The organism is Streptomyces thermocarboxydus (genome assembly GCF_024760485.1).
Lineage (GTDB): Bacteria > Actinomycetota > Actinomycetes > Streptomycetales > Streptomycetaceae > Streptomyces > Streptomyces cellulosae.
Window position 1 is genome coordinate 7,046,439 of the sequence record NZ_CP058273.1, and the last position, 115,343, is coordinate 7,161,781.

The window sequence follows — 115,343 nt, forward strand, 5'->3', positions numbered from 1 at the left end:
CGTGGCGGGCCCACCAGCCGGCGGGGGTGGGTCACCGCCCACCGTGTGCCGACGCCGGGCCGCGGACTCGCCGCGCCCGCTCCCGGCCCCGCCGACACCGTGCGAGCGGCGGGCGCCCGGCGGGGTGTGCCGGCCGGTCCAGGAGCGTGACATCCCCCGGATCACCGACCAGATGACCAGGGAGGCGATCGTCAGGACGAATCCGAAAGCAAGCACAAGCACCACGGCCATGGCAGTCCCCCGTTCCGCCGATGCCGTTCATCGGCTGCTCGCACCATGCCCGGCCGCAGGGGCACCCGAAGCGCTTCTTGAGCAAGTCCAGAGGTAGTGCGCAGGACGTCGTTGTCAGACCGGTGTGCCAGAGTCTGCGCATGCTCGAGATCACGGTGAGGACTGAGGACGGGGAGAGGCACGTCGGTGTGTCCGCCGAGGAACTGGCCGGGCTGGTCCGGCGTATCGGGGGTGAGGGCGACCACTTCCTGGTGATCGAACGGATCCCGGACGAGACGCACGTCTTCGCCCAGGTGTGGCACGCGACCGGGGACGACTACACGGTCGAACACCGCGACGGCGCCGCCAAGAGGCACTTCGGGGCGAGGACGGAGGAGCTGGACACCGTGATCGCCGCGGTCACCGGCTGGGCGCGTAAGGAGCAGGGGTGGGACAGCGCTCTGGACTGGTCCCGCCTGCGTGTGTGACGCGTACGGAGTGCGCCGTCCTCGCTCCGGACGCGGCTGAGAAGCAGTGCGCCCCCGTCAGCCACCGGCTGACGGGGGCGGGACGAACAGTCGCTCAGGCGGTCGGGTCCTGGGCGCAGGCCGTCGTCGGCCTGTCCTGCCCCGCCGCTTCCGTACCGGCGCCCGTCGACGACAGCACGACCTTGGAGGCGCGCCGGTCCCGGTCCAGGTAGCCGCCCGTCGCCGCGAGGGCGAGGCCGACGACCGCCAGGGCGGCGCCGACCAGCGTGGGCGAGGACCAGCCCCAGCCGGCCGCGATGACCAGGCCACCGAGCCACGCGCCGCCCGCGTTGGCCAGGTTGAAGGCGGAGTGGTTGGACGCGGCCGCCATCGTCGGGGCCTCGTGCGCCTTGGCCATCAGCAGCATCTGCACCGGCGTGGTGATCAGCGAGCTCAGACCGCCCGTGATCGTGATGACGATCAGCGCGGGCACCAGATGCCCGATGACGAAGTGCAGCGTCACCAGCGCCGTCGCGAGCAGCGCGAAACCGCCGTACAGGGTCGGCCGCAGCGCCCGGTCGGTCAGCGGGCCCGCGACGAGCGTGCCCAGTGTCATGCCGACGCCGAACAGCGCGAGCACCAGGGTCGTGGACCCGTCCGAGATCCCCGTCAGGTTGGTCAGCATCGGCACCAGGTAGCTGTACATGGCGAAGAAGCCGCCGAACCCGATGACCGCCGTGACCAGACCCAGCAGCACCTGCTTGTTCTTCATCGCGCGCAGCTCGTGCATCACACCGGCCTGCTCACCGCGCGGCTGGTGCGGGACGAGCCGTACCAGCGCCGCCAGGGCGAGCACACCGATGACCGCCACCGCCGCGTACGCGAACCGCCAGCCCAGCTGCTGCCCGAGCGCGGTCCCGGCCGGGACGCCGACGATGTTGGCGACCGTCAGACCGAGGAACATCATCGACACCGCACGGGCCGCCCGGTCCGGTGCGACCAGCTTGGAGGCGACCACCGCGCCGACGCCGAACAGCGCCCCGTGCGGAAGCCCCGCCAGGACACGCGCCGCGAACAGCAGCTCGAAGTTCGGCGCGAGCGCCGAGGCCACGTTCCCGACGACGAACACGCCCGTCAGCATCAGCAGCAGCCGCTTGTGCGGCACCCGCGCGCCGATCGCCGTCAGCAGCGGCGCGCCGACCACCACGCCCAGCGCGTAGGCGGAGACAACGTTGCCCGCGGCCGGCACGGACACCGCCAGCCCGTCGGCGATCTGGGGGAGCAGCCCCATGGAGACGAACTCGGTCGTGCCGATGCCGAACGCGACGACGGCCAGGGCGAACAAAGCCAAGGGCATGGCGAGGGGAAACCTTCCGCTCAGGAGCCGGGTGAGGGCGCCCACCGCTCCGCGCACCACGGCACCGGACGGCGTCCGGCGGCAGCGGTGTGCCTGGGTCGGTGGGGGCGGTCCGGCGCCGGTCCTCGTCGTCCGGGCGTGGTTGCCGCGTGCACCAGCCTGCCAGATCCCCCTACGGGTGAGGAAACCGGGCGGCACAACCACCCGGTACGGGACCGGTACGGCCACCCCGTACGCCCCGCGACCGCCGTCGCCGTCCCGCTGCCCGGCGCCTACGCTCGAAGAGAGGTGGGGGTACGCGGCACCGGGGGCACGATCCCGGAGGTGACACCCGTGCGTGTCTCACTGATCCAGCCGGTCGTGGAGGCGTCGGAGCCCGCGGCCGCACGCCGGCGACGGCTGGCCGAGCAGGTCCGCGGCCGCTCCGGCGACGACCTGGTCGTCCTCCCCGAACTCTGGACCGCCGGCGCCTGGGCGTACGACCGCTTCGCCCAGGACGCCGAGCCGCTGGACGGCCCCACCGCCCGGACCATGTCGGCGGCCGCCCGCCACGCCGGGACCTGGCTGCACGCCGGCTCCATCGTCGAGCGGGACACCGACGGCACCCTCTACAACACCGCGCTCCTCTTCGACCGCTCCGGCGAACTGCGCGGCCACTACCGCAAGATCCACCGGTACGGCTTCGACACCGGCGAGGCGACCCTGATGGGCGGCGGCCGTGACATCGTGACCGTCCCGGCAGACTTCGGCGTCGTCGGCCTCGCCATCTGCTACGACCTCCGCTTCCCGGAACTCTTCCGGGGCCTGGTCGACGCCGGCGCCGAACTGATCGTCGTCCCCGCCGCGTGGCCCGCCGCCCGCCTGTCCCACTGGCAGCTCCTCACCCGCACCCGCGCGCTGGAGGAGCAGGTCTTCCTGCTCGCGTGCTGCGCCACGGGCGAGCACGGCGGCATGGAGCAGGGCGGGCACAGCACGGTGGTCGACCCCTGGGGCACCGTGCTCGCCGAGGCGGACCGCGACGAGCGGGTGGTGACGGCGGACGTCGACATGGGGGACGTCGCCCGGATCCGCTCGGCCCTGCCCGTGCTGCGCGACCGCGTCCTCGGCCTCGCAGCGACCACAGGCCGCTGAGACACCCCCCGGCAGGGCTCAGTCCCGCCCGCCCCGCAGCACCCCCAGCAGATGCGCCACCGCCTCCGCCACGGCATCCCGCGCCGGACCCAGATACGTGCGCGGATCCACCGCCGACGGGTGCGCCTCCAGGTAGGTCCGCGCGGCCCGCGTGAACTGCTTGTTCAGGTGCGTGGAGACGTTCACCTTGGTCATCCCGGCCGCCACCGCCCGCGCCAGCTCCGCGTCCGCCACGCCCGACGAGCCGTGCAGCACCAGCGGCACGTCCACCGCGTCACGCAGCGCCGAGATGAGGGCGAAGTCCAGCACGGCGTCCCGGGTGGTCATGGCGTGCGAGCTGCCCACCGCCACGGCCAGCGCGTCGACCCCGGTGGCGGCGACGAAGTCCCGTGCCTCCGCCGGATCCGTCCGCACCCCGGGCGCGTGCGCCCCGTCCTTCCCGCCCACCTCGCCCAGCTCCGCCTCCACCCATACGTCCCGGGAGTGGCAGTACGCGGCGACCTCCCGGGTCTCACGCAGGTTCTCCTTGTAAGGGAGCGTGGAGGCGTCGAACATCACGGACGAGAAGCCGAGCCGTACGGCCTCGTGCACGAGGTCCACGGACTCCGCGTGGTCGAGGTGCACGGCGACCGGTACCAGCGCGGCGCGGGCGACGGCGAGGGCCGCCAGACCGACCGGCTCGAGGCCGCCGTGGTAGCGGGCGGTGTTCTCGCTGATCTGCAGGATCACGGGCCGGCCCGCGGCCTCCGCTCCGGCGACGATCGCCTCGGCGTGCTCGAGCTGCACCACGTTGAACGCCCCCACGCCGACGCCGGCACGGGCGGCGGGGCCGACGATCTCGTCAGTGGGGCTGAGGGGCATGGAGGTCCTCCACGGTCACGGTGGTACGGAAACGTTCGTGGACGGCGGCGTCGACGTCACCGGCCACGGGGCAGGTGACGGCGGCGGCCGAGAGGGCGACGGCCTCGCGCAGGACGTCGCTCCAGTCCGCGCCGTCGGCGAGCCCCGCCGCGAGGGCGGCGACACAGGCGTCGCCGGCCCCGGTGGGATTGCCGGCCAGCCGCTCGGGCGGTACGGCACGCCGACGGCCGTCCGGGGTGACGGAAAGGAGTCCGCCGGGGCCGGAGGACACCACGACGGACCGGGCGCCGAGGGCACGCAGCCGCTCCGCGCCCGCCCCGGCGTCCTCGCACCCGGTGACCGCGGCGAGTTCGGCCGCGTTGGGCTTGACGACGTCGGGCCGGGCGCCCAGCGCGTCGAGCAGCGGGGCGCCGCTGGTGTCCAGCACGGTCGGCACCCCCATCTCCGAGGCGATGCCGATGAGTTGGGCGTACGCGTCGGACGGCAGCCCCGGCGGCGGACTCCCGCAGAGCGCGACCACCGACGCCTCGCGCACCAACTCCGTGAAGCAGTCGGCGAACGCCCGCCACTCCGCCGAACTCACCTGCGGTCCTTGCTCGTTGAACACCGTGGCGTCCCCGTCGTCCCCGGACACGACGGTCACGGTCTGCCGCGACTCACCGGCGACCGGGACGAGTGCGTCACGCAGACCGGGTACGCCGTGCAGGTCCTCGCGTATCAGCGCGCCCGTGGGTCCGCCCACGAGCCCGGTCACGGTGACGGTCCGCCCCCGCCCGGCCAGCACCCGGGCCACGTTGACGCCCTTGCCCCCCGCCCGCCGATGGACGGCCCCGACCCGGTGCGAGGTACGCGGGCGCAGGCTGTCGACGCCGTACGTGACGTCGAGGGCGGTGTTCAGAGTGACGGTGAGGATCACGGCCGCCGCCCCTGAACCCCGCAACCGGAGTCGGTGACCTCAGACATGACCGTCCTGGAGGACGACGGACCGCGTGAGGTTGCGGGGCCGGTCCGGGTCGTAGCCGCGCGCCTGCGCGCAGGCCACGGCGAGCCGCTGGGCGCGGATCAGGTCGGCCAGCGGGTCGAGACCGCCGGCGGTGCCGGTGGAGTCCGCGACCAGGGTGCCGCCGACCCGGTCGACGTCACCGGCCAGCCCCTCCGGAAGCCGCCCGAACGCCCACGTCACGCGCCCCGGCCCGGTGATGCTGATCGGGCCGTGCCGGTACTCCATCGCCGGGTACGCCTCCGTCCAGGCGCCCGCCGCTTCCCGCATCTTCAGCGCCGCCTCCAGCGCCAGCCCGCACGTCCAGCCCGTGCCGAGGAACGTGAACTGTTCCGCGCCCACCACGGCCGCGTCCAGCAGCTCGGTCACCGCCCGCTCGGCGTCCTTGACCGCCGCGTCCAGCGGCAGGACACCGGCGGGCAGAGCGTCCTCCGCCTCCAAATGGGCGCGGAGAAGTGCCAGGTTGGCGGTGGCGAAGCGGGTCTGGACGACCGACTCCTCGTCCGCGAAGTCCAGGACGGCGACGGCGTCGGCCACCTGCATGACGGGGGTGTCCGGGTCGGCGGTGACGGCGCCCGTCGGCACGGTCCCCTTCAGCCGGCGCAGCAGGTCGAGCACCTCGGTGGTGGTGCCCGACCGGGTGATGGCGAGCACCCGGTCGTAGCGCCGGCCGGCGGGGAACTCCGAGGCGGCGAAGGCGTCGGTCTCCCCGTGGCCGCCGGTCTCGCGCAGCACGGCGTACGACTGGGCCATGAACCATGAGGTGCCGCAGCCGACGACGGCGACGCGCTCGCCCCGCCTCGGCAGGGCCGCCGTCTGACGCGGCAGGGACGCGGCGGCCTGGCGCCACACAGCGGGCTGGGAGGCGATCTCGGCCGAGGTGCGGGACGAACTGATGGCGGTCAAGGCGATGTGCTCCTTCAGGAACGGGGGGAGGGGGGGGGTACGGCGCGGCCGGCCGGTCACTTCACCGAGCCGGCGGTCAGCCCGGACACCACATGGCGTTCGATGAAGGCGAAGAGCACCACGACGGGCACGATCGCGATCACCGACGCGGCGAACAGGTAGTTCCACTGCACGGTGTAGTTGCCGATGAAGCTGTTGATGCCGACCGTCAGAGGCTGGCTCTCCGGGACGGTGGACAGGGTCAGTCCCATGACGAACTCGTTCCACGCGGCGATGAAGGTGAAGATGACCGCGGTGACGACACCGGGCATGGCCAGCGGCAGCGTCACCCGGAGCAGCGCGCCGCCCCGGCCGAGCCCGTCGATCATCGCTGCCTCCTCCAACTGCACCGGAATGGCGGAGAAATAGGCGGTGAGGATCCAGATCGCGAATGCCAGGTTGAACGCGGCGTTGCACAGCACCAGGGTCCACACCGAGTTGAGCATGCCCAGTTGGTAGAACTCGCGGTAGAGGCCCACCAGCAGCGACGTCGGCTGGAACATCTGGGTGACCAGCACCAGCAGCAGGAACACCTTGCGCCCGCGGTACTTGACGCGGGCCGTGTAGTAGGCGGCCGGGATCGCGACGAGCAGCACCAGCAGGGTGGAGCCGCCGGCCACGAGGAGCGTGACGCGCAGGTTGCTGCCGAGGTTCGACTCCCGCCACACGTCGACGAAGTTGGACCAGGCGAACTGGTCCGGCAGATAGGTGGCGTCGCGCAGCTCGGAGGCCGGGCGCAGCGCGGTGATCACCATCTGCAGGTACGGCAGCAGGAACACGGCGGCGATCAGCCAGGCGACGGCGGCCACGACCACCGTGCGGGGCCGCAGCGCGCGCCGGGGACGGACCGCGCGGTTACTGCCGCCCGTAGAGGCGGACTTGGGGGTGTCGACGGGGGCGGGGATCGTCTGCTGGGCCATCACGCCTCCTCCTGGTTCCAGCGGCTGACCTTGAGGAAGGCCGCCACCATCACGACGACCAGGGCGAAGTTGACGACCGACATGGCCGCGGACTCCCCGATGTCGGAGCTCTTGAGCTGGTACATGAACACCGTGGTGGTCGCCGTGTCGCTGTCCGGGCCGCCCCGGGTCATGCCCCAGATCACGGGGAACGAGTTGAAGACGTTGATCAGGTTGATGACCACGCCGACCAGGAACGCCGGCCGCAGCAGCGGCAGGGTGATCCGGCGGTACGTCTGCCACACCCCGGCCCCGTCCACCCGCGCCGCCTCGTACACCTCGCCGGGCACGGTCTGCAGCCCGGCGAGCAGCGTGTACGTGGTGAACGGCAGGGAGACGAAGACCGCGACGAACATCATCCAGGGCCAGGCGGTCGACGGGTCGCCCAGCCAGTCCTCGGGGGAGTCGACGATGCCGAGGTCGGTCATCAGCGTGTTCAGCACGCCGGCGGTCCGGTCGAGCATCCACTTGAAGCCGATGGCGGTCATCAGCACGGACGCCGCCCACGGGGCGATGAGCGCCCACCGGGTCAGCCGGCGCCCCGGGAACCGCTGGTTGAACAGCTGGGCGAGGCCCAGGGACAGCACCATCGTCAGCGCGACCACGCCGACGGTCCACACCACGGTGGCGGTGACGACGGAGCCGAGGTCCGGCTCGTCGAACAGCTGGCGGTACTTGTCCAGGCCCGCCCAGCCCCGGACGAAGCCGCTGACGCTGATCTTCAGGAACGAGGTGCGGACCATCTCGTAGACCGGCCACAGCACGACGACCACGATGAGCAGGACGGCTGGTCCGATCCAGGGGAGCGGCCCCAGCCGGCCGAGGCCGGAGCGGCGGGTGCCGCTCCGGCCCGAGCGGGGCGGCCTGCGGCCGCCGGAGGTGACATTGCTGGACACGGGGAGCGCCTTCCGTGTGTCGGTGCCGTGCGGAACTACTGGTTCGCCGCGATCTGTTCGGCCTTCTTCTGCAGATCGCCGAGCACCTTGGCCGGGTCCTCCCCGACGGCCGTGCCGCCGCTCTTCTTGATCTCCGCGGAGACGGCGTCCCAGCTGGTGTCGCCCAGCGGGTAGAAGGACGCCTTCGGCAGCAGCTCGAAGAACGGCTCGAGGTCCTTGTGCCTGCCGTTGGAGGTCATCTCCTGCAGCGTGTCCTCGGTGACGGGCATCAGGTTGTACATCTCGTCGAACTTCAGCGTGTTCTCCTTCGAGTACGCGAAGTCGAGGAACTTCCTGATCTCCTCCTGGTGACCGCTGTCCTTGAACGCCATCACCCAGTCGGCCACGCCGAGCGTGGAGTCGAGTGCGCCGTCCTTGCCGGGGATGGGCGCCACGCCGTAGTCGACACCGCCGTCCTTGGACATCTGGATCAGCGACGGGTGACCGTTGAGCATGCCCACCTTGCCCGCGGCGAAGTCGGCGAACGCCGTCTTGCGGTCGGTGGCGGCCGGGTTGCTGTAGGTCAGTCCCGGCTCGACGAGATGGGCGCGCAGCCACTGGAATGTCTCGACGTTGGCCTTGCTGTCGAGCGTGTACGCGCCGTCCTCGCCGGTGTAGCCGCCGCCGTTGCCGAGCTCCCAGATCAGCGTCTCGCCCTGCGCCTCCTCGGGACCGAGCGGCAGCGCGTACGGGACGACGTCCGGGTTCTTCTTCTTGAGCGCCTCGGCGGCCGCCTCGATGTCCGCCCAGCTCTTCGGCGGCTCGGTGACGCCGGCGTCGGCGAGGAGCTTCTTGTTGTAGAACAGGGCGCGGGCGGAGGAGACGAAGGGGATGCCGTACTGCACGCCGTCGACCTCGCCGGCCTCGGCGAACGTGTCGACCAGGTTGTGCAGGGTGGCCGGGGACAGCACGTCCTCGGCCTTGTGGAGGAGGTCGTCGGCGACCTTGTCGGCGTAGCCGCCGGTCTGCAGGACGTCCGGCACGTTGCCGCTCTGGATCATCGTCTTGACCTGTGCGTCGATGTCGTTCCAGTTGACGACCTGCACATCGACCTTGATGTCCGGGTTGGCGGCCTCGAAGCGCTTCGCCACGTCCTCCCAGTAGACGGTGGAGCTGTTGGACGCCTTGTCGCCGTAGTCGGCCGCGACGAGCTTCAGGGTCACGGAACCGTCCGCGGACTCCCCGGCGCCACCGCCGCCGCACGCGGACAGGACCAGGGCGCCGGCCGCGCAGGCCGCCGAGAGGACGAGCATTCTCTTCTTCACTGCCGTCTACCGCCTTGTCTCCACAAGAAGTGCGTGAACATGCTCAGTCGATGAGCCGTACGAGCAGTAATGAGCATCTGTCGTGCCGGGAAGTATTCAGGCGAACCGCAGGTCAGGTCCATATGCCGTTATCCGACCGTTGCCAAAATCGGGCACTTCGACTGCTCTTATGTGCGCAGCGTGACAAAGTTCCGAGCAGAATCACGCACGGTGCTTCCGTGGGGCACCGCAGCCCGGCGCGTCCCTTACCGTGTCCGGAGCGCAGTACCGAGGCCGAGGGAGTCCGACACATGTCCAAGCACGATCGCTGGAGCAAGCTGCTGGAACTGCTGGCCGGCGAGGGCAGGATCGAGGTCGAGGACGCGGCCGCCGCACTCGACGTCTCCCCGGCCACCATCCGACGCGACCTCGACGAGCTCGCCGATCAGCAGATGCTGGTCCGCACCCGCGGCGGCGCCATCGCGCACGGCGTCTCCTACGAACTGCCCCTGCGCTACAAGTCCTCCCGGCACGCCCCCGAGAAACAGCGCATCGCCACCGCCGTCGCCGGGATGATCGCCGACGGCGACGTGGTGGGCCTCAACGGCGGCACCACCACCACCGAGGTCGCCCGCGCCCTCGCCCTCAGGGCGGGCGGCAGCCGCGAGGGGCGGGGGCGCCGCGAGCCCGCCGAGACGTCGGCGCCCGCCTTCACGGTCGTCACCAACGCCCTCAACATCGCCGGCGAGCTGGCGGTACGCCCCCAGGTGAAGATCGTGGTCACCGGCGGCGTCGCCCGCCCCCAGACGTACGAACTCGTCGGACCGCTCACCGTGGGCGTCCTCAACGAGGTCGTCCTCGACGTCGCGGTCCTCGGCGTCGACGGCGTGGACCCGCAGCTGGGGCTGATGACCCACCAGGAGGACGAGGCCAGTGTCAGCCGCCTCTTCGCCGAACGGGCGCGCCGCGTCATCGTGGTCACCGACTCCTCCAAGATGGGCCGGCGCGCCTTCGCCCGGATCTGCGGCCTGGACCGCGTCGACGTGCTGGTGACCGACTCCGGCCTGCCCGCCGACACGGCCGCCCGCCTCACCGACGCTGGCATCAAGGTCCACGCCGTCTGACGTGCCCCCGTGCCCTACGGAGCGACGGCCATGGCGAAGACGTGGACGTTCCCGTTGGACGGCAGCACCACGAACGCCACCTGCTTCGACGCGTCCAACGGCACCGAGTGGGCGAAGATCCGGTACGCGATCCCCGCGTTGCCGTACCCGTCCGGCCGGTTACGGCCGTCGGCGGACGCCACCAGCGTGGCGCCGTGCCGGTCGGCCGGGTCGAACGACCAGTTGGGGAAGCCGAACTGGCCGCGGCTGCTCGTGCCGTCCGTGTAGTGCACGATGGCCGTGCCGGTGGCCGCGCTGCCGACGCCCGACCCGAGGAACACGAGCCGGCTTCCCTGCCCGCTCAGCGTGATCGCCTGACCGGCGGACGAGACGTTGCCCGGGGTGCCCGGCTGCGCCTCGGGCCAGGTGAGGTCGGCGCCCAGGGCGCGCACGGTGGCTCCCGGTGTCAGCCCGACGTCGGCCAGCTTCTGCGCGGAGAAACTGTTGCCGTCCCCGTCGTAGTCGCCGGGCTCGGTGTCGTTCTCGTCGGTGACGCCGACGTTGTTGTAGGCGGCGGCGAGATCGGGCAGCGGACTGCCGACGACCTCGCTACGGGTCCCGGTCGCCGAACCGGCCCCGTCACCGCCGCTGTACGTCGCCGTGGCGGTGAACGTCCGCACCACGAACCCGGGCCGCTTCTCCGGCACCCGGATGCGGAACTCGGCCCGGGCGGAGTCGCCCACGCCGAGCGAACCGGACACGGAGGCCACGGACGGCTGCACCGCCCAGCCGACGGGCCCGGCGAACGTCATCTTCAGCGACCGCATCCGCTGCGGCCCGGCGTTCTTCACACTCACGGTCACGGTCGAGATCGCCGGCCCGTCCAGGTCGACGGGCGACACCGACACCTCGGTCCGCGTGGCCGGCGGGTCCGCAGGGGGCTCGGCGGCGGAGGCGGCGGGCGCGGCGACGAGCGCCAGCGAGGCCGCCACGGCCACGGCCCTCACCGCACTCAACGGCCTGAGGGATCTGAAGGATCTGACGGGTCTGAGCCATCGGGAAGCGTGCATACGTCCTGCTCCTTCGGTCGGTGGTCCACAACGCCGCTCAGGCGACGGGAGGCATGGCCGACTCACGCGAGTCCAGACCCATGCGGAGGTTGACCCAGGAACCGCGCGTGAAGTCCGGGTACGCCACCGGACGGCCGCCCGCGGCAAGGGACTTGACGCTCAGCGGCACCGGCGCGCACCAGGCGGCGGAGTCGTACACGTCGATGTCCGGCACCAGACCGGACCGCATCAGCTGCACGGTGCGCCACTGCAGCACGTAGTCCATGCCGCCGTGGCCGCCGTTGTTCGCCGCGTCGTCGCCGATCTTCTTCCACAGCCAGTGGTCGAACTCCTTGCGGTAGGAGTCGAAGTCGCGCCAGGAGTGCCCGCTGTGGTCCGGCTCGACGTAGATCCGGCCCCCGGTCGCCGACGTGCCCGCGTAGTCCTCGAAGATCCCGCGGCTGCCCGCCAGACTGTTGATCCTGCTGTACGGCCGGGGCGAACTCACGTCGTGCTCCGCCCGGACGACCCGCCCTTGAGCCGTGTCGATCAGACAGGTGACGAGGTCGCCGTTGATGTAGGTCTCCTTCCACGAGGGATGGGACCGGTCGATGAAACGCTCCCGGTAGTCCGCGAGCCCCTTCGGCTCGGTGGCCGTCGCCCGCAGCACGGTCATCCGGTCGCCGCGGTTGATGTCCATCGCGGCGGCGATCGGCGCGAGCCCGTGCATCGGGTAGAACGACGCGGTGCTGCGGGTGTGCCACATCCGCCGCCAGGCGTCGGTGTAGTACGTGTCGGAGAACAGCAGTTCCCGCAGATCGTGCAGATAGCCGCCGTGGCCGTTGGTGACGTCGCCGAACAGCCCGTCGTGCGCCATCTTCAGCATGGCCAGCTCGTTGCGGCCGTAGGAGCAGTTCTCCGACAGCATCAGGTGGCGGCGGGTGCGCTCGGAGGTGTCGACGAGGTCCCACAGCTCGTCCAGCTCGGTGGCGATGGGCAGTTCGACGATGGCGTGCTTGCCGGCCTCCAGGGCGGCCTTGCCCTGCCGGTGGTGGAACTCCCAGGGCGTGGCGATGTACACGAGGTCGATGTCGTCCCGCTTCAGCATCTGCGCGTAGGCGTCCGCGGAGCCGCCGTACTCGGCGGGACGCGGCTTGCCCAGGGCGACGAGCCGGTTCGCCACGGAGGTCGCGCGGTTGGCGCGGATGTCGCAGACGGCGGTCACCCGGCACCCGGGGACGGCGGCCCAGCCCTCGGCCATCCCGGACCCGCGGTTGCCGAGACCGATCATGCCGACGCGGACGGTCCCGTGGACGTCGAACGGCACGTCGATCATCGAGCGCTGACCGCGCCGGCGCGGGGGAGTGGGTGTCGGCAGCGGCGCGTCACCGCCGGCGGCCGCGACAGCCCCGGAGGCCGGAGCGGCGTGCGCCGTGCCGACACCGGCGGCAGCCGCACCGGTGGCCAGCGCACCTCCCAGGAGCAATCGGCGGGAGACAGGGGGGAGTTCGGGCATGAGTGAACGCTCCTTCGATCGGACGACCGGGCATCACTGGCGGCACCGACTCTGGCGGGAGCGACATAGGCATGTCAATAGATGCTCGAAGAGTCGCCACTTCGAGCAGGAACACGCAAACGGCCTGTCGTGGCGGTCCGTTCCTCCGTGAGCGGCGCGGCTCAGGAGGGCGGCGCCTCCGTCGCGGTCGCCTCTCGCGCGGGGCGCCGCCGGTAGTCGCCCGGAGCCACACCCATGACGCGCTTGAAGGCAACGCTGAGGGCGCTCTCCGACCCGTACCCCACCGACCGGGCGACGACGGCGAGCGTCGCGCTCCCCTCGCGCAACTGCCGAGCCGCCAGCTCGATGCGCCACCGGGTCAGGTACTCCAACGGCCCTTGCCCCACGGCCGACTTGAAGCGGGCGGCCAGCGTGGAGCGGGACACCGAGGCCTCGCCCGCCAGCTCCGCGACGGTCCAGGGCCGCGCCGGTTCGCGGTGCAGCGAGGTCAGCGCGGCGGCGACCACCGGATCCGACAGCCCGGCCGGCCATCCCGAGGCGGTGTGCGGATCGCGCGCGAGGTGCAGCCGCAGGACGTGGACCAGCATGACGACGGCGAGGTGCTCGGCGACCAGCCCGGCGGCCGGCTCCCCACGGGTCAGCTCCCGGTCGATGGCGTCGAGCGCCCAGCGCATCGTCTCCGCGTGCGGGGTGCCGGCCGGGACGTGCACGACCGGCGGCAGCCGGTCGAGCAGCAGCTCCCGGGCGCGGGCCCCGAAGGAGAACCGCCCGCCGACGAGGAACACGTCGTCACCCTGCCCCGCCCGTGCGACGCCGCCCCCGGCCCGGGCGAACACCGGTCCGGCGTCCACCGGCGCGGTCGCGGGATCGCTGCGCAGGACGTACGGCCGCGGACGCGCGAGGAGGTAGCAGTCGCCCTCGGCCAGCGGGATCGGCCCGTCCACCCCGTCGACCTCCAGCAGACAGGAGCCGCGCCGGACCGCGTTGAACTTCGCGCCCCGCGGCGCCTCGAAGCGCAGCGCCCAGCGCCCGCCCGCCGCCAGACTCGCGGACAGCTGACTCCGCGTGTCCAGCAGGGTGAGCACATCCTCCAGCGGATCCATGACGACCTCCGAGTCGGACGGTGGCTGAAGAGTGCGGGACGTTCGACCATAGCCCGTCCAGCCCGCCCGCCGTAGCGTCGAAGCATGACGACGAACACCCCGGCCGCCCGGAACGCAGCCGATCACCCTCTCCTCACCACTCCCTTCACCGCCCGCGCCGACGCACGGGAGGTGATCGCGGGCGTGGACCTCACCGGCCGCCGCGCCGTGGTCACCGGCGGCGCCTCGGGTCTCGGCGCCGAGACCGTACGGGCGCTGGCCGAGGCCGGCGCCGAGGTCACCGTCGCGACACGCCGCCCGGAGGCCGCCGAGCCGCTGCTGCGGGAACTGGCTGCCGCCGACGGCGCCGGTTCCGTGCGCACCGCACCCCTCGACCTCTCCGACCTCACCTCGGTCGACGCCTTCGTACGGAACTGGAGCGGCCCGCTCGACATCCTGGTCGCCAACGCCGGAATCATGGCCCTGCCCGAGCGCACCCTCACCCCCCGGGGCTGGGAGATGCAGCTCGCCACCAACCACCTGGGCCACTTCGCCCTCGCGACCGGGCTGCACCCGTCGCTGAGGGAGGCGGGCTCCGCCCGCATCGTGGTCGTCAGCTCGGGCGCCCACCTCAACGCACCCTTCGACTTCGACGACCCCCACTTCGAGCACCGCCCGTACGACCCCTGGACCGCGTACGGACAGTCGAAGTCCGCCGACGTCCTCCTCGCGGCAGGCGCCCGCCGTTGGGCCGCCGACGGCATCACGGCCAACGCGCTGAACCCCGGCTACATCCTCACCAATCTGCAGCGTCACCTCGACGAGGACACGATGCGCGCGTTCGGCGTCATGGACGACGACGGCAACGTGACGCCGCTGCCGTACTACAAGACGCCCGCGCAGGGAGCCGCCACCTCGGTGCTGCTGGCCGCCTCACCCCTCTTGGAAGGGGTGACGGGCCGCTACTTCGAGGACAACCAGGAGGCGCCGGTCGTCACGGAGGAGAATCCGACGGGAGGCGTCGCCGCCCACGCCGTCGACCCGGAAGCGGCGGACCGCCTCTGGGTGTACGCGACCGAGGCTCTCCGCACCCCCTGACCGCTCAGCGCGGGTGCGCGGCGGCGCGGTCGACGGCGTCGAGGAACTCGAGTGTCCGCCGCGTCAGCAGCTTGGCGGCGTCCGGGTCGTAGGAGGGCAGCGAGGAGTCCGCGAAAAGGTGCTGCTCCCCGGGGTACAGGAACAGCTCGGCGTCGGAGGCCCCCGCGACCAGCGCGCGGGCGGCCTCGGCGTCCTCCGCGAAGAAGGGGTCGTCCTCCATCGCGTGCACCTGCACCGGAACACCCTCAGGCCAGGCCGTGCCGAACTCGGACACCGGGATGCAGGCGTGCAGCAGCAGCGCGCCCCGCGCCCCGGCCCGCGTCTGCGCCAGCTTCTGCGCCGGCACCGCCCCGAGCGAGAAGCCGACGTGGACGACCTCGCGGGGAAGACCGTCGGCCGCACGCACGCCACGCGCGGAGACCTCCCCGAACCCGGCCTGCCGCACGTACGCCATCCCCTCGTCCAGCGAGTCGAAGGTGCGCCCGTCGAACAGGTCGGGCGTGTGGACGGTGTGCCCCGCGGCCCGGAGCTCGTCGGCGAAGGCGACCACCCCGGGAGTCAGCCCCTGGACGTGGTGGAACAGTACGACCTCTGCCATGCCGGAACTCCTCGCCTGTGCGAGCGCCTGCCGCGCCCCACCCTGATGTGACGCCTCAGGCTATTCGAAAATAATCGAACAGCGCTCGGTTTTCCGAGGGCCGGCGCGGACCGGGTGTGGCGCGCGCCTGAGTGACAACGACTCAGTGCACGGCTCCTGCGGCAGGGGCGCCCTCCAGCTCAGGACCACGCTGCTGGGGGAGTGTCACGCCACTGTGGCCGATGACGGTCCGGGGACCGCCGCCCGGCGGGGTACGGCCCTTCGCGCCCGCGTCGCCGGCCCGCATCTGCGCGAACGAGGCGTTCAGCGCCGTCCTGAGCCGCCGTGACACCGGCCGCTCCACCCAGCGGTGCACCAGGTGGGCCAGCAGGAGCATGCCCAGCACCGTGGAGCCGAGCAGCGCCCAGCGGTCCACCCGGTACTGGAGATGGTGGAAGATCTCCCAGCCGACGGACTCGTGCAGCAGGTAGAGGGGGTAGGTCAGCGCCCCGGCGGCCGGCAGCCAGCGCCAGTCCACGCGGCGGAACCAGCCGAGGGACACCCCCGCCATCACGGCGAAGAAGAGCGTGATCAGTACCGCGACACCCCAGCTGGGCACGTTGTGCCCCACGTACTGCAGCGTCCGGCGCCAGCCGCGCACCGCGGTGAGCTGCCCCATCGCGAAGCACAGGGCGACGATGCCCCACAGCAGCGTGTTCTGGCCGAAGCGGTGGATCAGGTAGAAGGCCAGACCGGCGATGAAGAACCAGCAGTACTGCGCCATGAGCAGGTCGCTCAGCGGACCCGAGCCGTAGCCCTTGGCCAGCAGTGCGGCGGTCGCCCACACGCAGCAGAACGCGACGACACGCCGGTAGGTCAGACCCCGCCACAGCACGAGGGCGAACAGCAGATAGAAGCGCAGTTCGGCCCAGAGCGTCCAGTACACGCCGTCGACGTGCTCGACGGCGACCGGCCACTGGAGCATGGTCAGATTGACCAGCACGTCACGCCACGCCTGAGGCGCCAGGCCGCCCGGCACCAGGGTGACCACGGCGGTGGTCGCCAGCACGCCCAGCCAGTACGCGGGGAACAGCCTGATCACGCGGGAGGTGAAGAAGTCCGGCACCGTGCGTCCCCAGCAGCTCATGCAGATGACGAAGCCGCTGATCATGAAGAAGAGGTGGACGCCGAGCCAGCCGTAGGCGGAGGGGCGGAACAGGACGGGGAAGAGCTGGGCCTGCGGGCCGTCCCACCCCTCGCCGAAGGCGACGTAGTGGTAGAACACCACCATCAGCGCCGCGACGAGCCGCAGTGCGTCGAGTACGGCGATCCGGTTGCCCCGCTCCTGCTGACCACGCGGCCCGCGACGACCTTCCGCGGGCGGTCTCACGGGTCTCCTGACTCTGCGCACGTACGTCTCCCACGCTGCAAGTTCTGACGACACTCTGACAAAAAGGGGTAAATCCCTTTGCTGCAGGCAGCGTTCGAGACAGACCGCTCCGTACGGTGGAGGGAAAGGGAACCGGAGCGGTGTCATGTCCGCGAGAACGGCGGGATCATAGTAAGCGCACAGGATCGAATGCCCACGTCGGGCCGGGTACGGCGACCGGGAAGCGCTCGGGCCGACACCGACCGTCGGCCCGAGCGCTCACCTCCGCGTCCCCCGTACGGCACTAGGGGCGCCGTGGTGGCGTCACGCGGACTCGATGGGCAGCCACAGCTCGCAGGTCGCCGTGCTGAAGTCGTCGGCCCGCTCGAGGACCGCGACGACCGAGGGCCCCGGCCGCAGCCGCCACGGGTTGGACGGGAACCACTCGGTCGCGGTCGCCGCCCAGGCGGTCTGCAGGGCCTCGGGATGCGGCCCGCTGGTACGGAACACCGCCCACATGCCCGCCGGCACCTCGATGACGTCGAGCCCGTCCGGAACGGGCGTCCCCGTGCCGACGGCGACACCGTGCAGGTAGGTCAGCTCGGTGCCCTCCCGTCCGTCCGGGTCGGCGTCGTCGGTGACCTGGAGCAGACCGGCCGGCTCGGAATCGCTCAGAGCCTTCAGGCGCCGGTGCTCCTCCGCAGGGATGGCGGCGATGTGCTGCTGGATGTGCGGGTTGACCCCGCGGTGGATGAGCGGGACCCGGGTGGAGTGTCCGACCAGGCGCAACGCGGGGCGGTCGACGAGGCGGGTGTCCATGGGAGTGCTCCCTTCGACGGTCAGGCGGAACCTGAGCTGCGGCTGTGTACGCAAGGGGCCTCCGTCGCGGCGCACCTCCGCGGGACCGGCGCCGTGAACCGCCCGGAACGCACGTCCGAACGCTTCCCGTGAGCCGTACCCGTACCGGACGGCGATCTCCAGCAGGTCCTCCTCACCCCGGACGACGTCACCGGAGGCGACGGTCATCCGCCGCCTCCGCACGTACTCCGAGAGCGGCATGCCCGCCAGGGACGAGAACATCCGGCGCAGGTGGTACTCGGTGGTCCCGAGCCCCGCCGCGAGCCCTTCGAGGTCGAGCTCCTCGGTGAGGTGCTCCTCGACGAGATCGACGAGCTGGTTGAGTGCCGAGATCATGAGGCCTCCTTTCGCCCTCGACCCTGGCAGTGGGCCCCCTGACCGGGCCCGACCGTTGCGGACCGATCCGATCACGCGCGACGGGGCTCAGGGGCGCGCACCACGCGCGTACGGCCCCAGAACCGCACGCAGAGCCGCGTCGTCCGGCGCCTCGGTCACCACGCTGTCGGCTCCCTCCTTCACGAAGGGCGTGCAACTGACCGAGGTCTGCCCGGCCATGCCCTGGGTGCCGATCAGCCGCCCGGTAAGGGCCTCGTACACCCGCATCCGGTACCGGCCCTCGTAGTGGGTGATCGTCCGCGGCGCCGCGTCGGGGGCGGTGTATCGGCACTCCTTCAGCAGCTTCCCCCGCCCTTGGTACTCGGCGCAGGCGACGAGCTGTACCTGCTCGGGCAACGGCGTGAAGGGGTCGACGCGATCACGGCCGCCGCTGCCCGCGAACTGATGCAACAGCCCGTTGACATGCACCACCAAAGGGTGCAACCCCGACGCCGACACACGAGCCGCCCTCGGAACGGGTCGCGGTGCTTCTCCCTGACAGATGCCCCTGAAGGAGAAGAGGTCGAACCGCTCTTCGGCCGTGGTGACCGGCACCGGGCCGCTCGGAGCGACCGGCTGCCCCGAGGGCCCGGGCTCGACGGAGAAGTCAGGAACCGCAGCCTCGGTTCCGCCGCCCCCACTCTCACCCGACGACCGCCCCAGAAGCCCGACGAGCAGAGCCACGCCGAGCAGCACCACCACTCCGCCCCAGAACCGCGCTTGCACCCGCCCTGTCATCCCGTCCCCCTTCCCTCGACATCACCGCATCCGTTCCCGTGTCACGTCCTCCAACAATCGCGACGCGGCAACTCAAGCAACACGTCCGCCGGTCCTACCACAGCACGGCGGCCGGTCCCACCGCGGCACGGCGGTCGGCGAACTGCAGCTCGGCGTAGGCGCAGGAGTAGGTGACGGCGTTGTGGTGGCACAGGTAGGCGGTCAGCACCCCTTGACGTGCCGCTCACTTCAGCGCTTCCCACGCCGACACCGGGGACTGACATTCGGCCGGTGCCCGGCAGGCGCGTCAGGCCACCTGGCGGGCACCGCGGCGGCGGCTCAGTGCTCGCAGAGGGAGAACTCCCGCTCGAAGAGCTGCTGGTTGTGCTCGTCGACGAAGAACTTGCGCTCCTGCATGAGCTCTTCACGGAAGGCCTTGGCCTGCTCGAGCGTCATGGTCGAGGTGTCGGCCCACGGCTGCTGCGGCGGCACGTCGGACGTGGAGACGACGGTCTGCGACGGGTCGACCAGGAAGACCGCGAGGATCTTGCGGTGCCCGGGCCGGGTGGGGTCCTGCAGCCGGAACGGGCCGACCTGGTGCTGCAAGACGTTCGGAAAGGCGAGACAGCGGCCCGCCGGAGTGGCCGCCGAGCCGAGGAACTGGTTGAGCGGACCCTCGTTCTCCAGCCCGTACACCTCCCGCATGCCGGTGTGATCGTCCTGCATGTAGTCGGGCTCGTAGACGGCCGCCCGGAAACCGAGCCGGCTCTCGGTAATGTTCTCGCTGTCCCAGTAGTAGATGCCGGTGGACACGATCCGCTCGTTGAGCATGCCCTCGACGTGCCAGGAGCCGCCCGCGTACTCGGGCTTGTCCGGGGTGAGGTGAATGGTGGCGAGCTTGACGATCACCTGCAGCCGCCGGCCCCGCAGACTCACCCGGTCGGAACCCTCGGGCACCTGCGGCGGGCTGAACTCGGGAGCGTCCGGAAGGATCGGCCGGCGGTTGTCGTACCACTCCTCCTCCGCCGACTCCCACGCCTCGAGCGCCTTCTCGTACGCCTCCTTGTCCTCGAAGTCGTCCTCCTCGGGCTCCGGTACCTCGTACTCGTCGGACTCGTACCAGTTGTATTCGTCGGCGACCATGCGCAGCGGACGCCGGCACCGCAGGTCGGAGAGGACGTTCTCCCACAACGGCACCATGCGTGCGACCAGTTCCGGCAACACCTCGACGAGGTCACGGTGCTTCTCCGGGTGCACGTTGTTCACGTACGAGCGGAAGCCGACGCGTCCGTCGTCGTCCACGTCGGCGTCCGTGGGCAGCCACTGGAACTTCTCCGAGAACTCGTACCGCGAGTAGCTGTCGGTCGGATTCTCCCAGGCCCGCCCGGACACCCCGCTGACCTCCCTCACCAGGCAGAACAGCGAGGGGTGCACTAGGTCGAGCACCTGGCCGTCGGACCCGGGATGCCAGTCCCGCTCCTCCTCGGGGACCTCCTCCAGTACCCGAACCGCCTCCCGCAGCCGCTGCCGGAGCCGGTCGTCGACGAGCGTGTCGGACTGCCACACCCCGTCCACGGCCGACACCTCCGCCCCAGTCTCCTCGTCCCGCAGCGCCGCGTAGTGCGCGAGCTCGTCGATCACATACCGCACCTGCGCCTCGGTGAGCCCCTGCGCGAGCGCCTCCCGCGTCCACCGGTCGACGATGCCGGCATCACGTATCTTCTCGAACCACCGCGGCTTCGACCGCAGTTGCGCGCTGCACTGCATCATCTCGATCTCCCGCAACGTCCGAGGCGCGATGGACGATGAGGTACGGCTTGCCGCGAACGGCAACGGAAAAGCGGACAGCCCAGTCAATTCCTCTGACCTTCCCAGTCGGTACGAGCGCCGGGAACACTACGGCAGCGGACTGACAACGCCGACGCGCCCTGAGCGGGGCTAAGATACGAACCTGCCGGTTTTTTTCCAGGGGTGCGGCAGGGCAGGACGGCGGAGGCACGGAATGGCGCAGCAGGAACGAGCGGTCAGGACGCGGAACGCCATCCTGCGGGCAGCGGGCGAGGTGTTCGACGAGCTCGGCTACGAGGCGGCGACCATCTCGGCCATTCTCCGGCGCGCCAAGGTGACCAAGGGCGCCCTGTACTTCCACTTCTCCTCGAAGGAGGAGCTGGCACAGGCCGTCCTGGCCCAGCAGTTGACGTCCGTGCCCGAGGTGCCCCGGCGCGAGCTGGCGTTGCAGCAAGGTCTGGACGAGGCGCTCGTGCTCGCCCATATGCTGGCAGCGGGGGAGCCGCTCGTCCGTGGCAGCGTGCGGCTGACGGTCGAACAGGGGTCCCCTCGGGACGGCCTGGACCGCCGTGCGCCGATGGAAGGCTGGATCGAGCACAATGCCGGGATCCTCTCCGCCGCCCGTGCCAACGGAGAGCTGCTGCCGGGCGTGGACGTCGTCGCCGCAGCGAAGATGTTCGTCGGGGCCTTCACCGGTGTCCAGATCCTGTCCAAGCTGATGACCGGCCGGGCGGATCTCGTCGAGCGGGTGGCTGACCTGCAGCGCCATCTCATGGCGGGCATCGCGGTGCCCGCGGTCCTCGTGCAGCTGGACTTCTCCCCGGAACGAGGGGCGCGGGTGTACGAGGAGGCGGCGAGCGCGAACCGTGAGGCCGAGCCGGTGACGGCGGACTGACCGACGCCCCGGCGGTGGTGATGTCAACGCGCTGATACGCAGGGATGTTTGACAAACCGTCTGCGCGGTTCATAAACCCTTGTCGAGCTCCGAGGGGGGTCGTCCGATCCTCGCGCCGCCCTCGGCGGGCATCGTGACCAGGGTGCCGGCCGGCGGTGAGGCATCATCGGCAGTTCTGAACTGGCGCAGGCCGGGACCGGAAGACGGGGAGAGTCGGAACGCATGGAGTGGATGACACCGCAGCAGGCCGCGCAACTGGCGTGCTGCGCGGCCGTGTTCGAACCGGGGGACCCCGCCCGCACGGGCCGGATCGCCTTCTGGGACCCCACCGGCGGCGCCCCGCCGGCACCGCCGGGCGGTGAACCGGGTGAGGCGGACCTCGTGGTCCCCGACGGGGACGGCTTCACCGTCCGGACCGTGCCGGTCCTTCGCCTGACCCCGGCCGGCGCCCTGCCCGCCCTCCTCCACGCACGCCGCACGGCCACCCCCGCGTCCTCCGATCCGCCCACGGCCTCCGTGGCCGCCGACCCGACCGAGACCGCCCCCGATCCCGCACCCACCCCTCACCCCGCCACCGCCTTCTGGGGAGCCGTCACCACCCTCGCCCTGCACCTGACCGCGCGCGAACGGCTCCTCCCCGGCGTCTCCCCGGCCGGCTACGACACCTGGCGCGCGGGCCCGTTCGACGCCGACGACATCGCCCGCATCCGCGCCCTCGCCGACGCCGCCCCCGGCGAGGCCGTCGCCGTCCCCGGCACCGACCCGGCCGAGCTCGTACACGCCTTCCTGGACGCCGTCGCCGACACCCTCCCACGCACCCCCGCCGCCGAACGCGCCACGGGCCGAGGGGCGTTCGCCGCGACTCCACCCCAGCACGTGCCCCAACTGCGCGCCTGGGCCGAGGAGATCTCCGCCGGCCTCGACTCCGGCGTCAGGATGTCCCTGCGCGTCGAACTCAGCGACGCCACCCCCGGCGCCGACCCGGCCACGCAGCCGCCCCGCCCCCGCCTGATCCCCCGCGCCCACAGCCTCGCCGACCCCACGCTCACCCTGGACGCCGACGAGCTGTTCGCCCGCGCCGACCACGCGCTCGGACCGCGCGCCCAGGCCGACATGGTCCTCGCCGTCCGCCGCGCCCAGGCCGTGTGGCAGCCACTGGAACGCCTGCTGCCCGTCCCCACCGCCCTGGACCTGGCCGACGACGAACTGCGCGACCTCCTCGGCGGGGCCGCGGGCCGGCTCGCAGGGCACGGCATCGACGTCACCTGGCCCGAGACGTCCACGGGCGCGCTCACCGCCCACGCGGTGGCCGGCGCCGACCGGACCCCGCCCGCCGACCTGCGGTCCTTCTTCGGCGGCGACGGCACCGTCGACCTGCGCTGGCGTCTCGAGCTCGACGGCGACCCCCTCACCGACGCCGAGGCGGCAGCCGTCGCCGCCGGGGGAGCGGTCGTACGGCTGCGCGGCCGCTGGATCCTCGTCGACGCCCGCATCGCCCGCAAGGCCCGCGACCGCAGACTGCCGCCGCTCACCGCCATCGAGGCACTCGCCGTCGCCCTCACCGGCCACACCGACCTCGGCGGCGAACGCGTACGGGTGGCGCCCAGCGCCTGGCTGGACGCTCTGCGCCGCGCCCTCGCCGACCCCGACGGCGGCGACGGTCCCGTGCGGCAGCCCGCCCGCCTGACCGCCACCCTGCGCGACTACCAGCTGCGCGGCCTGCGCTGGATGGACCGCATGACCTCCCTGGGCCTCGGCGGCTGCCTCGCCGACGACATGGGCCTGGGCAAGACCGTCCAGCTGATCGCGCTGCATCTGCTGCGCCAGGAACGCCCCGAGGACCGCGGCCCGACCCTGGTGGTCTGCCCCGCCTCCCTGCTGGGCAACTGGGAACGCGAGGTGGGTCGCTTCGCGCCGGGCACCCCGGTACGCCGCTACCACGGCCCCGGCCGCACCCTGGACGGCGCGACCGAGGGCTTCGTCCTCACCACGTACGGCACCATGCGCCTGGATGCCGGCCGGCTGGGCGCGCACCCCTGGGGCCTGCTCGTCGCCGACGAGGCCCAGCACGTGAAGAACCCGCACTCCTCCACCGCCAAGGCCCTCCGCCGGATCGGCGCCCGCGCCCGCATCGCCCTCACCGGCACCCCGGTGGAGAACAACCTCTCCGAACTGTGGGCCGTCCTCGACTGGACCACACCCGGACTTCTCGGCACCCACGGTCGGTTCCGCAAACGCTGGATCGCCCCCATCGAGGCCGAACGCACCCTCGCCGCCGGCAGGGAAGGGGACGGGGAGGGCGGAGGGCACACCGCCCGCCTCCTCGCGGAGCTGGTCCGCCCGTTCCTGCTGCGCCGCCGCAAGACCGACCCGGGCATCGCGCCCGAACTGCCGCCCAAGACCGAGACGGACCGCCCGGTCGCCCTCACCTCCGAACAGGAGACCCTCTACCGCAAGCAGGTGGAGACGGTGATGGGCGAGATCCGCTCCGGCGCCGGCGGCATCGCCCGCAGCGGCCTGGTCCTGAAGCTGCTCACCGGTCTGAAGCAGATCTGCAACCACCCCGCCCAGTTCCTCAAGGAGGACAACCCTCGACTCACCGGACGCTCCGGCAAACTCGAGCTGCTCGACGAACTCCTCGCCACCATCACCGCCGAGGGCGGCGCCGCACTGGTCTTCACCCAGTACGTCACCATGGCCCGCCTCCTCGAACGCCACCTGCGCGACCGTGGCACCCCCGCCGCCCTCCTGCACGGCGGCACTCCGGTCGCCGGACGGGAGGAGCTCGTACGGCGTTTCCAGGACGGCGAGTTCCCCGTCTTCCTGCTGTCGCTGAAGGCGGCCGGCACCGGACTGAACCTCACCCGCGCCGACCACGTCGTCCACTACGACCGCTGGTGGAACCCGGCCGTCGAGGCCCAGGCCACCGACCGCGCCCACCGCATCGGCCAGACCCGGCCCGTCCAGGTGCACCGGCTGATCGCCGAGGGCACCGTCGAGGACCGTATCGCGGCCCTGCTGGAGGCGAAAAAAGAACTGGCCGACGCCGTCCTCGGCTCCGGCGAGCAGGCCCTGACCGAGCTGACCAACGACGAGCTGGCCAACCTGGTGGAACTGAGGAGAACGGCATGAGCGAGGCACAGGGCAGCGGCGCACGGAACCATGGCGCACGGGGCTTCCCCGCCTTCGCCGCACGCCGGGGTGGCCGAGCACGGGGCCAGTCCTACTGGGCCGCGCAGTGGACCGAGGCCGTGGAGGACGTCTGGCCGGAGGAAGGCCCCCTGAGGAAGGGCCGTTCCTTCGCCCGCACCGGCCGCATCGGGCCCATCACGGTCAGCCCCGGACGGGTGGCCGCGGAGGTGTACGGCGGTGAGGAGACGTACCGTACGCGGCTGACGCTGACGGTGCTGGACGACGACGAGTGGGACCTGCTCTGGGAGAAGACCGCCGACCGCCCCGCCGAGACGGAGACGCTGCTGGCCGGCGACCTCCCCGAGGACCTGCTGGAGGCCGTCGAGGACGCCCGGGTCCGCATGCTGCCCGGCTACGGCGACCTCGACGCCGACTGCGACTGCGACGCCCTCGACCACCCCTGCCCGCACGCCACCGCTCTCGCCTACCAGCTGTCCTGGCTGCTGGACACCGACCCCTGGCTGCTGCTCCTGATCCGCGGCCGCACCGCGGAAGAAGCGGTCGAGGAACTCAAGTCGGCACTGCTGCTGAGGGCCCTGACCGGCCCCGACGAGCCGGGGGAGCCGGTGGAGAGCGAGCCGGAGGAAGCCGCGCCGCCCCCCGACACCTACGCCGCCCAGCGCGCGGCCTACACCCGCCCCGCCACCCCACTGCCCGCCCTGCCGCCACTGCCCGACCCGCCGACCGCCCCCGAGGAACCACTGACCGGCATCGAGGCCGACCCGCTGGACCGCCTCGCCGCGGACGCGGCCCTGCGCGCCCGCGAACTCCTCGTGTACGCCCACGGGTTCGGCGCCGCGCCACCGGAACCCCTCGACACCTGGGAGGACACGGTCCGCCTGGCAGCAACCCACCCCGACCCGCGCGCCGTGCAACGCCTCCGCGAGGGCTGCGGCCGCCCCACCGAGGACCTGGACCGCGCAGCGACCGCATGGCGCACAGGCGGCCGGGCAGCCCTGGACGTCCTGGAACACCCCTGGACCCCACCCACCCAGCAGACCGCCCTAGCCCGCACCGCACTCGCAACTGCCTGGGAGGCAGAGGAACTTCCCCCCATCACGGTCGACGGCAACCATTGGACCCTCACCGGTCGGGACCTCCAACTCCGCCTGGGCCACGACGGCCGCTGGTACCCCTATCACCGCCGCGACACCGGGTGGTGGCCCGCCGGCTTCCCGTCCACCGACCCGGCCGAGGCACTCGCCGACCTGATGGGCCTGACAGCCGACGACGAACTGCGCTGAGCCTGCGCGGACGTCGCCCTGCAACCTTTCAGGGCCACTGCGGATCGTGACGGGTGACCGGCCGACGGCTCGCAGCGCGCCCGGAGGCCGGGCGAGATCGAACACTCGATGCCGGCGCCCGCCAACTGACCCGCCCGGGCCCCTGCCGCCCGGCGGGGGCCCGGCCCGTGCGCCGTCACCTCACCCGGACCCGCGCTCCCGCCCCCGCGACGGCAGCTGAAGCCGCTCGCCCTCGAACCGCGCCCGGAGCGCACGGTCGTGGGTGACCAGCACGATCGCCCCCGGATATCCCGTCAGAGCCTCCTCCAACTGCTCGACCAGCGCCGGTGACAGATGGTTCGTCGGCTCGTCCAGCAGTAGTAGATCGGCGGGTTCGGCGACCAGCCGGGCGAGGTCCACCCGCCGGCGCTGCCCGTACGACAGTTCGCCCACCCGTGCGCGCAGGTCCGCGGGACGGAAGAGGCCGAGGGCGAGCAAAGCGCCGGCGTGTTCGTCGGCCGAGCCCACGCGGCCCAGCCCGAACGCCTCGGCCACCGTCAGGCCGGGCGGCCAAGGCGTTTCGTCCTGCCGCAGGTGCCCCACCCGGCCGGGCACCCGTACCGTGCCCTGGTCCGGCCGCAGTTCACCGGCGAGCACCCTCAGCAGCGTGGTTTTTCCCGCGCCGTTGGGACCGGTGACGAGCAGCCTCCCGCCGCGGCCCAGGGTGAGCGCATCCAGCCGCAGTCGGCCGTCCAGGCGCACGTCCGACAGGTGCACGGCCGGCAGGTCCGCGGAAACGGCCCCCGCGTCCTCCTCCGGGGCGGTTCCGGGCTCCGCCATGCCGGGTGTGAACGCCAGCGGGTCGGGCGGCGGCGCCACCGGGTCGGCGGTCAGCCGCTGCACCCGCTCGCGGGCGTTGCGGATGCGGGCCATCGCGCCGTGCGCCCGGCCGCGGGCCCGGAAACCACCGTGGCCGAAGTTGGCCATCGGCGTCTTGCGCGGGATGACGCCGAGGCGGGCGGCGTGGTCGGCGGCCAGCCGCTCGTTGCGGGCCAGCTCGGCGCGCCACTCCTCGTACTCCTGGATCCGGCGCCGCCGTTGGGCCGCCTTCGCGGTGCGGTAGCCGTCGTACCCGTCGCCGTAGCGCGTGACCTTTCCCTCCTCGGCCTCCAGGACCGTGGTGGTCAGGCGCTCCAGGAACACGCGGTCGTGGGTGACCGCGAGCACCGTGCCACGGTGCGCCCGCAGCTGCGTCTCCAGCCACTCGACCGCCCCGTCGTCGAGGTCGTTGGTCGGCTCGTCCAGGAGCAGCAGCTCCGGCCGGCCGGCCAGGACGCCCGCCAGGGCGAGCCTGGAGCGCTCACCGCCGGAGAGGGTGCCCAGTGGGCGTTCGCGGCGCAGCCCCGGCAGGCCGAGGTGGTGCAGCGCGATGTCCACCCGGTGGTCGGCGTCGTACCCGTCGCGGGCCTCGTAGCGGGCGAGGAGCTCCTCGTACGCGGCGAGCGCGCCCGGGTCGCCGCCGCCGGCGTCGAGCCCCCGCGCGGCGCGGTGCAGCTCGGCCTCCAAGGCACGCAGGTCCGCGAGGGCCAGGTCGACGGCGTCCTGGACGGTGGCGGCCGGCGGCAGGGGGACGGTCTGGGGGAGGTATCCGACCCCGCCGACGGCGCCCACGGTCACCTCCCCGCTGTCGGGCCGCTCCTGACCGGCGATCAGCCGCAGCAGCGTGGACTTGCCGACGCCGTTGTCGCCGATCAGACCGGCCTTCTCGCCGGGTTTGAGCGTGAAGGAGACGTCGTCCAGAACGGTACGGCCGGGGTAGCCCTTGGTGACGTTGCGCAGGCTGAGTTGTGCGGAGTGCAAGATCGGTTCCCTTCTGGCCGAACAGGGCAGAGCCCGGGCCTGACACGGGGTGGATGGCTGCGCGGCTGGGCGCGACGACGGCGGAGCACGGCTCTACGCGGTCGGCGCCGGCACTCTCACAGGGAACCCATGTGCAGGACACTACGCCACACACCGGATCCTGGCAAGACGATACGTCTCGGTTCGAGAGCGTGCCGGGTTACGGGCTCCACGCCGGCCGTCGGGTCCCACAGCCCCGCCGCGGTTCCCCGCGCGACATGCTCGGCGTACACGCCGACCTTGCGGCCGGTGATCGAGCGCACTCCTCCAGAGCGCGGATCCGGTCCTCGACCCGGCGCTGACGGGCATCGAGGAGCCACAGCCGTTCCGCTGCGTTGCCCGGCCGCCCGGGTCACCGACGAGCAGCGGCCGACGGACGACGGCTGGGTCCGCGCCCACGCCGTCGGCCAGGCCGCGGCCGCACGCCTGTGGGAACTCTCCGTCGCGGCGACGGACACAGCCCCTCTCAGCCGACCCCCGGCGGATCACTGCACCCCCCTCGGCCGCGCGGGCGTCCAGCCTCCCCGACGCCCGCGCAGCCGAGCGCGGTTCACACCGCGAACCGGTGCGTCCCCGACCCCACACGGAACACCTGACACCCGTCCTCGTGCCGCAGCAGGGCCGCACCCCTGTGCTCGACCCGGTCCTTCGCCGACGCCGGGATCCACACCTGCGCGGTGGTGTTCGCCGGAACGGAACACGTCAGCTCGAAGCGCCCGCCCCGCCGCTTCCACCGGGTGGAGATCGGCCCGCGCACCGAGGTGAGCGTCGCCCGCGCCTCGTCGATACCGCCGCCGGGCCGCGGACGGACGACGACCTCTCGGTAGCCCGGCCGCCCCGGCGCGATCCCCGCGATGTGCGCATACATCCACTCACCCACCGAGCCGTAGGCGTAGTGGTTGAAGGAGTTCATCCCCGGGTCCTGGAAGGTGCCGTCGGGCCGCAGCGAGTCCCACCGCTCCCACATCGTCGTCGCCCCGCGCTCGATCTGGTACCCCCAGCTGGGGAAGGTGCGCCGGGTGAGCAGCCGGTAGGCGACGTCGGTGTGCCCGGTGTCGGTGAGCACGGGCAGCAGCCTCGGCGTGCCGAGGAACCCGGTCGACAGATGCCAGTCACGCGCCTCGATGAGCGCCACGAGCCGGTCGGCCGCCGCGCCCCGCAACTCGTCCGGCACGAGCCCCATGGACAGGGCCAGGACGTACGCGGTCTGCGTGTCGCCCTTCACCCGGCCTTCCGCGTCGACGTACGCCCGCCGGAAGGCGTCCCGCACCCGCCCGAACAGGTCCTCGTAGGGCGCCGGGTCCCGGCCCAGCTCGCGCGCCATCCGCGCGGCGAGATCCGCGACGTGCGCGAAGTAGGCGGTGGCGATGACGTCCTTCGGGGTCTCGTCCTCGACGTTCAGCCAGTCACCGAAACCCTCCGCCGGCCGCAGCAGTCCGTTGCTGTGCTCCTCCAAATAGCCCAGCCACTCCACCACCGACGGCCACGCGTCCTGAAGCACCCGCACATCCCCGTACGCCTGGTACAGCGCCCAGGGGACCGTGACACCCGCGTCGCCCCAGCCCGCTGCCCCGTCACCCAGCCGCCCCACGTCGGGCGCCACATGCGTGAAGGAGCCCTCCGCCGTCTGCGCGTCCCGCAGGTCCGTCAGCCACTTCGCCAGGAAACGCGCCGACTCCATCGTGTACGCGGCCGTCGGCGCGAACACGTTGATGTCACCGGTCCAGCCGAGCCGTTCGTCCCGCGCCGGGGTGTCGGTCGGCACGGAGAGGAAGTTCCCGCGCTGCCCCCAGGTGATGTTGCCGTGCAGTTGGTTCAGCATCGGCGAGTCGGTCGCGAACGTGAGCGTCGCCGGCGCGTCGGTGTGCATCACCCGCCCGGTGACCGCACGCACCGTCGGAGTACCGGGGAAACCGGTGACCTCGACGTAACGGAACCCGTGGAAGGTGAAACGCGGCTCGTACGTCTCCGTGCCACCGCCCTTCAGCACATACGTGTCGGTCGCCTTCGCGGAGCGCAGGTTCGCCGTGTAGATGGTGCCGTCCGGGTCGAGGACCTCCGCGTGCCGCAACCGCACCACCGTGCCCGCCCGGCCCCTCACCCTCAGCCGCACGGACCCCACCATGTTGCGGCCCAGGTCGAACACGAACACCCCGGGTCTCGGCTCGCTGACACCGACCGGCGTCAGCTCCTGGGTGACCCGCACCGGCGCGTCCACCTGCGCCACCACCCGCTCCGGCACCACCCCGTCCGCCTCACCGACGCCCAGCCACCCCGTGTCGTCGAACCCCGCCGACGTCCAGCCGGGCGTCTCCTTGCGCGCGTCGTACGTCTCCCCGTCCAGCAGGTCGGCCGAGACGACCGGGCCCGTCGAGGCGGACCAGCCCGTGTCCGACACCACGCGCTGCGTCGAGCCGTCGGCGTAGTCGACCTCCAACTGGGCCAGCAGCGCCGGATGTTCGCCGTACTGGTGCGGTCCGAACATGCCGACGTTCCCGGCGTACCAGCCCGGCGCGAGATACACCCCGAGAGCGTTCCCGCCGCCGGAACGCACCAACTCCGTGACGTCGTGCGTCTGGTACTGCACCCGCGTGCGGTAGTCCGTCCACCCGGGCGCGAGCTGGTCACGGCCGACGCGCACACCGTTGAGGTGCGCCTCGTACAGTCCGAGCGCCGTGACGTACAGCCGCGCCCGCCGCACCTTCCCGCGTCGCAGGGAGAATTCACGGCGCAGCCGGGTCACCGCGTGCGTCACGGGCGTGACCGTGCCCCACGGACCGGCCCCCCACGGCGCGGCCTCCCGCGCGGCCGCCCACCCGGAGTCGTCGAACCCGCCGTCTCGCCAATTCCCGCTCGGTTCCTGGTCGGTGACCTTCCAGGCGGCGTCCGTCACGACACGCTGCTCGCCCGCCGCCGTCCGCACGACGAGGACGGCGAGCAGACCGGCGGGCCCCACGGTGCCGTTGGCCGCCTCGACCGCGATCACATTGCTGCCGGGAACCACCTGGCCGAGGACGTCCACGACGGCGGGCCGCTTCCAGTCCTCGTTGTCCGTGGCGAGATCGGTGCGGGCCACCTCACGGCCGTTGACGGACACGGAGTAGGCGTTGTCCGCGGTGATGACGAGGGTGGCCGAGCTGATCTCCCCGGGCAGCTCCGCGGTACGCCGGAACCAGCGGGTCTCGGCCGGTGCGCTGCTCGCCGGGTCACCCTCGGGGAACCAGATCCAGTGACCGCCCTCGAAGGACGGGGCGTCGGTCAGCTCCGCGGGAGCGGAGATCCACCGCGCGGCCCACTGCCCGGCGTCCATCAGCCCGGTCTCCCACCAGTCCGGCTCGCTCCACGGCGTAACCCGGCCCTTCCCGTCCCAGACGCGCACGGTCCAGAAGTACCGCGTCCTCGGCCGCAGTTCGGGCCCCTCGTACGGCACGAGGACCGACTCCTCGGACGTCACCCGGCCGCTGTCCCAGACGTCTGGCCGCGCCAGTGCGGAGACGCTGGTGGCCACCCGCAGTTGGTAGGCGCTCTGCCGCAGCCCCGGCTCGCCGGCAGCCATGGGCCAGCTGAACCGCGGACGCGGCTCGTCCAGGCCCAGCGGATGCCGGGCGTACTCGACGGTGGGGGCGGTGATCTCCACGGGCGCGGCTCGTCCGCCCGCCCGGACGGTGGTGGGGGACACGGGCACGGCCTGGGCGGGCCCGGCTCCGGCGGCCGACGCGGCCACCACGGCCGCCGTACTCGCCAGGACATTTCTGCGACTGATCACTACGCCACCTCGCACGGTAGGAATTGAATCGTTTCACATGCGGTGAGCGTGGCCACCGTAGAGGCGCGGGCGGGTGGGGTCAATGAGGGCGGCGCGGTGAAAGCGGGCGAGGGAGGCGGGTAAGCGCTTGCGGCGGGGCGGATGTTGACAGGAGTGGCTCATGAGGGTGTGAGGGGCGGAGCGTCGGCGGCCCGGAGCCCGGCCGACAACCGGGGTGAGCGCTGGCGGCGCTTTTGAACGGTTTCAATCGAACTGCCGCCTCGCCGGCCGACGCTCCGTCCGGTCGATTCCGGTCACCGTCCGGGCGCCCGGCAGGCGACGCCGGCCGGGCGTGCCGGCGTCGCTCCTGACGTCCGGTCGGCGCCCGACGGCGTCAGCCGCCGTCCCCCGTCCCGGAGCCGCTCACCGGCCCTCGGCGGCGGCGGCGAAGTCGGGAAGCTCCGTGGAGACCAAGTCGTGCACGGCGCCGTCGAGGAGTCGGGAGGTCTCGGCGGAGCGGGGGAGCATGGTGTCCTCGTAAGCCCGGACGGCCTCACCCACGGTGTCGTGACGGGCGAGCGCGAGGGCGAGTTCGCAGGCGTCGAGCAGGGCGAGGTTGACGCCCACGCCGAGCGGCGGCATGAGATGGGCGGCGTCCCCGAGGAGGGTGACGGAAGGGCTGTGCTGCCAGGTGTGCCCGGCGGGCAGGGCATGGATCGGGCGGTCGACGTAGGGGCCGTCGTTGTCGCCGACCAGCCGGCGCATACGCGGTGACCAGTCGCGGAAGCGCTCCAGCAGCCGGGCGCGGATGCGCCCGGTGTCCTGCGGCTCCAGGCCGGCGGCGGTGATCCAGTCGGCGGGGGCGCGCTGGATGACGTAGACGCGGACGTGGTCGCCGCCGTTGCGCTGCGCGAACAGGCCGCGCTCGCCGTCGGCGGCCGCGGCGCTGCCCTGCCCGACGAGCTCGGCGATGTCCGGATGACGTGCGGTGACGTCGTGGAACCACGCTTCCAGGAAGCTGACGCCGGTGTAGCGGGGCGTGGCGTCGGAGACGGAGCGCCGGACGGCGGACCAGGCGCCGTCGGCGCCGATGACGAGGTCGCACTCCACGGTGGTGCCGCCTGCGAAGTGCAGCCGCCGCGGACCCTGCGAGGGCCCGGTGACGGCGCGCAGGGTGTGCCCCCAGCGCACGGTGCCGGGGGGCAGCGACCCGAGCAGCAGATCGCGCAGCACACGGCGGTCGATCTCCGGCTTGAACCGCTCGTCCGGCTCGGGCACATGGTGGAACAGGACCGCGCCGGACGGATCCAACTGCCGCATCTCCTGCCCTTCATGGCGGGACAGCCGGAAGAACTCCTCCAGCAGACCGGCCTCGCGCAGGGCGAGTTGGCCGTTGTCGGCGTGCAGGTCGAGGGTGCCGCCCTGGTCGCGTGCGTCGGGTCCGGCGTCGCGGTCGTAGACGGTGGCGGCGATGCCGTGCCGGGCCAGGATGCGGGCGCAGGCCAGGCCGCCGGGGCCGGCGCCGACGATGGCGATACGGGGCGGGGGAGTGGTGGACATGAAGGGACTCCGTTCGTGGCAGGACGGCGGCCGGGCAGCGCCTCACGGCCGCAACGAGCCCAGAAAAGCACAACAACTAAATAAGTGCAACAACTCAACTTTTGAACCCGGTCAACTAGCCGGGTAAGCTGCCGTCATGCCCCGATCCACCCCCGCGCAGCACGCCACCCCCGACCCCGCGCCCCCGGGCCGCCGCGAACGCAAGAAGGCCGCCACCCGCCGGGCCATCGCCGACGCCGCCCTGCGCCTGTTCCTGGAACGTGGCTACGACGCCGTCGGCATCCGCGAGATCGCCGACGCCGCCGACGTGTCCACGACCACGCTGTTCAAGCACTTCCCGGTCAAGGAAGCCCTCGTCTTCGACGAGGACGACGACCAGGAGGAACGCCTGCTCGCCGCCGTCCGCGAACGCCCCGCGGGCACATCCGTCCCCGCCGCCCTGCGCGAACACGCCCTCAACTCCCGGCTGATCACCCCCGACGGCGACGACCGCCTGACCGCCTTCCTCACCCTGGTGACCACCACCCCCGCACTGCGCGACTACGGCCAGAACATGTGGCTGCGCCACACCACCGCCCTGGCCCGCGTCATCGCCGAGGAAAGCGGCCGCCCCGCCGACGACCCGGCCTGCCTGGCCCTGGCCCACTTCGCCCTCGAAGCCCCGCGCGCCGCATACGGGCACGCCGACCCGCGTGCGGCGGTCATCAGCGCGTTCGACCTGCTGGAGCGGGGCTGGGAGGCTCTTTGACCGGTCTGTCGGTTGATTGGATGTGTCCGTCCGATCAGTGATCACTGATGCGATGGGGGACCGGATCGAGCCGTTGCCGCCGGCTGATCCGGTCCGCGGTCGGCGATGGGTCGATCACCGCCGAACCCCGGAAGCCGTCGCGTGGAAGTGCCGCGCCTGCTCACCCTGGCGGGACGTGCCGTTCCGGACCGCTCACAAACGCCTGATCAGGTGGGTCGTGCAGGGCACCTGGGAGCGATCCTTACTGCGGTGCCGGCAGCGGCCGACGGTGCTGACGGCATCGGCTGGACCGTGTCGGTGGACTCCACCGTCTGCCGGGCTCACCAGCACTCCGCCGGAGCCAGGAAGAGGGGGCTCCAGGTCCGGCCGGACCCATCGACCGTGCGCTTGGACGCCCCCGCAGCGGCCTGAGCACACAGATCCACCTCGCCTGCGACAGCCATGCACGACCCCCGGCCTCCGCGTCACCGTAGATCAGTCGGGCGATGCCCTGGCCATCGAGACCCGTCATGGCCGGTATCCGTGTTCCGCGAAGCGGACCCGGAAGCCGAGAACCCGGCCGGACTCCGTTCTGCCCGACCGCGCCTTTCGTCCCGGGCCATCCGGACCCGTGTTCCTTGTCGGAGCATCCGCGCTGTCAATCCTGAGCCGTCCGACCGGGTCGGCCACCGTCTGCGGCGAGGCCGCGGTCGCCGCCCACCGGCGGTCCCCGTAACGGCGCCCCATGTGTGGCCGGTGTCCACGGGCCGCTGCGGTTGGTCCGTGCCCGGGAGTCGGTGTGTCGATGGCGTGCGATGCGACCGCCGTCCGCAGTGGCGCCGCAGGTGGCGTCTGACGGTCCTGCAGCACCAGCTCTTCGCGTCGGCGCCTGCCCGGCTTCAAAAAGATGAACCGCAGGGGGTTGTTTTCATCATCGTGAAGGTCTTCAATATGCCGCAGGACAAACGCTGCTCAGGGAGAGGCGGAGACCGTGCACGACACCGACGCACCGATGCCGGACGACCGGCCGGACCTCGATGTGATGGTCGCCACGGTCGGCCTGCAGATCAAGGCCTTGCGCAAGCAGGCGGATCTGACCTTGGACGAGCTGAGCCGCCGCTCCGGCATCAGCACCGGACTGATCAGCCAGATCGAGCGAGGGAAGGGCAACCCTTCCTTCGCCAGCCTGGTGCAGATCGCTCACGGTCTGGACGTTCCGATCGGGCGGCTGCTGCACCTCGCGGAGCAGGTGAGTCCGGTGGTCCGTGCCCACGAGCGCCGCAGCCTGGACTTCCACGGTGCGGACTCGGTGAACGGCGACCGCTACGAACTGCTCACTCCGTCTCTCAACGGCGCTCTGGAGGTCCTCTGGGTGGTCACCCAGCCGGGCCACGACACCAGCGCCACCGCGTTCTGTCACAACGGCGAGGAGTTCGGCATCGTGCTCTCCGGTGTGAAGGACGTCTATCTCGACGGCGTCCGTCACCGGCTCGAAGCGGGTGACTCCATCACCTACTCCTCCAGCATTCCGCACTGGTACGTCAATCCTGGTGACGAGCCCGCCACCTCGATCTGGGTGGTCACCCCGCCCAGCTGGTAGGCACAGGCCTCGCACCGCCCCGTCCCCAACGCCCCGGCCTCTGGCCCGGGCGCCGGTTCCGCACGGCCTCGTTCCGTGCGCCTCCCCAAGACGAGGTGCCCCATGGCATCACTCACCGAGAGAAGCCCAGCCACCACCACAAAGTCCCTCTCGCACCGCCGCGCTCTGCTGGCCCTCGGTGGCGGCAACGCCGTCGAGTGGTACGACTGGATGGTCTACGGGCTACTGGCCTCCTACATCGGCCCGCTCTACTTCCCGTCGGGCAGTTCCGTCACCGAAACCATGTCCGCGCTGGCCGTCTTCGCGGTCGGCTTCGCCGCCCGGCCGCTCGGCGCGATCATCTTCGGCACGCTGGCCGACCGCATAGGCCGACGCGCCGTCATGCTCTTCTCCATCGGCTCAATGGTGCTGAGCACCATGATCATAGCACTGCTGCCCAGTCATGCGGTCATCGGCGTCTGGGCCGGCGTCATCCTGCTGGCCTGCCGCATCCTGCAGGGACTCTCCACAGGCATCGAGGCACCGCTCAACTCCGCGTACATCGTGGAACTGGCACCCGAGGGCAGGACCGCCCGGTACGGCGGCATCCTCAGCGCCTACGTGCAGGCCGGCATCGTCAGCGCCTCGCTGGTCTGCTTCCTGACCACCTCGGTGGTCGCCCCTGACGCCATGGCCTCCTGGGGCTGGCGCATCCCGTTCGTCGTCGGCGCCGTCGGCGGCCTGGTCTTCCTCTGGCTGCGCCGCGCCCTGCCGGAGACCCTGCACACCACGGGCGAGAAGACCCCGCACACCACGGGCGAGAAGCAGGCCGAGCCGGCCCGTGTGGGCCGGGTCTGGGCCGAGGTCTGGCAGCACCGGCTGGCGCTCCTGGCGATCGTCTTCGTGGTGGCCGGCGCCCAGGCGCTCCAGTACACCTGGACCACCGGACTGCCCAACCTGGCCCGCTCCGCCTACCACGAGAACCCGGACACCGTCTTCCTGGTCTCCACCCTCTCCGGGATCTGCGTCGCCGCGCTCTACCCGCTCGTCGGCCGGCTCGCCGACCGCAAGCGGATCTCCCGCACCTTCATCGCCTCCCGGCTCGCCGTGGTGCCACTGATCTTCGTCGTACTCGCCTACCAGCAGCCCGGCATGGCGACGTTCACCGTGGTGATGCTGGTCGGCGCCCCGGTGCTCGCCTTCACCATGGGCCTGTACAACACCGTCGCCGCCACCCTGATGCCGACCAGCTGCCGGGTCACCGGCGTCGGCCTCGGCTACGCGATCGGCGTGGCCGGTTTCGGCGGCACCGCCCCCTATCTCCTGCTGTGGCTCCAGGACCACGGCGCCGGCTGGGCGTTCCCCGTCTACGGCGCGGTCCTCTGTCTGCTCAGCGTCCTGCTCTACGTGCTCGTCTTCCGCCGCGGCGCCGTCCGCGTCGGGAGCTGAAAGGGAAGTCAGATGTCACAGACCGTCTCTCTCGACGCCGTCGAGGCACCCGTGGTCCAGCGGTCCGACGTGATCGTGGTCGGCGGCGGGCCGGCCGGGGTCAGCGCGGCCGTGGCCGCCGCCCGCACCGGCGCCAGTGTGACCCTGCTGGAGCGCTACGCGGCTCTTGGCGGCCTGGCTTCCGGCGGCATGGTCCTGGTGCTCGACGACATGATCAACGGGAACGAGATCACCGTCACCGGAATCGTCGACGAGTACGTCGAGCGGATGGCCAAGCTCGGCCTCGCCGTCTACCCGCCGGCAGAGGAACGTTACTCCTCGCCCGAGATGTGGGCCAAGTGGGGCCGCTGGGGCGCCTTCGACTTCCACTCCCACACCAACCCCAAGCCGATCTGCTATGCCGTCGCCTTCGATCCCGACGGCTGGAAGCGGGTGTCCAACGACCTGGTCCGCGAGAGCGGGATCAATCTGCGGCTGCACAGCTGGTTCTCCCGGCCGGTGGTCCAGGACGGTGCGGTGAAGGGCGTGGTCTGCGAGACCAAGTCCGGGCCGCAGGCGGTGATGGGCGGCGTGGTGATCGACACCACCGGCGACATCGACGTGGCCTCCCGGGCCGGCGCCCCGTACGCCCAGGACAGCTACCTGGTCACCCTGGTCTTCCGGCTCGGCGGGGTGGACACCGCGGCCGCCGAGCGCTTCGAACAGGAGAACCCGCGTGAGGCCCGGGCCATCAACCGCAAGATCAAGCGGATGCTGGGCGGCGCCTGGGAGCTGTGGTGGCTCAAGACGCCCGTTCCCGGCGTGGTCTGGTGCAACTGCCCGCACATGACCGGCTTCGACGGCACCGACCCGGTCTCGCTCACCGAGGCCGAGTTCGAGGCCCGGGCCCGGATCGGCGCCGTCCTCGACCACATCAAGGCCGAGCTGCCCGGCTTCGGCAACGCCTACCTGCTCGACGTCGCCGAGCAGATGGGCGTCCGGCAGACCCGGCTCCTTCAGGGCGAGTATGTGGTCACCAAGGACGACGTCACGTCCCGCCGCCACTTCGCCGACAGCGTCGCCCGCGGCCGCGACTACTACACCCCGTACCGCGCGCTGCTGCCGCGCGGTGTCGATCAGCTGCTGGTCGCCGGCCGGCACTACTCGGCCACCCCCGAGGCGCAGCGGATGTCCCGCGAGATCCCGCCCTGCATGGCCATGGGCCAGGCGGCCGGCATCGCCGCCGCCACCGCGGTGGAGCAGGGTGTGCTGGTCCGGGACGTCGACCCGGCCGTCGTCCAGCACCGGATGCGCGAGCAGGGCGCCGACCCCGGTGACGTCCCCTCGGAGAACGCGACCGTCGACCAGCCCGAGGAGGTCGTGGCATGACCACCGATGTACAGCCGCTGAGCGGTCTCACCGTCATCGACTTCACCCAGGTCTTCATGGGCCCTTCCTGCACCCAGATGCTGGGCGACTACGGCGCCGACGTGATCAAGGTGGAGCGGCCCGGCACCGGCGACATCTCCCGGACCTCGATCCCGGACCCGGCCGGCCTGGACAACCCCATCTTCCTGTCCATCAACCGCAACAAGCGGAGCATCGCCATCGACACCCGCACCGACGAGGGCCGGCAGGTCATCCATGAACTGGTGCGCTCCGCCGACGTCGTGGTGAGCAACTTCCGCACCGGCGTGATGGAGCGGCTCGGCCTCGGCTACGAGGCGCTGCGCGCCGTCAACCCCAGGATCATCTGGGCCTCCGGAACCGGCTTCGGCGCCGAGGGCCCGTACGCCCACAAGGGCGGGCAGGACGCCATCGCCCAGGCGTACAGCGGAGTGATGTGGCGCCGCGTCTCCGACGACGACCCCGTCACCCTCTACCCGACCACACTCTGCGACTACACCACCGGAATGCACCTGCTCCAGGGCATCCTGCTGGCCCTGCTGCACCGCGACCGCACCGGCGAGGGACAGAAGGTCGAGGTGTCGATGTACGACTCGATGCTCCACATGCAGATGCAGGAGGCCTGCCAGCAGCTCAACCGCGGCTCCGAGATCAACTGGGCCGCGATGCCGCTCACCGGGGTGTTCCCCACCACGGACGGCGCACTGATCATGGTCGGCGGCTTCAAGAGCAACGCGCTGCACCACATCAGCCGCGCCCTGGAACTCGACGAGGACCTGAGCGAGCGCCCCGAGTTCGCCACCCTGGACCTGCAGTTCGCGCACCGGCCCGAGCTGCAGCGGATCTTCGCCGAGGCAGTGGCCCGCAACACCACCGACCACTGGGTCAAGCGGCTCGAGGACGAGGACATCCTCTGCGCCCCGGTGCGCAGTCTGGAGCAGACCCTCGACGACGAGCAGACCGCGGTCAACAACATGATCGTCGAGATGGACCACCCGGTCGCCGGCCGCATCCGCGCTCTCAACGCGCCGCTCCACCTCTCCGCCACCCCCGCCGAGGTCCGCCGGGTACCGCCGCGGCTCGGTGAGCACGGCGCGGAGGTGCTCGGTGAACTCGGCTACACCGCCGAGCAGATCGACCTGCTCCGCGAGAAGGGGGTGCTGCGATGACCGACGAGGTCCGCTACGTACGGGACGGGCACATCGCCCGGGTCACCATCGACCGCCCCGCCGTGCTCAACGCGGTGGACGCCAGGACCAACGCCTGGCTCAACGAGATCTGGGCCGACATCGAGGCCGATCCCGATGTGCGGGCGGTCGTCGTCACCGGCGCCGGTGAGCGGTCGTTCTGCGTGGGCGCCGACATGTCCGCCGACGCGGTCGACAAGACCGGCCTGGAGTACTGGGCCGGCCTGGACCCCAACGGCTTCGGCGGGCTGAGCCTGCGCACCACCCTGGACGTCCCGGTGATCGCCCGGGTCAACGGCTACGCGCTGGGCGGCGGCATGGAGATGGTCCTCGGCTGCGACATCGTCGTCGCCGCCGACCACGCCCAGTTCGGCCTCACCGAGCCCCGGGTCGGCCGGATCCCACTGGACGGCGGCGTCTTCCAGCTGGTCCGCCGGCTGCCGCACACCCAGGCCATGGGGCTGCTGCTCACCGGCCGCCGCGCCTCCGCGGCAGAGCTGCACCGCATGGGCCTGGTCAACGAGGTGGTCCCGGCACAGCAGCTGGACGAGGCCGTCGACCGCTGGGTCGCCGACATCCTCGCCTGCGCCCCCACCTCACTGCGCGCCATCAAGCAGATGGTCCAGCACGGGGACGGACTGTCACCGCAGGACGCCCACAAGCTGCGCACCCCGGCGCTGATGGCAGCGCTGGACAGCGAAGACGCCAAGGAAGGCGTGCTCGCCTTCCAGCAGAAGCGGCCACCGGTCTGGCCCGGACGATGAGGGGGAGCTCACCGATGCCCGAAAAACTCGCCCCCGGAGTGTGGGGTGTGGTCGCCACGCCCTTCCTCGGCTCCGCCTTCGAGGTGGACGAGCCCAGCCTGGCCCGGCTGGTGGAGCACTACGAGCGGATCGGCACCACCGGTCTGACCGTGCTCGGAGTCTTCGGCGAGGCCGCCCGGCTCTCCGCCGAGGAACGCCGCACCGTGCTGGAGACGGTGGTCGACACCGTAGACCTGCCGCTGGTCGTCGGGGTCACCGCACTCGCCACCGCACCGGTGCTGGAGGAGGCCCGGCTCGTCCGCGAGGTGGTCGGGGACCGCCTCGCCGGACTGATGGTGCAGGTCAACTCGCCCGATCCGCAGGTGGTCGCCGCCCACCTCAACGCGGTCCATGAGGCCACCGGCGCCGGGATCGTCGTCCAGGACTACCCGGCGACCAGCCGGGTCGCCATTCGCACCGCCGACCTGGTCCGCGCCGTCCGCCAGGTCCCCTCGGCAGTGGCGGTGAAGGCCGAGGCGCCGCCGACCCCGGCGGCCATCGCCAAGCTCACCGCAGAACTGGACGTCCCGGTGTTCGGCGGCCTGGGCGGCCTGGGCCTGCTCGATGAGCTGGCAGCCGGCGCCGCCGGGGCGATGACCGGCTTCTCCTGCCCCGAGGGCCTGATCGCCTGCGTCCAGGCCTGGCGCAACGGCGGTCACGACGCGGCCCGGGAGGCCTACCTGCCGTATCTGCCGCTGGTCAACTTCGAGGCGCAGGCCGGGATCGCGCTGGCATTGCGCAAGGAGGCCATCCGGCGCCGTGGTCTGATCATGGAGTCGGGGGTGCGACCACCAGCAGCGCAGCTGCCCGAGGCCCTGGTCCCGCAGCTGGAACGGCACCTCGCCGCGCTGCCCGAGGAGGTGCGCTGATGGACCTCGGCATCCGCGGCCGGGTCGCCGTGGTCGCCGCCTCCACCGGCGGTCTGGGCCGGGCGGTGGCCGAAGCGCTGGCCGCCGAAGGCGCCTCGGTCGTGGTGGCCGGGCGGCGCGGCGATCTCGCCGAGGAGATCGCCGGCGGACTGCCGGACGCGGTCGGCGTCCGGGTCGACCTCACCGTCCCGGACGGACCACGGGCGCTGGTCGAGGCGGCCCGCGAGGCCTACGGCGATCCGGACATCCTGGTCCTCAACGGACCCGGCCCCCGGCCCGGCACCGCCGCCGGCCTGGACACCGGCGACCTCGCCGCGGCCGTGGACTCGCTGCTGCTGGCCCAGCAACGGCTGGTGGCGCTGACCCTGCCGTCCATGCGCCGGCGCGGCTGGGGCCGCATCCTGGCCGTCGGCTCCAGCGGGATCGCCGAACCGCTGCCCGGTCTGGTCCTGTCCAACGCCGGACGGGCCGCCCTCGCCGCGTATCTGAAGACCCTCGCTGCGGAGGTGGCGACCGACGGAGTCACCGTCAACCTGCTGCTGCCCGGCCGGATCGCCACCGATCGCGTGGCGGCACTGGACGCCGCGCGGGCCGAACGCGAACAGCGCCCCGTTGCCGAGGTCGAGGCCGCCTCGCAGGCTGCGATTCCCGCCGGACGGTACGGCACCCCCGCCGAGTTCGGTGCAGCAGCCGCCTTCCTCTGCAGCGCCCCCGCCTCATACATCACCGGGACCGCGCTGCGCTGCGACGGCGGCCTGGTCCGCGGCCTGTGAACTCCCGACTTCCCAAGGAACCAAAGCCATGAGCACTGTGCAGATCCCCAACCTCATCGCCGGCGAGGAGGCCGCCGGCGACGGCTTCGAGCGGTACAACCCGGCGGACCCGGCCGAACTGGTCGCCGTGGCCCCGGCCTCCGGCGCCGAGGCCGTCGACGCGGCCGTGACGGCCGCAGCCGAGGCTCAGCCGGGATGGGCGGCGCTGCCCGCCCCGGCGCGCGGCGCGATCCTGCTGGACGCTGCCGAGGTCCTGCGCGGCCGCCACGAGGATGCCGCCCGCGACCTGGTCCGGGAGGAGGGCAAGACGCTGACCGAGGCCCGCGGCGAGGTCCGGCGGGCCATCGACGTACTGCGCTTTTTCGGCTCCGAGGGCTGGCGGCTCGGCGGGCAGGTGCTGCCCAGTTCGTTGCCGGACACCATGGTCCACACCCGCCGGGAGCCGGTCGGGGTCGTGGGGCTGATCACACCGTGGAACTTCCCGATCGCCATCCCCGCCTGGAAACTGGCGCCCGCGCTGATCGGCGGCAACGCGGTGGTGCTCAAGCCCGCAGAGCTCACCCCGGTCTCCGCCCGCCACCTCACCGAGGCCCTGGTCCGGGCCGGGCTGCCCGCCGGGGTGCTCAACGTGGTGCACGGCTCCGGCGCGGTGGTCGGTGAGGCCCTGGTCCGCGACCCCCGGGTGGCGGCGGTCTCCTTCACCGGCTCCACCCAGGTCGGCATGCGCATCGAGCGCGCGGTGCAGGAGCGCCGCGGCCGGGTGCAGGTGGAGATGGGCGGCAAGAACGCACTGGTGGTACTGGACGACGCCGACGTCGAACAGGCCGCGCGGATCGCCGCGGCGGGCGGCTTCGGTCTCACCGGCCAGGCCTGCACCGCCTCTTCCCGGGTGATCTGCACCCCCGGTGTGCACGACGACTTCGTCGCCGCGCTCGCCAAGGAGGCGGCCCGCTACCACCCCGGCAACGGCCTGGCCGATGGCACCCTGATGGGCCCGGTGGTGAGTGAGCAGCAACTCGGCACGATCACCGCCGCCATCGAGCGGGCCACGGCCGAGGGCGCGACCGTCGCCGCGGGCGGCGAGGCCCCCGAGGGGCTGATGCTCGCCCCGACCGTGCTCTCCGGCCTGAGTCAGGGGAACACGGCGGCCCGCGAGGAGATCTTCGGCCCGGTGGTCGCGGTACTGTCCGCGGCGGACCTGGACGACGCGATCAACCTGGTCAACGACTCCCGCTACGGCCTGGCCGCAGGCATCTGCACCCGCAGCCTGGCCGCCGCCCAGCGCTTCGCCGCGGCCGCCCGCGTGGGCGTGGTCAAGGTCAACCGCCCGACCACCGGCCTGGATCTCAACGTCCCGTTCGGCGGCGTCGGCGACTCCTCCAGCAACACCTTCCGCGAGCAGGGCGCGGTCGCGGTGGACTTCTACACCTGGTCCAAGTCGGTCTACCTCGGCTGGGAGGGCTAGCCGAACCCGCCTGCGGACGGCTCCTCCGCGCGGCACGTCCCGTACAGCTCGCACGGGGAGGTTCGTCCGACGGTGATCCCGATCGGGTGATCTCGGGGTGCTCGGCGTATACGGGCAGGGCCTCCTGAACAGCTCGTTGGTGTCTCATCACCGAGCAACGTCAGGAGGCCCTGGTGCCGCAGTGTTCCGTGTCAGTCAGCACGCGTGTCACCAACGTCCCGGGACAGCACACCTAACTCCCCTCCACCGGACGCCACTCACGCCGGAGGAGGCCGTAGACCCAGGAGTCGGAGACGTCGCCGTCGACGATGCAGTCCTCGCGGAGGGTGCCCTCGCGAACGAAGCCGAGCTTCTCCAGCACTCGTGCCGACGCCCCGTTCCGTGTGTCGACGTCGGCCCGGACACGGTTGAGGTCAAGGGTGTCGAACCCCCACCGCAGAAGGTCGTGCACGGTCTCCGTGGCGTACCCGTGGCCCCAGACCTCACGGTCGAAGACGTAACACAGCACCGCGCTACGGAAGTCCGGGTTCCAGTCGACGAGGCCGCACCAGCCGATGAAGGCTCCGTCGGAGACCCGCTCGACGGCCAGCCGCGCGCCCGTGCCCTCCTCCTCGATCCTGCGGCACGTCGCCAGGAACCGCTGCGCGCGGGCCGGATCGGTCCACGGAGGGGAGTCCCAGTAGCGCAGCACACGAGGGTCGCTGTGCAAGGAGTAGAGGGGTGCCGCGTCGGCGTCGGTGAACGGCCGAAGTCTCAGGCGGACGGTGTGGAGTTCGGGAGTGGGCAAGGTCATCATGTGGATCATCCTGCCGCGTCCCGTTCGAGGCCGACCAGCGGTTTACGCGGGGTGGGCCCGCCATCGGAGGCGGCGCCTCAGGCAGGCGTACGCCGACGAGGTGCGCGAGGATGAGACCGGGGTCAAGGGGCGGGGAAAGGGCACGGCATGGACATCACCTTCGGAGGAGCGACAGGCGATCTCGCCCACGCCTACGTGCGCGAGATCCTGCATCCGGCGATCCTTCACCACAGCGTGCGTGTCTGGCTGCTCGCGGATCATCTCGGCCGGCAGCAGGACCTGAAGGGGGCGGAACGGGAAGCCCTGGCCGTGGCCTGCCTCTTCCACGACTCGGGAACAGCCGCGCCTCACGACGGAGCTCAGCGTTTCGAGGTGGAGGGCGCGGACGCGGCGCGCGCCTTCCTGTCGGAGCACGGCTGGCCCGACGATCTCGGGCAACAGGTCTGGGAGGCCGTGGCCCTGCACACCTCCCCGGGCATCGCGGAACGTATGGGCACCCTGCCGAGGCTCGTCAGGCTGGCGGTGCTGGCGGACTTCGGCAGGACGGACCTCCTCGGAACCGAGGGCCGCACCGAACTGACCGAGGCGCTGGAGCGCTTCCCGCGCCTGGACATCGAAGCCGCACTCGCTGACGCGGTCGTGGCGCAGGCTCTGCGCAACCCGCAGAAGGCGCCGCCCTCCAGCTGGCCGGGCGGGCTGCTCGCGGCCCACTTGGCGGATTCGGACAGGACCGGAGGCGGCAACCCCGCGTTCTGAGGAGCGGCCGGCTCGCGGCCCGCCGCTCACAGCACCGCGTACTCGCCGCTCCCGGGGTAGTCGGTGCTGAGGGCGACGTCTTTCCCGGCCTCGTAGTCGGCACGCAACTGGTCCAGCTTGACGCCGATCCTGCGCTGGGCGTCACTGCCCAGGACCAGCCAGTGCCGCGGTGTGGGGGAGAGGGCTTCCTTGAAGATCACTTCCGCAGCCCTCGCCGGGTCACCGGGGAACATGTCGGGGGTCGCCCTGTCCATGATGGCCCGGAAGGCGCCGGCGGTGACCGCGTATTCACTGATCGGATCCCCGGAGGCACGCGTGCGGTGCTCGATCCCGGTACGGAAGGAGCCAGGCAGCACGAGGAGCGCCCGCAGGCCCAAGGGCTCGATCTCCTGCCACAGGGCCTCGGTGAAGCCGTCCAGGGCGGACTTGCTCGCGGCATAGAAGCCGTTCCCGGGCACACTCGCCGGCCCGTCCATGGAGGAGATGTTGACGATCGTCCCGCGGCGACGACCGCGCATCGCGGGCAGCACGGCCCGGGTGAGTGCCACGGCGCCGAAGAAGTTGACCTCGAAGACCGCGCGGTAATCGGACTCGTGCTGTTCCTCGATGGCGCCGATGATGTCGACACCCGCGTTGTTGACGAGGACGTCGATGCCGCCGGACCACTCCTCGGCCTCCCGCACGGCCTCGGCGCACCGGTGACCGTCCGTGACGTCGAGCTGAAGCACGAGGCACTCGTCGGGGTGGCCGTCCGCCAAGCCGGCCATCGGAGCGACCACCGGCGCCGTCGCGACGACCCGGTGGCCCTGCTCCAGCACATGCTGGGCAAGCGCGTGACCGAGACCGCTGGACGCGCCGCTGATGAACCACGTCGTGGGGGACACGATGTACTCCCTCCCGTCGGGAGAGACGGTCGGCAGGTGCCTGGTGCCGCTCAGGTAGGTACGGATGGGGCCGCCTGTGGAGAGAGGCCGAGCCTCCGGCCCGAAGTGGACGGCATCAGCGACGTAGGGCACCTGACCGCGACCGCACTGCACCGCGCCCAGGACCTCCGGATGACACGTCACACCCGCCCCTCACGGGCCACTAAAACCCAACCCACCACACCTTCACGGGGCTCGCATCACGGCGTCCCCGCCCGGCAGTGGGGGCCTGTCGGTGTTCACCGCGGCGGGGCCTGACCTGCGGTATGCGCTCCTTCCGATCACCTACAGCGTTCCAGCGCCGCCCCAGCGTGCCCGCAGAACCTCGGCCCAGTCGCCGTCGTCAGGCCCGGGTTCGTTCAGCCGTGGTACTGGTCCGGGTGCTGTCTCGATCAGGTGCACAAGCGTCCAGGCGAGGCCGTAGCAGTCGTCGGGCCCGAAGCAGGTGGCCAGGGCAGCGGCTTCCTCGGAGGTGACAGGCCGGGGGAGCGCGGTCAGTCGGCGCTCACGCCGATCGATCTCTTCCTCACTCGCCTCCCGGTCGGGAAGCGGTCCGTCGAGGACGAAGTCGCGCACTTCAGGTCTCATGAGCCCATCATCGTCGCTGTCCGGTCAAGAGGGCGCGGCGCATGGCGTCACCAGCCACCGGCCCACACGTGATCACCACTGGCTGTGGCGCCCCCGCAGTCGATCCTCCGGAGAGACCGGGTCGAGGGAGCTGGACGACTGGGTCGCTCGGGCCGTCGTCCGAAACCTCGTTTCTCCCGTGCTGCACAACGCGATTCGGGGGTACACGGGGGCGCATGGCACCGAAGAGAAGTGAACGTACTCAGCTGAAGCGGGCTGTGCGCCAGCTCCGCCGCATCCGCTCCTTCTACGCCGCGGCGACGGTGCTGTGGGCGGGCTCGGCCGCGTTGACCAGCTGGCAGGCTGCCGGGAGCCGACAACTGACGGTCTGCGTCACGCTCCTGGCCGTCTTCGCCGCGCTGTTCGTCATGGCGAGCATCGCCCTCCGCCGCCTCGGTGCCTCGGCGACCACCGGCCGGGTGCAGCGCCACACCACACCGCCCGCCGTGTCGAACGCAGGCGGCCACGCCGCTGCCTGATCCAGATGCTCACCACGGCTGTGAGATCGTCTCGGCCATGGATGCCCCGCTGTTCAACCCCGCCGTCGTCAAAGCCGTGTTCAGAGACGTGACGTGGATGCACGTCTCCCAGTCCGCTGTTCGAGTCGCGACGTCGGTCACGCGGACACTGCTGGCGGAGATCATCGAGGGCGCCAGGGCAGCGGCGGCCGACGAGGGCCTCACGGTTCTCCAGCCCAGGCACCTCGTCACGGCGATCGACCGGAACGTCGAAGTGGATGTGGCCAACGAGTGGTACGACCACAGCCCGACGTTCCGAGCCCTGACCGGCGACGTCGCGAGCCCCGCCGCGCAGCCAGGTATGAGCGGCAGGGCACACAGAGGCAAGCCGAGCGCGGTGACCAACGCGCACAGATTCGAGCCGGGGGTGAAGAGGCTGCTGCGGAGTCAGGGGGTCCGGGCCGTACCGACGATGGTCCGCGAACTCGACGGCGTCGCAAGCGTGTTCATGATGCGCCTCGTCCGGTCCGCGGCCATGGTCGTGCGCGAGGGCGGGACCCGACGCTACGGAACGGTCATCCTGACCATGCCGGGAGAACCGCTCCCGCCCCCCTCCCAGGAGAATCCACTCCAAAGCGCCCCTCCCCGTGAGGGCGACAGGCGGACCATCGGCGGGAACGACGTTCTGGACGCCACCAGGATCGAGTTGTTCGGCGACATCAGGCAGCGTGCCCTGACCGAAGCACGCGAGGCGGAGCAGACGCACGCATCGGCCTGACCCTCACCACCCGTCATCCTCACCACCCCGAGCCGCCCCCAACAGGCACTCCCGCACCGCCGTCACGTGCGCCCGCGGCACACCTCCCGCCCGCTGCACCAGAAAGCTGGTGTTGATGGGCGGGTCCTCCGGCGAGAACAGCGCGACCAACGCCCCCTCCTCCAGCTCACGTTCACAGAGGTACCGAGGCAGCACCGTCACACCGGACCCCGCCACGACCGACGACCGGACGCCCCGCAGATCCGGGACGACGACAGCGGGCCGTGCCGTGAGCCGCGTGCGGAAGACGTGCCGCCAGTACCGTCGCAGGATCGGCAGGTCCTCCGCGTACGCGACGAGCGGCACGTCCCGCAGCGGACCGGGGTCACGGATGGTGAGGGGCCCGATCCGGCGGGCCCACTCCGGGGCCGCGACGAGGACGAACTCCTCGTCCGTGAGAGGCACAGCGCTCAGAGCCCGACCCCGCGGACGCACCGCGGACAGTACGACATCGAACCGGCCGGCTTGCAGCCCTTCGAGAAGGTCGTCGGCCAGTCCAGTAGTAACGCGTAGCAGCACGCCGTCGGCCGTCAGCGGAGCGAGGGCGGGCAGCGCCAGGACGGAGAGCAGCTCGGCGGGACCCGCCAGGTGAACGGGTTCGGGAGCCACCTCGGCTCCCGGCCGACCGCGCTCCGCGACCGCGGCCAGCGCGTCGAGGGGCGCCGCGATCTCCCCGGCCAGGGAGTCCGCGACCGACGTGGGCGCGACCCCCCTCGGCAGCCGTTCGAAGAGCCGGCGCCCCATCCGCGTTTCCAGCGCCTGGACCTGAGCGCTCACGGTGGGTTGGGAGATGCCCAGATCGCGGGCGGCACCGGTGAGGGAACGGGCTCGGTGGACAGCCAGGAAGGTCCGCAGCAGACCGAGGTCCAGCGGCCCCCGCCGGGCGACGACGACCCGCCGGGCGACGACGACCCGTCGGACGACAGCCCGCCGGGCTCCGACTCACCGCGCACCGGAGCCGTTTCCGACTCATCGGATTTCCGAGAGCTCATATCGATTTTCCTATTGGTTTTCCGATAGATGCGCGACCTAGTCTCGTGGACGTTCCACCGCCGGTCCACCAGCCGGCCACACCCTTCCCGGGCGCCCCGGGACCTCGAAGGAGCACGTGCGACATGGCAGACATCCTCATGGTGCTGACCGGCACCGACCGTCTGACGACGACCGACGGCACCGTCCACCCCACCGGCTACTGGGCCGAGGAGTTCACGGCGCCCTACCGCGCCTTCGCCGACGCGGGTCACCGGGTCACCGTCGCCACCCCCGGCGGTGTCGTCCCCACCCCTGACCAGGCCAGCCTGCGGCCCGACATGAACGGCGGTGCCGAGGGCGCCGCCGCCGTGAAGGGCGTACTGGACGCCGCCCCCGAGCTCCGGCGCCCCCTCGCCCTCGCCGACGTGGACCCCTCCCGGTACGCCGCCGTCTTCTACGCCGGCGGACACGGCCCCATGCAGGACCTGGCACAGGACGCCGACTCGGCGCGGCTGCTACGCGGGGTGATGGACGCGGGCACTCCCCTGGGCGTGGTCTGCCACGGTGTCGCGGCCCTGCTCCCGGCCCGGACCCAGGACGGCGGCTGGCTGTTCACCGGCTACCGGCTCACCGCTTTCAGCACGGTCGAGGAGAAGCAGACCGGTCTCGCCGACCGGCTCCCCTGGCTGCTCCAGGAGCGGCTCGAGGAGGCGGGAGCCGACTACTCCGCGGCGGAGCCCTGGACGCCGCACGTGGTCGTCGACCGTAACCTCTACACCGGCCAGAATCCGGCGTCCTCCGCACCGCTGGCCGAGGCCCTGCTCAAGACCATCGGCTAACCTTCTGCCCCAGCACATGGGGACGCCGTGCTGCGAGGCCCGCCCCCACCTCTCCATCGCCACCGAGGGCCTCGGGCCTCGCCCGCACGGCGTACAGCTGCGCAACCCACCACCGACGCGCCGACCCCACCCCAGGCGCAGCCCGGGCCGTCAGCCAATACGCCTCAAACCGAACCCTCCGGCCCTAGCGGGGCGATTTCAGCGATCAGCCCTTCCACGAGGACCCTGATCTCGTCCCGAATCGGCCGGACGGCCTCCACACCCTGTCCGGCCGGATCGTCGAGCTTCCAGTCGAGGTACCGCTTGCCCGGGAACACGGGGCAGGCGTCCCCACAGCCCATGGTGATGCACACGTCCGACTCACGGACCGCGTCGACGGTGAGGAGCTTCGGCGTCTGAGCGGACATGTCGATGCCGACCTCCGCCATCGCCGCGACGGCGGCCGGATTGACGCGGTCGCCGGGGGCGGAACCGGCGGAGCGGACCTCCACACGGTCGCCGGCCAGGTGCGTCAGCCACGCGGCGGCCATCTGGGAGCGGCCTGCGTTGTGGACGCAGACGAACAGGACGGACGGCTTGTCAGCCATGCTGAACGTTTCTTTCTCGTAAGTCGGACGCCGACGACTTCGGGCAACGCCATACCGGCCGACAGGCCTCGCCCCGCGGCCATGCCACGTCACGCCGCAGCCGAAGACCCCACCAGCAGCCGGCCCATGGCGGCCAGTACGGACGGCTCCACCCGGTAGTAGACCCAGGTCCCGCGCCGCTCAGAGGTGAGCAGCCCGGCCTCCTTGAGCTTCTTCAGGTGATGGGAGACGGTCGGCTGGGACACGCCGACGTCGGAGATGTCGCACACGCAGGCCTCGCCGCCCTCGTGCGAGGCCACGGCGGAGAACAGCCGCAGCCGGACCGGGTCGCCGAGCGCCTTGAACATCCTCGCGGCCGTCTCCGCCTCCAGGGCGGTCATCGGGCGCTCGGTGACCGGCGGGCAGCACGGCCCGTCGACCTGGCCGTCGACGGGGTCGACCAGCGGCAGCACCTTGGCATTCGACATACGTCTATGTTGACACACGTCGAACCAGGCTGGGAGGGCCCGTCAGCCGCCGACCCGACTTCGATGAATGTCTATGTTGACGCTCATCAATACAAGTGTCATGCTGGGGCGTACAAGCCATCGACGGATGTCGAAACACGCAAGGAGTCGCCGTGAACGCGCCCGCCAGCACCGAGCTCCCCGTCGTCGTGATCGGAGCCGGCCCCATCGGTCTGGCCGCCGCCGCGCACCTGCTCGACCGGGGCATCGAGCCGCTCGTCCTCGAAGCAGGGCACACCGCCGGCGCCGCGGTGCGCGAGTGGTCGCACGTACGGCTGTTCTCCACCTGGAGCGAAGTCGTCGACCCCGTCGCCGAGAAGCTCCTCGCCTCCACCGGCTGGACGAAGCCCGACCCGGCGACGTACCCCTCCGGCGGTGACTGGGCCGACCGCTACCTGCAGCCCCTCGCCGACGTCCTCGGCGACCGCGTCCGCTACGACGCCAGGATCACCGGCGTCTCCCGCGCCGGCCGGGACCGCATCGTCGACGCCGACCGCGAGAGCAGGCCGTTCGCCGTGCACGTCACCCACGCCGACGGCCGCGAGGAGCGTGTGTACGCCCGTGCCGTCATCGACGCCTCCGGCACCTGGACCACGCCGTCCCCGGCCGGCGCCGACGGTCTGCCGGCGCTCGGAGAGAAGGCGGCCGCGGACCGCATCGCGTACCGCGTCCCGGACCTCAAAAACCCCGCCGTACGCGCCCGGTACTCGGGCAGGCGCACGGCGGTCATCGGCTCCGGCGCCTCCGCCTTCACCGCCCTCGCCTACCTTGCCGACCTGGCCACCTCCGACGACGGCGCCGGCGCCAAGGCCGTATGGATCCTGCGCCGGGGGATCTCCGGTTCCACCTTCGGCGGGGGAGAGGCCGACCAGCTCCCGGCGCGCGGAGCCCTCGGCCTGGCGGCGAAGGCCGCCGTCGACGAGGGCCACGCGGACGCGGTCACCGGTTTCCGCACGGAGGCGATCGAGCGCGACACCGACGGCCGCCTGATCCTCGTCGGTGAGGACGGCCGTCGCCTGGACCCGGTGGACGAGGTCATCGTCCTGACCGGCTTCCGCCCCGACCTGACCTTCCTCGGCGAACTGCGCCTGAACCTGGACGAGCGCCTCCAGGCCCCCGTCGCCCTGGCCCCGCTGATCGACCCCAACCAGCACTCCTGCGGCACCGTCTACCCGCACGGCCACCGCGAGCTCTCCCACCCCGAGCAAGGCGTCTACCTGGTCGGCATGAAGTCCTACGGCCGCGCCCCCACGTTCCTGGCGATGACCGGCTACGAACAGGTCCGCTCCGTCGCCGCCGCCATCGCCGGCGACATCGAGTCCGCCGACCGCGTAGAACTCACCCTCCCGGAGACCGGAGTCTGCGGCGGAGCAGGCCTGTTCGACGCACCCGACGCCGCCGAGGGCGACGGCGGTTGCTGTGCCCCCGCACCCCAGCTGATCCAGCTCGGCACCCCCGCAGGAACCTCCGAGGCGTCGCGTACCGACGAGACATCCTCGGGCGGCTGCTGCGGCTCCTGACCGAACCCGGCCCAGGGCGTCTCAGCCGACCGGGAAGCACCTCGGACGGCGCCCGTCCGACGGGGACGTACTCGTCGGACAACCCGATGACCGGCCCGAGTCACCGTGACACTGCGGGCCAACTCGGCCGATCCGCACCGCTACTCCACCTCAGGAGTCATCTCTCGTCGTCCACCCCCGGCCCCTCGTCGTCGACGAACGACCCACGCGACGCCGCCAGCGCCACGCCGGCCGCCGCCTGCCGGGCGAGCAGCGGATCGGCCCCGCCCCGCAGCAACAGGACCTGTTGATACACCGGCGCCGTCGCGGCGACGATCACCCGCCGCGCACAGGTCCCCTCAGGAACCTCGCCCCGCGCCACGGCCCGCTCCACCACCACGGCGCACCGCGCGTACCGCTCCTCCCAGAACCGCTGCAACGCCTCGGCCGCCTGCGACGAGCGGAATGAAGCGACGATCAGCGCGGCGGTCACCGGCTCACCGGTGAGCCCGTCCTCCACCTCACCGTTGACGGCCACCAGATCACCCTCGAGGGTGCCGGTGTCGGGCGGCTGCCAGCCGTCATCGCCGGCGGCGTCGAGAACATCGGCCAGCAGGCCTCCCACGTCGCGCCAGCGTCGGTACACGGTGGTCCGGTGCACGGCAGCCCGCTCGGCCACCGCATCCACACTCAGCGCATCGAAGCCCCGCTCCACCAGCAACTCGCGGGCGGCCTCCAGCACTTGTGCCCGGATCCGGGCACTGCGCCCACCCGGCCGCCGTGCGACCCCCGCCGTCCCGGATATTGCGCTTGCTGCGCGCCCTGCCGTCATGACACGATCCTAATGCAACTGTTGTCGCATTAGGGATGTGAAGGATGCTCCTCCCGGACGCTCACCCGACCCCTCGGCCCACCACGGCCGCCCGTCACCCGAACGTCCAGGAGAACCCACGTGCCCACGCAGATCTCCGTCCGCTCCGTCTCGAAGTCGTACAACGGCCGCCTCGTCCTCGACGCGGTCACCTGCACCCTCACCACAGGTGAACGCACGGGCATCGTCGGAGAGAACGGCTCCGGCAAAACGACCCTGCTCCGCCTCCTCGCCGGTACGGAACAACCCGACAGCGGCACCCTCACCGTCCACGCGGACGGCGGCATCGGCCACCTCCCCCAGGACGGGACCCTGCCCGCCCACCACACCGTCCAGCAGGCCGTCGACGACGCGCTGAGCGACCTGCGCACGATGCAGACACGCATGCGCCACCTCGAAACCGTCATGGCCGACGACGCAGGGCACGACGCCCAGGTGATGACCGAGTACGGCGACCTCCTGACCGCGTTCGAACTACGCGGCGGCTACGAGGCCGACGCCCGCGTCGAACGCGCCCTGCACGGACTGGGCCTGGCCCACCTGCCCCGCGACCGCGCCATCGGCGACCTCTCCGGCGGCGAACAGGTCCGCCTCCGCCTGGCCGCCCTCCTCGCCGCATCCCCCGAGGTCCTGCTCCTGGACGAGCCGACCAACCACCTCGACGACCACGCCCTGACCTGGCTCGAGAACCACCTGCGCACCCGCCCCGGCACCACCGTCGCCGTCTCCCACGACCGCGCCTTCCTCGACCGCGTCGCGACCACCCTCCTGGAAGTGGACGGCGACCGCCGTACGGTCACCCGCTACGGCAACGGCTACACCGGCTATCTCGCCGAGAAGGCAGCCGCCCGCCGCCGCTGGGAGCAGGAGCACGCCCGCTGGGAGACAGAAGTGGCCGCACAGCGCGAAGCGGCCGCGGTCACCGCCCGCCGCGTCGCCCCGGGCCGGGCCATGAAGGACGGCAACAAGATGGCCTACGACCGCGCCGGCGGCCGCGTCCAGCAATCGGTCGCCGGCCGTATCCGCAACGCCGAAGAACGCCTGCGCCGCCTGCTCGCCGAACCGGTCCCGAAACCCCCCAAGCCACTGAGCTTCACACTCACGCCCTCCTCCGAAGGCGGCCGCCTGCAAGGCACCGTCCTGGAAGCAGCGGGTGTCGCCGTCACCGGCCGCCTCGCCCCCACCGACCTCACCGTCAAAGCGGGCGAGCGCCTGCTGATCACGGGCCCGAACGGCACTGGCAAGAGCACCCTGCTCACCGTCCTGGCCGGTCAACTCGCCCCCGACACCGGTCACATCACCCGCCGCGGACGCATCGGCCACCTCCCGCAGGAACCCGCCCCCGGCAGACCGGGGGAGACGGTCCTCCATGCCTTCGCCCGCGGCCTGCCCGGCCACCCGGACGACCACACGGAAGCCCTCCTGGCCCTCGGCCTGTTCACCGCGGACCGCCTCACCGCCCGGGTCACCGACCTGTCCACGGGCCAGCGCCAACGCCTCGCCCTGGCACGCCTGTTGAGCCGCCCCAGCGACATCCTCCTGCTGGACGAGCCCACCAACCACCTGTCCCCGTCCTTGATCGAGGACCTGGAACAAGCCCTCACCGACTACCCGGGCACGATCTTCCTGGTCTCCCACGACCGCCGCCTGCGCACCCACTGGACAGGCACCCACCTCCCCCTCCCCTGAGGCAAGGCGGCCACAGCCCGGAGGCCTACGCACCGCGCGGAGTCACCAGACCCGACTCGTAGGCGAACACCACGAGTTGGGCCCGGTCGCGGGCGTGCAGCTTGGCCATCGCCCGGTTGATGTGTGTCTTCGCGGTGGCCGGGCTGATGACCAGGCGGCGGGCGATCTCGTCGTTGGACAGACCGTGTGCGGCCAGGGCAACCGTCTCACGTTCCCGGTCGGTCAGTTCGTCCAGCCGGCCGCCGGTGAGCGCAGGGGACGGCTGGGAGACGTACCGGTCGATGAGTCTGCGGGTGACGGCGGGGGCGAGCAGCGCGTCACCGCGGGCGGCGACGCGTACGGAGTGCAGGAAGTCCTCCGGCAGGATGTCCTTGACCAGGAAACCCGCGGCACCGGCGCGCAGCGCGTCGAAGACGTACTCGTCCATGCCGTAGTTGGTCAGCATGACGACGTGCACGCCTGCCAGTTCGGGGTCGGCGGCGATACGGCGGGTCGCTTCGATGCCGTCCATGACCGGCATCTGGATGTCGACGAGGGCGACGTCGGGCAGAAACTCCTTGACGAGCGCCAGGCACTCCTCGCCGTCGGCCGCCTGGGCCACCACCTCGATGTCGTCCTCGAGGTCGAGCAGCGCGCGGAAGCCGCTGCGGATGAGCGGCTGGTCGTCGACGAGAAGGACTCGGATCACGAGGCTCCGTTCGTGGGCAGTTCGGCCTGGACGGTGAAGCCGCCGGTCTGGCGTGGCTCGGTGCACAGGCGGCCGCCCAGCGCCGCGACGCGTTCGCGCATGCCGAGCAGCCCGTGTCCCGGCGTCGGCGGCGACTGCACGGTGGCCTTTCCGTCGTCGTCGACGCGGACGGCGAGTGCGTCCGGCCGGTAGCCGACGAGCACGGAGGCGCTGGTGGCCGCGGCGTGCCGGGCGACGTTGGTGAGCGACTCCTGAACGATCCGGTAGGCGGTACGGCTTACCGCGGCCGGTACGGGGTGAGGCTGCCCCGTGATCGTGAGGGTGGTCTCCAGGCCGGTGCCCCGGAACCGTTCCACCAGGCCGGGGATGTGGTCGAGGCCGTGCGGCGGGGCGGTGTCGTCGTCGCGCAGCGCCTCCAGGGTCGCCCGCAGTTCCCGGCTCGCCTCCCGGCCGGCTTCCTGGATCGCGAGCAGGGCCTCCGGCACCGGCTCGCCGCGGCGCCGGGCCACATGCACGGCGACCTCGGACTGCACCTTGACGACCGAGATCTGATGGGTGAGGGAGTCGTGCAGTTCCCGTGCGATGCGCAGCCGTTCCTCGTCGGCCCGACGGCGCGCGGTCTCCTCACGGGTCCGCTCGGCCTCGTCCGCGCGCCGCTCGGCCTGCCGTACGGCTTCTCCGGCGGCGAACGCGGCGATCAACCAGGCGAGCTCAAGCGTGTGCCGGGCCTGCGCCAAGGCCTCGCCCACGCCGCCCTTATGGAAGACCAGCGCCGTGAGGTGCAGCACGGCCACCAGCGCCACCGACACAACCAGCGTGATCTTGCGGTGTCCGGCGCGCACCGCGCCGTAGACCGCGACCAGGTAGGAAACGGCGAGCGCGTCGAACCCGGCTGCCAGACAGCCCACCGCGCACACGCCGGTGACGGCCAGCACGCCGAGCGGCGCCCGCCGGTACGCGGCCAGTGCCAGCCCGCCGGCCACCAGCAGCACGGAGCCGAGCACCCCGAGCCCTCCGGACGGGTGGGGCCCGGACAGGCCGGTGCCCAGCATCAGCGCCGCCACGCCCAGGGCGGTCGCCCACGGGGTGACTCCGGCCGGGACAGCGAACCGTCCTTTGTCCATGGGTGCACCGTAACCGGACGCGGTGGACGGCGAATCCCGCTCTTGGAGGAGCCTGGGGCTACCGCGTATGCGGTAGCCGAACGCCGGCTGCCGCCACCGCGGTATCCGGGTACGGCCCCGGCGGCACCCGGGAATACCCGCATCTGCCGGACGACCGGCCGGGGGGAGGGCGCGCATCCTGGCGGCAGAGACACCGGGCGTCGGGAAACGCCGACGACGAAGGAAGAAGGAGGGGAGCGGCATGAGCGCTCCAGCAGCACTGATGGCGGCCGCCGAGGGCGGGATCATCGGTGACGGGAGGACAGGGGCGTACCTGGCGCTGGCGGCGGGTGCGCTCGGCCTGGCCCTCGCCTGGCTGGCCACGAGTCGCGCCGGCCACCGGATCAGCACTGGCAACCCGCGCACCGGCGGGATGGCGGCGATGGCGACGGGAGCGATCGGGACGGTTCTCGCGGTGCTGCACGCGGCCACCGCCGACGGCGGCCCCGGCACGGGCAACGGGCTCGTCGGCGCCGTCGTTGCCGTCCTGCTGGGACTGGGCGCGGTACTCCTCGGCCGCCGGGCCCTGACCCGTTCGACCGCGCGGACGACCCCGCCGGCCGGATGAGCGTCGGCAGGAGCAGCACCTGCGGGGCGTGAGCCACCGCGCGGGAATGCTGTCACCTCTGGGTGAGCCCGTACGCATCTGGCGGACCTCGGCACCCGCCCGCCCCATGCCTCCCCCTACGATGGGGCTCGTGACTGCGAGCAGCCGTTCCAGCAGCCGCCCGGCCGGGCGGCTGTTCGTGCTGCTGGTCCTGGCGGTGCTGGCGGGTGTCCTGGGCATGCACGGCCTGGCCCCCGGCGGGCTGCCGACGCCGCAGCGGACAGTGGCGGTCCACGCCATGACGCCGACGGCGTCGACAGCTGCTGACGGTGTGCCGTACGCGGACGCGGGCTGCACCCATACGGACGGACTGCCGGGCCACCTCGACCACGCCGACGGCGCCTGCGTGGCGGCAGGCACGGTTACGGCGTACACGCCGCCGGCGCTGACCGGCGCGCTGCTCGACGAGCCCGCGACGCTGTCGCTCACCTCGGCGGCCACCGGCTCGCCCCATGACGGACGGGCCCCGCCCGACCTGTCCGAACTGCAACTCCTCCGGATATAGAGCGGCCCGCCCGGCACCCCCTGGTGCCGAGCTCACGCACGTTCTCACATCCGTACCACCGCACGCCCCTACCGGCGTGCGTGAAGGAGTTGCACCACATGAACCGCAAGCGTTCCCTCGTCCGTCGTTCCGCCGTGGTCGCCGCCTCAGGCGTGGCGGCACTGGTCCTGGCCGCCTGCGGCGGCGACCGCAACGACACCGGCGCGGCCGGCCACGGCGGCCACCAGGCCACCGACTCCGCGTCCGCCGCGTCCTCTGCGCCGGCCTCCCAGGGGCAGCACAATGCGGCCGACGTAAGCTTCGCCAAGGGGATGATCCCCCACCACCGTCAGGCTGTGGAGATGGCCGACCTCGCGCCTGACAGGGCCCGGTCGGCCGAGGTGAAGAAGCTCGCAGCCGAGATCGAGAAGGCGCAGGCGCCGGAGATCGAGAAGCTGTCGGGCTGGCTGACCTCCTGGGGCGAGACCGTGCCGGCCGAAGGCGCTATGGAGCACTCCATGCACGGCGGCGGCATGGAGGGCATGATGAGCGCCGAGGAGATGACGGCGCTCGAGAACGCCTCGGGCGAAGCGTTCGACACCTCCTTCATGGAGATGATGATCAAGCACCACGAGGGCGCGGTCGAGATGGCGAAGACCGAACAGTCCGACGGCGCGCACGCCCCGGCCCGGAAGATGGCCGCAGACATCATCGCCTCGCAGAGCGCGGAGATCGAGCAGATGAAGAAGCTGCTCGGCGAGAAGTGACGCGCGGCGGCGGTTGAGCTGGTGGGAGCGGGCACCGTGGGTGCCCGCTCCTGCCGCAGTAACCGCGCCGGCTGCCGAAGGTGTCCTCGAGTTGCCTGCTGGAAAGGAAAGTGAAGCGCGGCGCGCCTGGGCTGGTTGAACCTTCGTCCACTTGTGCTTTCACGGGGCATGCTGTCGCCGTGTGTGGGTCCGGCGTCCTGCGTCGGCGACACGCGCGAGCCGTGAAGTAGCGGCACCTTGGGTAGGCACGTGGCGTGCACTGGGCTGGCACGGTGAAAGGTGGAACTGTGTCCGACGGAACCCGGAAGATGCGCGCCTGGTAGGCCTCGGTCGTGGGTGTCCTGTTGTCCGGCCTGGTGGGTGATGGTTTCGCCGTTGCCGGCTGCGACCGCCGTGACCGCTCCTTGCACTCGCGCGGTCAGCCTGTCCGACGAGGTGATCGATCCGACGTCGTACGAGTACGTCCCGTATGCCGCGGCCAATACGAGTAGTTGCTACCTGGGCCGGGGCATGAGCGGCTCGGCCGTCACGGCCCTGCAGAAGGACCTCATCTCCTGTTACGGATACAAGCCGGCCACGGACGGCGTCTACGGGGAACTCACCGAGTCCGCAGTAGTCGCCGTCCAGAAGAGGGTGGGTGTGAAGGCCGACGGTGACTACGGCTCCAGCACGCGGGACGCGATGAAGTGGGCGAACTGCAGTTTGCCGACCGTGACCCGCATCAGCTGCACCTGGCGTCCGGTCGGAGTCCGCACGGTGCCGGGTGACCGCCACCGTGCAACCCGCCGGCCCGAGAGGGACCGAACTCACCCTCCTGTCTCCGGGCAACGCCTGTCGCGGCGTTGCCCCGACCGCACGCCGCGCGGCGAGCCGGCCGACGCCGGCCACTGACCGCTTGTGCAGCACGGCCTGACCTCGTACCGCACAAGCCCCCAGTCCTGCCTCCTCGTACCGCAATGGGGGACGCTGACGATGCTGCTCCGTGCATCGACCCAGGGTCGGCGCGGGCAATTGTGATGCCGTCGCCCGCTTCCCGGGACCCGCCCCGCTCCCGGCCGGCCACGGCTCACGGCCCAGGCTTCTCCGGGCCACGGACCGCCCAGATGCGGGTGACGCGCCCGTCCGCGAGGTCGCACGAGGCCCGGTGACGGCGACGCCTGCGCCGGGACACCAGCCCCGGCACTCCCAGTTGCTCGTGGCGGAGTGGCGGGCGGGGTGCTACGGCACGGACAGGCGCAGGGCCACCAGCGCCGTGTCGTCGTCGTTGTCGGCGGTCAGCATTCCGGCGAGCAATTCGTCGCAGAAGGGTGCCAGTGGGCGCCGGGCCGCGGTTGAGGCGTGGCGGCGCAGCCGGTCCAGTCCGTCGGTGAGGTCTTCGTTCCGGCGTTCGACCAGCCCGTCGGTGTACAGCAGCAGCGTGGAACTGGGGGGCAGAGGGTGGACGGCAGTGCTGTGGCGGGTGTCGGGGAGCAGGCCGAGCATCGGGGAGCGGCCCTCGTCCAGGAAGTGTGCTGTGCCGTCCGCCTCGACGAGCAGCGGCGGGGGGTGTCCTGCCACGGAGTAGTGGAGCTGCAAGCGGCCTGGCGTCGGGCGTTCGATCCGGGCCAGGACGCAGGTGGCGGTGCACTCGAGGTACAGGGTCTGTATGGATGCGTCCAGGCGTCGCAGGATGTCGCCGGTGGGTTCCTCACGGTCGAGGGTGAGTCCGCGCAGCATGTTGCGCAACTGGCCCATGGTGACCGCGGCGGGCAGGTCGTGACCTGCGACGTCACCGACGGTGAGGACGGTGGCGCCGTCGCGCAGCACGAAAGAGTCGTACCAGTCGCCGCCGACTTCGGCGGCCGAGTTGCTGGGCCGATAGCGGACGGCGATGTCGAGGCCGGGGACGTCCGGCGGCTCGGTGAGCAGGCTGTGCTGGAGGGCGAGCGCCACCTGCCGGGTTCGCTGGTACTCCAGGGCGTTGCTCAACGGGGTGTGGGCCCGTTCCAGGAGCGTCTGCAGCAGACTGATCTCCGGTTGACCGAGGGACGGGCGGTCGCCGCTGACGCAGGCGACGACCAGGGCAGCGGTGGTGCCGTCGACGACGACCGGAAGCAGGACGACGCTGTTGGCGTCGGGCGCCAGCCAGGGTTCGGAGCCCGGCGGGGCGATATCGGGCGGCGGGGAGCCGGGCGGGAAGACGGCGTGGACCGGGCGGCGCAGGTCGGCGGCGCGGACGAGGGCGCTGTCCGGGCCCAGATGCTCGGCGTGGTGCGGGGGTGGGACGGCAGGGCCCTGGCGGGTCACGGCGGCGACGCGTTCGGCGGTCAGGGCGGTCCCCGGCGTGCGGTGCAGGGCCTGGGGAAGCAGGTAGGAGGTGCAGCTGTCGGCCAGCTCGGGCACGATCACCGCGGTGAGGGCGGCAAGCATCTCGTCCGGCCGGGCGGTGTCCGCAGTCACGGCGGTCGCCCGGGCCAGCAGCCTCTCCCGGCGGGCATCCTGCCACTCCTGCTCGACGTCCCGGCACGTGCCGATCCACTCGATCACCGTGTCCCCGTCGCGGACCGGCGCGGCGTCGACCGCGAAGTGCCGGTATCCGCCCGTGGCCAGCCGCAACCGGTAAGTGTGGGTGAAACGCGGCTGCACCTCCCGCAGGGCGCGGCTCCACCGCTCGATGACGGAGGCGCGGTCGTCGGGATGGACCGCGTCGATCCATCCGTCGTCGCGGAACTCCTGCCAGCTCTGCCCGGTGACCCGCTGCCAGCCCGGGCTCGGCTCGCTCACACCGCCTTCCGGGCCCGTCACCCACACCATCTCGGACCCGGCGCGCACCAGGCTCCGGTAGCGCAGCAGTGCGCGGCGTCGCTCCTCGGACAGGACACGGATCCGCCGTGCGGCAGTCACCTGCTCAGTCGTTTCCACGATCACGCCCAGCACGCCACGACTCCCGTCACTCACCGTGGCCCGGGAGACGCTGAACGTGAAGTAGCGTGTCTCCTCCTGCGGCGAGTCCGCGAAGTCGAGGTCGATGGGAACGGCCGTGAGCACCTCGGCCTCACCGGTGGCGAGAACCCGGTCGAAGATGTCGAAATAGCCGGACTGCGCGAGGTCGGGAAAGGCGCGCCGGAGGGGCCGGCCCAGCGGACGATCACCGAAAATCCTCCGGTAGACGGCGTTGGTGTACGCGAGCCGGTGCTCCGGCCCTCGGGTGAACACCACACCGATCGGAGCGGGATCGAACATCTCCAGCCTCATACGGGCCTCCACCTGCCCCTGTTCGGGAAGTGAACGTGGGCGACGAATTCCCAGTACCCCTCGTCCAGGGACCGACGCTCACCCTCCCTCGTCCGGCTTGTCGACGGCCGGCGTCATCTGCGCGACGCTGACCAGGTCGCCTCCGCGGCGGCACGTCGGCCGAGGTGTTCCGGTGGCCGTGCGACAGCGCCGTCGAGGGCGTGCTGGGCGGTATGCACACAGGGCCGGAGGTCGCGGTGACGCACCGGCTCCCCGGCGGGGCCGTTGAAATCAGCCGCCCGGGCGAAGACGGGACTCCGGCAGCCTCATTTCCGGCCGGCGGCAGTCTCCGGCTCGGCCGGTCAGTGCGGACCGTGATGCCCTTGATCCCGGTCGACGTCCGGTGACTGGGGGCGCGGCCAGTCACGTGCCAAGCGCAGCAGTTCCGGATCGTCCAGGGCTGCCACCCAGGCGTCGGCGTGCCCCGTGTTCGCCTGGTCAGACAGCGGGCCCACGCCGAGGACCCGCAGGCCGGCATGCCACGCCGACTCGATGCCGGTGAGGGAGTCCTCGACGGCCAGCGCTGTTTCCGGCCGGACTCCGCACAGACGTGCCGCCGTGGTGTAGACATCCGGCCACGGCTTGGGCCGCACCGCCGGCCCGTGATCGCCGTCCGTCCCGAGTGCGGTCTGACCATCGTCCGGCGGCACCGTAGGCACGACGACGTGGCGGAAGTGGTGGCGCAGCGCTGCGCGGCCGAGGCTCTCCTCCACCACTTCCAGCGGGCAGTTGCTGGCCACGGCCAGCGGCAGCCGCCCGGAGAGGAGGCGCACCATCTCACCGGCACCCGGCATGGTCAGCGGGTCCTCCGCCACGAGGCTCATGAAGTGTGCGAGGAGTGCCGTGGTCAGGTCCGCGGCCAGCTCGGGCTTGTTCGTCTCCTCGGCCATCAGGCGGCCGCAGTCGACGTAGTGCACACCTTTGGCGCGATCGGCGAAGCCCGGGGGAGGCATCAGGCCGAACTCACGGAAGGCGCGGTTGCGTGCGTCCTGCCAATGCCGTTCGGTGTCCATCAGCGTGCCGTCGCAGTCGAAGACGACTGCCTCGGGCGACCAGTCCGACAGGGTTCGGAGTGGCGGTGTCATGAGGCCTCCTGAGGGAGAGGGCTGGAGCGGGAGCACGAGTCGCGCGACTGCGCGGTGAGGCGGCGGACCCCGTGACGAACGGAGCACGGAGATGGCCGGCGCCCTTCGGAGCACACCGGCAAGGACGACTCGCATTTCGGTGCATCAGTCGCAAAGAGAAAACATTGCAACGATTACGATATTTAGCATCCGGGAAACGGCGCAATCACCGTTTCGAGTACTCGCCTCGCAGGTGATCAGGGTGTAAGCGGTTGCCCGGCCCGCCGCCTCCAAGCCTCTGGTGCAGCGTCATCCCCACTGTGAACAAGGCGAGTTGCGAGGTCCGTAAGCGGCGAGGAGCCACGCCCCCGCTTGCGGTGAAAGGGGAAGCCGGCGAACCAGGTGCGGCACCCTGAAGCCACTTTCCACTCTTGGGTGTTCAGATTCGAAAGAAATGCCGCAATCCCGCGTGTGGCTGACGGTTCATTGCTCCGGGCGTACGCGGGCGCACTACATTGTGGGCCGTTCACTACGGAGCCGAACGAGGTGCGCAAGATCTTGCAGGAACGGGCCAGAGCAACCCGCAGATCACTCCTGGAGGCAGCCGCCTGCCTCTTCGCCCAGCAGGGTTACGCGGGCACGAGCGTCAACGACATAAGCGCCCGGTCGGGACGAACCAGCGGATCCGTCTACTTCCACTACGCCAGCAAGGAAGGCATCGCCCAGGCGGTCGTCCGGGAAGGCTTCGCGACCTGGCCGAGCCTCGTCCACCGGTACGACGACCCGAGCGTGCCACCCCTGGAACGCCTCGTCGCATTGAGCTACGACATCGCCCGCGCTCTCGCGGAGGACTCCGTGACACGCGCGGGTGCCCGCCTGTGGGCCGAGCGCCACACCATCAACGTAGAGCTCCCTGACCCCTTCGTCCTCTGGACGACCGCGGTCACACGCCTGCTCGCGCAGGCCCAAGCAGGGGGATGCCTGGCCGCCGGTGTCCGCCCGGCTGCCACTGCCCGCACCCTGGTCCGCGCCTTCTACGGGTTCTGCACCCTCACGGAGGCGCTGGAAGGGTCCCACGCGCTCACCGTCCGCCTCTCCGAATGGTGGCAGCTCACCCTGCCCGCCCTCCAACAGGACCCGCGAGCCGGCCAGGCCCCGACGCGGCCCGCAGCAGCCTCGCCGCCCACCGACAACTGCCCGCCCCCTCACGCGCTGTCCCTGGGAGCGCCCGCTACCGGAGAGCGGAAGCGGACCGCACGCACTTCGGAACGCGCGACGAACTGCCCGGAACGGCAGTGACAGCGCTGAACGTATGGTTCCAGCGCTGTCACGGAGACATCAGCTTTGGCCAGGGACGGTCCGCGGTCCGGGATCGAGGTCGGCCCCTCCCACTCGTCGATCTTCGGGTTGACGACCTCATCATGCTGGTGGGGAGAAACCTGTGCGCGTCTTGCTCGTCGAACGTGGCGGCGCGGACGTTGCCAGTTGTCTTGTTGCTGCCGCCGAACGACCTACGACACCAGCGATCTCGTCAAACGGGACGCCGAACACATCGTGCTGCGCTGGCAGGACATCACTCACGGCTCACCAGGCTGGGCGGTGCACCAGCGTGGGGGCGAAACGAAGGGACCGGACGGCTGGGTGGTGCGGCAGGTTTTCACCGAGACCCCGCAGTACCCCGTCGACTACGCGGTCGGCAACCACTTCGTGGCCACGCATGACCGCTCCCCGTTCGTCACCCGTCCGTGCATCCAGCGGCGGGGCATCGACCGGTACGACACGCTCGACGCGCTGGTTGGACGACGGAACGCCCGGGCCGGGACCGGATGACGCAGACCGTCGGGCCGCACGAGGTGCCCGAGCTGCTCGACAACGTCTTCGGGATCCGCACGGACCCTGGGGAAGCCCGACTGCTGGAGACCCGGCTGAGGGAGCTGGACTCCGCCCAGCACCGCCCCGGACCCACACCTAAAGCGGACCTGATCGGTCGCCCAGTCACCTGCCCGCTATCGCCGGCACAGAGCCCCTGCCGGCGTCGCTCGTGACGAGCCGGGCCGCCTCCGCCTCCGCCTCCGCCTCCAGCAGATGGCCGGCCGCACGGTACCGGTCCGGACACCTTCCGCCGGGTTGCCGAGGCCGCTCTGGGAAAGATTCGTTCGAAGACGGACAGCGGCAGCCGGCCTCGGCGGTGCGTTCAGGGTTCCGGTGACGTGCACCGGGCGAGTGCCCGCCCCCGGCCGGCGATCTCGGCGGGGCGGTAGGTGTTGGCTGCGCTGCCGGTCCTCAGAGTGTTTGCCAGAGGCGGGCCAGTGCCGATGTGGTGAGGACCTGGTCAGGATGCCCCTGTCCGGCGAGGCGGCCGTCCTGGAGCAGGAGGCAGGCGTCCGCCGTGCGTGCGACCGTCAGGTCGTGTGTGGCCTGGACGACCGTCACCCCGTCGGCGACGAGTGCCGTCACCAGTGCCCCGATCCGCTCCCTCGCTTCAGGATCCAGACCTGTGGTCGGCTCATCGAGGAGCAGAAGGTCCGACTCCTGTGCCAATCCTTGCGCAAGGAGCGCGCGTTGACGCTGCCCACCCGACAGTTCGCCCAGCTGACGTGAGGCGAGGTCCCGGATCTCGAGCCGGTCGAGCGCCGCGTCCACGGCCGCGTGGTCCTGGCGGGTCAGCCGACGCCACGGGCCGCGGTCACCCCAGCGCCCCATTTCCACGGTCTGCCGGACGGTGAGCGGCAGGGCGTCACCGACGGCTCCGCGTTGCGGTACGAACGCGGGCGGCCGGTATCCAATGCGGCGGAGATCACCGGATGTCGGATGGATCACACCGGCGAGCACGCCGAGCAGGGTCGACTTGCCGCTGCCGTTCGGCCCCACGAGCACAGTGTTGGCCAACTCCGGTATCTCCGCGCTGATTTCACGAAGCACCGGGCGACCTGGGTAACCGGCGCACAACCCGCAGAAGGAGAGGTGGGCGGTCCGCCCGGAGGGCAAGGAGCGTGAGGGGCGCGCTTTAGTGAACATGATTTTCATTGTAGTGTCCCTCGCATGGAATGGCTGACGGCCCCTTTCGAAGTGAGCTTTGTGCAACGAGCCCTGTGGGGCGGGGTATTGGTGTCCGCGATTTGCGCGTCGGCGGGCACCTGGGTGGTGCTGAGGGGCATGGCCTTCCTCGGTGACGCCATGTCCCACGGGTTGCTGCCGGGCGTCGCGCTGGCCGCGCTGCTCGGCGGGAACCTGATGGTGGGGGCCGTGGCCAGCGCCGTCGTCATGACGGCCGGCGTCACCGCGCTCGGCCGCACACCGAGGCTGTCCCAGGACACCGGCATCGGGCTGCTGTTCGTGGGGATGCTCTCGCTTGGCGTGATCATCGTCTCGCGCTCGCAGTCCTTCGCGGTCGACCTGACCGGCTTTCTCTTCGGTGACGTGCTCGCCGTCCGGCAGCAGGACCTCCTCGTTCTCGCCGCGGCGTTGCTCGCGGCGCTGGTGGTATCGGTCCTCGGCCACCGAGTCTTCCTGGCCCTGGCGTTCGACGAGCGCAAGGCGCACACCCTGGGTCTGCGGCCGCGCCTGGCCCACGCCGTGCTGCTCGGCCTTCTCGGTCTGGCGATCGTGGCCTCGTTCCACATAGTCGGAACACTGCTCGTCCTCGGGCTGCTCATCGCACCGTCGGCGGCCGCTTTGCCCTGGGCCCGCAGCGTGCGCGGAGTCATGGCGCTCGCCGCCCTGCTCGGCGCCACCGCCACGTTCGGCGGGCTGCTTCTGTCCTGGCACTTGAGCACCGCCGCCGGCGCGACCGTCGCGGCGCTCGCGGTGAGCCTGTTCTTCCTCTCCCACATGGTGTCCGGCCTGCGTGACCGCCGTGCGCGCCACACCCCCGCCCCGGCCCCCGTACTCAAGTCGACTGAAAGAAGTCAGAGGCGATCGCCATGACCGTACGCAGAAACGTCTCCCCGTGGGCATCGACCGCGCTGGTGCTCACCGCGCTGCTCACCACGAGTTGTGGAGGCGCGGGCAGCAACACCGCATCTCGCGGAGCGAGTTCCCCGTCCGCCGTCCCGCACGGACACGTCGAGGGAGCCCGGGAGGCCGCCGAGCAGCAGTCCCGGCTCCTCCTCAACGACCCCGTCGGCGGCGACACCAGGATCCTCGACCTCGTCACCGGCCAGGTGCACACGACGGCACAGGTGAAGGACACCGTTCGGCTGGGAACCGACGGCAGGTTCGGTTACCTCCACACACCCGGAGGCACGCACGTCCTCGACAGCGGTGTCTGGATGGTGGACCACGGGGACCACGTCCACTACTACAGCGCGGCGACACGGGACGTGGGCGAGCTTCCCGCAGGAAGCCGCGCCCAGGTGCGCAGCGACGCCGCCGTGACCGCGGTGACCGACGAGGGCGGGCGCGCCCTCCTGTACGACCGCAGCGAACTGGAGCAGGGGAAGATCACATCTCCCGTGACGCTGCCGGGCACCCACATCGGCGCCGTCGTCCCGTACGAGGAGCACCTGCTCGCCTTCAGGAACAGGAGCGGCACCGCCGAACTCGTCGTCCTCGACCGCAGGGGAAAGCGCGTCGCCTCACCGGGCGTGACGTGCGCGGAGCCCCGAGGGGACGCTGTGACCAGGCGCGGCGTGATTTTCGGCTGCGCCGACGGCGCCCTGCTCGTCCGCGCACACAACGGTGCCTTCACCGCCGAGGTGATCCCGTACGGCACACATGCCCCCGCGACGGAACGGGCCACCGCCTTCCGTCATCGGCCCGGCAGCGACACGCTCACCGCCGCGGCCGGAGACGACGCCGTCTGGGTCCTCGACGTCGCCGAACGGGCCTGGACGCGGGTGGACACCGGACCGGTCGTCGCGGTCAACACCGCCGGAGAGGGGTCCCCGTTGCTCGTCTTGGAGACCGACGGCTCGCTGCACGGCTACGACATCGCAACCGGAGAACAGACGGCGCGAACCAAGTCGCTGCTGACAGGAGGGACATGGGCCCGTACCGACGGCAGCGCCCCCGTCATCGAAGTGGACCGCAGCCGCGCCTACGTCAACGACCCTGAAAGCAAGAAGGTGTTCGAGATCGACTACAACGACGGCCTGCGCATCGCGCGCTCCTTCGACCTGGACATCAGGCCCGTTCTCATGGCGGAGACCGGACGATGAGCCGCACCGGCGCGAAGCAGCACGTACGGGTGGGCATCGCCCGCCTGCGCCACCTGATCGCGGGACTTCTCGCCCTCGTGACAGCCGCTACCACCACCGCCTGCACCACCGGCGGCGACCGGCCCGACATCGTCGTCACCACCAACATCCTCGGCGACGTCACCCGGGAGATCGTCGGTGGTGAAGCCGACGTCACCGTCCTGATGAAGCCCAACGCCGACCCGCACTCCTTCGGTCTGTCGGCGGTGCAGGCCGCCGAGCTGGAACGCGCCGACCTGATTGTCCACAACGGTCTGGGGCTCGAGGAGAACGTACTGCGGCATGTGGACGCCGCCCGCGAGTCCGGCGTCGCCACCTTCGCCGCCGGCGAGGTGGCCGGCCCGCTCACCTTCCACACCGCCGGCGACGCCGGCCCCGAGGGCGATGCAGGACAGCCCGACCCGCACTTCTGGACCGACCCCGACCGGATGCGCAAGGTCACCGCCCTGCTCGCCGACCAGGTCGTCGAACACGTCGACGGCGTCGACGCCGACACCGTGCGCGCCAACGCCGACCGCTATGCGAAGCAACTCACCGAGCTCACCGCCTGGATGGAGAGGTCGTTCGGCCGCGTCCCCGCGGACCGGAGGGCCCTCGTCACCAACCACCACGTCTTCGGCTACCTCGCCGACCGCTTCGGCCTCCGCGTGATCGGCGCGGTCATCCCGAGCGGCACCACGCTGGCCTCACCCAGCTCCTCCGACCTGCGCTCCCTCACCGAGGCAGTGGACAGGGCAGGCGTACGCACCGTCTTCGCCGACTCCTCCCAGCCCCAGCGCCTCGCCGAGGTACTGCGGAGGGAGCTGGGCGGCGGGGTTCGCGTCGTCCAGTTGTACTCGGAGTCCTTGACCGCCAAGGGCGGGGGCGCCGACACCTACCTGCGGATGATGCGCGCCAACACCACCGCCATGGTCACCGGCCTGACCGGCCGCTGACCCCTCCGAGCCGGCACGTCACCCCTCCATGCCGCCGTCGCGCGGTGCAGAAAGGATTACACCGATGAACAAGTCGATACGCGTCACAACGCTCACGGGCACGGCGCTGGCCCTGGCGGTCACCACCGTCCTGACCGCCTGCGGCGGGGGGAACTCCTCCGCCTCCGGTACCACGTCCGACGGGACCCCGACCGCCACCCCCCCGGTGGCGGTCAGGAATCCGCTGGTCGCCACCTTCGACGGCGGTCTGTACATCCTCGACGGAAAGAGCCTCAAGCTCGCCAAGACCATCGACCTGCCCGGCTTCAACCGGATCAACCCCGCGGGCGACCAGGACCACGTCGTCGTGTCCACCGACAGCGGGTTCCGCGTCCTGAACGCCACCGACCAGGCCCTCACCGACATCGAGTACCAGGGCCCCAAGCCCGGCCACGTAGTACGCCACGCCGGAAAGACCGTGCTCTTCACCGACGGCACCGGAGAGGTCAACGTCTTCGACCCCGCCGATCTGAGCAGTGGCAAGAACCCGGAAGGCCGCACCTACACCTCCGCCGAAGCACACCACGGTGTCGCCATCGAACTGGCCAATGGCGAACTCCTCACCACCTTGGGCACCGAGGAGAAGCGCACCGGCGCGCTGGTGCTGGACGAGAACAACAAGGAGATCGCGCGCAACGAGAACTGTCCCGGCGTCCATGGCGAGGCGGCAGCCAAGAACGAGGCCGTCGGACTCGGCTGCGAGGACGGCATCCTGATCTACAAGGACGGCAGGTTCACCAAGATCGACGCCCCCGACGACTACGGCCGCATCGGCAACCAGGCCGGCAGCGACGCCTCGCCGGTCCTGCTGGGCGACTACAAGACCGACCCCGAGGCCGAGCTGGAGCGGCCCACCCGCGTCTCCCTCATCGACACCGAGAAGAAGCAGCTGCGCCTCGTCGACCTGGGCGTGAGCTACTCCTTCCGTTCGCTGGGCCGTGGTCCGCACGGCGAGGCCCTGGTCCTGGGCACCGACGGTGCCCTGCACGTCATCGATCCGACCACCGGCAGGATCGAGAAGAAGATCCCGGTCGTGGGCGAGTGGCGGGAGCCGCTGGACTGGCAGCAGGCCCGGCCCACCCTGTTCGTCCGCGGGCACGTCGCGTACGTCTCCGAGCCCGGCAAGAAGGCGCTCCACGCCGTCGATGTGGAGACGGGGAAGAAGATCACCTCTGTCACCCTGCCGGAGAGCACCAATGAACTGTCGGGCGTCGTCGCCGGACACTGACGGCGCGACATGCCCTCGCCACAGCGGCCCGCCGCGGGCCGCTGTGGCCGCTCTCCACCTTGACGATGTGCGCCTCGCCGTCACCACGCCCGGTGGCGGCGACCCGGCCGGACCTCGTGGGACGGGCGGTGGCCCTCCTCTGCGAGGCGTGCGGGGCGGCCGGGTCCCCAGCGGGTACGGGATCAGCCGTGCTTCGTCCGCCGGTACCCTCGACACCGCGTGGCCGCGGCAGAGTTAGCTGGTCAGCCCGGTGGGCTCGCGGAAGAGGGCCGGTGCGGCGAGGAACCGCCACGTTCGCTGCGGATTCGCCCACGGGACGGCGGTCGCCGTGCCTCTGGCGACGGGGCCCCTCGCATGCGCACCGGTGGCCCAGGCCGGCGAGGCTGCCGGTTCCCGGCTCGCCCACCGTCCTCGCCCCTTCCGGTTGCTCACTTCTGCTGCAAGGCCTGGCGCATCCAGTGGAGGCGCTCCAGGGAGCGGCGGCGCATCCACAGGACCCAGAAGCACAGCGCGACCATGCCGGCGGCGAACACAAGAGGGAGGACGAGGGACCCGCTGACGGCGAGGTCGCCCTCATCGGCGCCGAGTTGGACCGCCTCCTGGGCCTCGACGAACAACAGACCCTCGACCTGGTATCCACCGCCACCGGCATGGCCGGCCCCCTGTGGCAGATGGCCACCCCGGGCCCCCGCCTCCGCGAGCTCTACACCACCGACCCCCGGCTCGGCCACGCCGTCGTCGAGGTGGAACCTCGCCTGCGCCGCATACTCACCGCGTTCCTCACCGGAACGAGAGCCTGACCGCCCGCTCAGGACTCGCGCGGGCAACGCGGATCCCGTCACAGGGCCGGGTCGACCCGCCCACCGGCCGCCCTCGCCCATATCGCCCAGTGAGGGTGACGGAGCCCTTCATGCCCGAGGCGCTGTTCGACTCCCAACTCGCCACGCTGTCGAACCCGGACGAACGAGGAATCGGGCTGGACGCCGCGTCAGCACCGTCCGTCACCCCCCGAACAGCCCTGGAACATGCATCACCGGCTCCGCCACCCGAACGTTTCCTCACGCATCCGCTGTGAACCGTGCCAAACCAAAAATAATGATCAGGTCGAGCGCCTCACGCTGATCGACCACAGTGGGTAATAGGGGATGAACATGAACTGGGTCACCAGACTGACCGCAGCCGCCGTCACACCGGCCGGACGGCGCCAACTCATACCGCGGAGCATCCCCACCCCCACGATCACCACCGCGACGCCGACGACAAGATGGATCCAGCCCCAACTGGTGAGGTCGAACCGGTACTCGTAGTCCGGGGCACCCCGTAGAGGCGGTCCTTCGCGATGCCCGCGACGCCCTGAAGGATGGTGAGCACGCCGCTGAGGAGCCACGGCACTGCGAAGTACCTCATTGGCCCGGCCTCGTGGCGCTCACCTTGTGTGTCTTCGGTCCTCTGCCGTGCTCCGTGAGGCATGTCCACCATGACGTGTCAACCCTTCGTATCGGCGCGGCCGTCACCGAGCGCCTCACACGCGGGCGGGACAGCGGGCGTATCCATCACGGTCACAGCATCACGCGGAAGCAACCCCGCGGCGACCGCACCGGGGCATACGGGTCTGTGCCGACGCCTCGCGTCCGTGGGCGCCTGCTTCAGTCGACCAGACGCAGGCTCACTCGCCAAGCGAAACGCTCAGGCGTAGTCGCTCAGTCTCACGCTTTCGTCCACGGTCCGAAAGCTCGACCGGACGCTGGATGCCGGTGAAGCGAACCTCGTCCAGGCTGCAGCCGCCGCGGCCACCGTCCTGGAGGGCCACCTCCTTCAAGATTTCACGCAGCCGTGCGCGGGCACTGCCGGCCGCCCGGCGGCCGGCAGTGTGGCCAGGGGGAAGGGATGGACATCCGGTCGCCGGACAGCGAGCGGGCTCGAACCGATGTGTTCGCCCGGGCAGTGGTACGTGCCGAGCCCGGATTCCCGAGTCGAACCCGCCCGCCGCAGTCGCACGGTGTTTGACAGTGACGAACGCATATGCCCTGAGCGCGTGACCTCCCGATGCCGTACGCGTTGGAATGGTGGTCACGCAACCTCTCCCCCCGCACGGGGGCGTGATCATGGGCGAGGGCCCGGGGAGCCGGCCCCCCCGGCCACGGGCCCTCACCTCCTCGGTCACAGTCGACGCCGTGGTGGACATCGGAAGGCACCTGGCCCGGCAGCGGACGCCGGTGGTTCCCGAAGCCCGGCCCGACGGGCGCAGAAGCTCCTCACGGAAGACTGCGGGGCCTCCTCCAGACCGCTCGCCAACGACTCGGCGGACCGATCGTGCCGGGCTGGGGACAGCCTGAGCCTTCACTCGACGGCCGGGATGCGCCCCACATCGCCGACTGCGACTGGTTCACCGTCTTCCAACTCGCGCCCTGGGCATCTGGCCGGTGCCGGGGCTACGCCGGCTCCGGTACCGACACGACGTCCTCGACGGCTGTTTGACCGGCACCGGTCCGCGCACATCATCATGACGACATCACGCAGTGATGGCCAGTAGCGGTCGCTTCTCACCGGCTCGAGCACGGAAGGAGCGCCATCTCCCGGGCTTCTCGACCGCCGTGGCGATCTGTCGTTGCTGCTGGGCCGTGACGTGGGTGACGCGGCGGCTGCGTATCTTGCCGCGGTCGGAGATGAACTTTCGCAGCAGGTCGGTGTTCTTGTAGTCGATCTAGGTGATCCCGGCCGCCTCCAGCGTGCTGGGGCGGGACTTCAGCGGCTTGCGGGGGCCTTGGCAGGGGGCCATGGTGCTCCTTCTGTGTCGGGGCGGATGGGGCCGGTTCTACGTGACGGGGTCGAGGAGGGAGCCGAATGCGGCCGGGAGTTCTTTCCAGGCTTCGGGTCCCGCCGTGTACTCGGCGTCGGTGAGCAGGCAGGACTCCAGCACCCGCGCGAGTCCGTCACGGTCCAGGCCGGGGGAGGTGAAGACGAGGTGCTGGCAACGGTCGTCGTGGTCGGGGTGCCAGTCGAGTGCGGCGGCCGCTCGGCGTACGGGCGGGACCGCCTCCCAGGCGGCGTCCGGCAGTGAGGCGAGCCACGGACCGGCGCTCTCCACGCACAGCGCTCCGCCGGCGGCGTCCCAGGCGAGCAGGGTGTCCGGGTGGTCGGCGAGCCAGAACCTTCCGCGGCTGCGGACTGCGGCGCAGCAGAGGTCTTCCAGCGCCTGGTAGAGGCGTTCGGGATGGAACGGGCGGTGCCGACGCCAGACGATGGTGGTGATGCCTGCCTCGTCGGCCTCCTGGGGGAGCAGCCGCACAGGCCGGATGCTGGGCGGCGGCGGCCGCCTCCACGTCGAATCCTGCGAAGGCCAGCCGGGCGAGCTCTGCGGAGTCGGCGCTCACCCGACGGGCGGTGGGGTGGAGTTGGGTGAGAAGCGCACGGTCCTCGTCGTCGGCGTCCTCGCTCTCCACGACGGCGAGGACGGGGGCGTACTCCAGTTGCCTGGCCCAGGTGTCGCCGACCGTGCGCTGGTCGCCGGCCGCGGCCGCGAGGCCCGCCTCGGCCAGGTCGTCGCCTTTGCCGAGGCAGGGCAGGACGAGGGCGGGATCGACCGCCGTGATCACGTTGGTGAGCCGGACCGCGTCAGCACCGTGCTGGAGGACCACCTCGGCCATTCCCCTGGGTTCGACCGAGTCCCACAGCTCGACGACGGCGAGCCGGGTGATGCCGGCATCGGCGAGCCGATCCAACTCGGGGACCAGGTCCTCGCGCAGCGCGCAGCATGCGCAGTCGTTGACCAGCGGGGCCTCTTCTCGGGACAACTCACCCGAAGCGTCGCGCACCTGGCGCAGAACGGTGCCGTCGGCCGCACTGGACAGGTCGTGATGGAGGGCGACGCTGTGGGGCACCAGGTGCAGGAGGCGCTCCACGACCTTGCGGCGTGCCTGGGAGCGGAGCCCGGCGACGATGACGACAGGGAGTCCGGTACCGCCGCGCATCAGCTGACTCCGCGTCGACCGTACCGGCGCTCGAAGCGCTCGACCGGGCTTCGGCAACACCATCTCCCACTCGCATCGGCGCACTTCGCGCCGCTTCGACCGCCCAACATTCAGCGCAAGCGCTACTGGCTGCCCAGCGAGGGGCGGCATGTCCGGCTGACGCTCAGCGCGAAGGCGATCAAGACCGTCGACAGCATCGGCATCGAGGCTGCGATGGCCCGCATCAGCGCCCGAGGGGAGAAGGTCTGATGGCCAAGAAGAGCAAGATCGCGCAGAACGAGAAGCGCAAGGCGACGGTCGAGCGGTACGCGGCCCGCCGGGCGGAGCTGAAGGAGATCATCCGCAGGCCGTCCTCCACCGACGCCGAACGCCGGGCCGCAGCGGAAGAACTGCGGCGCCAGCCCCGCAACGCGAGCGCGACCCGAGTGCGTAACCGGGACAGGGTGGACGGGCGACCACGCGGTCACCTCCGGAAGTTCGGCCTGTCGCGCGTCCGCGTGCGGGAACAGGCCCACGCCGGCTTCCTGCCCGGGGTCACCAAGTCCTCCTGATAATCACTCCGTCCGCGCGACGGGCGACGGTCCGGCCATGACTCGGTGAAGTCATGGCCGGATCTCCGGCTGAGCGTTCCCTGCGGATGCGCGAACCCGCACCCCCGGCACTCGTCGCAGGGCCCTGGACTCTCGGGCGCGAGGGCCCTAAGCGCCCTACTCGTCGAGCTCGGCGCGTACTCGGCGCGAGGGGCTGAAGGTGTAGAGGCCGAGGATGCCGGGCGGATCGGTGACGCCCGGGCCGCCGCTCGCGACCCAGGCGGCGATGTCAGCGGCGGCGTCCCGGTCGTTGACCAGGCCGAGCCAGGCGGGCCGGCCGCCGGCCCTGCGGCCGGTGGCGGAGGGCTGGATGACGATGACGTTGGCGCGCTCGCATGCGCCGAGGCAGTCGGTCACCCGCACCCTTGCCGCCCCGCCCACGGCCTGCCGCAGGACACGCAGTTGTGCGGCGTGATCGAGTCCGGGGATCTTCGGTGTTCCGCAGCAGCAGCCGCGGCATACCGTGACCGTGGGCCGTTCTGCTCCCGCCCCGGCTCCGCGGGCGGGGACGCGACGGCGGGAGCGCTTGCTCACTCGGCGCCCCGTCGGGCCGGGTTGGTCCAGGCGGCTTCGCGCAGCAGACGCAGGCCGTTGAGACCGACGATGACGGTGGAGCCCTCGTGCCCGGCGACGCCGAGCGGCAGCGGCAGGGTGGCGATGAGGTCCCAGACCACCAGCGTGGTGATGAAGACGCTGGCGATGACGAGATTCTGGACGACCAGGCGGCGGGCGGTTCGCGAGAGGGCGACGACGGTGGGGATGGCGGCGAGTTCGTCGCGGACGACGACGGCGTCGGCGGTTTCCAGGGCGAGGTCGGAGCCGGCCTTGCCCATGGCGATGCCGGTGTGCGCGGCGGCCAGGGCGGGCGCGTCGTTGACGCCGTCGCCGACCACCAGCACCTTGCGGCCTTCGCCTTCCCACTTCTGTACGGCGGCGGCCTTGTCCTGCGGGAGCAGCCCGGCGCGGATGTCGGTGATGCCAACTTGGGCGGCGAGGTGGCGGGCGGCGCATTCGTTGTCGCCGGTCAGCAGGACCGGACTTCGGCCGGTCAGCTTGGTGAGTGCAGTGACGGTGGCGGCGGCGTCCGGCCGTAGCCGGTCGGCGATGCCGATCACCCCGACCGGGCTGTTGTCGCGCAGGACGAGGACCGCGGTCTGTCCGGTCCCCTCCAGCTCCGCCACCGCCGCAGACACGGGCCTGGGGGCGGCCGGAAGGCGGGAGGGCGATCCGACCTGGACGGTGCGACCTGCGACGGTGGCGCTCACGCCCTGTCCGGGGGTGGAGGTGAAGTCGAGCGCCTCGGGCAGCGGCAGGCGGCGTTCGCGGGCGGCGTCGACGACCGCGCGGGCGAGCGGGTGCTCGCTGAGGTGCTCGGTGGCGGCCGCCAGTGCGAGCAGACCGTCTTCGTCCAGCCGGGAGCCGGGCAGGGGACGGATATCGGTGACGCGGGGCGTGCCCTCGGTCAGGGTGCCGGTCTTGTCGAGGGCGACCGCGTCGACCTGGCCCAGGCGCTCCATCACGACGGCGGACTTGGCCAGGACGCCGTGGCGGCCGGCGTTGGCGATGGCGGACAGCAGCGGCGGCATGGTGGACAGCACGACTGCGCAGGGAGAGGCCACGATCATGAATGTCATCGCGCGGAGCAGGGCGGGCTGGAGAGCGGAGCCGAAGGCGAGCGGGATCGCGAAGACGGCGAGGGTCGCGATGACCATGCCGATCGAGTACCGCTGCTCGATCTTCTCGATGAACAGCTGGGTGGGGGCCTTGGTCTCGGAGGCTTCCTCGACCATCTTCACGATCCGGGCGATGACCGAGTCCGCCGGATCCCGCTCGACGCGCACGCGCAGGGCGCCGGTGCCGTTGACCGTGCCGGCGAACACCTCGTCGCCGGCCTGCTTGGCGACGGGCAGGGGCTCGCCGGTGATGGTGGCCTGGTCGACGTCGCTCGCGCCGTCCAGGACCTGGCCGTCGGCGCCGACCCGCTCGCCGGGCCGCACCAGGATGACGTCGCCGACCTTCAGGTCCTTGGCGGCGACGGTTTCCTCGCCGCCGGGCACCAGCCTGGTCGCCGTCGTCGGCGTGAGGTCGAGCAGCCCCCGCACGGAGTCCGCCGTGCGGGCGGTCGCCACCGCCTCCAGGGCGCCGGAGGTCGCGAAGATCACGATCAGCAGCGCCCCGTCCAGGACCTGCCCGATGGCCGCGGCGCCGAGAGCGGCCACCACCATCAGCAGATCCACGTCCAAAGTCTTGCCCTTCAGGGCCTCCAGGCCCTCCCACCCGGGCTCCCAGCCGCCTGTGACGTAGGTAGCAGCGAACAGCGGACCCCACAGCCACGCAGGAGCGCCGAGCAGGTTGAGCGGGAGGGCGATCAGGAACAGGACCAGCGAGGCCAGTGCCCACCGGGCCTCCGGCAGTGTCAGCACCCGGGGGCGCCGCGGGGGCGGAGCCGGGCGTGGCCCGGCCGCCGTCGGCGCGGGCCGCTGGTCCAGGACAGAAGGCATGACAAAGCAACCCTTCGCGGGTGGACGGGGCAACACGTCCACCATACATGAATGCCTGAACAGGTCTTCAGGTGTTGTGAGTATGATGTCCGCATGGGCCACGGAACCGACACCAGCAGCGCCACCACCCGAGAGCGCCTCGACGCCGTCGGCGCCGCCGACGTCGCCGCCGCCCTCCAGGCCCTCGCCACACCCTCGCGGCTCTACATCCTGGCCCGTCTGCAGGAAGGCGCCTGTTCGGTGAGCGACCTCGCGGAGGCCGTCGGCATGGAAGCCTCCGCCTGCTCCCATCAGCTCCGCCTGCTACGCAACCTCGGACTGGTCACCGGCGAGCGTCACGGACGCTCGATCGTCTACGCCCTGCACGACAACCACGTCGCCGAGCTCCTCGACCAGGCCCTGTACCACGTCGAGCACCTGCGCCTGGGTGTCCGCGACATCCCCGCCGCCCCGGCCGAGCCCGCCGTCGCCGACTGATACGCCGGGTCGCTACCGGGGCAGTTCCTGTCAGTTGCCTGCCTGGTGGGCTTCGAAGCGTGGTGCCGGAGAGGCCGACGGGCGCCCTGCGGTCTGACGACTGCATGAGGTATACGTGCAGAGCCGCACCGTTCAGGGGGTTGCCGCAGGGCTCAAGCGGCATGGCTGCCCAGCCCGGCGCCTGGGGATGATGCCTGAGCCGTCAGTTTCAGCCGATCCGGCGATGACCTATGGGCCCATGCGGTCACGGTTGGTGCCGACTCGTAAGCTGCCGCCATGAGTGAGATCCAGACCCCGACGCCCCGCGATGCCTTCGAGCTGCTGCTGGCCGGTAATCAGCGCTTCGTCTCGGGCACATCCGAGCACCCGAACCAAGACGCCGCCCGCCGCGCCGAGACCGCACCGTCCCAGCAGCCTTTCGCCGTGCTGTTCGGATGTTCCGACTCCCGGCTGGCCGCCGAAATCATCTTCGACCGAGGGCTGGGCGACCTGTTCGTGGTGCGCACCGCCGGCCACGTCATGGGTCCGGAGGTGCTGGGCAGTATCGAGTTCGGCGTGGAGGTGCTCGGCTGCCCGCTGGTCGTGATCCTCGGGCATGACTCGTGCGGCGCGGTCGGCGCGGCGTGCGCTGCGCTGGAGGACGGCATGACGCCGGCCGGGTACGTCCGGGACGTCGTCGAGCGGGTGACCCCCAGCGTGCTGGCCGCCCGGGCCGCCGGACGGGTCGAGCCGGAGGAGGTCCTCGCCGAGCACGTAAGGCACACCGCCGACCTGTTGCTGGACCGCTCCCGGGTCCTGGCCGACAAGGTCGCCGTCGGCCGGACCGCCGTGGTGGGCCTGCGCTACCGCCTGGCCGACGGCACCGCGGAGCTCGTCGCCTCCCACGGTCTCCAAGCGGCGGGGATCGCCGTGTCCTGACCGCTCAACGGGACGTGCCGTCGCGTCGCGGGGCGCGCTGACGGCACTCCTGGGCAAGAATGCACAGGTGCAGCCACTGCCGGTCCCCTGCCCCGCTCACCTTGTCCCGGACGCCACCGGTACGGATGCCTTCCACGACGCCTACCGCACTGCCATGGCGCACAACGCTGTATTCGTCGCCATCGAAGCCGAGGGTCAGCACTGGACCGTGAAGGCGGACACCCTCACCGCCGGCCCCGGCCGCGGGGTCACCGATGCCGTCAACGATGCCATCCGGACTGCGATCCTCCGGCTGGTTGACGCCCGCGAGGTCGATTTCGGCGCCTACACGGGACCCGTCTATTTCATGATGCATGGCCTGCGGGACGAAGAACGAGTTCGCGAACTCGCCGCCGCACTCCATGCTGCCCTGCACGAAGACCTGGAACCCCTGTCCCGTGCCGTCCCCCCTGCATCGAGCCTCAGGTGACAGCCGCCAACGTCTCCCGCATGGCGTCGATGCTGCTCACACCGTGGACCGGGGCCCCGCGGCACGGCGGAGTCGGTTGGCGATCGCCAGTCCCAGCCCTTCCTCCACCGGCAGGGAGGCGACGATGAGATCACATCCCCGCTGGTCGAGTTCGCGTAGGAACCCGTACAGCCCCCGCGCGTAGGCGGCCATAGAGGCGGGCACCGCCACCATGGCGTGCGCCTTCACCGGGACGTCGGAGAGGGTGGGCGGAAGAAGGACGCCGACGTGGTGCCCCGACTCCTGCGCGAGCTCGGCTTCGGCGAGGACCTTCTCCGGCTCCACGACGACGACCCGGGCGCGCGGTGCGTAATGGGAGGGATGCTGACCGGGCACCCGAATGTGGCTGGTCGCGGGGAGCGCGAGCGGACGCCCCGACGTTGCTTCGAGGTCCTCGCGCGTCACGCCGCCGGGCCGCAGAATGCTCGGGGTCTCGCCGGTGGCGTCGACGATGGACGACTCGACGCCGACCTCGCAAGGGCCGCCGTCCAGCACGAAGTCAACGGCATCACCCAGCTCGGCACGGACGTGGTCCGCCGTGGTGGGGCTGACCGAGCCGAAGCGGTTGGCTGACGGTGCCGTGACACCGCCGCCGAAGGCCGACAGCAGCGCGAGGGCGACGGGATGGTCGGGTACGCGAACGGCCACTGTCTCCAGGCCACCCGTCGCTTCGAGGGGCACGCGGTGACCGCGCCGCAGGACCAGCGTGAGCGGTCCCGGCCAGAAGCGTTCGGCCAGCAGGCGCGCCGCCGGGGGCACGTCCTCGACCCAGTCGTCCAGATGGCCCGCGTCGCCGATGTGGACGAGCAGGGGGTGGGAGGGCGGGCGCCCCTTGACCTGGAAGATGCGTGAGACAGCGGTGGGATCCTCGGCGTTGGCGCCCAGACCGTAAACGGTCTCGGTGGGGAGGGCCACCAGGCCGCCGGCGCGCAGCACCTCGGCCGCCTTCTCGATGTCACTGGTTCTTGCCATCACTCTCGCGATACTCCCACCGCTCCGCTCGTAGGGAGTCCACGTCCTGCCTGCGGGCTGCTCCCGGCAAGATCCGTGCGAAGACGGACCCGGTTGCCGCCCCCCCACGAGTTGCTCGTGGTGCTCTTGCGCTCTCTCGACAGCAGCAGGCTGGAGCGCCCACCACCCCCGGCAGCCGCAGACAGGCGTCGCGCAAAGGGAGGGCCACTGTGTCATCGAGACCTTCTTGCAGGCAGCTCATGAGTTACCCACGGAAACCCTTTCGCCGCGACCTGCCCTGCGCCACCATGAGCCGTCATACCCGCCGGTACGTCAGGTCTGGACGCGGGGTCGTACGGTTGCAAGGGGAGGCGGCGGGATGGCTCGGGCCGACGGCGACAGGGATCGTGGCGAGGCGGAGTCCGGTCACGGGAACCACGAGGGCGCGTCCGACGCGCGGCTTGCCGAGGTGCTGCGCGCTGATACGGTCACGGCGTATCCGGCGCTCCAGGAACTGCGCGCCCGTCATCATCCGCATGTCCTCGCCTACGCCAGGCTGTGCACTCCCAACGAGTCCATGGCACGGCAGCTGGCGGCCCAGGCGTTCACGCTGGCGGCCCGTCGGACCGCCCGCGGAATCGACTCGGGACTGCCCTGGCGCCACCAACTCCTCCTGCTGGTCGCCCGGTTGGCCGGGTCCTGGACGAGGGACGGTCGGGCAGCCGGCCTGGACGCGGGGCTGTTGCTCGTCCTGAACTCGGTCGGCCCCTCCGGCCCCGTGGTCCCCATGCTCGCGGCGTTTCAGTCCTTGTCCTCCCGTACTCAGGGCCTCATCTGGTACGGGATCGTCGAGCGGGAGCCTGCGGAAACGACGGCCGTCCTCCTCGGTCTGACCCGGGAGGACGTCACTTACGGTACAGACGCGGCGCTGCAGCAGCTGGCCCGTGCCTGCCTGCGCGCCCGCCTCACCGCCTCCGAGGACCCGGACTGCCCCGACTTCGGCCGCCTCATCGAGGAGTCCATTCGGCCGGACAGCCCTCGTGACAGCGCCGATCTGCAGGCCCACATGACGCATTGCCCGCACTGCACGACGGCATACGAGGAGCTGGCGGCCCTGCGGGACGAACCGCGCACGGCGCTGGCGGAGGGGCTGCTTCCATGGGGCGGCACGGGGTACGCGGCGGGGGGCCCGGTCGAGCGGGCGGCCGGTGACACCGGCGTGTGGTGGGCCGGGTCCGGCCCTGCCGGACCCGGCAGGGAATCGGAGGACGGGGAACGGGCACCGGATCGCCGGCGCACCGTGCTGGTGTCGGCGGTGCTGGGGGCGGCCCTGCTGGTGACGGTGTTCCTGGTGGCGCAGGGCCGATCACCGTCGCCTGACCCGGTGGGCTCGGCGAACACTCAGGTGAGTACACCGCCGGTGGCGGTGACGGTGACGGCTACGGTGTCCAAGACGCCGTCGTCGGTCTCAACCTCACCGTCACCCTCGCCGTCGCGGACCTCGAAGCCGCCCTCCCCGACAAGGAGTCCGTCACCGACGAAGACGGCGAGCCCGAAACCGCCGCCCTCCTCCACGCGCCCGCTCTCCGGTTCGTTCGTGCAGGTGGTGAACGTCGCTTCGGGCCTGTGTCTGGATGTGAGCGGCGCCTTCTCCAACGGAAGCGATGTGATCACGGCCCCCTGCTCGTCGTCACGTACCCAGCGCTGGCGCGTCGACGACGACCGCGGGTTGCTCCAGTCGGCCGCCGGGCCCGACTTTTGCCTGGACAGCCGGGGAGCGACGCACCGCGGCGTCGGGATCTGGGAGTGCGACTCGGTGGAGGGCCGCAACGGCCGGAACCTGATGTTCGTGGTGGACGAGGACGGGCTGATCCGCCCGGTCATCGCCTTCGGTACGGCCGTCACCCCGGACGGCGGAGCTGGGGACGGGCTGTCACTGGAGTCGGCGGGCGGAGGCACCGGGCAGCGGTGGCGGGCGGGGGCCGCCTGATCGGATCTCGCGCCCGTTGCGCTGCTGGATCTGCCCCAGCGGGCGCCGGGTGAGAGGCGGCCGATGCCGTCTCGGCGCAGAGTTCCGCGACGGTGGCCGTCGCCGTCGCCGTCGGTGGAGGGCATGCGGTGCGGGACGGCGCATCACTTGCTGCCAGGTACGGGCTCGGACCAACGCCCGCCACCCCGGCGTACTCGCCCCACAAGGCCGGGAACGCGCTCGTGCCCGCGGCGAGAAGAGTGTCCGCCGGCAGTGACGCCCCCTCGTTGCCGCAGCCTGAGCTCGCGGTCGATCCCGCCGTGCCCGGGCGTGCAGATCAAGCGGTGGCCAGGCTCTTCGCCATGACCCGTTTCCTGCCCACCCCATCGGGGAGAAGACCGCTGGGCTCACCCGAATCCGTGAAAACGTGCCGCTCGTAGAGCGCGGTCGCCCTGCGTTGTCCGCCATGACGGACAACCGCAGCGTCGTGGCACCGCGCTCCGCCGCCCACCGCTCGACCGCCTGGATCAGGTAGTCACCCACGCCTTTTCCGCGAGCCATGGGATCGACCCACATCGAGATCAACTCCACGTCTTCTGCTCCCCCGCCCGGCACTCCGCCGGCCATGCCCACCGGGAGGCCGTCGAGAAGGGCGACCAGATCGTGCGCGCCAGGAGTCGACAGACGCGCACGCCCGCGTTCCTCCCGGTCGCCGGAGCCCTGCCACTGGGCCGGCGTCGGCCCGAACGCGTAGGGCGCCTCAGCGAGCGCGGCCAGTCGCAACTCCCGCCGCAGGGGCCAGTCGTCTGCTTCCGCGGTGCGTAGTTCAAGCATGATTCAGACCCTGTCAGCCTGGCGGGGTGCAGCGAGTTGATCACGGCCACGCGAACGAGGGAGTTCAGCCTTGCCACCGGTCGGGACGGGGGAGGCGTTCGAGGCATCATCAGCAGCCCCAGCGTCGTCGGCGGTACCCCGGCCGGCTGCACGCGTGATCTCACCCGTTGGTTGAGGAGCGGCACTCGGCGCATGAGGAGGGCAAAGAGCAGCACCACGCTCTTCTGCCACGCCATGCGCATCACGGACCTCTCGGTGTCCGGGCGCGTGATGGGCACCGTGCGGTACACGGCCCAGTCGGCCCGTGGATCAGGTCGACCAGAGGACATTGCCGGAGTGGGCGATGACCACCTTGCCGTCCTCGCGCAGGATCAGCTCGGCTCCTTCGTTGCCCCAGGTGTCGGAGGCCCAGATCGGTCGGTCGTCGCCGTTGTGGATGACGAGGTTGCCGTCGGACTGGAAGATGGCCCGGTGGTTCTCGCCGAAGGTCATCGACGCCCAGGTGGGCTTGTTCTTCTCGTTGTAGACGACGAGGTTGCCGTCGGGCTGCATCACCATGCGGATGCGGTTGGTGGTCCAGGCCTGGTTGACCTCCAGAATGCTGACGGCGCGGACTGTCGAGGCCGTCCAGGCGGGCTTGGGGGTCGGCTTGGCCTCCGGCTTCGGCGTGACCTTCTTCGCCGGTGCGCTCGTCGTGGGCTCGGGCCTCGGCGCCGGCGGTGGAGCGACGGCCTTGACCGGCGCGCTCGGCTTGGGCTTCTCCTCGGTCGGCGTCGGGGTGGGCTTCTCCGCGACGTAGTCGTCAAGGGCGGCGCCGGCCGACCCCGGATCCAGCACGGTGTCCGACTTCCCCGCGGCCAACTCCTTGGTGCTGTCCGGCCGTTTGTCGTCGTCCGCGCCACCCGCGAGCAGCAGCGGTACGGCTATCAGGGCCGCTCCGACAATCCCGGCCACGGCGAGGACCGGTTTGCGTGGACGCCCGCTGTCGACGCCGCTCGCGGTCCTGGCCGGGACCGCCGGCACGGCGGCCGCCGCGACGGCCGTGCGCTCCTCGTCCGCCGTCGACTCGGCCGACTCCCTCGCCTGTGACCCGCCCGTCCCCGCGGCTGTCGTGGCCGCCTCGGCGGGGGTGCCGGGAGCGGACGAGGCCTCCGAGGTGGCCGCGGTGCGCTCGTCCTGCGCGGCCGGGGTGTCCGGGCCGGCCGGAGCGGTGGTCGACTGCGCGGTGTCCGGGGAGGCAGCGGCCTGGGTCGCGTTCGCGCTACTGGCGGGCTTCTGTACGGACATGCGAATACTCCCTGGGGGCGGAGCGCGTCGGATCCGACGGCTCACTGACGTGCCGAACATAGCTCTTACGGGCGCCCGACCCACTCCTGTCCCGGCAATACCGTCCGTCACAATGTCCGGGTGCGGGCGACTACTCCCGCAAAGTCTCCTGACCGGGCGGGAAACGGGCATGTCAGAGCCCGGTTCGGGCATCGTGCGGCGGCCCAACACACAGGGCGTTGTGGCATTCTGGTGGCTCCGACGGATCAACGTCGGTTCGTGGAACCAAGAGTTCAGGTGGACATGCGGCCCGGAGAGCACATGGAGGCCACATCCGGCACCCCGGCCCCGTCAACCGGTTCCGGCGCCGTCGAGGCCGACGGCATCCGCGCGATACCCGAGGCCGTCCGCGCCGCGGCTCGGCAGGCGCCCGGCCACTGGATCGGCGTGGTCGATCCGGAGTGGACCGAGGAGCGGACTCCGCCGGATTGGGCGGTGCTGGGGGAGTGGCGGTCGGACGACGACGGTGACGTCGGCACCTTCCGCGCCAACCCTGCATACCGCCCCTCCGCCCGCGCCCTCGGCTGGCCCGAGCCCACCGACCCCGTGGACGCGGCGGCACAGCGTGCCGCGACCGGATACGGCTCCGTGGAGGAGGCCGTCGCCGCGCTCGCGGCCGCCGAGGTCGCCGTCGTAGCGGGGCCGGACGGCATCCCGCTGGTCGCCGCGGGTCAGGACGGAGAATCCGTGGTGCTCGTGTTCACCTCACCGGCACACGCGTTCATGTCCCCCACACTTCGCCATGACACCCTTCCCGTCCGGGATCTGATCCGTTCCCTGACTCATCCCCCCGCCATCTCGCTGCTGGTCAACGCCGGTGCGGTCGCCCCCCTCCTCGTTCCGGCGAACCGCGTCCCGATGCACCGCGGCGAGGATCCGGCAGGCCCCTGGCCCCACACATCCGGGAGGTACCCGTGACACGTCCGACGCACCAGCCCCCCGCGTCCGCGGCTGCGCGTACGGAGTCCGCCCCCCACGGCGAGCGGTCCTCCTCCGCCGAACCCCGAACGAGTGCGTCGGCGGACGAGCGTACCGAGTCCGCCGTCACGGCCGAGCATTCCTCCGGTCCCGGTTCCGGCGGCGGCGCAGAGCCGGGTCCTGCGGCGAAGCCCGAATCCGAGGCCGCCTCGGCGAGTGAGGCCGAAGCCCCGGCGGAGAAGGCCGAGGCTCAGGCCGCGGCCGTCGCCCCGGCGACGGCCTCAGAAGCCCGGACCGCCACCGACACCGACATCGGCAGCGCCTCCGTCGCCAAGAGCCGGCTCCCCCTGCTCGTGCGGACCATCACCGCCACGGCCATCGACAAACCCGACGACGCGGTCAAGCCGGTGGGACGGCCGGGCCGGGCGGTGCTGGCCGCCGCCGCGGTGGGAGGCTCGCTGCTCGTCGCGGCGCCGTTCCTGCTCCTCGGGGCGGACGGCGACAAGGAGGAGAGGACGTCGACGACCGCGGCGACCGTCCTCGGCGGGGACACGGAGGACGAGACGGGCGACTTCGCGGTCAGCTCTCCCGAGCCGCACGACTCGGCGGACAAGAAGGAGACCCAGAAACCGAAGGCGGCACCGGGACTGAACCCCGACACCGAGGCCGGGAGGAAGGAAAACCCGGACAAGGCCGCCGAAGACGCGGCGAAGAAGGCGGAAGCGCAGAAGAAGGCGGAGGCGGAGAAGGACCGGGAGAGGGCGGCCGCCGCCAAGGACTCCGCGAAGGACACCGCCAAGCCGGCCCAGGACAACGCCCCGGCGGGGCCCACCCTCAGTTTCCCCGTGTCGTTCCACAGCCATCTCTCCGGCCGTTGCATCGACGTACCCGGCAGTGACTTCTCCGACGGGAAGGCGCTGTGGATGTGGGACTGCAACAACGCCGACGCGCAGAAGTTCCAGTTCGCCTCCGACGGCACCCTCCGTACGCAGGGACTCTGCATGGACGTGGCGGGCGCCAACTTCACCAAGGGCACCACCATCCAGCTCGCCCGCTGCACCGGCGTCGCCGCGCAGAAGTTTGCGCTCAACGAAGCCCACGACCTCGTGAACACGGCCGTGGGCATGTGCGTAGAGATTCAAGGCCACGACCGCAACGCCAAGGCCCGTGTGCAACTGTGGACCTGCACGGGGCTGGACAACCAGAAATGGAGCGTCTGAACCGGCAAGCGGCCGCGTTCGCTGCCCGTTCGACGGCGCCCTGCCCAAGACGCAGACTGAGCAAGGAGGTTCGCGCGTGTCGCGCCAGGTACTGTCGGTCGGTCCCGACGACCGGGACCGTTTCCGGACGATCGGTGAGGCACTCGCTGCGGCCCGCACCGGCGCGCTCATCAGCGTCCGGCCCGGGACGTACGCGGAGAACCTGGTGATCCACACCCGGGTCACCCTCACCGCTGCCGAGGGGCGGGGCACCGTGGAGATCCGGCCCCGGTCGGGCAGCGTCCTCGCGCTGCGCGCCGACGCCGTGATGCTTTCGGAGCTGACCTTGCGCGGCAGTGACGCCGAGGCACCCGCCGTGGACGTACGGCGCGGCCAGGCCGCGCTCGACGGCTGCGAGATAGCCGGCGCCGCATGGACGGCGATGCTGGCCGGCGGCACGGGTTCGCTGGCGCTGCGGGACTGCCGGGTGAGCAACTCCCAGGGCGCGGCCATCGTGGTCACCTCGACCACGCCGACCACCGTGGAGGGCTGCACCCTTGAGCACCTCGGCACCAGCGGCCTGGTCATCGCCGAGCAGGGAGAGGCTCGCGTCCGGGGCTGCACGGTGCGTGACGCCCGTGGCAACGGCATCCTCGCCAACGGCGAGGCCCGCGGCTCGGTCGAGGACTGCGACATCTCCTCGACCGACAAGCCGTCCCTCGCCCTGGAGGGCGACTCCGCCCTCACCGTGAGCCGCACGGTCGTGCACGACACCGCCAACGGCGTCCACCTGAGCAGCGGCGGCCGTACGACGCTGGAGGACGTCCGCGTCACCGGCGCGTCCGGCACCGGCGTCACCCTGGCCGCGGGCACCGACCCCGTACTGCGCCGCTGCCGCGTCTCCCGTACCCGGGGCCACGGTGTGGTCGTCACCGACCGGGCGCGGGGAACCTTCGAGGACTGCTGGGTGGACGGCGCCCAGGGTGTGGCCCTGCGGGTCGCCGGCGCGGCCTCCCCGGCACTGACCGGCCTGACCGTCCGCGACTGCGCCGAGACCGCCGTACTCCTGGAGGAGGACGCGGCGGCGGAGCTGGACCGACTGGAGGTCATAGGCGGCGCCCCGGCGATCGCGCTGCGCGCCGGGGCCAACCCACTGCTGCGCAGGGCGCGCCTCGTGGAGCCGTCGGGTGACGGCATCACCGCCGCCAAGGACGCCCGCGGCCGCATCGAGGACTGCGAGATCGTCCAGCCGGCCGGCTCCGGCGTGCGCGTCGCCGGCGGCAGCACCCTGTACCTGGCCGGTGGCGGCGTCTTCGACGCCGCCGACAGCGGCCTCGTCCTGGAGGACGGCGGCAACGTCACCGTCCGGGACTTCCGCGTCGAGAGATCCGGCGCGGACGGCATCGTCGTCGACGCCGGCGGCGAACTGACCGCCAACCGCACCTCCGTGCACACCTCGCAAGGCCACGGCGTCCTGCTGCGCGACGGCGCCATCGCCTCGCTCAGCGGCTGCGAGGCGGCCGGCGGGGGACAGGACGGATTCCGCGTGGAGTCCACCGCGTCGATCTCGCTCGTCAACTGTCTCGCCCGGGAGAACGAGGGCGGTGGCCTCGTCCAGACCACCCCCGGCGAGCGGCTCGCCGTGGAAGGGCTCACCAGCACCGGCAACGGCAAGCGCGACGCCTGGGGATCGGGCAGCGCCGAGAACACCGACCCGGCGGGCTCGGGGGCCGCGGACACACCCGCCAAGGACCGGCCCGACGGCCCGCTGGGCGCCCTGAACGCGCTGATCGGCCTGGACAACGTCAAGGAACAGGTCCGCACCCTGGTCAACCTCACCCAACTCGCCCAGCGACGCGAACAACTCGGCATGTCAGCTCCGCCGATGAGCCGCCACCTGGTCTTCACCGGCCCGCCCGGCACCGGCAAGACCACCGTCGCCCGCCTCTACGGCGCGATCCTCGCCGAACTCGGATCGCTGCGCGACGGACACCTCGTGGAGGTCTCGCGCGCCGACCTCGTCGCCCAGGTCGTCGGCGGTACGGCGATCAAGACGACCGAGACCTTCGAACGGGCCCTCGGAGGCGTCCTCTTCGTCGACGAGGCGTACACCCTCACCTCGGACAGCGGACACGGCGGCGCCGACTTCGGCCGCGAGGCCGTCGACACGCTGCTGAAGCTGATGGAGGACCACCGCGACGACGTCGTCGTCATCGTCGCCGGTTACACCGACGAGATGACCCGGTTCCTCGCCTCCAACCCCGGCCTCGGGTCGCGCTTCTCCCGCACGGTCGAGTTCGAGAACTACACCGTGCCCGAACTGGTCGCCATCATGGAGAGCATGTGCGCCGCGCACCAGTACGAGCTGGGCGAGGGCACGGCGGCGGCGTTGGCCGCCCACTTCGAGGCGATTCCCCGGGGCGCCGACTTCGGCAACGGTCGTGCCGCGCGCGGTGTCTTCGAGGAGATGGTGGACCGGCAGGCGGTCCGGCTCGCCACGCTCCAGCAGGTCGGCGAGCGCGACCTGCGTCTGCTGCTGCCGCAGGACGTCTCCGCGGCAGCTGCCGAGCAGACCGCGGAGTCGGGCGTACCGGACAACGACCCGCTGACCCGCCTCGGCGACATGGTCGGCCTGGCCGACGTCAAGCGCGACGTCACGGACCTGGTCAACCTCATCACCACGGCCCGCCACCGCGCCGCCGCCGGACTGCCGGTGCCCTCGCTCAGCCACCACCTGGTCTTCACCGGCCCGCCGGGCACCGGCAAGACCACCGTCGCCCGGCTCTACGGCGAGATCCTCGGCCAGTTGGGCATCCTGCAGCGCGGCCAACTGGTCGAGGCGGCCCGCGCCGACCTGGTCGGCCGCTACGTCGGACACACCGCCCAGCTCACCCGGGAGGTCTTCGACCGGGCCCGCGGCGGCGTCCTGTTCATCGACGAGGCGTACACCCTCACCCCGCGCGGCGGCGGCAACGACTTCGGCCAGGAAGCGGTGGACACGCTGCTGAAACTGATGGAGGACCACCGCGACGAGGTCGTGGTCATCGTCGCCGGCTACACCGACGAGATGGAGCGCTTCCTCGCCTCCAACCCCGGGCTGGCCTCGCGCTTCCCGCGCCGGGTCGCCTTCGCCGACTACTCCTCCGAGGAACTGGTCACCATCGTGCGCGCCCAGGCCTCCGCCATGGGCTACGAGTGCGGTCCCGGCACCGGGCCGCTGCTGCGGGAGTACTTCGACTCGCTGCCCCGCGACCGGTCCTTCGGCAACGCCCGGCTGGCCCGGCAGATGGTGGAGGCGATGGTCACCCGGCAGGCCGGGCGGCTCAGTTCGCTCGCCGCGCCCACACTGGAGGATCTGCGGGGCCTGCTGCCGGAGGACGTCACCGCCGCGATCCCGAAGGCGGCCCGGTGAAGCGCCGTGGGCCGGGCGCGGCCCGCCCGCTGTGCGGTGCGGCGCTGGCCGCGGCCCTGCTGCTGCCCGTGGCCGCGGCCGAGCAGGCGAGCGCGGCGCCCGCCGCAGACGGCAAGCGCCAGGAGCTGCCGCCCATGCCCTCCGCACTCGACCCCCGCGCCGACGCCGTGGAGTGCACGGCGGCCTCGCGCGAGAAGGCCGAGAAGCAGGACTGGTCGCGCCAGCGCCTGGACCTGGCCCGGGCGCACCAGCACGGCACCGGAGCGGGCACGACCGTCGCCCTGGTCGACACCGGAGTCAGCACCGACGCCGCCGGACTCGGCGGGCGGGTCACCGCCCGGGGCGCGGCCGGTGACGACTGCGTCGGACACGGCACCTTCCTCGCCGGGCTGATCGTCGGGGAGGGCTGGGGCAGGACCCGGCTGCCCGGTGTCGCGCCGGAGGCGGAGCTGCTGGCCCTGCGCGGCACCGACGAACGCGGCTCGGCCGACGCCGCGCTGGTCGCGGGGGCGGTGCGCGACGCGACCGCCGCCGGCGCCGACGTGATCGCCGTCGGGGTGGCCCTGCCGAAGCGGACGAGAACTGACCTCCGCGGTGCCGAGGCGATCGACGCGGGCGGTGGTGGTCGCCGCCGCCACCCCCCGATCGCCGCACGCCGCGCCACGCGGGAGACGCCGGCCGCACCTACTGGCCGGCCGGCGAGCCCGGAGTGCTCTCCGTCGCCGACATGCTCCCAGCGGGGCCCGTCCGGGCGACGCCCTGCCGACCGACGGCGTCGACCTCGTCGCGCCCGGCGCCGGCGTGGTCTCCGGCGGCCCGCGCGGCGACGGCCACTACCTGGGGGCCGGCGCCTCCGTCGCCGCCGCCTACACCGCCGGGACCGCCGCACTGGTCCGCGCCGCCCGCCCGGACGACACCCCCGAGGAGATCGTCCACCGGCTGACGTCCACCGCCTACCCGGCGGACATCCCGCAGCTCGACGCCTACGCGGCCCTCACCACCGTGCTGGGTGACGCCCCCGTCCGGGCGCGGGCCGCCGAGGGACCGGTGACCGTACGGGACACCGCGTCCGCCGACCGGGCCGCGAACCGGGCCACCGCCTTCGTCCTCCTCGGCACCGCCGGGGTCCTCGCCGTGCTCTGGGCCGTCATCGCCGTCCCGCGGGCCCGCGCCCGTGGCTGGCGCCCGGCGGACACCGGCCGGGACTGAGCACCGGCCCCGCCCCTTCCACGACGCCCGGGGGCGGTCACCTGAGTGACCGCCCCCGGGCGTCTCGCGTGCCGCAGCCTGTCAGCCCACCGGTGTGCCGTCCGCCAGCGCCGTCTGAATGAGCTGCGCCTTGCGGCGGGCGACGTGCAGGGCACGGCCGGGCGGGAGGTTGCGCGGCTTGGTGTTGCCGAAGAGGTTGCCCTCGGTGGGCGGGCAGGACAGCAGCACCGCCGGGTTGTTGGCCTCGTCGAGGCGGCGCAGCAGCGCGTCGCTCATGGCGCGGCCCGCGCCCATCGCGCTGCGTGCGACGACCATGTGCAGGCCCATCTCGAAGCCGAGGGCCAGATGCTCGAAGAGCGGCTCGAAGGGGCTCTGGAAGGAGTTGCCCGAGACCATGTCGTAGTCGTCGACGAGGACGAACAGGCGCGGGCCCGTCCACCAGTCGCACCGGCGCATCCGGGACGGCGCGATGTCCGCCCCCGGCACCCGGGTCTTCATCGCGCGGGCCGCGCCCTCGACCGTCTCCTTGAGGTTGTCCAGGGAGATCACGTGCCCGATGCGGTACTCCTCGGGGATCGTGTCCACCAGCGTACGGCGGTAGTCGACCACGATGATCTTTGCCTCGTTGGGCGCGTACCGGGTGGTGATGCCCTCGGTGATCCGGCGCATCAGGTTGGTTTTGCCGCTCTCGGTGTCGCCGATCACGGTCAGGTGCGGCGTGCGGCTGAAGTCGTGCCAGACCGGCTCCAGGGCATCCTGGTCGATGCCGAGCGCCAGCCGCATGCCGCCGCCCTCCGTGGTCTGCGGGGCGGGGAGTTCGGCCACCGGCAGCCGGTGCGGCAGCATCCGGACCTGCGGGGCGGACGGACCCGTCCAGTGCCGGGAGATCTCGGAGACGAGATGGGCTACACCCTCGCCGAGGTCTTCCAGAGAGCCGCTGCCGTCGATGCGGGGCAGGGCGGCCAGGAAGTGCATCTTGCTGTCGGGGGTGATGCCGCGCCCTCCGGTGCGGGGCACCGAGCGGGCCTTGCGGGTGTCGATCTCGGAGTCCATCGGGTCACCCATCCGCAGTTCCAGACGGGTTGCCGACTGGTCGCGGACCTGAGCGGACAGCTCCACCCAGCGGGTCGTGCCGATCAGCAGGTGGATGCCGTAGTTGAGGCCGCGGGCGGCCAGCTCGTTGAACTTCGGCACCAGGTCGTCGTAGTCCTGGCGGACCGTCGACCAGCCGTCGACCACCAGGAACACGTCGCCGAAGGGATCGTCGGGGAACTCCCCGGCGGCCCGGCGGCGGCGGTAGGACTGCATCGAATCGACGGCGTGGTCCACGAAGAACTGCTCGCGGCGGGCCAGCAGCGTCATCACCTCGGCGACCGCCCGGTGCACGCGCTCCGGATTGAGCCTGGCCGCGACCCCGCCGACGTGCGGGAGCGAGGCCAGCTGGGAGAGACCGCCGCCGCCGAAGTCGAGGCAGTAGAACTGCACCTCGGCCGGAGTGTGGGTGAGCGCCAGGGCGGCGATCAGCGTACGGATCAGGGTGGACTTGCCGCTCTGCGATCCGCCCGCGATGGCCACGTGGCCGCCGGCCCCGGACAGGTCCACGACGTGCGGGTCGCGGCGTTGCTCGAAGGGCTTGTCGACCAGGGCGACCGGCACGCGCAGCCGGCCGGTGCCGGGCCAGCTCTCGGCGGTCAGGCCCCGCTCGGGGTCGGCGACGACGCCGGGCAGCAGCTCGTCCAGTGGTACGGGCGCGTCCAGCGGCGGCAGCCACACCTGGTGGGCGGCGGGGCCGGAGTCGCGCAGCCGGTCCAGGGCCACGTCGAGCAGGGTCTCCTCCTCGCCGGTCTCGGAAGTGACCGGCTCGGGCTCCGGCAGCGCCTCCGGGGCACGCGGCACGACCCAGCCGCTGGTCCACGGCACCACCTGGCTGGCGACCCGGGCCCGGGCCACCGCACCGGTACGGCGGGTGTAGGTGCCGGACGAGTAGGCGGCGCGGAACCGGGTCAGCGACTCCACGCCGGACTTGAGGTAGCCGTTGCCTGGCGCGGAGGGCAGCTGGTAGGCGTCCGGCACACCCAGCACACCGCGGCTCTCCATCGCGGAGAAGGTGCGCAGGCCGATCCGGTACGACAGATGGCTCTCCAGCTGGTGCATGCGGCCCTCGTCCAGGCGCTGCGAGGCGAGCAGCAGATGGACGCCGAGCGAACGGCCGAGGCGGCCAATCATCACGAACAGGTCCATGAACTCGCGGTGCGAGGACAGAAGTTCACTGAACTCGTCGACCACCACGAACAGGCTGGGCAGCGGCACCAGATCGGCGCCGCCCGCGCGGGCCCGCTCGTACTCCAGCGCGGAGGTGTAGTTGCCGGCCGCGCGCAACAGCTCCTGCCGGCGCATCAGTTCACCGTGCAGCGCGTCCTGCATGCGCTCCACGAGAGCGGCCTCGTCCGCGAGGTTGGTGATGACGGCGGAGGTGTGCGGAAGCTCCTCCAGTCCGAGGAAGGTGGCGCCGCCCTTGAAGTCGACGAGGACGAAGTTGAGGGTCTCCGAGGAGTTGGTCAGCGCAAGGCCGAGGACCAGGGTGCGCAGCAGTTCGCTCTTGCCGGAGCCGGTGGCGCCGATGAGCAGGCCGTGCGGGCCCATGCCGCCCTGTGCGGACTCCTTGATGTCCAGCTCGACCGGGCGGCCGTCGATGCCGACGGCCACCGGCACCCGCAGCCGGGCGGAACCGGTCTGCCGGGCGAAGTGGGCCCGTGCGTCGTGCCGGTGCAGGTCGGGAATGCCGAGCAGCGTGGTCAGCTCGATGTCCGTCTCCAGCGGCTGGGCTATGTCGGTGCCCAGGCTCATCCGGCGGGCTGCGAGCAACCGGGCCAGGGACTCGGCGCCCAGCGGGCCGAGCCGGTCGGGACGGCCCAGCGGCACCGACCGCTCCTTGCGGCTGCGGTCGGTGCGCACCAGGCTGATCGTGTCGGGCCCCACCGTCAGGCGCAGGGTGTTGCGGCCCGGACGCCAGGGCATGGCGCCGGACACGTCCAGGACCAGCGCGTTGCGGTAGCCGTGACCGGCCCAGCGGTGGCCCTCGGGGACGGTGACGCCGTCCAGGACGACGACGGTGAACGGTTCGTCACGGCCGGGCCGGGCGTCCGGGTCGAAGCCGGGCCTCTCGGCGAACTCGCTGCCGAGCAGGTCGTCGAGTTCGGTGAGGTCCGCGGTGACCCGGCGGACCGGTCCGGCCCCGTCCTCCTCCTGCGGGTCGAGAACATGCGGCAGCCACTTCACCCACTCCCAGTCGGAACGCCGGTCGTCACTGACGCAAAAGGCGAGCCATAGCTCCTCGGGGGCGTGGAAGACGGCGAGTTGCGCGATCAGGGCACGCACCAGGGACGCCGGCGCCTCGCCGGAGGGACCGGCCGGACGCGCCCCGGCCCCGGTACGGGTCTCCTCCGTCCGCGCCCCCTCGTCGGCACGCCCGAGCGTCTGTCCCCGGGGCGGGACATCCGCGACGTGACCGTCGTCGGCGGGATCCTCGGGGCGCAGCAGGATGCGGGCCGAAGAACGCAGGTAGAGACCGAGGGGCTGCTCGGGAATGGTCGAGTAGGCGCGTATGAAGCGGCGCAGGGCGTGCGCGCACAGCGGTTCCAGGTCCTCGACGGGCCGGGTCGAGACGGGGTTGAGGGAGAGGGCGAGTTGCTGCTCGCCCACCGCGATGCGGACCTCGCCGAAGTCCTCGTCCGCCGGGCGCCGTTCCCACAGTCGTGAGGTGCGCGCCAGGGACCGCAGGGAGCCGGGGTCGGGATGGCGCCAGGCGAGCGCCCGCTGCTGCTCCACGATGGTCGCCCGCACTCGCTTGCGGATCTGCGTCAGGTAACGGAGGTAGTCGCGGCGCTCACCCTTCAGCCGCTGCTTGCGCTCGCCGGAGCGGCGCATCAGCTGGCCGAGCAGCATGGCGGCGGCGGAGAGCGCCATGACACCCAGCGCCAGGTACATGAAGACGCCGTTCCCGCCGCCGGGGCGCAGGAACATCAGCATCATCGACATGGACATGAGTGCCATCGGCAGGTATGTCCAGATCGCGGAGGTGTCCGGCACGGTCTCGGAGAGGACCGGCGGTTCCTGGAGGGTCAGTTGGCCTTCGGGCATCTCCGGACCGCGCCTGCGGGCGGGTCGGCGAAACAACACCACACTCAAGGACTGAACCTCCGCTATCACTGGGCATTGCGACCCGCGCCGTTCCTCGGTACCCGGCGGTGGACCGGGTTCTACCGCGTCGGTTTCGGGCGGCCCGTAGGGCAGCGGAAGTCACGTGGAATTTCCGGGCGGGAATCGGGCACGGGACTTCCGCATCGGGCAACTCCCTTTGCGGGAGCGGTGCGAGGCCCACGACACGATCCGACGGGCGTAGGCAGTAGTCTGCATTCACCGAGCGCGGCCTGTCCACGCGGGGCCGCGTACCGCTCGGTACGCGGCCCCGAATTCCCCTGATGTTCTGGCGTCGGGACCCCTCTGCTCCGCCGTGCCCGCGTTCCGTATTCTGCTCCCGCCCCTTCACGTGGAAGTCCTTCTGCCGAAGTCCCCCCCCACGGATGACGAAAGTTGTGCTGATGACAGACAGCACGGTGGCCGAACTGTGCCGCCTGACCGTACGTGCGCCGAATGTCTCCGTCGACCTGGCCGTGCCCGCCGGAGTACCGGTCTCCGATCTGCTGCCCACCCTGCTGCGGTACGTCGGCGAGGAGGCCGAGGAGGCCGGGCTCGACCATGCCGGCTGGGTGCTGCAGCGGCTGGGTGACGCCCCGCTCGACGAGGAGACCACCCTTGCCCGAGCCGGCCTCGCCGACGGCGACGTCCTGTACCTGCGCCCGCACACCGAGTCCCTCCCCGAGGCCCGTCTCGACGACCTCGTGGACGGCATATCGGACACGGTCGGCCGGCGGATGCGCACCTGGAGCCCGAACGCCGCCCGCGGACTGCTCGGCGGCACGGCGGTGGCGACCCTGGCTCTCGCCCTGATGCTGGTGTTCCGGCCCGGGCTGGACGGCTCCGGCTCGCTGAGGGTGGCCTGCGCCGGTGTGACCGGAGTGCTGGTGCTCGCCGGCGCCGCCTCGGCCAGCCGCGCGGTCGGCGACCGGCTCACGGCAACCGTCCTCGGCCTGCTGGTCGCACCCTGTCTCGCTCTGGCCGGCTGGGTCCTGCCCGGCGGCGACCTCACCGGCCCGGACGCCGCGCGCGTGGTGGGCGCGCGCCTGCTCGCGGCGGGCGCCGCCGGAGCGGGCGGCGCGGTGCTCGCCCTCGCGGCGACCGCCGTCGGGGCCCCGGCCCTGTGCGCCACAGCACTGGTGGCGGTGGCCACCGCCGTCACCGGCATGCTGATCGGCTACGCAGGAATGGAAGCGCCGGCTGCGGTGGCGCTGGTGATGGTGGTCCTGGCGCTGGGCGCCGGTGCCGTCGCTCCGTTCGCCTTCAAGCTGGCCGGCATGCGGATGCCCGCACTGCCGTCCTCCGCCGGCGAACTGCAGGAGGGCATCGAGCCCTACGCCGGCGACGAGGTCGCCGAGCGCACCGAGCTGGCCGGACGCTGGGTGACCGCGCTCTTCGCGGCCACCGGCACCGCCGCCGTGGCGGCCCTCGTCGTCCTCGCCGAACACCCGAACCTGCCCGAGGTGCTGACCGCGCTCGTGCTGAGCCTGCTGCTGCTCCTGCACTCCCGCGGCCTGGTCCACATCGGACAGCGGCTGACGCTGGCGCTGCCGGGCGTCGCGGGCCTGCTGCTGCTCGCCCGCGCCTGGGCGGTGGACGGCGACGGCGACACCCGTCTGGTGGTCTTCGCGGTGCTGCTCGCCGCCGCCGCCGGCCTGGTGATCGCCACCTGGACCGTACCGGGGCGTCGGATGCTGCCGTACTGGGGCCGCGCGGCGGAGCTGGCGCACACCGTCTTCGCGGTCGCGCTGCTGCCGCTCAGCCTGTGGGTGGCCGGTCTCTTCGGCTGGCTGCGCGGACTGTTCGGCTAGAGAACGCCATAGGGCGTGCCCGCGCCACCGGGCACATGGACGACGAGAAGAGGAGAGGCCGTGCAGTCCAAGCGTGACCAGGTACAGGCGCACAGCTTCATGATGGGCAGGCTCAGTTCGGGCCTGCTGACGGGCGACCCGGACGCCCCCGAGAGCCCGCTCGGACGCACCACCCGCGGTGTCGTCTTCGGCGTGCTGTTCACCGTCCTCATCGGTGCCGGCACCGTGGTCTACGGCCTGCTGCGCCCCGGCGGGAACGACAGCTGGCGCGACGGCCGGCACCTGGTCGTCAACCGCGAGACCGGCGCCCGTTACCTGTGGACCGGCACCGACGGCGTACTGCACCCGGTGCGCAACTACACCTCGGCGCGCCTGATCGGCGGGGCCGACCTGCCGACGGAGGACGTCGGCACCGCCTCGCTGCGCGACGTGCCCGTCGGCGGTCCGGTGGGCATTCCCGGCGCCCCCGACGGCCTGCCGGAGGCCGGGCAACTCGACAACGGTGCCTGGAACATGTGCGTCACCGGCCCGGACGGCGCGGACCCCAGCACCTCTGCGGCGGTCTCCGCCTCGGCCGTCGACAGGGCCGGGGCGACGACGCTGGTGGCCGGCGCGCCGGTCGACACCACGGACATCGCCGCCGACCGCGCGGTACTGGTGCGCGGCCCGGACAAGACGGAGTACCTGGTGTGGCGGGGCAGCCGGCTGCCGCTGGACGAGAAGTCCGACGCCCGCACCGCGCTCGGTTACGGATCGGAGGAGCCGGTGCCCGTGTCGGCGGCCTTCCTGGACGCGCTGGCCCCCGGCCCCGGACTGCGCTCGCCGGACGTGCCGGGACGCGGGGGCGAGGGCCCGGAGCTCGGCGGCGAGCCCACCCGTATCGGCCAGGTCTTCGAGGTGAGCGTGCCCGGAGGCGAAGGTTCCTACCACCTGCTGCGCGAGGACGGCCTGGTGCCGCTGACCAGGCTCGGCGCCGCCCTGGCGCTGGGCGACCCCGCCACCCAGAAGGACGCCTACCAGGGCGAGTCGCCCGAGGCGCGCACGGTCGGCGCCGACGCGCTGCGCGAGCACCAGGCCGAGGACGCCGGCCGGGCGGGCACGGCGGGCCTGCCGGACGCGCCGCCCCCGCAGTCCGTACCGCGCGGCAGCGCGCTGTGCGCCCAGGTGGACGGCGGCGACAGCGGCGCCCGCATCGGCTCGGTGCTGGCCCCGCTGACCGAACTTGCCCCGGTGGCGGTGTCGGCGGGCACCGACGCCCCCGTGCGGCAGGCGTGCGTACCGACCGACGCCACCGTCGTCCGGCCCGGCCACGGTGCCTTGGTGCGAGCGCTGCACGCCAGCGGCGCCGCCCACGCGGGCACCACCTACCTGGTCGCCGAGAACGGAGTGAAGTACCGCGTCCCCGCAGAGGACTCCCTCAAGGCGCTCGGGTACACCACGGGCGACATCGACTCCGTGCCCGCTCCGCTGCTCGCGACGCTGCCGACCGGCGCGGACCTGGACCCGGACGTCGCCTCCGGCACCGCGAAGCCCCGCGTCACGGCACCCGACTGCGAGAGGGCCGCGCAGCAGGAGGTGAGGGACACGGGCGGGAAGGCTACGGCTGCGAGCTTCGTCACAGTGGCCCCGTCGGCAACTCAGGACGCAGCGGACACCACGCCACGGTCCCGGCAAGGAACTCAAAGGGGCCTCTGAGGGCGAAAAAGGCGGAGAGTCGGGGCTATTACCGGTCGGGGCAGATGCAGCGGGCACTGGGTTCGCGAGCCTTTTGTTCATTCTGGTCGCTGTCGAACCTCAGAGAAAGCTCAGAATTCCCGGCCCCGCCACCCTCTCATGATGTGACCGGATGGCGCGCATATTCCGGCCCGCGGGCCCGCTCGATGGCCGTTCGCGGCTTAGGCGTGCCCGAATGGCGCCCGCATCGGGTCTACCGCCCGCACGGACGCCGCATCACGGACAGTTCGGTCCGGCGAGACTGTTCATCCGATCGAAACCTGCGCTCAACTTCCGGCCCCGACAGATAATTTGAGCCAACCTCCGAACTTCGAAAACTTCCGGAGCGCGTTGCGCGGAACGGGAGCCTCTACTTAGCCTCAGCGGGCAACGGTGCGATGTGATCGCTCGAATGTGATCGCTCGAACGAAGGGAGCGCGACATGGCGGACAGCGCCGCGAGGAAAGCGGACTATGCCAAGGGCCTGGGAGGTGTCTCGTCCCTCGAGACCGCCCGGAGCCAGGTGGAGAAGATCCAGAACAACGTCGCCGAGATCGCCTCGCGTTCAGGCGTCGGCGGCGACGAGGGTCAGGCCCTGCTGAAGCTCTTCCGCAGCTGGAACGCGGAGGCCCAGACGGTCGTCGTCCAGATCAGCAAGATGATCGACGCCCTCCAGGAGAACGTCACCTCCGCCAACCGTCTGGCGCAGGAGAACCAGGACCTCACCGAGGTTCTCAACAGCAAGACCAGTCAGGGCGTCTTCCAGGCGCTGCTCTGACACGTCCCGCGCCGTGCGGCCCTGAGTGAGGCCGCGCTGTTCGAGCCCGCCGGACGCGAGGCGTCCGGCCACCAGAGAGGAGACGTCATGGCCGACGGCATCATCGACGTGCAGTATTCCGTGGTCCGCAAGGCCGTCGAGGAGTTGACGGACCAGACGCAGCAGATCATCACCACCCTCAACAACCTGGAGGACGAGCTCAAGCCGCTCGTCGCCTCCTGGGAGGGTGCGGACCAGGAGATGTACCGCCAGGTGCAGATGCAGTGGGACCAGGCCACCAAGAACATGGCCGTCCTGCTCAACGACAACGGCACCCTGATCCAGTCCATCCACGACAACCACTCCCGCGACGAGCGCCGCAGCGCCGACAACTGGGGCAACGTCCGCGCGCGTTGAGACTCGCCGGGCTCGGCCCGCGTCAGTCACGAGAGGCGGGCGGCGCGCCGTGGCGGTCACGTCCCGGTGTGCCCCCGTCCCTTTCACAGCCCGTGCATCCGGAACCGAGGGGCAGGAGAGCTTCCGATGGCCGACAACCCCACAGACATCAAGCACTTCGACCTGTCCGCGATGGCGAACTTCCGCGACTACGAGGTCGACAGGGCTCACAAGAGCGCGAAGAGGCACCGCGAAGGGGGCGGGGACGGCGACCCCCGCCCGCTCGGCGACCTCGTCGACGGCCACACCACCGAGGACAACCTCGACCAGAACCAGCAGCTGCTGCGCATCGGCAAGATGGCCACCGATCCGCTGGTCTCCGGACCGAAGCTCCTCGAAGGGGTCCGTGAGGCCGCCACAGCTCTCGACACGCTCCTCGGGGACCAGATCGACCTGTACAAGGAGCTGCGGGAAGCGCTCACCGAGACCATCGAAGGGGCGGAGAAGACCCAGGCCAAGAACCTGGACGCGATCGACGCCCAGACGCTGCTCCAGCACTTCGACGAGGTCGACACCCTCACCGCCGGCGGCAGCGGCGGCGGTGACGACACCGACTCCTAGAGAACCCGCACCCCGCGACACCCCCGTCGCGTGACCCACGACAACGCGACCAGAGAGGGCGCCCGGTGGTCGACCGTTACGACGAGAACTCGGAAGAGAACGTCAACAGGTACGAAGACGTCACGGACGCGTCGTCCGACGTCTGGGCGTCCCTGGTCACGCACATCACGGGCTACCCCGTGCCGGACCGCAGCACCATTTTCGACACTCTGCGCTCCGACCACGGCGGCAAGCTGTTCCGGATGGACATCAGGGACCGGGGCCTCGGCTCGTTCGTCCAGGACGCTTCCGGCTTCCTGCGCAACACCGGCGAGGACTACGACATCTGGTTCTTCGACAGCGGCAAGAGGACCCAGATCAAGCAGGCCAGGATCGTCTTCGAGGGCCGGGTGCGGGCGGGCGACGAGCTGATCTTCGCCGACCCGGGGACGGACGACGTCGCCAACGCCTCCGTGCGCGAGGGCAACGAGTTCAAGGACTACAACAAGGACGAGATGAGCACCGTGGCGCTCGCCCGGTACATGAACGGCCCGCGCACGGCGCTCCTCGAACTGCGCGGCGGCAACACGGGAAACGCCCGCTTCAGCAACCTGGGGGTGGCCGAGGACGCCGCGGTCGACCTCAAGTCCTTCGACACCACCGGTCAGAGCTTCGACTTCGCGGCCCAGTTCTTCCGGGACCAGGGGCCGAAGATCAAGGAGTGGGAGGACGCCCTCGGCCGGGAGGACGCCACCTGGAAGGGCGAGGCCGCGGAGGTCTTCCGCAGCCTGCTGACGAAGATCCGCGAAAACTACGACGCCTACATCGAGACGTTCGACGAGACGCCCAGCACCGGCGAGGGCGACGGAACCGGCAAAACGGTGTACTCGCGCGCCCTCTCCCAGGCCCGCCAGGCCCTGGAGAACGCCGCCGACAAGCTGCTGGACGCCTGGATCACCTGGGCCAACTCCGACTACTACGACCCGCACCGGGTGCTGCGGTACGTGCTGGACGACCTTGCCGTGTGGGTCGACGCGAACAACGTCGCCAATACCGAAATCAAGACGACCTACTCGGCGTACTCCTCGTCCACCTACCACGACCCGAAGGAAGGCTTCTCGCAGAACCACCCCGAGTACGGCGACCTCACCGACATCGCCAACTGGGCGAAGGTCGGCGACAAGGCCGTACAGATCTGGAGCCGGGGAGTCGACGAGTACCTCGTCAAGCCCGCGCGGAGCGTGCAGTCCACGCTGAACAACACCTTCCTGGACCTGAGCGGCGACTTCACCGAGAACGTCCCCGAACCGAAGTCGACCAGCACCGCCTCGCAGGAGTACGAGGAGCGCAAGGCCGAAGAGGCCCAGGACGAGATCAACCGGCAGAACGAGGAGAACAGGCGGTACCAGGACGAGCTGCGGGAAGAGCAGAACCGGCAGCGTGAAGAGGACAAGCGGTACCAGGACGAGCTCCGCGAGGAGCAGAACCGGCAGCGTGAAGAGGACAAGCGGGCCCAGGACGAGCTCCGCGAGGAACAGAAGCGCCAGCGTGAAGAGGACAAGCGGTACCAGGACGAGCTGCGGGAGGAACAGAACCGGCAGCGCGAGGAGGACCGCCGGTACCAGGACGAGCTTCGCGCCGAGCAGGAGAAGCAGGCGGACGAGGCCCAGGAGCAGCTGCGGACCTTCAACGACCGGACGACGACGGACCTCGACGGCCTCGACGACGTGCTGAACCGGAACGTCCCGGTCACCGAGAGTCTGGGCGACGTGGGCGGCATCAACGGCGGCGGCGACGGCTCGCTCACCCAGAACCTCGGCGCTCTCGGCGACGCCAACAACGCGGTCAACGAGAGCCTCGCCGGTCTGGGCGACACGGGCGGCACGGGCGGCGGCGACCAGCGGACGGCCGTGCCCCCGACGGCCAACCTGGGCAGTCTCGGCGGCCTCAACTCCGGCGGCGGCACCCGGACGCCGTCCGACCGCACCACCGGCCTCGTCGGCGGCGACCCGGTCGCGCGGTTCCCGGACGGCAGCAGCACCCGCTTCGACCCCGACACCGGGCTGCTCACCACCACCGGGCCCGACGGCACGACCACTACCACGGACCTCGGCAACGGCCTGCAGGTGACCAACCCGGACGGTTCCGTCACCTCCCTCACCGACGACGGCAAGCTCACCACGACCTTCCCGGACGGCCGTACGGAGACCATCGACCCGTCGACGGGCCGGGCGGTCACGACCAGCCCGGACGGTACGACGACCACCACCGACCTGGGCAGCCTGGGCGACCTCAACAGCGGTGCCGGCGGCGGGGTGCTGGACACGCCGACGGGCGGCACCACGCAGCTGACGGGCGGCGAACTGACCAGCAGGTTCCCGGACGGGAGCAGCACGAGCTTCGATCCGGACACCGGAACCCTGACGACGACCGGCCCGGACGGTTCGGTGACGACGACCGATCTGGGCAACGGCCTTCAGGTGACCAACCCGGACGGCTCGGTCACATCGCTGGGCGATGACGGAAACCTCACGACGACGTTCCCGGACGGCACGACGCAGAGCATCGACCCGTCGACGGGCCGGGCGGTCACGACCAGCCCGGACGGTACGACGACCACCACCGACCTGGGCAGCCTCGGCGACCTCAACGGCCGGAGCGACCTCAGCTCCCTGGGCGACCTGCCGACCCAGTCGAACGGGGACCTGAGCGGCCTCGGCGACCTCGACCTGGGAAGCCTCGACGGCCTCAACTCCGACACCGGCTCGGGACTTCGGACGCCCACGGGAGGCGAGACGTCGCTGGCCGGCGACGACCTGCTCACCCGGTTCCCGGACGGCACCCGGGCGACGTTCGACACCCAGACCGGGATGCTGACCGCCACCCACCCGGACGGGTCCGTCACCACCACGGACCTGACCCACGGCGTGCAGGTGAACAATCCCGACGGTTCCGTCACCTCCCTGGACAACGGCATGCTGACCACCGAATTCCCGGACGGCAGCACCCAGGTCGTCGACCCGGAGACCGGCATCGCCACCGTCACCGACGCCCAGGGCAACACCGAGACGGTGAACCTGAACGACCTCAACACCGGTAATACGCAGACGAGTTCGGTCGGCGGTGGCATCTTCGACGAGCTCGACGCCCTCGACACGCTCGGCGGTGGCGGTGGCGTGGGCGGCGGCACCAGCACCGAGACGTTGTCGCCCTCCGACCTCGATCTGAGCAACGGGGGCTCCCTCGGCCCGGCCACCGGCGCAGGACTCACCGCCGGTGCCTCCGTCGGCACCGACGGCCTGGTGACGGGCGCCGCGGCCCCGCTGTCCGACGGCACCACCGCGACCGGCGGCTCCCTCGGCCCGGTCGCCGCGTCCGGTACGGCCGGCGCCCCGGGCATGCCCGGCACCCCCGGTATGCCGATGGGCGGCATGGGCGGTGCCGGAGGCGGCGGCGACAAGGGCAACGGCGAGCGGGTGCGGGCCGTCCTGGTCGACGCGGCCGAGGAGAGCGAGCGCCGCAACCGCAGGCGGCGCAGCCCCTGGAACCGTCAGGAGGACAGCGACACGTTCCTGTCCCCGGCATCCCGCGTGGCCACCACCGGTGGCGACTCCCCGGAGGAGGAGGCAACGGACCAGGGTCGCAGGGTCACCACGTCCGCCGACTACCTGGAGGAGGACGCGGACGTGTGGGGCACCGAGGACGGCGGTACGCCGGCCGTCATCGGGCGATGACGGCGGCGACGGACGACGGCCGCGCCCGGGCCGGCAGGCGAACACCCCTCGACCCCGGCTGTCGGGGCGGACACCTCACCGGGCAAGATCGACTGTGCAGACGTGAGACATCAGGGGAGCGGACGTGACGGAACCACTGGAACAGCGTCTGGAGAAGGCCATGGCCGAACTCCGGTCGGCCCAGGAGGCGGTCGAGCGCACCGAACGCGAGCTGCGACAGGCCTCGTTCGCGGTGCTCTCCTCCGACCGTGCCGTCCGCGCCACCGTGGGCCCGCAGGGCGAGCTGACCGGCGTCGAATTCCTGGAGGACAAGTACCGCTCCATGTCCCCGCAGGAGCTTGCCGCCAGCGTTTTGGAGGCGGCGAGCGCGGCGCGGCTGAAGATGAACCGGCACGTGATGAAGGCGATGGCCCCGTTCACCGAACCCAGCAGCGAGGTGCCCGAACTGAAGGGCTTCGAGCTGGACTGGGAGCGCATCTTCGGCCCCGGCGTGCTGGAGAAGGACGACGAGGACACGGCACGCACGGACGGAGCGGTCCCGGGCTGGCGCGACGCGCTGGGCGAGGACGGGGAGGACTGACATGGGACAGCGGTACTACGTCGACCCGGCCCGCATCGAGGCGCTGACCGGGCAGTTGGAGGAGATCGCCACCCTGGCCAGGAGCATGACCGAGGAGTTCCTCGACGGTCTCGCCCCCACGGTCTCGTGGCCCGGCACCTCGGGCGACTTCGCGGAGAAGGCCAGACCGCAGGAGCAGAAGGAGCGACAGACCACCAAGGACACCATGATGTCCATCCGCGACGCGCTGGTGAGCATCACCGACGCCACCCTCAGCCAGGTCAGGCTCATGGAGGACACCCGGGACCGCAACCTGGAGGACATCGACCGCAACACCAGCCGGATCGAGACCGACGGATTTGGTCTCGACGGCTCGGGCGGCGGTGACACGGGCGGGCATGGCCGCCACTGACCTCCGCGCCGCAGGCCGCCCCCGCACCATGCGGGGAGCGGCCCCCCGGTGCTGCCCGCACGGCCTGACGGGCGGTCGCCGATGAGCATCATGCCGTCGCCCGAGGTCAACGCGATGATCTTCATCCTCACGGGAGAGAGGCTCATCGACGCGGACGAGGACCTCGCCTACGAGAGCCGCGGGCCCTACGCCCGGCTGGGCCGCAAGATCGACCAGATGTCCGCGCTGATCCAGAAGTCGGTGCACGACATCGGCCAGGTCATGCCGGACGACCTGTCGAAGGCGTACGCCGCAGCGATGGGCACCCTCACCGACGACGGCGGCAGGAACTACCTGCGGGAGTTCTCCGAACAGCTGGACAAGATCGCCGAGGGCCGGCGCAAGACCTCCATGGACATCATGGAGTCCAAGTGGCAGGTGATCGCCGAGGTCATCCGGCTGCTCATCGAGATCGCCATCTACCTGGCGATGTCGTTCTTCACGGGCGGCACGTCGGCCAGTCAGATCATGCTGGCCAAGATGCGCAGCCGGTTCTTCATCCTCTCCACGCTCAGCCATCTGCTTCAGCGGCTGCACATCGCGCCCTCGCTGACCGAGGCGTTCTCCGAGGCGTTCACCACGTTCGCGGTGCGGCTCGCGATGATGAACTTCGCCCCCGACGGCCGCCGTCCCGACGGCTTCGACTGGAGCCAGATCCTCAAGGACGGTGCGTTCGGCGCCGCCGCCGGCGCGCTCACCAGCATCTTCGCCGAGTACGCCCGCAAGATCGTCAAGAGCTACGACGACACCTTCCTGAAGAACGGGACCGACCTCGACTTCAAGCCGCCGCCGAAGGTGAGGAACGACCTCGACCTCGACGCCGGCAACCACACGACGAACTCCAAGCCGGACCCGGACACCAAGTTCGACACCACTCCGGACAACCGTCCCGACCCGGTCACGAACAACCCCGGTCTCACGTACAACCCGCCGACCGGCTTCCGGGACCTGTTCTCCTTCCGGAACAACTTCCGCAACAACCCCGACCTGTGGCGGAACAACCAGATCCTGCGCAACAACGCCGACCGGCCGGGCGCGATCGCCGGGCACTACGGCATCAAGGGCACGGCCGACTTCCTCGCCGCCGGCTCCGGCGAGGCGCTCGCCGAGATCCTCGTCAAGGGCGCGTTCGACGGCGACTGGTCCACGAGTTGGTCCACCTTCGTCGGCGCAGGCATCAGCAGCCAGGTCGAGGCCACACTCACGGACGGCGCCAAGAACGGAAGCGCCGAACTGCGCAACATCCTCGAAGGGTTCCGAGACACGCCGCCCACCGTCTCCGGCGGCGACGTCGCCTCCTCGGGGACAGGTGGCTCCGAAAGGCCGTCCCGCACCGGTGGCGGCGCCGGCCGTACCGACGGCCCCTCACACCCGGACACCACGGGCGGCACCGGCACCACGCCCGTAACGTCGTCGTCGGACAGCGGAGTCGAGGTACCGCCGCCGTACTCCGTGACGGATCCGCCGCCGTACACGTCGCCCGCCCCGCCGCCGTACTCCCCGGGCACGCTGCCCGTGACCGCGACGGAGAACGCCCAGTGGCAGCAGGTCCACCGCGGCAACGCGGACATCCGTGAGCAGGCTCTCCGCGACCTCACCACCCTGCGTGGCGCGCAGCCTCCCGGCGCCACGGAGATCGGCGTCCGCGACGCCCTGCACGGCAACCTGTCCGGGGCCCCGGAGATCCGCGTGGTCCCCGTGGGGAGCGGCCCCGCCACGGAGGTCGACGCGGACGGCGTGCGCCGGGCCCTGGAGGGCTTCGGGACACCGGTGACGGTGACGCCGCCGCTCACCGTCACCGACGGCTCGGTGCCGGTGGGGGAGGGGAGCGGCTTTGGTCCGGGCACCGGCCTGGGGGCCGGCATGAGTGCGGGCGTCGGCGCGGGCGCCGGGGAGGGGGCGACTGCGGGAAACACGGGCAAGGGCACAGGGGCCGCTCCCGGTACGGCGTCCGGCACAGGTGCGGGGCCGAGTGCGGCTCCGGGGGCGGTGTCTGGCGTGGGTGCGGCTCCCGGTGCGGCGTCCGGCACTGGTGCGGGGCCGAGTGCGGCTTCGGGGGCGGTGTCTGGCATGGGTGTGGGGCCGAGTGCGGCTCCGGGGGCGGCGTCCGGCACAGGTGCGGGGTCGAGTGCGGCTCCCGGTGCGGCTTCCGGCACCGGAGCGGGCCCCAGCGCCGCCCCCGGTGTGGCGACCGGCGGTACGAGTGCCGGGCCAGGAGCGGGTGTCGGGAGCGGCGCGGGCACCGGTAACCGGGGCGCCGTGACCTCCGACGGCGGCGCCCCCGCGGCGGAGCAGGACCCGCGTACCGTCGACGTACCGGGGCAGGACGCCCCTGTCTCGGCGACGGTGACGACGACGGACGGTGTGCCAGGGGCCCGGGACGTGTCGCCCGGAGACACCGCCCCCGCGCCGCCGGAGGGCGAAGCGACCGGCCCCGTCACCGTCGACGGCGATGCCTCGCCGCTCACGGTCGTCGTGTCCGAGGGGCCGCCGCCGGCAGCGGGTTCGCCCGAGGCGGCCGCGCTCCTCGACGGGGCCGGCGCCGACCGCGCCGTGGTCCTCGGTCCGCCGACCGCGCCGGACAGCACCGGACGCCCGAATCGCGCCGCCGTCGAGCTGACCCGCGAGACACCTGACGGCCCGGTCCAGGCACGCCCGCTCACCGGCCCTGCCCCCGTCACCGCGGGCGCCCCGGACCCGGGGACCGATTTCCCCGGCGCCGACGTGCTGCTGCCGCTCGCCGACGCCCTCGGTCCGGCCCCGGACGTGCGGCCCGTTGTCACCGAGAGCGCCCCGTCCGTGGACACGGGTCCCGAGCCCTCAGCGGACGCGGACCCGTCCGGGAAGACACCGGTAGCGCCGGTCAAGCCCATGTCGCCGACGGGCGCCGGAGCCGTCCCGAACCCCGACGCGAGTGTCCCCCCGGACGGCGCGGTCAAGTTCGATTCGGCGTCGCGCCCCTGGAGCGAGCCCGCCACCGTGCTGCACGTGGAGTCGGCTGGCGGCGGCGGTACCTCGCCCGTCGTCACCCCGCCGCCCGGCTCCCAGGTCGTGGTACGCCCTGCGGCGGGGAACCCACGGCCGGTCGGCGAGCCGGCCCTCGCCACTCTGGACGGGCGTTCCGTCCCGCTCGAACAGGTGCGGCGTCTCGTTCCGGACACGGCGGTGCGGCCCGAACCGGGCCGTACCGTACGGACGCTGACCATCTCCCAGGACCCGGCCGAAGACGGCACGCCCCGCGACGCCGGACGCCGGGCGCTGCTCGGACAGGACTCGTACCGAGGCGTACGCACGGAATCCGGCCCCGCCGTCCCGAACACGACGAACACGACGGGCACCGCCGACGCGGCGGTCACGGCGCCGTCAGCCCCCCGTGCCGTGTTCACCGGTCCGACGACCGCGCTCCCCGGCGCCGGCACCGAGCAGGGCGCCGACTACTTCGTGGGGCACGGCACCCCGCGTGCCGTCACCCTCGGCACCCACGACGCCTCCCGGCCCACCGTGAAGGTGAGTGGCGTCCAGCTCGGTGAGGCGCTCAAGGCGTGGGCGGCCGACGGCGACCGGCAACGGCTGCTGGTGCTGTACTCCTGCGAGACCGGGCGCCAGCCGAGGATCGCGGGCCTCCCGGTCGCCCAGCACGTGGCCAACCGGACCGGGCGCCCGGTGTACGCGCCCACCAGTGCGGTCGGTACAGCCCGCGACAAGGACGGCAACGTCCGCGCGGTGCTCGTCGACAACGGGGACGGGCCGGGGCGGTGGCGGCTGTTCACCCCTGAACCCGGCGGTGCCGACCTGGACCAGCTTGCGCGCGACGCCGGTCTGCACGCGGGCCCCGGCCCGGCGGACCCGTTCGCCCGCGCCCGCACGCTCCAGCAGATCCGCACGCTGCGCGACGCGCTCGGACCGGACGCCGAGAAGCAGCCCGGCAACCGGGAGCTGCTGGCAGGCCTCGCGCACGTGGACGGCCTGCGCTGGCAGGGCACGGACAGCGCGGCGCGTTACGGCGACGGCCGCATGACCCCCGACCTGCTCCGCCGTATGGTCACCGACTGGCACGGCGCCGGAGGCGGTGCGGTGGACGGGCGCACCGCCGTCGACCCGTCCACCGGACCCACGCCTGAGCAGTACACGGCCTTCCTGCGGGCGGCGGCCGCCGCCCGGGCCGACCAGGGGCCCGGCACCACACTCGACGACCTGGTCCCTCCGCCGCCGCCCACGTTGCCGCCGACCGCGCTCGTCTCCCAGGACGACGTGCGCGGACTCGACTACGCCCAGTCGGCCCAGGTCGCCTGGGGGCTGTCGGACGACCCGCTGCCCCTGTCCGAGCTGGGCCTCGGCCCCGAGGACACCGCCGAACTCGCCCGCCGCAGGCCCGACCTGTCGCCCGCGCCGAGCCGGCCGGAGAGTCTTGCCGCGGACCTGACCGCGTTCGGCCCGGTGACCCCCGCCCCCGAGCGGGGGAGCCTCCTCCGGGCAGGCGGACTCACCTTCCGCCGGATCGCCGCCCCGCCCGACGGCAACTGCTTCTTCCGGTCGGTCCTCGACAGCGCGCGTTCCAGGGAGGTCCCGCCCGCCTGGGCCGCGGGGAACGCCGGCGGGCTGCGCGCGCGGGTGCGGGACCGTGTCACCCACACCGAACTCGGCGACATCGCCGACGCCCTCGTGCCGGACCCCGTCCACTCCGTCGTCAACGACCTGCGGCTTCGTGCTCTGGCCGGGGAGAGTGACGCGGGCGCGCAGCGCCGGATCGCCGAGGAGTGGGACCGGATCGCGCGGGAGGTCGTCACCGACGGCGACACGGGCCGGTGGCGGGAGATCGTCGCCGACAGCGACTACCCGGGGCTCGCCGAGGTGGCGCCCACCCCCGCCGACGCGCGGCGGCTCGGCGGGCGGGGACTGCTGGCCGCCACCGCCGCGCGGGTGGACCTGTGGCCGTCCCCCTTCGCCGACCTCATCCCGGAGGCGCTGGCGCACACGCTCGACCTCGACCTGCGGATCGTGCAGCCCGACCCGCGGACACCAGGCGCGCTGACCACGATCGCACTGCACGCGGGCGGCACGGGCGACCCCCTGCACGTGGCGTACAACGGGACCGACCACTTCGACGCCCTGGTCCCCGACACGGACCCGTCCCGTGCCACGACCCCGGAGTCCGCTCCGGAACCGGTATCCGCGTCGGCCCCGCAGCCCGCCCCGGACGGGTCGGACCCGTACGGGGACTGGCTGCGCGAGATGGCCGGGATCACGGACACCGCCCCCGAAACGGCCGATGAGGGCGACCGGACGCCGCTGGAGACACAGCTCGACCGGTATCGTCCGCCCCGGCTGCTGACCGGCCCGGACGCCCGTCGGCCGGGCCCGGCGCCTCGCACGGTCACCTTCGAGGACGGAAGCAGGCTGCCCGCCGCGCTGATCAGGCCGGGAGCCGACCCGGGCGACACCGACGCGGACGGGACACCGCCGGGCGCCGAGCCCACCGGGCTGTTCGCCGGGACCGGCGTCCTCACCCTGCGCGCGCCCGAACTCGCGGCGCGACAGATCCTCGACGGGCTGCCGGACCGGCTGCGGGCGAGGTTCGACGAGGAGGAGCTGCTGCGGCTGCTGACCGACCAGCCCTCCGCGTTCACCGCCCCGCGCGGCGCCCGCCTCGTGGGCCGGGAGAAGTCCGGGGTCGGCCTGGAGATGACGGTGGAGGCCGTTCCGTACCACCGCTGGGTGCGCCTCTCCGACACGGGCGGCGGCACGGTCAAGGCGGACACGGCGCGGCGCGGGCAGAGCGGCACGGGCGGTGGGCGCACGGTGGGCTTCGGACGCCGGATCGCGGGTGCCCTGAGCATGGGCCCGCCGCTGGACTGGCTGCTGAAGATCGGCGCCTCGCTGGGCTGGGCCCGCCGCACCGACTACAACCAGGGCACCACGGCGTACCAGCAGGCCGAGCACCGCGCCCACGAGGGCTCCCACCTGCACCTGGACGACGTCCACTACCGGGTACGGGTCCACCGCGTCACCGAGGCGCCCCGCGCCGCCGCCCCGGCCATCACCGGCGGGACGCCCGGTACGAGGGACACGACCGGTATCGCGCCGGGCCCCCGCTGGACGCGACAGCTGGTGCACACCGCCGAGTTCGGCATGCGTGACGGGCTGAGCTGGCGGCTGCCGGACGACCTGACCGTGCCCTACGAGGGGCCGCGCCGGGCACCCCGCACCCTGACCTTCCCGGAGGGGGAGCACCCGCGGCTGCTCGACTCCACGGGCCTGTACCTGACGGACCCGGCGGAGGACGTGGCGCTGGCCCTCTCCGGCGCGCGGCCCGGCAGTTCGGCCCACCGCACCCTCGTGTCGTACACCCGTCCCGGGCGGCTGCTCGGCCTGTTCGGACGGCTGACCGGGCCGGTCAGCGGCCCCGGACTCACCCGGGGACGCGGTCAACGTCCGCTGGGACACCTGGTCGTGGAGCGCTCGGTGCCCCACCGCGCCGACCTGGTCACCGAGTCGACCAAGGTCGAGGTGCGCGACCTCACCCAGACCACGTACTCCAACCAGCGCGGGCACGTTCGGGAGACCCGGTTCGGGCTTCAGATCACCTCCGGGCCGAACCACCAGTTCGCCGGGCCGGTCACCGACGTGCGGGTGCAGGGCGGGCCGGTGGTCCGTACGGACCTCGCCGCCGGGCGCGGCCACTACCTGGGCACCGACGCGGCCCGCAAGGTGACCGGCCGGCTCCGCAACCAGCCGATGGCGCTGTACCGGGTCGAGCGCACCCTGATGGTCCGGGGCGCCGGCGAACCGAGGTCCGCGGCGCGGCCGGTGCGGGTGGTCAGCCTGGACTGGATGTCCACCCAGGACGCCCGCAGGCTTGCCGGATGGGACAGCCGCACGCCGGGGCGTACGGGCCCGAACCCGGACGTCGAACCCCCGGTGCCGTGGTACCTCAAGAAGGAGGACCCGGTCCATCTCGGAGGCCAGGTCCGCGCGGAGGGCTTCCGGCCCGAGAACCAGACCGGGAACGTGCCCGGGGCCACCGGCACCGGGACCGCTCCCGTCATCGGCCCGCAGACGGCGCCGGCGCAGAGCGGCACCCCGAAGCCCCCGCGCGACCCCCTGCAGACGTTCGCGGACACGGTCCTGGACACCCTGCACGCCTCCTACCCTTCGCTGTTCCTCCCGCCCGCGATGCGGAACCACCCGCGGCTGGCGCGGCTCTGGTACGGCGACGAGCGGCTGCGGACGGCGTGGTTCAACGAACGGCAGGTGAGCGAGGCCCTGAACCGGCCCACCCTCGCCCAGGCGCTGGACGACCTGACCACCACCGGCGTCCCGGTCACGCTCGTCGAGGACGGCAAGGTCAGGCGCGGGCACCACACGCTGACCCTGCGGGCCCGGCTGACCGACCGCCGGTTCGAGACCACCCTGAACGAGCGGACGCTGCGCAACGCGGTGATCGGCAACGAGGTCTCGGGCCAGGGCCAGCAGCAGTCCAGCACCTACTCCGCCGGTGTCGAGGTGGGCGTCTCGCCCCGTGATCACGACAAGGTGGGCGACACCGGACTGCCGCGCCAGATCGGCAACCTCACGGTCGGCGGACGCTACGCCCACACCCGTCAGGAGGCCACCCGCAACACGGTCACCGTCGCCCACGACCACCTGACGGCCCAGAGCGGCATCGACCTCTACAGCTACCGGGTGGAGCTCAGGGCCGACTTCGAGGGGCACCGTCGTCCGCGCGGCTGGCCCCGCCTGCTGACGGCCGGACTGCTCGGCGCGGGCGTCTTCGTCAGCACGGTCGCGGAACGCCCGCTGTTCCGCCGCGGCACCGAGACCGTGGGACGGGTCGAACTGGCCGTCCCCGCCGCTCACGGCTCCGACCGCTACGCACCGACGGACCTGCCCGCCGCGACGTTCACGGACCCGTCCGCCGCCCCAGCGACATCGACGGCGACGACCTCCACCCCCACGACCTCCACCCCCACGGCCCCCGCCTCGAGGCGGTTGTCCGCCCTCGTTGCCGAGCAACTGCTGGACGGCACCGGCCCGGTGTCCACGACCGACGCGAAGAGTCAGTCGCTCGTCGAACGGCTGCTCGGCTCCCCGCACGTGGTGCTCAGCACCCAGGGCGGCCCGCAACGCCAGCAGCTCGTGCAGGAGACGGCGGACCGTGCCTCCGGCGACTCCTGGCACACCAGCGCCCCCGGCACCCCGGTCCGCACCGCGCTGCGCCGCGCGGTGGCCGACCTCAGCGTGGCCGGGCAACTCGGCCAGTACCTCGGCCCGTTCGGCACCCGCGTCACCGGACTCCACGGCGCCGGCCCGTTCCGTACGCACTACCTGAAGGCCGCCGTTCGAGGCGAGCTGGAGAACGTACGGGTCATGAGCGACCCCAAGCCCGCCTCCTTGGAGAACACGGTCGCCACCGACCACAAGGTCACCGGCAGTTCGAGCACCACCTCGCGCACCACGCTCGGTCTCCAGGGCAGCGACTCGCCGCTGCAGCAGGCCTCCGGCACCCAGCCGGTGTCCGGCGCCTACGGCAGCGCCCTCCAGTACGCGTGGGGCAGGGGCCGCGCCCTCGCGCAGTCCGTCACCCGTGGACGCAGCACGACCATGACGTACGCCGGGCGCATGTACCTGGTGGTCGCCGACGCCGCCGAGACCGTCGCCGTCCGGGACCGCTGGACGGCCGCGATGGGCACCATCGGCACCCGGGCCGGACAGCGGATCGGGTCCGCCGCCGGGCGGCTGTCCGGCCGCGCCGGGCAGGCCCTGTCCCCGCGCCGGGCCGCCGCCGCGTTCCACCGCGTCCGGGACGCCGTCATGTTCCACCTGCCGATGCAGGACGCCATCGAGACCGGCCTGGCTCCGGACGGCCTCGGCACCGGCACCCCGCGCAACCTCGGCAGCGGCTACCGGGTGCCGGGCTTCCTGCGCGGCCGGCGCTTCCCGACCCACCCCAGCGGCCGGCTCGACGCGAGCAGCGCGGCCCAGCAGCTCCTGCCGCGCCTGGAGAAGGCCGGGGTGCCCTCGCACGACCGCGAACAGGTCCTCCAACGGCTCTCGCCCGACTTCCTCCTCGCCCACCTGCACGAGCTGACCACCGACGGGATGACCCTGCCGGTCCGCCACCGCACCTGGTCGAGCCCTCACCACCTGCCGGTCGGCGGCAGCCCGGCACAGGTCCGGTTCAAGCTGACGCCGGCCGGCACCACCGTGAAGCGGCTGCGCACCGGGTACGAGGTGGACGACTACCGGACCATCGCCCGCGACTCCGCGGCCGGCGTCACCCAGGACCGCGGCGGCGACCTCACCCTCAGCGTCGGCCAGCGCACGCCGGGAAGCGACATCCTCGCCGCCAACCCGTCCCTCCAGGGAACGGCGACCGGACAGCGGGCCGGCACCCGCACCGACACCCTCGGCAGCACCGCGATGCCCGACATCGCCACCACGCAGGCGCACGCGGAGGTCGTCACCGGCTACATCCTGACCGTCACCATGACCGACGCCGCCGGTGACCCGCTGGCGCCGCGTGCCGTCGCACACGTCGGCACGCTCCACGAACTCGTCTCGGCCGGACTGCTCACGCCGTCCGGCACCGGCGACGACGGCACGCTCACCGAGCAGGACGTCAGCGAACCCGAGCGCGCGGTACGCATGCTGACGGCCGAACAGGCGCGTCGACAAGCCGTCGCCGCCTGGCGCGCGGACGGCGACGACATCCTGCCGTTCGACGACCGCACCGGCTCCGGGATGCTCGCCGTCGACATCCGCGGCGCGGCCAACGTCGGGAACGCGCTCACCCTCGCCACCGCCCGCGCGGACGGCCTGGGCGACGGCGACCTCGGCAGGCGGCACACCGGCGACCCGCTGACCGCGCACGTGCGCATCGCCCGCCACACCCCGCTCACCGCCCTCGGCACGGCGCCCGCGCAAGCGCAGCAGGAAGCCACCTCCCAGGGCGGCCTCACCGCCGGGTTCCGGGAGGCACTCTGCGCGGACGGCTCCGTGCTGCCCACCCAGTCCTCCGCGCGTCTGTTCGGCCAGTCCCACACCGTCGAGTCCCGTCTCTACGCCAAGATGCACCGGCGCGGCGCCCGCCTGCTCGCCGTCGAGAGCGCGCCCCGCATGGAGGGCATGCAGCGGCACAAGACCTCCCAAGCGACGGAAGCCGG

The 115,343-nt window shown here is 71.8% G+C and carries 87 protein-coding genes and 9 pseudogenes (1 of these 96 only partly in view); 55 read left to right on the forward strand and 41 right to left on the reverse strand.

What is annotated here, in order from left to right:
• Window positions 1-231, reverse strand: a 231-nt coding sequence (locus AY578_RS32245) for a hypothetical protein (protein ID WP_258906769.1), incomplete at its 3' end; no start/stop codon positions are given.
• Window positions 232-371: 140 nt separating this feature from the next.
• On the opposite strand from AY578_RS32245, the pseudogene AY578_RS32250 reads away from it, so the two are divergent.
• Window positions 372-689: pseudogene (locus AY578_RS32250) on the forward strand (DUF6891 domain-containing protein); the annotation flags it as partial.
• A 103-nt stretch (window positions 690-792) separates the two neighbouring features.
• Here the strand turns inward: AY578_RS32250 and AY578_RS32255 are convergent.
• Window positions 793-2,034, reverse strand: a complete 1,242-nt coding sequence (locus tag AY578_RS32255; protein ID WP_026243643.1) for an MFS transporter — start codon at window positions 2,032-2,034, stop codon at window positions 793-795.
• A gap of 333 nt (window positions 2,035-2,367) precedes the next feature.
• Here AY578_RS32255 and AY578_RS32260 point away from each other — a divergent pair, with 333 nt between their 5' ends.
• Complete coding sequence (locus AY578_RS32260; RefSeq protein WP_026243642.1) at window positions 2,368-3,165, forward strand: carbon-nitrogen family hydrolase; 798 nt, start codon at window positions 2,368-2,370, stop codon at window positions 3,163-3,165.
• A gap of 18 nt (window positions 3,166-3,183) precedes the next feature.
• Here AY578_RS32260 and AY578_RS32265 read toward each other — a convergent pair whose 3' ends face one another.
• The 6 genes from AY578_RS32265 to AY578_RS32290 are packed head-to-tail and all read right to left on the reverse strand — an operon-like array spanning window position 3,184 to window position 9,130.
• The gene (locus tag AY578_RS32265) at window positions 3,184-4,026 is read right to left on the reverse strand and encodes a class II fructose-bisphosphate aldolase (protein WP_019523595.1); all 843 of its coding nucleotides are present in this window, start codon (window positions 4,024-4,026) and stop codon (window positions 3,184-3,186) included.
• On the reverse strand, window positions 4,007-4,942 hold the full coding sequence (locus AY578_RS32270; protein ID WP_028960410.1) for a 1-phosphofructokinase family hexose kinase: 936 nt from the start codon (window positions 4,940-4,942) through the stop codon (window positions 4,007-4,009). Before AY578_RS32270 ends, AY578_RS32265 begins: the two co-directional genes overlap by 20 nt.
• A gap of 39 nt (window positions 4,943-4,981) precedes the next feature.
• The gene (locus AY578_RS32275; RefSeq protein WP_028960411.1) at window positions 4,982-5,932 is read right to left on the reverse strand and encodes an SIS domain-containing protein; all 951 of its coding nucleotides are present in this window, start codon (window positions 5,930-5,932) and stop codon (window positions 4,982-4,984) included.
• A 56-nt stretch (window positions 5,933-5,988) separates the two neighbouring features.
• Window positions 5,989-6,891, reverse strand: coding sequence for a carbohydrate ABC transporter permease (locus tag AY578_RS32280; RefSeq protein WP_019523592.1), 903 nt, complete (start codon window positions 6,889-6,891; stop codon window positions 5,989-5,991).
• Window positions 6,891-7,826 (reverse strand): carbohydrate ABC transporter permease, encoded by a 936-nt coding sequence (locus AY578_RS32285; protein ID WP_258906773.1) that lies wholly within the window; start codon window positions 7,824-7,826, stop codon window positions 6,891-6,893. Before AY578_RS32285 ends, AY578_RS32280 begins: the two co-directional genes overlap by 1 nt.
• 35 nt (window positions 7,827-7,861) lie before the next feature.
• Window positions 7,862-9,130 (reverse strand): extracellular solute-binding protein, encoded by a 1,269-nt coding sequence (locus tag AY578_RS32290; RefSeq protein ID WP_442480570.1) that lies wholly within the window; start codon window positions 9,128-9,130, stop codon window positions 7,862-7,864.
• A gap of 290 nt (window positions 9,131-9,420) precedes the next feature.
• Between AY578_RS32290 and AY578_RS32295 the strand changes: the two genes are divergently transcribed.
• Window positions 9,421-10,233 (forward strand): DeoR/GlpR family DNA-binding transcription regulator, encoded by an 813-nt coding sequence (locus AY578_RS32295; protein ID WP_258906775.1) that lies wholly within the window; start codon window positions 9,421-9,423, stop codon window positions 10,231-10,233.
• A 14-nt stretch (window positions 10,234-10,247) separates the two neighbouring features.
• On the opposite strand, the gene AY578_RS32300 is transcribed toward AY578_RS32295, so the two are convergent.
• From AY578_RS32300 to AY578_RS32310, 3 genes are all read right to left on the reverse strand, one after another.
• The gene (locus tag AY578_RS32300) at window positions 10,248-11,210 is read right to left on the reverse strand and encodes a beta-sandwich domain-containing protein (RefSeq protein ID WP_258906777.1); all 963 of its coding nucleotides are present in this window, start codon (window positions 11,208-11,210) and stop codon (window positions 10,248-10,250) included.
• A 109-nt stretch (window positions 11,211-11,319) separates the two neighbouring features.
• Window positions 11,320-12,777: a Gfo/Idh/MocA family protein gene (locus tag AY578_RS32305; RefSeq protein WP_161231491.1), complete on the reverse strand. Its 1,458-nt coding sequence runs from the start codon at window positions 12,775-12,777 to the stop codon at window positions 11,320-11,322.
• Between the two features lie 161 nt (window positions 12,778-12,938).
• Window positions 12,939-13,880: an AraC family transcriptional regulator gene (locus AY578_RS32310; RefSeq protein ID WP_258906779.1), complete on the reverse strand. Its 942-nt coding sequence runs from the start codon at window positions 13,878-13,880 to the stop codon at window positions 12,939-12,941.
• 84 nt (window positions 13,881-13,964) lie between these two features.
• On the opposite strand from AY578_RS32310, the gene AY578_RS32315 reads away from it, so the two are divergent.
• Window positions 13,965-14,957: an SDR family NAD(P)-dependent oxidoreductase gene (locus AY578_RS32315; protein WP_258906781.1), complete on the forward strand. Its 993-nt coding sequence runs from the start codon at window positions 13,965-13,967 to the stop codon at window positions 14,955-14,957.
• Window positions 14,958-14,961: 4 nt separating this feature from the next.
• On the opposite strand, the gene AY578_RS32320 is transcribed toward AY578_RS32315, so the two are convergent.
• The 5 genes from AY578_RS32320 to AY578_RS32340 all read right to left on the reverse strand — a co-directional run bounded on the left by AY578_RS32320 (window position 14,962) and on the right by AY578_RS32340 (window position 20,710).
• Entirely contained in the window at window positions 14,962-15,555 is a 594-nt protein-coding gene (locus AY578_RS32320; RefSeq protein WP_258906783.1) for a dienelactone hydrolase family protein, read from the reverse strand.
• 142 nt (window positions 15,556-15,697) lie between these two features.
• The gene (locus AY578_RS32325) at window positions 15,698-16,924 is read right to left on the reverse strand and encodes an acyltransferase family protein (protein WP_258906785.1); all 1,227 of its coding nucleotides are present in this window, start codon (window positions 16,922-16,924) and stop codon (window positions 15,698-15,700) included.
• A gap of 303 nt (window positions 16,925-17,227) precedes the next feature.
• The gene (locus tag AY578_RS32330) at window positions 17,228-18,097 is read right to left on the reverse strand and encodes an AraC family transcriptional regulator (RefSeq protein ID WP_258906787.1); all 870 of its coding nucleotides are present in this window, start codon (window positions 18,095-18,097) and stop codon (window positions 17,228-17,230) included.
• Window positions 18,098-18,184: 87 nt separating this feature from the next.
• On the reverse strand, window positions 18,185-18,565 hold the full coding sequence (locus tag AY578_RS32335; RefSeq protein ID WP_258906789.1) for a hypothetical protein: 381 nt from the start codon (window positions 18,563-18,565) through the stop codon (window positions 18,185-18,187).
• A 627-nt stretch (window positions 18,566-19,192) separates the two neighbouring features.
• Window positions 19,193-20,710 (reverse strand): DUF4246 domain-containing protein, encoded by a 1,518-nt coding sequence (locus AY578_RS32340; protein ID WP_078611453.1) that lies wholly within the window; start codon window positions 20,708-20,710, stop codon window positions 19,193-19,195.
• Between the two features lie 145 nt (window positions 20,711-20,855).
• Here AY578_RS32340 and AY578_RS32345 point away from each other — a divergent pair, with 145 nt between their 5' ends.
• From AY578_RS32345 to AY578_RS32355, 3 genes are all read left to right on the forward strand, one after another.
• A complete protein-coding gene (locus AY578_RS32345) occupies window positions 20,856-21,536 on the forward strand; it encodes a ScbR family autoregulator-binding transcription factor (protein WP_028960417.1) in 681 nt (226 codons plus the stop codon).
• Between the two features lie 222 nt (window positions 21,537-21,758).
• Window positions 21,759-24,668, forward strand: coding sequence for an SCO1167/SCO6262 family helicase (locus AY578_RS32350; RefSeq protein WP_258906793.1), 2,910 nt, complete (start codon window positions 21,759-21,761; stop codon window positions 24,666-24,668).
• Entirely contained in the window at window positions 24,665-25,972 is a 1,308-nt protein-coding gene (locus AY578_RS32355; protein ID WP_019523576.1) for an SWIM zinc finger family protein, read from the forward strand. Before AY578_RS32350 ends, AY578_RS32355 begins: the two co-directional genes overlap by 4 nt.
• Before the next feature lie 180 nt (window positions 25,973-26,152).
• Here the strand turns inward: AY578_RS32355 and AY578_RS32360 are convergent, their stop codons facing one another.
• The 3 genes from AY578_RS32360 to AY578_RS32375 form a co-directional block, all read right to left on the reverse strand.
• Window positions 26,153-27,811, reverse strand: a complete 1,659-nt coding sequence (locus tag AY578_RS32360) for a TlrC/CarA/OleB/SrmB family ABC-F type ribosomal protection protein (RefSeq protein WP_019523575.1) — start codon at window positions 27,809-27,811, stop codon at window positions 26,153-26,155.
• Between the two features lie 589 nt (window positions 27,812-28,400).
• Complete coding sequence (locus AY578_RS32370; RefSeq protein ID WP_026243639.1) at window positions 28,401-31,616, reverse strand: alpha-L-rhamnosidase; 3,216 nt, start codon at window positions 31,614-31,616, stop codon at window positions 28,401-28,403.
• A gap of 402 nt (window positions 31,617-32,018) precedes the next feature.
• Window positions 32,019-33,155: an FAD-dependent oxidoreductase gene (locus tag AY578_RS32375; RefSeq protein WP_136237429.1), complete on the reverse strand. Its 1,137-nt coding sequence runs from the start codon at window positions 33,153-33,155 to the stop codon at window positions 32,019-32,021.
• A 136-nt stretch (window positions 33,156-33,291) separates the two neighbouring features.
• Between AY578_RS32375 and AY578_RS32380 the strand changes: the two genes are divergently transcribed.
• From AY578_RS32380 to AY578_RS32425, 10 genes and pseudogenes are all read left to right on the forward strand, one after another.
• Complete coding sequence (locus tag AY578_RS32380) at window positions 33,292-33,903, forward strand: TetR/AcrR family transcriptional regulator (RefSeq protein ID WP_019523572.1); 612 nt, start codon at window positions 33,292-33,294, stop codon at window positions 33,901-33,903.
• Between the two features lie 22 nt (window positions 33,904-33,925).
• A pseudogene (locus AY578_RS32385) lies at window positions 33,926-34,623 on the forward strand (IS5 family transposase); the annotation flags it as partial.
• 250 nt (window positions 34,624-34,873) lie between these two features.
• The gene (locus AY578_RS32390) at window positions 34,874-35,482 is read left to right on the forward strand and encodes a cupin domain-containing protein (protein WP_019523571.1); all 609 of its coding nucleotides are present in this window, start codon (window positions 34,874-34,876) and stop codon (window positions 35,480-35,482) included.
• Between the two features lie 102 nt (window positions 35,483-35,584).
• Complete coding sequence (locus AY578_RS32395) at window positions 35,585-36,910, forward strand: MFS transporter (RefSeq protein WP_019523570.1); 1,326 nt, start codon at window positions 35,585-35,587, stop codon at window positions 36,908-36,910.
• Between the two features lie 12 nt (window positions 36,911-36,922).
• Entirely contained in the window at window positions 36,923-38,278 is a 1,356-nt protein-coding gene (locus AY578_RS32400) for an FAD-dependent oxidoreductase (protein ID WP_019523569.1), read from the forward strand.
• Complete coding sequence (locus tag AY578_RS32405; protein WP_215048472.1) at window positions 38,275-39,465, forward strand: CaiB/BaiF CoA transferase family protein; 1,191 nt, start codon at window positions 38,275-38,277, stop codon at window positions 39,463-39,465. The genes AY578_RS32400 and AY578_RS32405 overlap by 4 nt, the downstream gene beginning before the upstream one ends.
• Entirely contained in the window at window positions 39,462-40,247 is a 786-nt protein-coding gene (locus AY578_RS32410; RefSeq protein WP_019523567.1) for an enoyl-CoA hydratase-related protein, read from the forward strand. The genes AY578_RS32405 and AY578_RS32410 overlap by 4 nt, the downstream gene beginning before the upstream one ends.
• Window positions 40,248-40,261: 14 nt before the next feature.
• Window positions 40,262-41,155 (forward strand): dihydrodipicolinate synthase family protein, encoded by an 894-nt coding sequence (locus AY578_RS32415; RefSeq protein WP_026243637.1) that lies wholly within the window; start codon window positions 40,262-40,264, stop codon window positions 41,153-41,155.
• Complete coding sequence (locus AY578_RS32420; protein ID WP_019523565.1) at window positions 41,155-41,928, forward strand: SDR family oxidoreductase; 774 nt, start codon at window positions 41,155-41,157, stop codon at window positions 41,926-41,928. Before AY578_RS32415 ends, AY578_RS32420 begins: the two co-directional genes overlap by 1 nt.
• Window positions 41,929-41,956: 28 nt before the next feature.
• Entirely contained in the window at window positions 41,957-43,393 is a 1,437-nt protein-coding gene (locus AY578_RS32425; RefSeq protein WP_019523564.1) for an aldehyde dehydrogenase family protein, read from the forward strand.
• 232 nt (window positions 43,394-43,625) lie between these two features.
• On the opposite strand, the gene AY578_RS32430 is transcribed toward AY578_RS32425, so the two are convergent.
• A complete protein-coding gene (locus AY578_RS32430) occupies window positions 43,626-44,186 on the reverse strand; it encodes a GNAT family N-acetyltransferase (protein WP_136237425.1) in 561 nt (186 codons plus the stop codon).
• A 150-nt stretch (window positions 44,187-44,336) separates the two neighbouring features.
• Between AY578_RS32430 and AY578_RS32435 the strand changes: the two genes are divergently transcribed.
• Window positions 44,337-44,945, forward strand: coding sequence for an HD domain-containing protein (locus tag AY578_RS32435; RefSeq protein WP_215048471.1), 609 nt, complete (start codon window positions 44,337-44,339; stop codon window positions 44,943-44,945).
• 26 nt (window positions 44,946-44,971) lie between these two features.
• Here AY578_RS32435 and AY578_RS32440 read toward each other — a convergent pair whose 3' ends face one another.
• Window positions 44,972-45,829 (reverse strand): SDR family NAD(P)-dependent oxidoreductase, encoded by an 858-nt coding sequence (locus tag AY578_RS32440; RefSeq protein WP_136237423.1) that lies wholly within the window; start codon window positions 45,827-45,829, stop codon window positions 44,972-44,974.
• 324 nt (window positions 45,830-46,153) lie between these two features.
• Window positions 46,154-46,456, reverse strand: coding sequence for a hypothetical protein (locus AY578_RS32445; RefSeq protein ID WP_258906803.1), 303 nt, complete (start codon window positions 46,454-46,456; stop codon window positions 46,154-46,156).
• A gap of 215 nt (window positions 46,457-46,671) precedes the next feature.
• Here AY578_RS32445 and AY578_RS32450 point away from each other — a divergent pair, with 215 nt between their 5' ends.
• Window positions 46,672-46,974, forward strand: a complete 303-nt coding sequence (locus AY578_RS32450) for a hypothetical protein (protein ID WP_037953768.1) — start codon at window positions 46,672-46,674, stop codon at window positions 46,972-46,974.
• 37 nt (window positions 46,975-47,011) lie between these two features.
• Window positions 47,012-47,731 carry a histone H3 family protein gene (locus AY578_RS32455; RefSeq protein WP_052183334.1) on the forward strand — a complete coding sequence of 240 codons (720 nt, stop codon included), beginning with the start codon at window positions 47,012-47,014 and terminating at the stop codon, window positions 47,729-47,731.
• A gap of 3 nt (window positions 47,732-47,734) precedes the next feature.
• Here the strand turns inward: AY578_RS32455 and AY578_RS32460 are convergent, their stop codons facing one another.
• Window positions 47,735-48,640, reverse strand: a complete 906-nt coding sequence (locus AY578_RS32460) for a LysR family transcriptional regulator (RefSeq protein ID WP_028960436.1) — start codon at window positions 48,638-48,640, stop codon at window positions 47,735-47,737.
• Between the two features lie 245 nt (window positions 48,641-48,885).
• Between AY578_RS32460 and AY578_RS32465 the strand changes: the two genes are divergently transcribed.
• Entirely contained in the window at window positions 48,886-49,581 is a 696-nt protein-coding gene (locus tag AY578_RS32465) for a type 1 glutamine amidotransferase domain-containing protein (RefSeq protein ID WP_019523813.1), read from the forward strand.
• Between the two features lie 164 nt (window positions 49,582-49,745).
• On the opposite strand, the gene AY578_RS32470 is transcribed toward AY578_RS32465, so the two are convergent.
• Together AY578_RS32470 and AY578_RS32475 are read right to left on the reverse strand one after the other, a co-directional pair.
• Window positions 49,746-50,168 carry an arsenate reductase ArsC gene (locus AY578_RS32470; protein WP_028960437.1) on the reverse strand — a complete coding sequence of 141 codons (423 nt, stop codon included), beginning with the start codon at window positions 50,166-50,168 and terminating at the stop codon, window positions 49,746-49,748.
• Between the two features lie 89 nt (window positions 50,169-50,257).
• Window positions 50,258-50,635, reverse strand: a complete 378-nt coding sequence (locus tag AY578_RS32475; protein ID WP_019523815.1) for an ArsR/SmtB family transcription factor — start codon at window positions 50,633-50,635, stop codon at window positions 50,258-50,260.
• Window positions 50,636-50,787: 152 nt separating this feature from the next.
• Here AY578_RS32475 and AY578_RS32480 point away from each other — a divergent pair, with 152 nt between their 5' ends.
• The gene (locus tag AY578_RS32480; protein ID WP_161108606.1) at window positions 50,788-52,194 is read left to right on the forward strand and encodes an NAD(P)-binding domain-containing protein; all 1,407 of its coding nucleotides are present in this window, start codon (window positions 50,788-50,790) and stop codon (window positions 52,192-52,194) included.
• Between the two features lie 157 nt (window positions 52,195-52,351).
• On the opposite strand, the gene AY578_RS32485 is transcribed toward AY578_RS32480, so the two are convergent.
• Window positions 52,352-53,005: a TetR/AcrR family transcriptional regulator gene (locus AY578_RS32485; protein ID WP_051101629.1), complete on the reverse strand. Its 654-nt coding sequence runs from the start codon at window positions 53,003-53,005 to the stop codon at window positions 52,352-52,354.
• 120 nt (window positions 53,006-53,125) lie between these two features.
• Here AY578_RS32485 and abc-f point away from each other — a divergent pair, with 120 nt between their 5' ends.
• A complete protein-coding gene (gene abc-f / locus AY578_RS32490; protein WP_019523818.1) occupies window positions 53,126-54,733 on the forward strand; it encodes a ribosomal protection-like ABC-F family protein in 1,608 nt (535 codons plus the stop codon).
• A gap of 25 nt (window positions 54,734-54,758) precedes the next feature.
• On the opposite strand, the gene AY578_RS32495 is transcribed toward abc-f, so the two are convergent.
• Window positions 54,759-55,421, reverse strand: a complete 663-nt coding sequence (locus AY578_RS32495; RefSeq protein ID WP_019523819.1) for a response regulator — start codon at window positions 55,419-55,421, stop codon at window positions 54,759-54,761.
• Complete coding sequence (locus tag AY578_RS32500) at window positions 55,418-56,545, reverse strand: sensor histidine kinase (RefSeq protein ID WP_019523820.1); 1,128 nt, start codon at window positions 56,543-56,545, stop codon at window positions 55,418-55,420. The genes AY578_RS32495 and AY578_RS32500 overlap by 4 nt, the downstream gene beginning before the upstream one ends.
• Before the next feature lie 241 nt (window positions 56,546-56,786).
• Between AY578_RS32500 and AY578_RS32505 the strand changes: the two genes are divergently transcribed.
• The 4 genes and pseudogenes from AY578_RS32505 to AY578_RS34195 form a co-directional block, all read left to right on the forward strand.
• The gene (locus tag AY578_RS32505) at window positions 56,787-57,152 is read left to right on the forward strand and encodes a DUF6223 family protein (RefSeq protein WP_037953771.1); all 366 of its coding nucleotides are present in this window, start codon (window positions 56,787-56,789) and stop codon (window positions 57,150-57,152) included.
• 130 nt (window positions 57,153-57,282) lie between these two features.
• Window positions 57,283-57,696 carry a DUF6153 family protein gene (locus AY578_RS32510; protein ID WP_026243678.1) on the forward strand — a complete coding sequence of 138 codons (414 nt, stop codon included), beginning with the start codon at window positions 57,283-57,285 and terminating at the stop codon, window positions 57,694-57,696.
• Window positions 57,697-57,794: 98 nt separating this feature from the next.
• Window positions 57,795-58,442, forward strand: coding sequence for a DUF305 domain-containing protein (locus AY578_RS32515; RefSeq protein ID WP_019523823.1), 648 nt, complete (start codon window positions 57,795-57,797; stop codon window positions 58,440-58,442).
• 510 nt (window positions 58,443-58,952) lie between these two features.
• Window positions 58,953-59,066: pseudogene (locus AY578_RS34195) on the forward strand (peptidoglycan-binding domain-containing protein); the annotation flags it as partial.
• 594 nt (window positions 59,067-59,660) lie between these two features.
• Here the strand turns inward: AY578_RS34195 and AY578_RS32520 are convergent.
• Both AY578_RS32520 and AY578_RS32525 read right to left on the reverse strand, forming a co-directional pair.
• Window positions 59,661-61,676: a SpoIIE family protein phosphatase gene (locus AY578_RS32520; protein ID WP_019523825.1), complete on the reverse strand. Its 2,016-nt coding sequence runs from the start codon at window positions 61,674-61,676 to the stop codon at window positions 59,661-59,663.
• A 341-nt stretch (window positions 61,677-62,017) separates the two neighbouring features.
• Entirely contained in the window at window positions 62,018-62,800 is a 783-nt protein-coding gene (locus tag AY578_RS32525; RefSeq protein ID WP_019523826.1) for an HAD family hydrolase, read from the reverse strand.
• A gap of 525 nt (window positions 62,801-63,325) precedes the next feature.
• On the opposite strand from AY578_RS32525, the gene AY578_RS32530 reads away from it, so the two are divergent.
• Both AY578_RS32530 and AY578_RS32535 read left to right on the forward strand, forming a co-directional pair.
• Window positions 63,326-64,078 carry a ScbR family autoregulator-binding transcription factor gene (locus tag AY578_RS32530; protein ID WP_258906807.1) on the forward strand — a complete coding sequence of 251 codons (753 nt, stop codon included), beginning with the start codon at window positions 63,326-63,328 and terminating at the stop codon, window positions 64,076-64,078.
• Window positions 64,079-64,420: 342 nt separating this feature from the next.
• Window positions 64,421-64,609 (forward strand): hypothetical protein, encoded by a 189-nt coding sequence (locus tag AY578_RS32535; protein WP_202415640.1) that lies wholly within the window; start codon window positions 64,421-64,423, stop codon window positions 64,607-64,609.
• Between the two features lie 453 nt (window positions 64,610-65,062).
• On the opposite strand, the gene aztA is transcribed toward AY578_RS32535, so the two are convergent.
• Entirely contained in the window at window positions 65,063-65,806 is a 744-nt protein-coding gene (gene aztA / locus AY578_RS32540) for a zinc ABC transporter ATP-binding protein AztA (protein ID WP_037778432.1), read from the reverse strand.
• Window positions 65,807-65,821: 15 nt separating this feature from the next.
• Here aztA and aztB point away from each other — a divergent pair, with 15 nt between their 5' ends.
• The 4 genes from aztB to aztD all read left to right on the forward strand — a co-directional run bounded on the left by aztB (window position 65,822) and on the right by aztD (window position 70,179).
• Window positions 65,822-66,706 carry a zinc ABC transporter permease AztB gene (aztB, locus tag AY578_RS32545; protein WP_161108603.1) on the forward strand — a complete coding sequence of 295 codons (885 nt, stop codon included), beginning with the start codon at window positions 65,822-65,824 and terminating at the stop codon, window positions 66,704-66,706.
• Window positions 66,703-67,938 carry a hypothetical protein gene (locus AY578_RS32550; RefSeq protein ID WP_019523831.1) on the forward strand — a complete coding sequence of 412 codons (1,236 nt, stop codon included), beginning with the start codon at window positions 66,703-66,705 and terminating at the stop codon, window positions 67,936-67,938. Before aztB ends, AY578_RS32550 begins: the two co-directional genes overlap by 4 nt.
• Complete coding sequence (gene aztC / locus AY578_RS32555) at window positions 67,935-68,912, forward strand: zinc ABC transporter substrate-binding protein AztC (RefSeq protein ID WP_028960445.1); 978 nt, start codon at window positions 67,935-67,937, stop codon at window positions 68,910-68,912. Before AY578_RS32550 ends, aztC begins: the two co-directional genes overlap by 4 nt.
• A 64-nt stretch (window positions 68,913-68,976) precedes the next feature.
• Window positions 68,977-70,179 carry a zinc metallochaperone AztD gene (aztD, locus tag AY578_RS32560; protein WP_019523833.1) on the forward strand — a complete coding sequence of 401 codons (1,203 nt, stop codon included), beginning with the start codon at window positions 68,977-68,979 and terminating at the stop codon, window positions 70,177-70,179.
• Between the two features lie 428 nt (window positions 70,180-70,607).
• Here aztD and AY578_RS32565 read toward each other — a convergent pair whose 3' ends face one another.
• Window positions 70,608-70,796 carry a hypothetical protein gene (locus AY578_RS32565; protein ID WP_019523834.1) on the reverse strand — a complete coding sequence of 63 codons (189 nt, stop codon included), beginning with the start codon at window positions 70,794-70,796 and terminating at the stop codon, window positions 70,608-70,610.
• Here AY578_RS32565 and AY578_RS32570 point away from each other — a divergent pair.
• A pseudogene (locus AY578_RS32570) lies at window positions 70,743-70,979 on the forward strand (TetR/AcrR family transcriptional regulator); the annotation flags it as partial. The gene AY578_RS32565 and the pseudogene AY578_RS32570 sit on opposite strands and share 54 nt — an antisense overlap.
• 110 nt (window positions 70,980-71,089) lie before the next feature.
• The gene (locus tag AY578_RS32575) at window positions 71,090-71,254 is read left to right on the forward strand and encodes a hypothetical protein (protein WP_258906823.1); all 165 of its coding nucleotides are present in this window, start codon (window positions 71,090-71,092) and stop codon (window positions 71,252-71,254) included.
• 24 nt (window positions 71,255-71,278) lie between these two features.
• On the opposite strand, the gene AY578_RS34200 is transcribed toward AY578_RS32575, so the two are convergent.
• The 3 genes and pseudogenes from AY578_RS34200 to AY578_RS32585 all read right to left on the reverse strand — a co-directional run bounded on the left by AY578_RS34200 (window position 71,279) and on the right by AY578_RS32585 (window position 74,150).
• Window positions 71,279-71,566 (reverse strand): DUF7144 family membrane protein, encoded by a 288-nt coding sequence (locus AY578_RS34200; protein ID WP_420341326.1) that lies wholly within the window; start codon window positions 71,564-71,566, stop codon window positions 71,279-71,281.
• Window positions 71,567-72,722: 1,156 nt separating this feature from the next.
• Window positions 72,723-72,958, reverse strand: a pseudogene (gene rpsR, locus AY578_RS32580) (30S ribosomal protein S18).
• Window positions 72,959-72,994: 36 nt separating this feature from the next.
• Window positions 72,995-74,150: pseudogene (locus tag AY578_RS32585) on the reverse strand (CobW family GTP-binding protein).
• A gap of 61 nt (window positions 74,151-74,211) precedes the next feature.
• Between AY578_RS32585 and rpmB the strand changes: the two are divergent.
• Window positions 74,212-74,399: pseudogene (rpmB, locus tag AY578_RS32590) on the forward strand (50S ribosomal protein L28).
• A complete protein-coding gene (gene rpsN, locus AY578_RS32595; protein WP_019523839.1) occupies window positions 74,399-74,701 on the forward strand; it encodes a 30S ribosomal protein S14 in 303 nt (100 codons plus the stop codon). Before rpmB ends, rpsN begins: the two are co-directional and overlap by 1 nt.
• Before the next feature lie 156 nt (window positions 74,702-74,857).
• Here rpsN and AY578_RS32600 read toward each other — a convergent pair whose 3' ends face one another.
• Together AY578_RS32600 and AY578_RS32605 are read right to left on the reverse strand one after the other, a co-directional pair.
• A complete protein-coding gene (locus tag AY578_RS32600) occupies window positions 74,858-75,274 on the reverse strand; it encodes a (2Fe-2S) ferredoxin domain-containing protein (RefSeq protein WP_258906830.1) in 417 nt (138 codons plus the stop codon).
• Window positions 75,271-77,241, reverse strand: coding sequence for a heavy metal translocating P-type ATPase (locus tag AY578_RS32605; protein ID WP_037778433.1), 1,971 nt, complete (start codon window positions 77,239-77,241; stop codon window positions 75,271-75,273). The genes AY578_RS32600 and AY578_RS32605 overlap by 4 nt, the downstream gene beginning before the upstream one ends.
• Before the next feature lie 93 nt (window positions 77,242-77,334).
• Here AY578_RS32605 and AY578_RS32610 point away from each other — a divergent pair, with 93 nt between their 5' ends.
• From AY578_RS32610 to AY578_RS32620, 3 genes are all read left to right on the forward strand, one after another.
• Complete coding sequence (locus AY578_RS32610) at window positions 77,335-77,718, forward strand: ArsR/SmtB family transcription factor (protein WP_028960448.1); 384 nt, start codon at window positions 77,335-77,337, stop codon at window positions 77,716-77,718.
• Between the two features lie 276 nt (window positions 77,719-77,994).
• Window positions 77,995-78,636, forward strand: a complete 642-nt coding sequence (locus AY578_RS32615; RefSeq protein ID WP_019523843.1) for a carbonic anhydrase — start codon at window positions 77,995-77,997, stop codon at window positions 78,634-78,636.
• 154 nt (window positions 78,637-78,790) lie between these two features.
• The gene (locus tag AY578_RS32620) at window positions 78,791-79,105 is read left to right on the forward strand and encodes a hypothetical protein (protein ID WP_237490755.1); all 315 of its coding nucleotides are present in this window, start codon (window positions 78,791-78,793) and stop codon (window positions 79,103-79,105) included.
• Between the two features lie 36 nt (window positions 79,106-79,141).
• On the opposite strand, the gene AY578_RS32625 is transcribed toward AY578_RS32620, so the two are convergent.
• The gene (locus AY578_RS32625) at window positions 79,142-80,116 is read right to left on the reverse strand and encodes an L-threonylcarbamoyladenylate synthase (RefSeq protein WP_161108600.1); all 975 of its coding nucleotides are present in this window, start codon (window positions 80,114-80,116) and stop codon (window positions 79,142-79,144) included.
• Window positions 80,117-80,474: 358 nt separating this feature from the next.
• On the opposite strand from AY578_RS32625, the gene AY578_RS32630 reads away from it, so the two are divergent.
• On the forward strand, window positions 80,475-82,085 hold the full coding sequence (locus AY578_RS32630) for an RICIN domain-containing protein (protein WP_258906844.1): 1,611 nt from the start codon (window positions 80,475-80,477) through the stop codon (window positions 82,083-82,085).
• Here AY578_RS32630 and AY578_RS34205 read toward each other — a convergent pair.
• Both AY578_RS34205 and AY578_RS32640 read right to left on the reverse strand, forming a co-directional pair.
• Window positions 82,029-82,898 carry a GNAT family N-acetyltransferase gene (locus tag AY578_RS34205; RefSeq protein WP_370879019.1) on the reverse strand — a complete coding sequence of 290 codons (870 nt, stop codon included), beginning with the start codon at window positions 82,896-82,898 and terminating at the stop codon, window positions 82,029-82,031. The two genes, AY578_RS32630 and AY578_RS34205, sit on opposite strands and share 57 nt — an antisense overlap.
• A 309-nt stretch (window positions 82,899-83,207) precedes the next feature.
• Complete coding sequence (locus AY578_RS32640) at window positions 83,208-84,185, reverse strand: mannose-binding protein (RefSeq protein ID WP_028960450.1); 978 nt, start codon at window positions 84,183-84,185, stop codon at window positions 83,208-83,210.
• Window positions 84,186-84,485: 300 nt separating this feature from the next.
• On the opposite strand from AY578_RS32640, the gene AY578_RS32645 reads away from it, so the two are divergent.
• The 5 genes and pseudogenes from AY578_RS32645 (at window position 84,486) to AY578_RS32665 (ending at window position 90,962) form a co-directional block, all read left to right on the forward strand.
• On the forward strand, window positions 84,486-85,142 hold the full coding sequence (locus AY578_RS32645; RefSeq protein ID WP_019523849.1) for a type VII secretion system-associated protein: 657 nt from the start codon (window positions 84,486-84,488) through the stop codon (window positions 85,140-85,142).
• On the forward strand, window positions 85,139-86,362 hold the full coding sequence (locus tag AY578_RS32650; protein ID WP_019523850.1) for a ricin-type beta-trefoil lectin domain protein: 1,224 nt from the start codon (window positions 85,139-85,141) through the stop codon (window positions 86,360-86,362). The genes AY578_RS32645 and AY578_RS32650 overlap by 4 nt, the downstream gene beginning before the upstream one ends.
• A 76-nt stretch (window positions 86,363-86,438) precedes the next feature.
• Entirely contained in the window at window positions 86,439-89,753 is a 3,315-nt protein-coding gene (locus AY578_RS32655; protein ID WP_161231696.1) for a right-handed parallel beta-helix repeat-containing protein, read from the forward strand.
• Window positions 89,754-89,887: 134 nt separating this feature from the next.
• A pseudogene (locus AY578_RS32660) lies at window positions 89,888-90,247 on the forward strand (S8 family serine peptidase); the annotation flags it as partial.
• A gap of 307 nt (window positions 90,248-90,554) precedes the next feature.
• Complete coding sequence (locus tag AY578_RS32665; RefSeq protein WP_337663103.1) at window positions 90,555-90,962, forward strand: hypothetical protein; 408 nt, start codon at window positions 90,555-90,557, stop codon at window positions 90,960-90,962.
• Window positions 90,963-91,043: 81 nt separating this feature from the next.
• Here the strand turns inward: AY578_RS32665 and eccCa are convergent, their stop codons facing one another.
• On the reverse strand, window positions 91,044-95,102 hold the full coding sequence (gene eccCa, locus AY578_RS32670; RefSeq protein ID WP_136239346.1) for a type VII secretion protein EccCa: 4,059 nt from the start codon (window positions 95,100-95,102) through the stop codon (window positions 91,044-91,046).
• 461 nt (window positions 95,103-95,563) lie between these two features.
• Here eccCa and eccD point away from each other — a divergent pair, with 461 nt between their 5' ends.
• The 9 genes and pseudogenes from eccD to AY578_RS32720 form a co-directional block, all read left to right on the forward strand.
• Window positions 95,564-96,970: a type VII secretion integral membrane protein EccD gene (eccD, locus tag AY578_RS32675; RefSeq protein ID WP_026243682.1), complete on the forward strand. Its 1,407-nt coding sequence runs from the start codon at window positions 95,564-95,566 to the stop codon at window positions 96,968-96,970.
• A gap of 60 nt (window positions 96,971-97,030) precedes the next feature.
• The gene (gene eccB / locus AY578_RS32680; RefSeq protein ID WP_258906852.1) at window positions 97,031-98,665 is read left to right on the forward strand and encodes a type VII secretion protein EccB; all 1,635 of its coding nucleotides are present in this window, start codon (window positions 97,031-97,033) and stop codon (window positions 98,663-98,665) included.
• Between the two features lie 460 nt (window positions 98,666-99,125).
• Complete coding sequence (locus AY578_RS32685; protein WP_019523856.1) at window positions 99,126-99,461, forward strand: hypothetical protein; 336 nt, start codon at window positions 99,126-99,128, stop codon at window positions 99,459-99,461.
• A gap of 87 nt (window positions 99,462-99,548) precedes the next feature.
• Window positions 99,549-99,857 (forward strand): WXG100 family type VII secretion target, encoded by a 309-nt coding sequence (locus AY578_RS32690; protein ID WP_019523857.1) that lies wholly within the window; start codon window positions 99,549-99,551, stop codon window positions 99,855-99,857.
• Window positions 99,858-99,983: 126 nt separating this feature from the next.
• Complete coding sequence (locus AY578_RS32695) at window positions 99,984-100,457, forward strand: type VII secretion system-associated protein (RefSeq protein WP_019523858.1); 474 nt, start codon at window positions 99,984-99,986, stop codon at window positions 100,455-100,457.
• A gap of 65 nt (window positions 100,458-100,522) precedes the next feature.
• Window positions 100,523-104,170: an AAWKG family protein gene (locus tag AY578_RS32700; protein WP_026243683.1), complete on the forward strand. Its 3,648-nt coding sequence runs from the start codon at window positions 100,523-100,525 to the stop codon at window positions 104,168-104,170.
• A 124-nt stretch (window positions 104,171-104,294) separates the two neighbouring features.
• The gene (locus AY578_RS32705) at window positions 104,295-104,750 is read left to right on the forward strand and encodes a YbaB/EbfC family nucleoid-associated protein (protein ID WP_019523859.1); all 456 of its coding nucleotides are present in this window, start codon (window positions 104,295-104,297) and stop codon (window positions 104,748-104,750) included.
• A gap of 1 nt (window position 104,751) precedes the next feature.
• Entirely contained in the window at window positions 104,752-105,141 is a 390-nt protein-coding gene (locus AY578_RS32710) for a hypothetical protein (protein WP_019523860.1), read from the forward strand.
• 81 nt (window positions 105,142-105,222) lie between these two features.
• Window positions 105,223-115,343: pseudogene (locus tag AY578_RS32720) on the forward strand (lonely Cys domain-containing protein); it runs 23,429 nt beyond the window's last position.

Bases quoted from the DNA above. Each gene is read 5' to 3' on its own strand.
- AY578_RS32255 (WP_026243643.1), bottom strand. From the start codon at position 2,034: ATGCCCTTGGCTTTGTTCGCCCTGGCCGTCGTCGCGTTCGGCATCGGC.
- AY578_RS32265 (WP_019523595.1), bottom strand. From the start codon at position 4,026: ATGCCCCTCAGCCCCACTGACGAGATCGTCGGCCCCGCCGCCCGTGCC.
- AY578_RS32280 (WP_019523592.1), bottom strand. From the start codon at position 6,891: ATGGCCCAGCAGACGATCCCCGCCCCCGTCGACACCCCCAAGTCCGCC.
- AY578_RS32295 (WP_258906775.1), top strand. From the start codon at position 9,421: ATGTCCAAGCACGATCGCTGGAGCAAGCTGCTGGAACTGCTGGCCGGC.
- AY578_RS32305 (WP_161231491.1), bottom strand. From the start codon at position 12,777: ATGCCCGAACTCCCCCCTGTCTCCCGCCGATTGCTCCTGGGAGGTGCG.
- AY578_RS32310 (WP_258906779.1), bottom strand. From the start codon at position 13,880: ATGGATCCGCTGGAGGATGTGCTCACCCTGCTGGACACGCGGAGTCAG.
- AY578_RS32315 (WP_258906781.1), top strand. From the start codon at position 13,965: ATGACGACGAACACCCCGGCCGCCCGGAACGCAGCCGATCACCCTCTC.
- AY578_RS32320 (WP_258906783.1), bottom strand. From the start codon at position 15,555: ATGGCAGAGGTCGTACTGTTCCACCACGTCCAGGGGCTGACTCCCGGG.
- AY578_RS32330 (WP_258906787.1), bottom strand. From the start codon at position 18,097: ATGATCTCGGCACTCAACCAGCTCGTCGATCTCGTCGAGGAGCACCTC.
- AY578_RS32345 (WP_028960417.1), top strand. From the start codon at position 20,856: ATGGCGCAGCAGGAACGAGCGGTCAGGACGCGGAACGCCATCCTGCGG.
- AY578_RS32350 (WP_258906793.1), top strand. From the start codon at position 21,759: ATGGAGTGGATGACACCGCAGCAGGCCGCGCAACTGGCGTGCTGCGCG.
- AY578_RS32355 (WP_019523576.1), top strand. From the start codon at position 24,665: ATGAGCGAGGCACAGGGCAGCGGCGCACGGAACCATGGCGCACGGGGC.
- AY578_RS32375 (WP_136237429.1), bottom strand. From the start codon at position 33,155: ATGTCCACCACTCCCCCGCCCCGTATCGCCATCGTCGGCGCCGGCCCC.
- AY578_RS32380 (WP_019523572.1), top strand. From the start codon at position 33,292: ATGCCCCGATCCACCCCCGCGCAGCACGCCACCCCCGACCCCGCGCCC.
- AY578_RS32395 (WP_019523570.1), top strand. From the start codon at position 35,585: ATGGCATCACTCACCGAGAGAAGCCCAGCCACCACCACAAAGTCCCTC.
- AY578_RS32400 (WP_019523569.1), top strand. From the start codon at position 36,923: ATGTCACAGACCGTCTCTCTCGACGCCGTCGAGGCACCCGTGGTCCAG.
- AY578_RS32405 (WP_215048472.1), top strand. From the start codon at position 38,275: ATGACCACCGATGTACAGCCGCTGAGCGGTCTCACCGTCATCGACTTC.
- AY578_RS32410 (WP_019523567.1), top strand. From the start codon at position 39,462: ATGACCGACGAGGTCCGCTACGTACGGGACGGGCACATCGCCCGGGTC.
- AY578_RS32415 (WP_026243637.1), top strand. From the start codon at position 40,262: ATGCCCGAAAAACTCGCCCCCGGAGTGTGGGGTGTGGTCGCCACGCCC.
- AY578_RS32420 (WP_019523565.1), top strand. From the start codon at position 41,155: ATGGACCTCGGCATCCGCGGCCGGGTCGCCGTGGTCGCCGCCTCCACC.
- AY578_RS32425 (WP_019523564.1), top strand. From the start codon at position 41,957: ATGAGCACTGTGCAGATCCCCAACCTCATCGCCGGCGAGGAGGCCGCC.
- AY578_RS32430 (WP_136237425.1), bottom strand. From the start codon at position 44,186: ATGACCTTGCCCACTCCCGAACTCCACACCGTCCGCCTGAGACTTCGG.
- AY578_RS32435 (WP_215048471.1), top strand. From the start codon at position 44,337: ATGGACATCACCTTCGGAGGAGCGACAGGCGATCTCGCCCACGCCTAC.
- AY578_RS32445 (WP_258906803.1), bottom strand. From the start codon at position 46,456: ATGAGACCTGAAGTGCGCGACTTCGTCCTCGACGGACCGCTTCCCGAC.
- AY578_RS32450 (WP_037953768.1), top strand. From the start codon at position 46,672: ATGGCACCGAAGAGAAGTGAACGTACTCAGCTGAAGCGGGCTGTGCGC.
- AY578_RS32455 (WP_052183334.1), top strand. From the start codon at position 47,012: ATGGATGCCCCGCTGTTCAACCCCGCCGTCGTCAAAGCCGTGTTCAGA.
- AY578_RS32465 (WP_019523813.1), top strand. From the start codon at position 48,886: ATGGCAGACATCCTCATGGTGCTGACCGGCACCGACCGTCTGACGACG.
- AY578_RS32470 (WP_028960437.1), bottom strand. From the start codon at position 50,168: ATGGCTGACAAGCCGTCCGTCCTGTTCGTCTGCGTCCACAACGCAGGC.
- AY578_RS32475 (WP_019523815.1), bottom strand. From the start codon at position 50,635: ATGTCGAATGCCAAGGTGCTGCCGCTGGTCGACCCCGTCGACGGCCAG.
- AY578_RS32485 (WP_051101629.1), bottom strand. From the start codon at position 53,005: ATGACGGCAGGGCGCGCAGCAAGCGCAATATCCGGGACGGCGGGGGTC.
- AY578_RS32500 (WP_019523820.1), bottom strand. From the start codon at position 56,545: ATGGACAAAGGACGGTTCGCTGTCCCGGCCGGAGTCACCCCGTGGGCG.
- AY578_RS32505 (WP_037953771.1), top strand. From the start codon at position 56,787: ATGAGCGCTCCAGCAGCACTGATGGCGGCCGCCGAGGGCGGGATCATC.
- AY578_RS32515 (WP_019523823.1), top strand. From the start codon at position 57,795: ATGAACCGCAAGCGTTCCCTCGTCCGTCGTTCCGCCGTGGTCGCCGCC.
- AY578_RS32520 (WP_019523825.1), bottom strand. From the start codon at position 61,676: ATGAGGCTGGAGATGTTCGATCCCGCTCCGATCGGTGTGGTGTTCACC.
- AY578_RS32525 (WP_019523826.1), bottom strand. From the start codon at position 62,800: ATGACACCGCCACTCCGAACCCTGTCGGACTGGTCGCCCGAGGCAGTC.
- aztA (WP_037778432.1), bottom strand. From the start codon at position 65,806: ATGAAAATCATGTTCACTAAAGCGCGCCCCTCACGCTCCTTGCCCTCC.
- aztB (WP_161108603.1), top strand. From the start codon at position 65,822: ATGGAATGGCTGACGGCCCCTTTCGAAGTGAGCTTTGTGCAACGAGCC.
- AY578_RS32550 (WP_019523831.1), top strand. From the start codon at position 66,703: ATGACCGTACGCAGAAACGTCTCCCCGTGGGCATCGACCGCGCTGGTG.
- aztC (WP_028960445.1), top strand. From the start codon at position 67,935: ATGAGCCGCACCGGCGCGAAGCAGCACGTACGGGTGGGCATCGCCCGC.
- aztD (WP_019523833.1), top strand. From the start codon at position 68,977: ATGAACAAGTCGATACGCGTCACAACGCTCACGGGCACGGCGCTGGCC.
- AY578_RS32575 (WP_258906823.1), top strand. From the start codon at position 71,090: ATGCCCGAGGCGCTGTTCGACTCCCAACTCGCCACGCTGTCGAACCCG.
- rpsN (WP_019523839.1), top strand. From the start codon at position 74,399: ATGGCCAAGAAGAGCAAGATCGCGCAGAACGAGAAGCGCAAGGCGACG.
- AY578_RS32605 (WP_037778433.1), bottom strand. From the start codon at position 77,241: ATGCCTTCTGTCCTGGACCAGCGGCCCGCGCCGACGGCGGCCGGGCCA.
- AY578_RS32610 (WP_028960448.1), top strand. From the start codon at position 77,335: ATGGGCCACGGAACCGACACCAGCAGCGCCACCACCCGAGAGCGCCTC.
- AY578_RS32615 (WP_019523843.1), top strand. From the start codon at position 77,995: ATGAGTGAGATCCAGACCCCGACGCCCCGCGATGCCTTCGAGCTGCTG.
- AY578_RS32620 (WP_237490755.1), top strand. From the start codon at position 78,791: ATGGCGCACAACGCTGTATTCGTCGCCATCGAAGCCGAGGGTCAGCAC.
- AY578_RS32625 (WP_161108600.1), bottom strand. From the start codon at position 80,116: ATGGCAAGAACCAGTGACATCGAGAAGGCGGCCGAGGTGCTGCGCGCC.
- AY578_RS32630 (WP_258906844.1), top strand. From the start codon at position 80,475: ATGGCTCGGGCCGACGGCGACAGGGATCGTGGCGAGGCGGAGTCCGGT.
- AY578_RS34205 (WP_370879019.1), bottom strand. From the start codon at position 82,898: ATGCTTGAACTACGCACCGCGGAAGCAGACGACTGGCCCCTGCGGCGG.
- AY578_RS32640 (WP_028960450.1), bottom strand. From the start codon at position 84,185: ATGTCCGTACAGAAGCCCGCCAGTAGCGCGAACGCGACCCAGGCCGCT.
- AY578_RS32645 (WP_019523849.1), top strand. From the start codon at position 84,486: ATGGAGGCCACATCCGGCACCCCGGCCCCGTCAACCGGTTCCGGCGCC.
- eccCa (WP_136239346.1), bottom strand. From the start codon at position 95,102: ATGCCCGAAGGCCAACTGACCCTCCAGGAACCGCCGGTCCTCTCCGAG.
- eccD (WP_026243682.1), top strand. From the start codon at position 95,564: ATGACAGACAGCACGGTGGCCGAACTGTGCCGCCTGACCGTACGTGCG.
- AY578_RS32685 (WP_019523856.1), top strand. From the start codon at position 99,126: ATGGCGGACAGCGCCGCGAGGAAAGCGGACTATGCCAAGGGCCTGGGA.
- AY578_RS32690 (WP_019523857.1), top strand. From the start codon at position 99,549: ATGGCCGACGGCATCATCGACGTGCAGTATTCCGTGGTCCGCAAGGCC.
- AY578_RS32695 (WP_019523858.1), top strand. From the start codon at position 99,984: ATGGCCGACAACCCCACAGACATCAAGCACTTCGACCTGTCCGCGATG.
- AY578_RS32710 (WP_019523860.1), top strand. From the start codon at position 104,752: ATGGGACAGCGGTACTACGTCGACCCGGCCCGCATCGAGGCGCTGACC.